The sequence below is a fragment of the Pullulanibacillus sp. KACC 23026 genome (genome assembly GCF_029094525.1).
Taxonomy (GTDB): domain Bacteria; phylum Bacillota; class Bacilli; order Bacillales; family Sporolactobacillaceae; genus KACC-23026.
Window position 1 is genome coordinate 3402620 of record NZ_CP119107.1, and the last position, 115343, is coordinate 3517962.

The window sequence follows — 115343 nt, forward strand, 5'->3', positions numbered from 1 at the left end:
TGAAGCCGTTCCGATAAGCTTTCAAATGCCATTATTCCGCCTCCTCATCCACATTCTCGATCTTAGAGAGAAGGGCAAGACCCGCTTCACGCGTATAATCCTCGCTCTTCATCAAGGCTCGGAGCTCGCTTAATACTTGTTGGCGCTTGATATATGTCTCATATAGGCCGAGTTTCGCTTCAAACGACTCGAGTGTCGTTTCCGTTCGCTTGAGGTTATCATACACCGCTTGACGGCTAATGCCAAACTCTTCTGCGATCTCGCCTAGAGAGTAATCATCCACATAGTATAAGTCCATATAATCCCGCTGTTTTTCAGTTAAAAGCGGGTGGTAAAAATCATATAACGCATTAAATCGAACGGTTTTTTCCAGCATATGCAACTCACCTTTGTAAAGTCTTTTCACTTTACACTTTTATTATATTAACCACTCGATCATTAATTGTCAAGTCTTTGTTCTTTACAGCTATGAAGGGGACCGACCTCTTCTAACAGTAAAGATCTGCCCCTACCTAAAACAGTTAGTCGTTCTCTTCAAACATTTCGGCGAACAAGCCGTAGACAAAGGCATCGGCGTCGAATGGCTGGAGGTCACCGATTTTCTCCCCGAGTCCGACAAATTTGACAGGAAGATCGAGTTCGTGGCGAATCGCTAGAACAATTCCACCTTTTGCCGTTCCGTCGAGCTTAGTAAGGACAATCCCTGTCACATCCGTCGATTGAGAGAATGTCTTCGCTTGGTTCATGGCGTTTTGCCCGGTTGTCGCATCAAGTACAAGTAGCACCTCATGCGGAGCTTCTGGAATCTCTCGAGTGATGACACGCTTAACTTTCTCAAGCTCCTTCATCAGGTTAACCTTGTTTTGCAAGCGCCCCGCTGTATCACAAATTAAAATGTCGACACCTCGAGATTTCGCCGATTGAACAGCATCGTACACAACGGCGGCCGGGTCAGAGCCCTCCTGCTGCTTAATCACGTCAACACCTGAGCGTTCACCCCATACTTCAAGCTGCTCAATGGCACCCGCACGAAAGGTATCCCCTGCTGCGAGCATAACCGATTTGCCTTCTTGCTTAAAGCGGTGAGCAAGCTTTCCGATCGTCGTCGTTTTACCTACGCCATTCACACCAACAACTAGAATGACCGTCATCCCGTTCGGATTCAGGTTAATTCCAGGATTTTCATCCTCATCGGCTTCGAGCATATCGGACAAGACCTCAACAATTGTTTCACGGAGCTCGCTTGTCTCCTTAATATTGCGGAGTCGGGCCTCATCCTTTAGTTTTTCAACAAGGTCCAATACGGTGTTCACACCAACATCTGCACTAATTAAGGCATCCTCAAGCTCTTCAAAAAAGTCTTCATCCACCTTGCGATAACGGCTGAGAAGTTGATTCATTTTTGAAGCGAAGGTACCGCGTGTCTTAGAAAGGCCCTCTTTAAACTTTTCAGAATCGGTTGTTTCTTGCTTACCTGTTAGTTTATCTTTCAACTTTTTGAAAAAGCTCATTGACATCCTCCTTAGAACTTCACTTGTATAACAATTAAACGGTTTATGTATCGGGCTGGACCTCTTCCAAGTGAAGAAAATCCAAGCCCCTCTTATTGATCAACCGACCAATTCGGCGGTTTCTTCTAAACGGACTGACACAAGTCGGGAAATGCCTGACTCCTGCATTGTAACGCCATATAAGACATCCGCTTTTTCCATCGTCCCTTTTCGGTGAGTGACCACGATAAACTGAGTCTCTTTGCTAAATTTGGTTAAATAATCCGCATAACGATCGACATTCGCATCGTCAAGAGCGGCTTCCACCTCATCCAATACGCAAAACGGTACAGGACGCACCTTTAATATGGCAAACAACAGCGCAATAGCGGTTAAAGCGCGTTCTCCCCCGGATAACAGGGAGAGATGCTGAAGCTTCTTCCCGGGCGGTTGGGCTAGAATATCCACACCGCTTTCCAGATAATCCTCAGGGTCCGATAAAACTAAATCGGCACGGCCACCTCCGAATAATTCTTTAAATACGGATTTGAATTGCTCTCTGATAGCCAAAAACGTTTCTTTAAACCGATTCGATACTTCGTCATCCATCTCATCAATGACGTCTAGAAGGGTTTGTTTCGCTTCTAGAAGGTCGTCCCTCTGTGTAGTAAGGAAGGAAAGACGTGTCGACACCCGGTCAAATTCCTCAATAGCCCCAATATTCACCGTTCCAAGCTCTTCAATAGCACGTTTAATTAGCTTAACCTTTTTGCGCGCTTCATCCGCATCCATAGAAAGCGGGTAGTTAACTTTCGCTGATTCATAACCCAGTTCATATTCTTCACGGAGCGTATCCATCAGGTTCTCTAGTTCAACGTCTAAACGTTCAAGCAGAACCTCTTCTCTGCGCAGCGCTTCCGTCACACCGCGGTGCAGACGCTTCAGTTCCTTTAATTCGAGTTCATTTTGCTTCAAAGCTTCAGACAAATCGAGGCGAATCTTCCTCCGTTCTGCCAACCAGCTTGTAACTGCCGTTTTATCCTGGCGCAACAGGCTAATCTTATCCCCAAGCTGCATGTTGTCACCATCCTGGAGTTGAAGCGCTTCTCCTAATCTCTGTTTGGATTGCTCGACCTCTTCTTCATCCTGGATCACTTGCGTTAATTCACGTCTTGTCCGGTCGCATTTATCCTTCCCGGCTGCTGCGACCTCTTGCTCACGTGCCACTTTAATCTTTAATTCGGTAATTGTTTCACTGAGTTCAGTCTTAGATTGCTCTTGATTTTTCTTTTGGTCTGTCAGTTTATCAATTTGACGCTTTAAGGCTTCTTCTTTCTGTGAAAGGTCTTCCAACTCTTTAGCCAATTGCTCAAGTCGCTCCGTTAAGCCATTGTATTGCTCTTCGAAGTTTGAACGATCTCTTTTCAATAAGTCTTGGCGATCACGAATCGTTTTAACCTCAAAAAGCCGTTCTTGATGCTCGGATTCAAGCTCTTGATAAGCATTTGTCAGTTTTTCAAGATTATCACGTGTTTTTCTCGCTTCTGCATTAAGAGACTGGACGTGTTCGCGAAGCTCCTTCAGCTTCGCTTCCCCCTTTTCCTTTTGTCCGGTGAGTTCGAGAATTTTTTTCTCAAGCTGCTCAATCTCACGGCCGCGGCCAAGCAACTGACTGCTGCTCAGCTTGCGGCTTCCTCCGGACATGGCGCCTCCCGGACTAATGACATCCCCATCCAATGTCACAATCCGGTAGCGGTAGCCGATTATCTTGGCCAATTCTCCAGCCGTTTTCAAATCCGTGGCAATGACGACATGTCCAAGCAACTGGCCAATGACGCCTTGGTATTCAGGAGCAAAGCGAACCAACCGATCACCGGTTCCGAGAAACCCACTTTGCTGTTCAAGCAGGCCCTGCTCCCTCCCGCTTAAAGATCGAGCCTTCATAACGGACATCGGTAAAAACGTGGCACGCCCGCCTTGCCTTTTCTTTAGAAACTGAATCGCTTCACGGCCATTGGCTTCTGTTTCAACAACCACATGCTGCATGGCCCCACCAAGCGCGGTTTCAATGGCGGTTTCATAGCTTTGATTGACTTGAATCAACTCTGCCACCGCGCCGCGAATGCCCTTCAATGTCTTCTTTCCAGCGGCATTCAGGACCATTTTCACCCCGCCGAAAAAGCCTGCGTGATCCTCTTCCAATTCCTTTAACATATCTCGTCTTGAGATGGTCTGTTCTAAAGTATTGCTGATTTTTTGGTAGAGTTGAAGATTTCGTTCATAAGTGGCACGCGAGCCGTCAATTTCTTGATCGAGCTCGGCAAATCGCTTTCTCAACCTGTCACGTTCCGAACGTTTTTGTTCAAGTTCCTTCGCTAATCTCTGTTCCTCTTCAACCTGACTTTCCCATTGAGAGACAGAATCTTGCGCATTGGCTTCAATTTCATTCTGCTTCTCCGCAAGCTGTGAGCGCTGATCAGACAAATATTGAGTCTCATGACGAATGGAAGCTTCACGATTCACCACGCTGAAATAATCCGATTTCAGTGATTCAAGCCGCTCTTCCATTCCTTGCTCGAAATTAGTAAGAAGTGTTTGTTGATCATGAAGTTCGGCTTCTAAGCTTGTTAGAACTTGACGTTTTGAGTGATAATCGGTTTCTTCTAGTTCCAGGCGCTCTTCTAACGCCGCTCGTTTTTCACGGAGTTCACTAAGACGCTTATCTAGTGACTCAGCGCTTTCTTCCGCATTCTTACGCCTTTCTTCAAGAACATTGCGCTGCCCTTCCGCTTTCTCAAGCTGTTCACTGACAAGCAAAAGACTCTCTTGAAGCTCTTCAATGGATTCATCATAAGCCTCTATCTTTTGCCGGTCTGCTTCGCCGCTTGCTTCAAGCAAACGGATTTGCGAGGCAAAATTGACTTCTTTCTCTTGCAAGGCCTCGACTTCTTTTGTCTTTGCTTCCCATTTGCTATGCGTCACCTCGATGTCGTGAGCTAAGAGACCGACCTCAATGGTTTCTAATTCTTCCTTTTTCTCGAGATAATCTTTAGCAATGGAGGCTTGTACTTCAAGAGGACCGACTTGTTGGGTCAATTCATGAATGATATCCTCAACACGATTCAGATGCTCTTCGGAATCAATTAACTTCTTCTCAGCTTGCTGCTTTCTCGTTTTATACTTAAGGACGCCCGCTGCCTCCTCAAAAATCTTCCGCTTCTCATCTGCCCTACTGTTCAAGATATCATCAATTTTCCCTTGACTGATGATGGAATAAGCTTCACGTCCAAGTCCTGAATCCATGAATAGGTCTATGATGTCTTTTAACCGGCATTTTTGGCCATTTAAAAGAAAATCGCTCTCGCCTGAGCGAAAGACGCGCCGCGTTACACTGACTTCGGTGTAATCGACGTTGATATGGTGATCCATATTATCTAAAACGAGGGTGACCTCTGCCATATTTAAGGCTTGTTTCGAATCGCTCCCTGCAAAAATAATATCCTCCATTTTCGCTCCGCGCAGCGTTTTCGCCGACTGCTCACCTAGCACCCACTTAATGGCATCCGTAATATTGCTCTTACCGCTTCCGTTGGGTCCAACCACAGCCGTAACACCCGGAACGAATTCGATTGATACTTTTTTTGCAAAGGATTTAAATCCGAGAATCTCTAATTGCTTGAGGAACATCCCGTTCCCTCCCCATTCACTCTTAACTCTTCTATTTTATAACATCTGCTATATCAAGGAAAGACGCATTTACTTCCAATAAAACCCCCTCAATTCTAGCAGTCATTAACACTTGTGCCCTCCCCAAAAATCAAGACTTATTCTTACAAGAGAGATTATGATAAACTGATTAAAAGACGATTGGAGGACCAGGTATGAATCTTGAAGAAAAATCAACGGATAATCTCGAAAAACTAATTGAAGATATAAAGGATAAATTGCAGCTCGTTAATCGAAGTGTGTTAACTTCTGAGTCCTTTTCTCTTGAGCGCTATGAGGAACTTTATGAAGTCTACAAGCTCGTCATGAAAAAGCCGCGGTTTAGCGTCCTCGAAATGGAAGGCATATTGGACGAACTGAAAGCCTTGCGAAGTCAGTAATCTTGGTGGGACAGGCCTTAAAAAAAGCTCATTCATCATAAAGGTGAATGGGCTTTTTTTGATGGCATCTTTATTTAAGGGGTCGTTAAGCCTTGCAGGGCCTGCTGAGCGGCATGCTGCTCAGATTCTTTCTTCGTTCTCCCTTGCCCTGTTCCCAGCTTCTCTCCGTTTAACAAAACGTTTGAGATAAAAGCTTTATTATGAGCAGGACCTTTTTCTAAAACCACTTCATAGGATAGCGTGCCGAGATTCTGACGTTGTACCCATTCTTGAAGCTGACTTTTAAAATCCATCACATGCGAAAAAGCACCTTCACGAACCTTAGGGTAGACAACTTCCTGTAAAAAACGATCTACACGGTCAAGTCCTTGATCCAAATAAAGCGAACCAATGAAGGCCTCAAAAACATCAGCAAGCAATGCAGGGCGTTGTCTTCCACCTGTAGATTCTTCTCCTCGTCCTAAGAAAATGAACTCTCCAAATTTTAATTCATTGGCAAAACTGACAAGGGACGGCTCACAGACGATGGCTGCTCGCAGCTTTGTCAAATCGCCTTCTTTCATAGAAGGATAAGTATTAAATAAAAAGTTTGATATTAAAAGCTCCAGGACGGCATCTCCAAGAAACTCGAGCCGCTCGTTATCTTCACTGATGGTTTGACGATGCTCATTCACATAGGATGAATGGGTAAAAGCCTTAATTAATAAAGATTCATCGTTATAAAACAAGCCATTTTTTTCAAGAAACAAGCGCAATTTTTTCACTTTTTCGGGATCGTGGTCGCGTCTTTTGCGATTTGGCTTATCCACGGTGAACCCCCATTTCCAAGAAAATAGTTATTTTAAAATAATTTTGTAACTCTTTGCTGGGCCTTACTCCTAAAAGTTTATAAGTCCCGTCTTATTAAAAAGGCGGGACTTTTTTTGAATGGTTAGCTTATGCGTGTCCTTTTATGTACTCAATGACATCGCCGACTGTTAAAATCTTTTCAGCATCTTCATCTGAAATTTCTAGATTAAACTCATCTTCAAGCTCCATCACCAATTCCACGACGTCAAGAGAGTCTGCCTCAAGATCTTCTTTGAAGTTCGCTTCAGGTTTGACATCAGCTTCATCGACGTCAAGACGATCAGCTACGATTTTCTTTACTTTTGCTAAGATTTCATCTGACATTATCGTCACCTCCTTCAAGGGATCATGTCTATAAGGAAAAGCTAAAACGCCCTGACCAGCCAAGAAGGCTATATTCGCACCTTCGAGGAGGCTGTCGCCGCCGGAGGAGGGGCGAAATAGTCCGAGGGGCTGGGCGCCTGAGCTAGACATTGCATCCTCGGAACCTAATCATAATTCCTTACTTTTTAAAATACCAAAAATAGCCCTCATGAGACAAGCTTTTTTAAACGCATCTCAAAAATATGTTATTTTCTGATTTTCTTAAGACTTCAGTTAAGCCATCACCATGCCGCCATCAATCCGGAAAACTTGCCCTGTCATATAAGAAGCTGCATCTGATGCTAAGAAGCTGACAACCCCTGCTACATCTTCAGGTTGTCCAAAACGAGCAAGCGGTATTTCTTTTAACATAGCTTGCTTAATGTCTTCTGTCAGTTCATCAGTCATATCAGTTGAAATGAAACCTGGTGCAACCGCATTTACCGTAATATTTCGAGGCGCTAACTCACGAGCTGAAGATTTGGTGAGACCAATAACCCCGGCCTTAGCCGCCACATAATTGGCTTGACCAGCATTCCCCATAATCCCGACAACAGATGCGACATTAATGATCGTCCCTGCTTTTTGCTTCATCATCGGACGAGTAACCGCCTTCGTTGTGTTAAAAACACCTTTTAAATTGGTGTTAATAACGGCATCCCAATCTTCTTCTTTCATGCGCATAAGAAGCGTATCACGCGTGATACCCGCATTATTAACAAGAACATCTAACGTGCCCCACGTCTCGAGAACTTGCTTCACCATGCCTTGAACGGCTTCAGAATCGCTAACATCACATTGTACAGCAAAAGCTTGTACACCTAGATTCTGGAGCTCCTGAACCACTTCATTGGCTTTTGCTTCACTTCCAGAATAGTTGACAGCTACATTGAACCCTTTATGACCAAGTTCAAGCGCAATCGCACGGCCAATACCTCGTGACGCCCCTGTAACCAATGCATTTTTGCCCGTCATGAATGAGCCTCCTCTTTAAGTGCTGCCACTGTTTTGTTAAGTGATTCCATATCACTTACGTTGTACAAATTCACTTGTCGGTTAATTTTTTTGATAAGGCCGGACAGCACTTTCCCAGGTCCGACTTCCACGAATGTATCGACACCTTGATCCACAAGATAGTTGACCGTTTCAATCCAACGTACAGGCGAATAGAGCTGTTCAATTAAATGTTTTTTAATTTCTGATGCAGCTGTGACAGGTTCTGCTGTCACGTTAGCAATAACAGGGATTTGAGCATCCGTAATCGTCAACTCATCAAGAACCGTTGAGAGCTTATCTGCTGCCGGCTGCATGAGTGCCGAATGAAAAGGCCCGCTTACGTTCAATGGAATGACACGTTTGGCTCCCGCCTCTTTGGCGAGCTCTCCTGCCTTTTCCACACCTTCTTTTGTTCCGCTTATGACAATTTGACCAGGCGAATTTAAGTTGGCTAATTGTACTGCACTAGTTGCCTCTGTCGCTTGCTTACAAATCGCATCTAACACGTCTGAATCAAGACCAAGAACGGCCGCCATGGTCCCAACACCAGCAGGGACAGCCTCCTCCATGAAGAGCCCTCGCATGCGAACAGCGTAGACAGCATCTTCAAAGGATAGAGCTTTCGCTGCAACAAGTGCACTATATTCGCCTAAGCTGTGTCCTGCAACAAAATCTGGTGTGATGCCCGCACTCCCCATCAATTGAAGCAGAGCAGCACTTACTGTAAGAAGGGCCGGCTGCGTATTTTCTGTTTTGGTCAGAGTTTCTTCTGGTCCATTTAAAATAATATTAGTCAATTCATAATCGAGTCGCTCATCCGCCTTTTTGAATAGATCTGCGGCTTCTGACCCTTGATTAATAAGTTCAGCTCCCATTCCCACAAATTGTGAGCCTTGACCTGGAAAAACAAAAGCTAATTTGCCCATCTCTCTCACGCTCTCTTTCCACTTATATCCGTTTTTAAAGATTCGATCCCTTTGTTAATTCTTCAGATTCCTTCAGTTGGGTCACAGCCTCTTCAATTAATTGTACCACTTGATTCTTAACGAGAAGCGCTGCCTGCTTGATCGTCGTTTCAAAGCCTTGGGCATTTGAAGAACCATGGGCTTTAATAACAGGAGCGCTAAGCCCAAACAAACAAGCCCCGCCATGACTGGAATAATCCATTCGAGCACGGATGCCGCGCAGCTTCGGATAAAGCAAACCTGCAACCGCCTTCGAAAAGAATGAGCTCGTGAGCGTTTCCTTAATTATCGAGAAAAAGGACATAGCAGAGCCCTCAATCGTTTTTAAAACAATATTGCCTGAGAAACCATCACAAACAATGACATCCGCAACATCCTGGAGAATATCCCTTGCTTCAACATTACCAATAAAATTAATCGGTGCCTTTTCAAGCAATGCATACGTTTTCTTACTCAAGTCATTCCCTTTTCCAGGTTCTTCGCCAACATTAAGAAGCCCGATTCTCGGATTAGGTCGACCCGCTACTTTTTCCGAATAAATAGAGCCCATTATTGCATAGTCCAATAAATGATCAGGCTTCGCATCCATGTTAGAACCCGCATCCAGTAATAGAAATCCTTTATTCGGCTTAACTGTCGGAACGGTTGGCGCAAGGGCTGGACGGTCTATGCCTTTAATTCGGCCAACACTAAACAACCCGGCTGTCATTAAAGCCCCGGTATTTCCCGCTGAAATCACTGCATCACAGCGGCCTTCCTTCACTTCGTTGATCGCAAGGACCATTGAAGCCTGCTTCTTTTGCCTCACCGCTCGAACCGGTTGATCAGTCGGCATGATGCGTTCTGTTGTATGTATGATGGAAATGTTTGGATGATTTGCATGCTCTTTAAGCATTGTTTCATCTCCAACAAGCGTGATCTTAAGATCAGGCATCGATTTCAATGCATTTAATGTGCCTTCAATGACTGCCTTTGGGGCATTATCCCCGCCCATTGCGTCAATGGCTAATCTCATTCTAATCTCCCCTTTGTCCTTTTCTCTCAACCATTTGTGTTATAAACTGGATAGTTAATCATTTTTGTCGAGAACGGAACATCGTAAAGGTTCCCTCAAAGACCAGCTCTTGATTCACAAAACTTTCTACATCTACAACAGTAAAGTCACGCTCAGCACGGCTAACCGTTGCCTTCGCAATGACCCGTTCTCCTGACATAACCTGCCTTTTGAATTGGATAACGGACTTCGCGGTAAGGGCAAAGTCGTCATTAATAACGGCTGTTGCGAGTGAATTGGCCTGGGCAAAAAGATGATGCCCGCGAGCAATGCCCGTCCGGCGAAAGGCATGTTCTGGGTGGATATCCAAAATGGAAATCCCGCTCTGATCTAATTTCAAATCAATGACTTCACCGATGACCTCATCTGGATTCAAGGCTTTCACTTGGTCAAAGTTCTTTACTGCGTACGTCTTCATCCGTTCACGAAGTTCCGGAATACCAAGTTCCATCCGGTCCAATCGAATTGTCTGTACACTAACCCCTAGACGATCCGCTAATTCCTCATCTGTCAAAAAAGGAGAAATCTCTAACGTCTCCTTCAAATCGCGCTGCCTCATTTGTTTATTTCGTTTCATCTTACACCGCCATTCTTTTTACACCTGTAAAAAGTATCAAACGTCGCTAGTGTGTTAAGGAGAGAGAACGGTTTCCGCCGGCTATTCCTTCTTTAAAACCCTAGGAAAATTAAGCTTATACTAAATCCTGCTGAACCTTTATCACCAGGCATACGCTATTTATAATTGAAACCAAACACTTAAGACCTGCTACTAAGAGAAGTATATAAATGTTAAGGCCGAAATTCAAGTCTTTTAATCCAAACGCTCTGTCTCAAAGACCCCTTGGCTCTTAAGCAACTCTCTGAGCATCCGGTAGTCCTCGCCTGTCCAAAAATCGTCGCTATTGATCATAGAGGCAGCATCCTCGCGGGCCACTTCAAGCGCCTTAAAATCATGAACGACATCGGCAATCTTAAAATCAGGCAATCCGCTCTGTTTGGAGCCAAAATAATCACCAGGTCCTCTGAGCTTAAGGTCTTGTTCCGATAATTCAAATCCATTCGTTGTCTCTGTCATAATACGCATTCGTTCCTTGCTGACTTCACTCTTTGCATCCGAAACGAGAACGCAATAAGCTTGGGCGTCACCGCGGCCAACTCGGCCTCTCAATTGGTGAAGCTGTGCGAGTCCAAAACGATCGGCATCATAGATGATCATGAGGGTCGCATTTGGAACATTCACCCCCACTTCAACAACCGTCGTGGAAACCAAAAGCTGCACCTCATTATTCTTAAATGCCTCCATAACCTCATCTTTTTCCTCAGCATTTAAGCGGCCGTGCATCAGTCCAATTTGATACTTAGAAAAGGTTTCCTGAAGAGCGGCATGCAGATCAATCGCATTTTGAACATCTAACGCCTCCGACTCCTCAATTAACGGACAGATCACATAGGCTTGTCTGCCTTTTTCAAGCTCCTTCAGAACCATGTCTAATACTTGGGACATTTGTTTATGCTTAACCCAATAGGTCTCGATCGGTTTTCGACCGGCAGGCATCTCCGTAATGGATGAGATATCCATATCTCCAAATGCTGAGATCGCTAAAGTTCGCGGGATCGGGGTTGCCGTCATATATAAAACATCCGATTGCTCCCCTTTTGCCCGAAGCAAACGGCGCTGCTCGACTCCAAAACGATGCTGTTCGTCGGTAATGACCAACCCAAGATCCTTGAAGACCACTTCATCCTGTATGAGAGCATGTGTGCCGACTAGAATTTGAAGTTCGCCATTTTTTAGAGACGCTAATAAATGTTTCCGGGCAGTCCCTTTGACACGGCTCGTCAACAGCCCCACCTGGATATCAAAAGGAGCAAACAGCTGATTCAAACTTTCCGCATGCTGTTCAGCTAGTATCTCAGTTGGCACCATCAAAGCCCCCTGGAGCCCTCCCTGAACAACGGCAAAAAGCGCAATAGCAGCGACAACCGTTTTACCTGAGCCCACATCCCCTTGCAAAAGGCGGTTCATTCGAATAGGCAATTTCAGATCATGAAGAATGCTCTTTGTAACTTTGGATTGCGCCTCCGTCAATTCAAAGGGGAGTGCATCGATGAAACGATCCACCTTGTCTTGATCAATCTTCACGGCTCGTCCGCCAATTTCACGTCTTTCAATCGCTCGATAAGCTTGCATTTTCAATTGGAAAATAAGGAATTCCTCGTAGATCATTCGCCTTCTGGCATGTTTAAGTGAAATTCTGTCTTTAGGAAAATGAAGTGCCTCTAACGCATCAAGACGCGGGGGGAGTTTATAGGCTTGTCGAAGCGATAAAGGAATGGGGTCACCTAATGCTTGGCTTTTCATCATTACAAGGGCTTGCTTAATAAAGGTTCTCATTTGCCTCATCGTCAAATTGCCTCTAAGAGTATAAACCGGTTCAACTACATGTTCACGCTCTTGCCCGCCTTTTCTTACCTCTACAGCTGTCAGAGTCGCTCGATGCATGTCCCATTTCCCTGTAATCTGAACGGTATCTCCTAATTGCAGGAGTTTTTTCAAAAAAGGTTTATTAAAAGCGACAACCGAAATAAGGTGCTCTCCGACAAATAATCTGAAGGTGAGCCGCGATAAGTTTTTTCGAATGTAGCGAAGGACAGGCTCACTTTGAACCTGACCCTCGACTGTTAATTTTTCATCATGAAGAGCGTCAGCCAGCTCTTTTAATTGATAATTTTCATAGCGATATGGAAAATGATAAAGTAATTCTTCTAATGTTGTAATCCCCAGCTGTTCTAAGTCCTTCGCCGTTTCCTCTCCGACCCCTTTAAGAACCGTCACAGATTGATCAAACATATTAAATCTCCTTTTGATTGCCGTATAATCGGGCTTCAAAGGCACGGGCTGTCGGCGTATCAGCTAAACCGCCTTCCGCTGTTTCGCGAAACGCTCTTGGCATCGCCAAACCGATTTTATACATGGCTTCAATTACTTCATCACAAGGGATCGCACTTCTGATTCCAGCAAGTGCCATATCAGCTGCGACAATTGCCTTAGCAGCTCCCATTGCATTTCGTTTCACACATGGAACTTCTACAAGTCCTGCCACAGGGTCACAAATTAAGCCTAACATATTTTTCAGCGCGATGGCCATAGCATCTGCTGATTGGGCCGGTGTTCCTCCAGCAAGTTCTACAACTGCTGCGGCGGCCATCCCCGTCGCAGAGCCTACCTCGGCCTGACAACCTCCTGCAGCCCCTGAAATGGAGGCATTGTTAGCCACGACAAAACCAAAGGCTCCTGAAGTAAATAAAAAGCGGACCATTTGCTCGCGAGTCGCCTTAAGCTTATCTTTTAACCCAAACAAAACACCAGGTACTACGCCCGCTGCGCCTGCTGTCGGTGTAGCACAAATTGTTCCCATTGCCGCATTGACTTCATTGGTTGAGACAGCTTTACTAACAGCATCTAACAGCGTTTCTCCAGCAAGGCTTTTGCCTGATTGAATATATTTCTGCAAAAGGACGGCATCACCGCCTGTTAACCCAGAGTGCGATCTCACGTTTTCATTAATACCTCGTTCTACCGCTTTCTCCATGATGGTTAAATGATGCTCCATTTGATTGTATATAGCTTCTCTTGATCTCCCCGACTCCTCCATTTCTTGCAAAATCATAATCTCAGAAATGGGAAGTTGACGTTCTTCCGCTTGACTTACTAATTCTTTGACCGTTCGAAACATATAAATTTGCCCCCAATCTATCTCTATAGTTAGTCAAGGGTTGCCACATATAACATGTGAGGGGCCTTGCTAACTTCATCTACTACTTTCTGACTTACAGTTTGGTCGGTTTCGATCACCATAAGAGCCGTCTTCCCTTTAACTTTTCGTGATACTTCCATATAAGAAATATTAATTTCGTGTTTGGCAAGTATGGAAGCCACCTCAGCAATGGCCCCAAAGCGATCTTGGTGAGCAATAAAAATAGCGGGCTGATTGCCTGACAAACGAAGATCATACCCGTTTAACTCGATAATTTCAATTTTACCGCCACCAATAGATATACCCACAATTTCAAGTCGATCCTCATCATCCTCAAGAATGAGACGAGCGGTGTTGGGATGATCGGCTTCGATCGTTTCCTCAACAATGTCAATAGACATCCCTTGTTTTTCAGCATCCGAAAGCGCATTCACAATTCTCTCGTCATACGTGTCATAATCAAGCAAACCACCGACCAAAGCCACATCTGTTCCATGACCGCGATACGTTTTGGCAAATGAGCCGTATAAATGAATGATGACTTTCTTAGGCATTCTCCCAAACAAATTACGAGCGACTCGTCCAATTCGAGCCGCACCTGCTGTATGGGAACTTGAAGGCCCAATCATCACCGGTCCTATAATATCAAATACACTCCGATATTTCATTAGATCCCCTCACTTTTTTTGCATTCCTGACACATTTTTTTAACGTTTAAAACCCCATGACGCCTCACTATTGATCCCTTACTAATTTCTATAATATCCGCCTATACGCTTTTCGTCACTTTTTTTAATAAGCCTCGTTAAAAATAAGGAATAGGCGCCTTAAAAACGCCTATTCAACGGATAATAAGAAATCATATATAGGTTGTCCGCCATGGTGCATGTCAATGGTTAAGTCTTCATAGTCCTTCTCAAGCTGCTCTTTCAAATGAGCTTCTTCCTCTGGCGTGACAGATTCTCCGCAAATCATCGTCAAAATTTCATCATCAGGGCCGACCATCTTCTCTAATAACTGGCTTAAGACAGTTAAGCGATTTTGCGAAGTCGAAACAATGGTACCTTCAATTAGACCGATATAATGTCCTTTTTGGATGGCTAATCCATCAACCGTCGTATCGCGAACCGAGCTAGTGATTTGACCTGATTTTACATGTTTCATAGCGTCCGTCATCGCCTTCGCATTGTCAGCAAGTGATCGTCCTGGAGTAAAGGCCATCAAAGCAGATAGCCCTTGAGGAATGGATTTTGTTTCAACAATTTCCACCTTAGCCGCGGCTACTTCAGCTGCCTGTTTGGCCGCCATAACAATATTCCCGTTGTTTGGAAGCACTAATACCTGTGAAGCGCCTGTCTCTTCAATCGCCTTGATTAAATCCTCTGTGCTCGGATTCATGGATTGACCGCCTTCAATCACTCCGGTTGCACCTAAACTTTTAAATAACTGTGCAATCCCAACGGCCGGTACAACCGTGACAACGGCAAATTCAGGCTTAGGTTCATCCTTTGAAGGTTTCGTTGAAAAGTTAACAGGTGTTTCTGAACTTGGCCCCGGCTCATTCGTAATTTCCGCATGCTGTTCACGCATATTATCAATCTTAATTTTAATCATTTCACCAAAGGTCTGAGCAATATTCAGCACCTCTCCAGGTTTCTCAGAGTGAATGTGAACCTTCAGAAGTTCCTCATCCGAAACGACTAATAAAGAATCCCCATAATTAGAAAGTGTTTGTCTGAGTGCCGATTCATCATAGCGGCTTGCTCCTTCAGGAGAGAAACGAACCATGAATTCAGTACAGAAACCAAACACAATATCTTCAGTTTTCATGAAAGAATGGGCACTTTTGTGATGCTCCGCTTTCACTAGATCGTCAAGCTTCTCCGTCTTTTCTTGCGTAACAGAAGGCGGTGCTTCTGCTGACAAAACAGATAAAAAGCCTTGATAAATGACTAAGAGACCTTGTCCGCCTGAATCCACGACTCCTACTTCCTTAAGCAGTGGAAGCATCTCAGGTGTTCTTTGAAGGGTTGCCCTTGCTTCATTCACAACAGCCTTCATAACCACTAGAACATCTTTGGTTTTCTTAGCGGCTAAGAGCCCTGCTTTTGCCGCTTCTCGAGCAACGGTTAGGATCGTTCCTTCCACCGGCTTCATCACCGCTTTATAAGCCGTCTCCACACCGGCTTGAAACGCCTCAGCTAATGTGTTGGCATTTAAGCTGTCCCGTTCATTCTTTAGAACTTGAGAGAACCCTCGAAAGAGCTGTGATAAAATGACCCCAGAATTTCCTCTTGCTCCCATGAGAAGGCCTTTTGCAAATTGCAAACCCGCCTCTCCGATAGTAGAAGAAGGGGAAGCCTTAAGTTCACGCACTCCTGATGCTATGGTTAAAGACATATTTGTTCCTGTATCCCCGTCTGGTACTGGGAACACATTGAGTGCATTAATAGCAGCGGCATGTGCAGCTAAGTTATCTGCCCCCATTTTAAACATGTCTTTTAGCTCTTGAACCTGAATTTTATCTTTGACCACTTTTAACTAGCCTCCTGGTTTACTCGTTCATCATCCTGACGCCTTGAACAAATATATTGATCGCGTCAACATCAATCCCGAGCATCTGATCGAGACTGTATTTAACTTTCGTTTGAACGTTATGAGCGATTTCAGATATTTTCGTCCCATAACTGACAATGATGTACATATCAATTTGATAGCCTTCGGAGGATTCGCGAACGATAACGCCTTTGCTAAAGTTGTCGCGTCCTAATAACTCTGTTAATCCATCTTTTAGCTGATGCTGCGATGCCATGCCGATAATTCCATAACAATCAACAGCAGCCCCGCCTGCAATTTTGCTTACAACATCATTGGTGACGTCTATTTTTCCAAATTCCGTTTTTAATTCGATCGTCACAGCTGCTCGCCCCCTCATCTTTGTACATATAGTCATTCTACACTAAGCGATTTGGTTTTAAAAGACTAGGGCATTCCATGGGAGTCGCTTTCACTTTTTATTAGTATATGAAAATCGAGTTGCCTAAATCGCGATTTAATGCTATTATTTTAAGAGTGTTTGCAATTCACGGCAAGGAGGTTTGACTCATGGGAAAGAAATGTTTTGTAACAGGTAAAACGACTCAATTCGGACAAAATCGTTCATTTGCTGAAAATAAGTCCAAGCGTAAGTTCAAAGCGAACCTACAAAAAGTACGCATTTTAGTTGACGGTAAACCAAAACGCGTTTACGTATCAACAAAAGCACTTAAAGCAGGTTTAGTTGAACGCGTCTAATCGACTTTTACACAAAATAAAAGTTCAGTTTGTTTAGGAATCCTCCTGATCAGCTGGACTTTTATTTTTTTTATGGTTAGAATCATCCAAAACAAAAAAGCACCTGCAAAGGGTGCTTTTTTGTTAACCTTTTTTTACCGAGCCCAAGATTGCTCTTACAAAACCACCTAAGAACCTTGGCAACTTAATCGTATAAAATTTCATAATCCTCCTCCTTGCCTAAAAACCGTTTCTCATCTATAAAACCTATAAGAGACCAATAAGACTTGTTACTAGTATATTCGCCAAATCAAAAAAAGTACCTATTCTCATATTTTTTTGTAAGAGAAGTTGCTTTTACTCCAAGATTAATCGCGGCTTTGCACCAGCAATAAAAGGCCTTCTGTAAACCGTACAGTTCCCTTTGACCCAATAAAATGATTGCTAATACATAGAGACGATCCCCATTTCAATAGATGGTCCGCTAAGTCATATTGGAATCCTGATAAAGTAAGGCCATGAACTGCAGGCGAATAGGCTATAAATGAGACATAGTTATATTCAGGGCGTTTCTCTATAGTATAAGAACCCGGTTTTAAAAGTGTGACGATGTTTTGATGATCCAAAAGAAATAAAGAGGTGGATGTATCAATTGCTTTTATAAGAAGTTGCTGATTCATTAAGGCGTGATCGAGACGTCCCCCAGTCGCTCCGACCAAAAAACACGTCTCTGGTGACTGCTTGAGAACCCAATCGAGGGCAAGTTCCATGTCGGTTGCATCTTTTTCTTTTTTATAAGTGGACAGCGGAATGGCGGCCTCATGAATCCGGCTCAAGTCAGTTGCCGTTATGGAATCAAAATCCCCGAACGCTCGAATAGGTATCAATCCGTTGTTAAGAAGCGTCACGGTCCCCCGATCAACGCCCACCCATAAACAATCTTTCAGAAGAGGATTTGAAAAAGCTGGCAAATAAGCATCTGGACCGCCTGAAAGGATGGCAATATTCATAGGTTAAATCCGCCTTGTAATCAAGTTGGGGAATGCAGAAGCTAAAATAATGACAACGATCAATACCCCAAGCATACTGGGTCCGACATAAGAGCCATTATACAGAAAGGAATAAAGACCTACAGGCTGACCTTTTGGTGCATCGGAAGCATAAAAAAAGATACCGGATAAATAATGACAAATAAATTCAAACACCATTCCGATTACCGTCGCGATTCCGCCAAGCCAAAATGTCGCTGTCCGACCCGCCTTATTAGAAATTCGAATTACACCCGCTGTTCCAACCGCAAAATAAGCTAAGCTGTAATCAAATAAAAATTGGATTGGATTGACAAAATAAGGCTCTAAGATAAAATCAACTGTTCCAAATACAAAGCCAACAAAGAGACCCCATTTTAACCCGTAACGAAGGGCAAAGATCACAATAGGCAGAGCTTTTAAAGAGATCGCTCCCCCGGCCACCCACGGGCCTCCTATCTTCACAAAATTTAACACGACAGATAGGGCGACCATGAGCGCTCCTTCAACTAATATCATTAACCGACTCGATTGTCTCACAACGTTTCCCCCCTTACATAGTATTAACGCTCTAACTTACTCATCTAATAGAAATAACATTAAGATTTCAGATCACTCTTAAACGTTCTTCGTGCAGGCTGCCGCGAACCTGCATCTCTGGAATATCAAACTGATCTTCTCTGTCCTTTCTTCTTGTTGGTTCTAATGGGTCGGGACAACCTCTCCGTTAAGTTGGTCTTCAACAGCGGTCAGTCATCAAAAAAAACCGTATGCCAAAAAAGGGCATACGGTTCTCGCGAATCCAAGACTCATCGTCTAAACGTTTGCCACAATCCCTTCGCAGGCATGATCACTCACAGGTTCGATGGGTCGAAAGTATCACTTTCCTCTCAGCCTTTCAGATAAAGACTCCCCATGTGGTCCTCGTATTCAATTATTTGCCTTTTTCATTATAGCGTTATCCACTAGTCATTGGCAATATTAGTAACGCTTCTTTCGGTTTTGAACTTCTTCAAAAATATTAAGATAGTTTTCATAACGTGAGGAGGCAATCTCCCCACTTTCAAGCGCCTCTTTGACCGCACATTTTGGCTCAGAGCGATGCGTACAGCCGCGGAATTTGCAGGATGCAGAAAATCGGGCTATTTCAGGGAAGCAAGCGCCGATTTCTTCCAGCTCAATATCCGCAAAATCCAATGAGCTAAAACCCGGGGTATCCGCAACTAACCCATTTCCTACGGGGAGGAGCTCCACATGACGAGTCGTGTGCTTTCCTCTGCCAAGAGATTCTGATATCTCGTTCGTCTCAATGCTTAAATTAACGTTCAAAGCATTGAGTAAAGAGGATTTTCCAACACCTGATTGGCCAGCTACAACGGTTGTTTTATTTTCTAAAAAAGGTAAGAGCTCTTTAAGCCCCTCTTCAGTACGGCTAGAGGTCAGAAGAACTGTATAACCGATTGTCTCGTAAACGTCCTTCCAGGCTTTGATTTGCTGCTTGCCTGACTCATTTAATAAATCCAATTTGGTCAAACAGATGATGGGTTGAATCAATCGGGATTCAATTGAAACAAGAAATCGGTCCAATAGTTTACTGTCAAAATCAGGTTCAGCTACTGAGAAGATGAGCAAGGCCTGATCCACATTGGCGATTGGCGGTCGGACCAACTCATTCCGACGCTCCTCAATATCAACGATGGTTCCGTCTGTAAGGCTGGTGGATTCATACGTCACATGATCACCGACAAGCGGGGTTATTTTTTGTTTTCTAAAGAGCCCTCTCCCCCGGCATTGATAAGTCGTCGCCCCATCTCGAACATAATAATATCCGCTTAATGCTTTTATAATAATTCCTTTTGCCATTTAGTCACTCCCACTAGCCTTTTTTTACATCCGAGTATTGAATCGTTTTTTGCTGAACGGTCGTGCCGTCAAGCACTACTGTATAGGTAGCCGAACTGCCCGGATCAATCGTTAACGGCAACGTATAAGTAGTCGCCTTCGAGATCGTTTCATCCTTGAATACTGCATTCTGATTCTTGGCATCCGTGTAGGTAATCACCACATGATGTTCGGTAGGCGTATCACCATTAGTATCCGTGTCCGTATCTGTCCCATCATCCGAGTTGTCGGAAGAGGAGGGGTCGACTGGAATTTGAACGGACGTATTAACAGGCTGCTCTTCTTGGCCTTTAGAAAGGTATACCGTCACTTCCGTATCCTTTGTTACCTTCTGACCAGCTGCCGGGTCTGTGCTGAGTACATCGCCCTTTGCAATACTATCAGAGTAGTCTCCGTCCTGAACGATCACTTGAAGCCCCTCATTCTCAAGCGTCTGTGTCGCCGAATCTTTGGATTGACCGGTGACATCCGGAACACTGACCTTTTCTGGGCCTGTGCTGTAAGTCAACTCCAACACTGTTTCAGAAGGGACAATTTTCGTATTCGGGTCAGGCTTTTGGGTCATGACTTGATCTGCTGGCACCGAATCGGAAGGGACACCTTTCCAAACAATATCTTTATATTGACTGCCTTTAAGTAATTGTTTAACCGTTGAACGATCATAGCCCACATAATCGGCTACTTCTTCCTTTGCGGGTCCCTTACTCACAACGAGGGTAACCGTGGAATTCTCCTTAACGCTCGACCCGCTATTCGGCGATTCATCAACGACAATGCCTGATGGCTTCTGATCATTTTCAACCATTTTCTTTTTGACATACAAATGCTTATCGGTTAGCGTATCAACCGCTTGATCATAGGTTTTCCCAACAACATTTGGAACAGTCACGTCTGGAACAAATAAGAGCTTAGGTAATAAAATGATGGCCAAAACAGCAAGTATCACTATTCCCACTATAATACTTGACCAGATTACAATCTTCTTGCGTTTCCTTTTCTTTTTGGGAACAGGAGTCGAAGTTGCTTCTGGCTGAGCCTTTTTTACTTGTTCAGTCGGTCCTTTATCTTCAAAAGAGGCGATAGGTGGAATCACTTTCGTCGCTTCGGGGTCCTCACCTCCATTTAGTACAAGGGGAGGTTCATCGATTCGATCTGGATTGAGTGCGGTTGTTAACTCTTGATAAATCTCACTCATTCCGTCAAAACGCTCCTCCGGCAGCTTCGCCATCGCTCTAATTATTATGTTTTCCAAACTCTGAGGAATATTTGGATTCAAAACTTTAGGGCGTGTATAATCATCATTTAAATGTTTAAGCGCAACCGTCACAGGGGATTCACCAGGAAATGGAAGTTCCCCTGTCAGCATCTCATACATAACGATCCCAAACGCATAGACATCCGACTTAGCCGTTGCTTTCCCGCCCTTAGCCTGTTCCGGAGATAAGTAATGGGCACTTCCCATAATTGAAGTTGTAAACGTAATCGTTGCTGAACTGATAGCAAGCGCAATACCAAAATCGGTCACTTTCACATTATCTTGGTCATCAATTAATATATTTTGCGGTTTGATATCGCGATGGATAATCCCCTGATTATGGGCATGCTCTAAAGCCGAGGCAATTTGCTTAAGAATATAAACCGCATCACGGGAAGGCAGCGGTCCGAACTGCTTAATATATTCTTTGAGCGTCATGCCGTCAATGAATTCCATTACAATATAGTGAAGATTCTCTTCTTCTCCAATATCATAAATACTGACAATATTAGGGTCGGATAGACTAGCGACCGATTCGGCTTCACGCCTAAATCGGCGAATAAAAGCTTCATCTGAAGAAAAATCACTGCGCAGCACTTTGACCGCCACAAGTCGATCAAGGATGAGATCTTCAGCTTTGTAGACGACTGACATCCCTCCATCCCCAACGCGAGAGATGATTTTATAGCGATCATTAATGCGACGCCCTATCATGGTTGTTCACCGTCCTCATTCATCACTAGCAGGACACTTATATTATCATAGCCACCGGCGTTATTTGCGCATTCAATGAGTTCAGTTGCCTTTTGTTCGATGGAGTGATTCGAGGAAATAATAGACAACAAGGTTGATTTGTCGACAAAATCGGATAAACCATCTGAACACAAAAGCAAGCAGTGATGAGCCTGCCATTCAATCCGCCTGACATCGGCTTCAGTATGTATATCTGTTCCAAGAGCACGAATCAATACATTTTTGCGCGGATGATGATCCGCGTCTTCCTCAGATAATTGTCCTGCCTTTACCAATTGATTGACAAGAGAGTGGTCATCTGTAATCTGTTTGATTGTCTCATGATCTATAACGAGGTAACCTCGACTGTCCCCGACATGTGCAATCGTTAAACAATCGGTTCGGCAAATGGCCATAACCAATGTTGTGCCCATCCCTTTGCATTCGGAATGGGACTCAGCATGGTTATAGATCACTTGGTTAGCCTTCATAGCCGTTTCTTCTAACCATCTCGGATCCTCAGTTGGATCACCTGGATCGTAACTTTCCCAAGCCTCTTTAATGGTTTCTACAGCTAAGGCACTCGCTTCCTCACCTGCCAAATGACCGCCCATTCCATCTGCAATGACTGCGAGGACTGCTTGTTCCTTGACTAGAACAGTGCCGTTATCTTCATTATGATCTCGGACTCTTCCTGGATCTGTTTGAAAGATCACATTCATCTTTAGACACTCCCTCTTGTTAAAAGGTGCCCCATCTTTGGCTACTCACGATCTTGTCACCTTTTAAGTTATGAATCGTCCCCTTTTTTCTATTATAATTCACTATCAATTATAATGGATGATTCTTCTGAAAAAAGTAGGAAACGGCCTTTCCCAGTGTATAAAAGAGACGTAAAACCTTAAAAGTCTTCTAGCAATCTATAGGCTTACGGCTTAAAGGATACGGCTTTTACACACTCGCTCTTAATGAAGAGCTATTAAGCCTTTCTAACTAAACAAGAAATGAAAAATCCATCCCCTTCACTATCTGAAGGCAAAAGCTGAATCCAACCGTTCCGGAGGGCCTCTTCGTTCGCTTCTTTCACTGTAGCTAAACGGTCTGCCAATGTATCATCCCAATCAAATTCGGGATGCTCCGCTAAGAAGGCTTCAACTTGCCGGCTATTTTCCTCCCTGTCTATCGTACACGTACTATAAACGAGTTTACCCCCTGGCTTTACCAGGCTCGCACAACTGCTTAAAATAGCTGCTTGAATAGCGGAAATTTGAGAAATATCGTTCTCAGACTTCGTATATTTGATCTCCGGCTTCCTTCTGATCACACCAAACCCCGTACAAGGCGCATCAATTAAGACGCGATCAAATGAAGCTTCAGGGAAATGGTCGCTCGCGCTTCGAGCATCTAGAGCGGTTGTATGTATGGAGTGAAGGCCTAGCCGATTAGCCTGATCCATAATGAGGCTTGTCTTATGCTTATGTAAATCAAGGGCATGGATCGTGCCTTCATCCTTCATGAGTTCGGCAAGATGAGCGGTTTTGCCTCCAGGACCGGCGCAGGCATCTAATACGAGCATACCCGGCTGAACGTCTAATGCTCGCCCAACCAGCATCGAACTCTCATCTTGAATACTGATAAGCCCTTGTTTAAATACGGGATGGTTAACAACCTTCCCTTTTTTAATGATTAAGGCATCAGGAGAGAGGCTTCCTAAGCCCACTTCCATCCCGTCCTGAATAAGACGTGTCATGACTTCTTCTCTCGTTGTCTTAAGCGGATTGACACGTACACTGACAGAAGCAGGTTCATTATTGGCAGCAAGAATCGCTTCTGCTTTCTCCGTACCAAAATGATCCATCCAGCGCTCTACCAGCCAAAGCGGATGACTGTACTGAACAGAAAGTCTTTCCGGCAAAGGAAGCGATTCATAGCTTGGAACGCCTCTTCTTATCACATTTCTCAGCACTCCGTTTACAAACCCTGCTATCCCTTTGTGCCCGCGCTTTTTCGCAAGGTTAACCGCTTCACTCACGATGGCATGATCAGGAATTCGGTCTAAGTAAACAAGCTGATAAATCGATAAAAACAACAAATAACGAACCCAATCCTCGATTTTTTGATTAGGTTTAACAAAGCCTTTAAGATAAAAATCAAGCGTTAAATCTCTTTGAAGGACACCATAGACAAGCTGAGTCAATAAAGCAGCATCGCGTCCTTCAATCTGATGCTTCTCGATCGTTTGATTAAGTAACAGGGGACTATACGCCTTTTGCTTATGTGTTTGTTCGATTAATTGTAAGGCAAGTCCCCTAATTGTCATCGGTTGCGTTTGCTTCGCCAAAACGGTCGCCTTCTTTCATGTCAGCCCCTAGGAGGTATTGTTGTGCCGTTAAGCGCTTCTTCCCTGCAGGTTGCAGTTCGGTTAATTTCACCGCCGTCTCCCCGGCTGTTTTTACAAGAATCCCATCTTCTTCTAGACCGATGATGACACCTGGTTCACCCGCTGCCGTCCGATTTGATACTTCCGCTCTCCATAGCTTCATGTTTTGGCCTTTATAGACCGTAGAAGCAACTGGAAATGGATTCATACCACGAATTTGATTGACAATTTGTTGAGCTGGTTTCGACCAATCGATCCGTTCATCTTCTCGCTGAATCGTTGGTGCATACGTGACTTGATCCGGGTCTTGGGGGATCGGCGTCAGTTCACCTTTAATTAATTTTGGAAGAGTTTCAGAAAGCAAGGAAGCCCCTGCAAGACTCAGTTTATCATGCATCGTTCCCACGGTATCTTCGGGCCCAATCGCAACGCGTACTTGTGTCAGCATATCCCCTGCGTCAAGGGCTTTTACCATGTACATAATGGTAATCCCAGTCTCATCTTTCCCATCCATAATCGCATGGTGAATCGGAGCGCCACCTCGATACTCTGGGAGCAAAGAAGCGTGTACATTGATACAGCCAAGTTTTGGCTCCTTTAAGAGAGATTCTGGGAGAATCTGTCCATAAGCACACGTTACGATCAGATCCGGCTCATAGTCTAATATGGCCTGGACAGCTTCAGGTGTTCGAACTTTTTCAGGTTGCAGAACAGGAACGCCATATTCTTCTGCCTTTACTTTGACAGGAGGAGGCGTTAAGACCTTTTTCCTTCCCTTTGGCCGGTCGGGCTGCGTAACAACCGCTTTAACCGTATAACCATCTTTAAATAATTGCTCTAGGACCGGAACCGCAAAATCAGGTGTTCCCATAAATACTATATTCATGTCCTCATCCTTTCCTAATTTATGGCCTCTATTCAAGTTAAACACTGTTTTAAGCACCGCTAAGCATTAATCGATAAGTCTTCACCGCCGCATGTTGGTTTTACATGATCGCGTAAGGATTCACATCAATGGTAATGGACAACCCATCCTTCAGATAAGCGTTTTGGTAATGATCTAATAGCCCTTTTAAAGCAGGCATGAGACCCGGTTCGCGCTTATATTTTATCATGCACTGTGACCGATATCTATCTTTGATCCGTGCAACAGCCGGTGCAACCGGGCCTAATATGACAGCTTCTTCTGTCAGATGTTTCTTTAAATAGACGGCCATTTTTTTGGTCGTCTCCTGTGCCTTTACATAAGATTCATGGCTGACTGTAATCAAAGTCAGATAGAAGAATGGTGGATAATCATGCTGTTTTCTGAACATCATCTCTTGAACATAGAACTGATCGTAATCGTGATGCTGGGCTCTGACAATCGAGTAATGTTCTGGATCATAACTTTGGATGATCACTTCCCCTGGGAGCTCGTGCCTTCCAGCTCGTCCACCTACCTGAGTTAATAACTGGAATGTCTTTTCTGCCGAGCGAAAATCAGGGATATGAAGTGTCGTATCCGCCGCTAGGACACCCACAAGTGTCACATAAGGGAAATCGAGCCCTTTTGCGATCATTTGAGTTCCAAGCAGGATATCCGCTTGTCTCGAACCAAACTGTCCAAGAAGTTTCTCATGGGATCCTTTTCGCCGTGTTGTATCAACATCCATGCGAATGACACGTGCTTCTGGTAAGAGCTGTGTAAGGGCCTCTTCTACCTTTTGGGTACCTGAGCCAAAAAAACGAATATGTTCGCTTTGACACTCTGGACAAACTCTTGGGACCGGTAACGAATAATCACAATAGTGACATTTGACTCGCTGTTCTTTCTGATGAAAGGTCAAGGAAATATCGCAATGCGGACATTTCACCACATACCCGCAATCCCGGCATAAAATAAAGGTCGAATAACCTCTTCGATTCAGAAGCAGGACGCTTTGCTCCCCTTTTTGCAACCGATCTTGAAGAGCCTCCAACAAAGGCTTAGAGAAGATAGAACGATTCCCTTCTCTTAATTCCTCTCTCATATCGACAATTCGAACAGGCGGAAGCATACGATTGTTCACTCGTTCTTTCAAAGTTATGAGATGGTACACGCCTTTTTGCGCTCTTGCATAAGACTCAAGAGAAGGCGTCGCACTTCCAAGGATGACCGGGCATTTATGATAACGGCTCCGAAAAACCGCTACATCCTTCGCATGGTACCGAGGAGTCTCTTCTTGCTTATAACTTGTTTCATGCTCTTCATCAATAATGATGACGCCTAGATTTGAAAAGGGAGCAAAAATGGCTGAGCGGGCGCCGACCACAACCCGGACTTCATCCCTTTGGATTTTCCGCCATTCATCAAATTTCTCACCTTGGCTTAGGCCGCTGTGCAAAACGGCAACATCTGAGCCGAAACGCCCCTTAAAACGGTCGACCATTTGCGGCGTTAAAGAGATTTCTGGAACTAAAACAATCGCTTGCTCACCTTTCTTCAACACCTCTTGAATGGTTTGAAGATAAATTTCTGTCTTGCCGCTTCCTGTTACCCCGTGGCAGAGATGAACACGTGCGGTGTCAGTTTCAAGATCCTTTAATATAGGAAGGATGGCCAGCTGCTGTTCGCGAGTGAGCGGCAAAGGCTCCGTTGTTTGGATCTCCTTTTGATAAGGGTCACGAAACACATCGACTTCTTCTTCAACAAGCGCCCCTTTTTCAACGAGTGTCTTAACGGTATTCCGAGTAGCAGAGACAGCTTGCTCCAAATCAGAAAATGAAAAGGAGGCTCCTACTGGCTGACGGAGCATCCATTCAAGCAATTCATGCTGTTTTCGAGCTCTTCCTGTAAGTGAAGCAAGAACCTCGTTTGCTTTTTTAGCTAACAGGTAATGTTTTATCGTTTTGTAGGTACGCTGATCACCTACATGCTGATCCGCGACTAAGATACCTTCTTTAAGCGCTTTTTTTACTTTAGAAAGCGTCTTAGGAGCCACCTTTTGGATGTCCTCCCAAGCCCACAGTTTTTTCTTTCCAAATAACGTCTGTAGTTCTGGCCACTCCTCAAGCGATTGGTCAGACGAAACTCTCAAGGTCTTCTTGTAGCTTGCCTTCATCATGGATGGAAGGATCGCTTGAAAGGCTTGAATCTTATAGCATAATGTCGTACGGGCGAGCCAATCCCCTAAAGCAATTAATTCTTCTCCTAAAACAGGGGCATCGTCAACGATTGAAAGAATGGAACGAAGCTTTCCGAACTCAGAGGCGTCCTTCAATCCAATAACAAACCCTAGAAGCTTTCGCGGTCCAAAAGGAACAATGACCCTCATTCCCGCTTCTAGCAAATCTGACCATTCATCTGGGACAAGATAATCAAAGGGCTTGTCCGTTTGATTGGCAGGAACGTCCACGATGACTTCAGCAATCATGCTTCTTCCCTCTGGTTCAAAAGACGGGCAAGGGCTTTGCATACTTCATAGGCGACGTCATCCTTTGTTCTTTGGGAAACAAGCTCTGAGGTCCCATTTTTGAAGAAAATCGTCACTTCATTTTCGTCAGAGTGAAACCCGATGCCCGATTGGCTGACGTCATTCGCCACAACCGCATCAAGATTCTTTTTGGCTATTTTGGCTAAAGCATTGGTCATAAGATCATTTGTCTCAGCAGCAAATCCAATTAAAACTTGATTTGTTTTTTTGCGCTCTCCCAAGGATTTAAGAATATCAGGATTTTCGACGAGTTCAATCGACCAGTCCGTACTCTCTGCCGTTTTTTTGTATTTTTTCTCCAAGACCTGCTTAGGGCGATAATCGGCGACCGCCGCGGATTTAATAACCGCATCGCAGGCTGCAAACCGTGAATTCGCGGCTTCATACATGTCGGCCGTTGTCACGACTGGAACGAACTCATCAACAGCTGGTGCCTTCAAATCAGTCGGACCGGCTATCAAGGTCACATGCGCCCCTAAGCGCTTAGCCGCTTTTGCGAGTGCATAACCCATTTTTCCGGAAGAGTAATTCGTTATGTAACGCACGGGATCGATAGGCTCGCGTGTTGGACCCGCTGTAATCATTATGCGTTTCCCTCGTAAAAGAGGCGGGTGCTCCTTTGAAAAAAAGTAGTCTTCCATTGATGAAAATAAATCTTCAGGTTCAGGGAGCCGGCCTTTTCCAATCCAACCGCAAGCAAGAAGACCTTCACCCGGCTCAAACACTTCATAACCGAAGGACTTCAAGCGGTTCAGATTGTCCCGTACAGCAGGATGGTCATACATGTTCACATTCATGGCAGGTGCCACCCAAACAGGTGCTTTGGAGGCTAGAATCGTCGTTGTCACCATATCATCAGCTTGTCCGCTTGCTAATTTTGCAATGATATTGGCCGTTGCCGGCGCCACAAGGATTAGATCAGCTTTATCAGCCAGATCAATGTGAGCGATTTGATGAGGAACTTTCTCTGTAAAAGTATCGTCGTAAACCGGATTTCGGGATAAGGCTTGAAAGGTTTGCACCCCGACAAACTCTTTAGCAGCTGATGTCATCAGCACATGAACCGACGCTCCGGCTTTTGTCAGCATGCTTGTTAATGCCGCTGCTTTAAAGGCTGCAATTCCTCCAGCAACCGCTAAAAGGATGGTTTTTCCTCTCATTCTTACACGTCCTTTCTAAGTGAAAACACGTTTTTTTACATGAGTCCTTAAATTTAATGACAGAATTTAGCTGCCCGCCCCCAACCACTGATTAGAAACGTCCTGGTTAAAAGAGCGTAATCGGATGTCCCATTTCTAATTAAAGTGAAAGCAACAACCTCATTTGGTTGTTGCTCAAGTTGGTTCGGGCGACGGTCATCAACCTGTCTATCAGTTTAGCTTTGCGACTATCGATTCATCCATTATTAAGAGTGTTTAATGGTAATAGCCTCTTCACGGATTTCCTCTAGCGCTTTTCCTACTGGCTTATCCGAGAATGGACGCGGGATGAGAACATCGCCTTCTTGCTGAATTTGTCTTGCTCTTTTTGATGAAAGCGTCACAAGTGTATATTTGGAATTGACCTTTTCTAGCAATGAGTCAATAGAAGGATAAAGCATCATGTTATTCATCAACCTCCGTAAGTTGTTTGTATTTTTCAATGACCCGCTCCCTTTTGCAGTGCTCGGCTGTCACAATGGCTTCAATCCGATCACAGGCAAGGGTAACTTGATCATTTTCAACGACATAATCGTAATGAGACATCATCTCAATTTCTTCTTTTGCAATGGAAAGTCTCATGGCAATCGATTCCGCTGTTTCTGTTCCTCTTCCTTCAATGCGGTTTTTAAGTTCGCTTAGAGAAGGCGGGGCAAGAAAGATAAATAAACCCTCAGCGAAATTCTTTTTGACTTGCATGGCCCCTTGAACTTCAATTTCTAATATAACGTCCTGACCGCTTTCCAAAGTATTTTGGACGTAATCAAGGGGAGTGCCATAATAATTACCCGCATATTCTGCCCACTCCAGCAATTGGTTTTGGTCAATCATTTGTTGAAATTCTTCCTTCGTCTTAAAGAAGTATTCCACTCCATGCTGTTCACCTGCTCGAGGCTTGCGTGTTGTCGCAGATATGGAATAATCCAATTGTGATTCCCTGCTTCTAAGTGCCTTACAGACCGTCCCTTTTCCTACGCCGGACGGGCCTGAAAGCACCACTAATAATCCTTTTTCCTTATATCCCATAGGCATGTTTCCCTCCAGCCTTATTCAACTTTCATCAGACTCTTCTTCTTGTTGGACAAGACGGCCTGAAACGGTTTCCGGCTGCACAGAAGATAAAATGACATGATCACTATCCATGACAATAACCGCCCGTGTTCGTCTTCCATATGTCGCATCAATGAGTTTATTTTGATCTCTAGCAATTTTAATGAGCCTTTTAATCGGTTGCGACTCAGGGCTCACAATTGAAATAATTCGATTGGCCGAAGCTATATTGCCAAATCCAATATTGATTAATTTGATCATCCAAACTAGCCTCCTATTAAGGGGTAGACATCCCTGCCTTATTAAACTTGGCATCAGCTTCTCAAGAGAGCTACAGCAAATCTAACACAGTCTATTCTATATTTTGAACTTGTTCGCGAACCTTCTCCAGTTCACTTTTTAACCGGACAACGTCCTGTGTAATTCCTACATCAGGGCTTTTGGACCCCATCGTATTCAGTTCGCGATTCATTTCTTGAATTAAAAAATCGAGCTGTCTGCCGATGGCTCCATCCCTCTCGAGTATCGCTCGAAAATGGTCAATATGGCTGAATAACCGCGTCAGTTCTTCAGAGATATCGGTCTTCTCTGCAAAGATTGCTACCTCGTTGATCAGGCGGTCCTCGTCCGGAGCTCCATGTTCAGATAGTAAATCAAGAATGCGTTTATGCAAGCGTGCTTCATAAGCTTTTGCGATTCGCGGTGCTTCTGCCTTAATTTGAGTTCCTCCCGCTTCAATCACCTGCAGCCGACTGAGAATATCTTCTTTTAAAAAGGTTCCTTCTTTTCTTCTCATAGCGAGCAGTTCTTCACAAGCCCCATTAAGAGACTGATGAATAAGTGCTTCTAATTGGGAGGACTTAGGCGATTGTTCCTTTATCGTCAGCACTTGAGGCAAATCAAGAAAAGCTTTCCAGTTCCCCAAATGTGCTGATTCAGCGTCTCCAAGACGTTTCTGCATTTCAAGGCTCGCTTCACGATATTGATCAAACATATCCCAATTAATTTGCAGCTGCTGCTTCAGGGCTTCGGAACCTTCAATTGTAAAATAAGCAGATAGCTTTCCCCGTTTAAATTGGGCGCTCATACTCCGTTTCAAAGCGTCTTCTAGAGACAACCATTGGTTCGGCAGTGTGATGGAAATATCCAGATAGCGATGGTTGACCGCCTTTACTTCAACCGTCACCTCCCAATTTCCTTCTTGACAGGTTGCCCGTCCATAGCCTGTCATACTATGTACCATTCTATCACATCCGGTCATCATTCTATACGCACGGTCAGGGTTTGAACCCATATCTATCTTATTATAATCATTTTTAAAGGATTTTCAAAAGTAATTTAAAAACACATTCCTATTTTATCACACTCTCCTAAAAACAAGATAACACAAACTACTTATGCTATACTACCCATAGAAAGAGAGGGATGCCCCATGAGTTTCGATGGGATCGTCACCCACGCCATTGTAAGAGAATTGAACGGGCTGCTTAAAACCGGGCGAATTGTTAAAGTCTACCAGCCGCACGATACCGATCTTCTTCTCCACGTTCGAGCAGGAGGAACGACCTATAAATGGTTAATTTCAGCCAGCGCCCAATTTTCACGTACACATTTAACTAAAGAAGCTTTTAATAATCCAAAGGAACCTCCCATGTTCTGCATGGTCCTTCGCAAGCATCTAGAGGGGGCATTTATTGAAAGCATTGAACAAATAGGGTTTGAACGGATTCTTCACGTTCACATAAAAGGTAAAAATGAGATCGGCGACACGGTGCAAAAAAAATTAATCATTGAACTAATGGGTAAGCACAGCAATATCATGTTAGTCGACGGAAAAGAAGGGATGATCTTAGATGCCATAAAAAGGCTGTCTCCTTCGGTTAACCGTTATCGAACTATTTTGCCGGGGCGCCCTTATGTCAATCCACCTGAGCAAGATAAACTTAATCCACTGACGATCGAGCGGGATGACTTGTTAAGAAGACTTGACTTTAATGCGGGTAAGCTTGATCGACAGCTAGTCGAACACGTTGAAGGCTTTTCGCCGCTTTTAGCAAGAGAGGTCTTGTTCCGTGCTGGACTCGGTCACCGTGAAGCCCTTCTCAGCGCTTTTTTTGACCTTCAACAACAGATAAGAGAAAACCGCTTCGAACCGACAATCGTTCAAGTTCCCCAAAAGAAAGAAGCTTTTCATGTGGTGGCTCTTAACCATTTAGGTGGGATATCGGAAACCTATGATTCAGTCAGCGATATGCTGGATTCCTTCTATGCCCTTAAAGCAGAATCGGATGTGGTTAAGCAAAAGACAAGTGACTTAGGTCGATTTGTAGGGAATGAACTTAAGAAAAATGAATCAAAATTACAGAAACTGCGCGAAACGCTGAAAGAGACAGAGGAAGCTTCTACCTATCAATTATACGGGGAACTCCTGACGGCTCACATGCACCAAGTTAAAAAAGGGGATGCTCTGCTTAAGGCGGTCAATTATTATGATCCCGACCAGGCTATCATTGAAATCCCTTTGGACCCTAATAAGACGCCGTCAGACAACGCTCAACGTTTGTTTAAGAAATATAACAAGCTAAAGCACGCTAAACAAGTTGTTCAAGAGCAAATTCAACAGACCGAAGAGGAAATCGTGTACCTTGAACATGTCGCTCAGCAGATTGAATCCGCCTCATTAAGGGATATCGAAGAAATTCGCGAGGAGCTGGAGGAAGGCGGCTATGTTCGAAAGCGTCGTCGTCAGACTAAGGCAAAGCAAGCCAAGCCGGTCATCGAAAGCTATACAGCGGCAGACGGCACCACCATTCTCGTTGGGAAAAATAATAAACAAAATGACTATTTAACCATGCGTTTAGCTGATGAAGACAACGTTTGGCTTCACACAAAAGACATCCCCGGCTCACATGTCGTGATCCGCTCTGATCAGCCGAGTGATGAGACATTGAAGGAAGCCGCAGAGCTTGCAGCCTTTTACAGCAAATCCCGTTATTCAAGCAGCGTCCCCGTTGACTATACGTTTATAAAGCATGTTCGAAAGCCAAATGGGGCAAAGCCAGGATTTGTAATCTATGATCATCAAAAAACGCTCTATGTGACCCCCGATGAACGGACCGTCCATCGGTTGAAAAATAATAACCAATAAAAATAAAATTAGAACGGGCACCCGAGACGCTCTCATAGCGTTCATAGGTGCCCGTTGTTGTTGTTTAGAATAGAGGACCGGTGCGGCCTCTTATCATTTATTGATTTTGAGATTGTTGATTATTATTTTTGTTTTTCGTTCCGGTTACTTTTCCGACTGCGTTTGCTGTCGCATCAACCGTGTTCATAGCAGCACTCTCAGTAGTTTGAAGAGCGCTATGAGCCGTATGAAAGGCAGACCCAGCCGTTTCTTTAAGATTCTCTTTGAAGCTGTTGTTGTTATTATTATTGTTATTATTTTGAGCCACGTCAATTCACCTCCTGACCAAATTAGAATTTGTTTCGATAGTAGTTATTATGCAAAAATCCGCTGACACCTCAGACGTGTCAACGGATTTTTTATATCTCTTCTATTTCATCCACGCATCACTTTGCGGATTTTGGTGCCAAATGCTGAGCTTCTGAAGCTGGGCATCGGTTAATTGACCGTTTTCCTTTGCTTGCTGAGCGAGTTCTTGGAAATCTGTTAAGGTTACAAAAGGAACCTGGGCTTCTTTAAAGTTAACCGTTGCGGTTTCAAGGCCATATGTAAAGATAGCCACTGCACCTAATACCTCTGCCCCTTCTTCACGGATCGCTTCTGCAGCAGACAGCACGCTGCCGCCAGTCGAAATAAGGTCTTCAACGATCACAACCTTTTGACCGGCCTCGATCAAGCCTTCGATCCGCTTTTTCTTACCATGAGATTTGGCAGACCCACGAATATAAGCCATTGGCAAGTCCAGACGCTCGCTTACCCAGGCGGCATGAGGAATGCCTGCTGTTGCTGTCCCGGCAATGACATCGGCATCTGGGTAATGCTCTTGAATAAGCGCCACCATACCATCGGCAATGGCAGCACGTACTCTCGGATAAGAAAGAGTTAACCGATTATCACAATAAATAGGGCTTTTCAGTCCAGATGACCAGGTAAAAGGTTCATCAGGCTTCAGTACAACCGCATTAATTTTTAAAAGATGTCCGGCGATATTTGATTTGAGCTGTGTATTCGTCATTGTTCAGCACTCCATTCTTTGCACACTGTCTCGTAGGCGGCAGCTGGGTTTGCTGCCTTTGTTATACTTCGTCCCACAACAATATAGTCGCTCTCTAAGGCCCTTGCTTTTGAAGGGGTGGCAACCCGCTTTTGATCTTGTACGTCATCTCCCGCCAAGCGAATACCCGGTGTGACTGTAAGAAAATCAGAACGTGTCGCTGTTTTAATCATTTTAGATTCCCAAGCTGAACAAACCACTCCATCCAAACCGCTGAGCTCTGCATGTCTTGCATAAGTCACAATCACTTTGTCCAGCGGCTCTTGAATAAGAAGATCTTTCTCTAAAATAATTTGGTTCGTACTGGTCAGCTGCGTCACTGCAATTAATAGAGGCTTATCGGTATGAGCCGGTGCCCCCGCCTCTAACCCTTCCCTTGCAGCTTCCATCATTGGCCGGCCGCCCGCTGCATGGACATTGACCATATCTACTCCAAGGCGTGCCAGGCCTTTCATAGCCTGCTTCACTGTATTTGGAATATCATGAAGTTTCAAATCGAGAAAGACAAAATAACCGGCTTCCTTCAAATCATGAATGAGGCGCGGCCCTTCTTGATAAAAAAGCTCCATGCCCACCTTGACAGAGGGTTTATATGGTCCCAATTCTTTTAAAAACTGTTTGGTCTTCTCATAGCTTGGGAAATCGAGCGCCACCAAGACTTCTTTTTGTGAAATCACTTGATCAGGTTCAGTCGTTTTCATCCTCGTCTCCCCTTCGTAACTTAAATGACCTTTTGAGCTTCTTTCCAGCTGATGCCGATAAGGTCGTTGATGTCTGTCACACCGCGCTCTTCCATGGCCTGAGGCAAAGCTTCAATTAATTTCGGACAAGCAAATGGATCAACAAAATTAGCGGTCCCAACTGCTACAGCACTGGCTCCTGCCATTAGGAACTCGATAACATCATCAACCGTTTGGATACCTCCCATCCCAATAATTGGAATGCTAACTTGTTGGCTGACTTCATAAATCATCCGAATGGCAACAGGCTTAATCGCCGGCCCGCTTAAGCCTCCTGAACGGTTGGCTAAGATCGGTTGACCTGTCTTCCGATCAAGACGCATGCCAAGAAGTGTATTAATCATAGAGAGTCCATCCGCCCCCGCTGCTTCTATCGCTTTTGCCATGCTGACGATATCCGCAACATTTGGAGACAGCTTAACGTAGACAGGAACCCCCGAGACGTTTTTTACTTTTTCCGTCAAGCGGGCAGCGATATCCGGGTCGGTCCCAAAGGCTATTCCGCCTTCTTTAACATTGGGGCAAGAGATGTTGAGCTCAAGTGCAGATACATGTCCTGTTTGTCCTAACTGACGGGCGACTTCCACATAGTCGTCCTCTGTTGATCCTGCTATATTCGCTAAAATCGGGGTATCACAAAGGGATTTTAGAGTCGGAAGTTCTTTTTCAATAATCTTTTTGACTCCAGGATTCTGCAGGCCAATGGCGTTCAGCATCCCTGCTGTCGTCTCAGCCACTCGAGGTGTTGGGTTGCCAAACCTAGGGTTTAATGTTGCAGCTTTAATCGCCATGCCACCGAGTACGTTTAGATCATAGAAAGCGGCATATTCTTGTCCGAAAGCAAAACAGCCTGATGCCGGCATAATCGGGTTTTTCATCTCTAAACCAGGTAAATGAACGTCAAACTTCATGATAGCACCACCTCACCTGCACGAAATACCGGGCCATCTGTACACACTTTTTTATAAGACGCACCTGTTGAATCCTCTTTTGTATGACAGACACAAGCTAGGCAGGCGCCAATGCCGCAGCCCATTCGCTGCTCAAGTGACAGGTAAACCGGTTGATTCCCATAATCCGCTTCCAGGGCTTTAAGCATTGGGATCGGCCCGCAAGCAAACAGTGTATCAAAGGTAAGCGATTCCTGCTCCATCACGGTGGTAACGAAGCCCTTTGTCCCATGCGTTCCATCTACTGTTGCGATATAGGTTGGACCGAGTGTTTTAAATTCATTTTCATAGAAAACAATGGGCTCAGATTGAAAGCCAAGAACATGGGTTACGGAAACTCCGCGCGCTCTTAACATCTTTGAGAGCAGAAAGAGAGGCGGAACACCTACTCCTCCGCCAACTAATAAAGCATGACCGCCTTCTGGTACTTCATCAACTGGAAAGCCATGACCAAGCGGCCCTAATACATCGACCAAGATTCCAGGCTGAAGCTTGGCTAATGCTTTTGTTCCGTCCCCTTCAGCTCGGTAGATCATCGTGACTTCTTCTCTTTCATGGTTCACATCACATAGACTGATCGGGCGGCGAAGGAGGGGGAAAAGCCCCTCACCGACTTTAATATGAAAAAATTTGCCGGGCTCCTGCACCTCTTTCGCAAGCGAGCCCCTAACGATCAGTTTAAAAATGTCTTTCGCTATTCCTTCATTGCTTACAATCTCCATCAGCTGCGTTTTCAAGACATCACCACCGTTTTGGGTCGTTCTATAGCTGGCATTGCTTCTGAAGAGAAGCAGAAGGATTCAAGTACTCGAAGCAGCGCCTCAGTTGTATCAAGTGATGTTAAACAAACCACCCCATTTTCAACCGATTCACGGCGGATGCGGAAGCCGTCTCTAGCCGGCTGCTTTCCCTTTGTTAACGTATTAACTACAAATTGAGCTTTGCCTTCACGGATCGTGCTGAGTAGATCCTGCTCACCGGTTTCTCCTTTATCAATTTTGGCGACAACTGTTGCCCGAATGCCTTCAGCTTCCAAAAGACGTGCGGTTCCTTCTGTAGCCAGAATGTTATAGCCGATATTAGCAAACCGTTTAATAAGTGGGAGCGCTTCTTCCTTATCTTTATCAGCAACGGTAAAGAGAACCGAACCAAATGTTGGAATCGTCATACCGCTTGCCAACAATCCTTTATAAAGGGCTTTTTCTAATGTCTGATCACGGCCCATGACTTCACCCGTTGACTTCATTTCAGGTCCAAGCGTAATGTCAACACTTCTTAACTTTGCAAAAGAGAAGACAGGCACCTTAACAAAAACTTCATCCGGCTCTTGATGATACCCCGTACCGAATCCCTGTGAGACGAGGTCCTGACCTAAAATCGCGCGAGTCGCAATATTAGCCATTGGAACCCCTGTAATTTTACTTAGAAAAGGAACGGTGCGGCTTGAGCGCGGATTCACTTCTAGAACATAAACCTCTTCGTTTTGAATAACAAATTGAATATTTAAGAGGCCGATAATTTTGAGCCCTTTCGCAATTTTTATGGTTGTCTCAATGATCTTATCCTTGACGGTCTGACTCAAACTCTGTGGAGGATATACCGCAATGGAATCTCCTGAGTGAACACCGGCCCGTTCTATATGCTCCATGATCCCTGGAATGTAGACATCCTTGCCATCTGAAATGCCATCCACTTCGACCTCTGTCCCAACTAAGTAACGGTCAACGAGAACTGGATGGTCCGGGTTGACTTTCACCGCATTGGTCATATATTGAATGAGTTCTGCTTCTTTATAGACAATTTCCATCGCGCGTCCCCCAAGCACATAAGACGGGCGAACGAGAACGGGATAGCCGATTTCAGAAGCGATCGCAACAGCTTGCTTAGTTGAGAAGGCGGTTTTCCCTTTTGGACGGGCAATGTCTAAACGCATCATTAACTGCTCAAATTTATCTCGATCTTCTGCCTCATCCATTGCTTCTAGTGAAGTTCCTAAAATTTGGACGCCTCGAGCACTTAACTCGGCTGCTAAGTTAATCGCCGTTTGCCCGCCGAATTGGACGATAACGCCTTTTGGCTTTTCAAGCTCCACGACATGCATGACGTCTTCCACTGTGAGCGGCTCCACATATAATTTGTCAGAGACACTAAAGTCTGTTGAGACAGTCTCTGGATTATTATTAATGATAATCGCTTCGTACCCGCATTCTTTAATCGCCCAGACCGTGTGAACCGTCGCATAATCGAATTCAATTCCTTGACCGATGCGGATCGGACCGGATCCAAGCACGATCACTTTTTCGCGGTCAGTACGAACGCTCTCATTCTCTTCTTCATAGGTGCTATAGTAATAGGGGGTTTCGGATTCGAATTCACCCGCGCACGTATCCACCATTTTGTAGACTGGAAAAAGTCCGGTTTCTTTACGATGATGATAGATCTCTCGTTCATGAACGCCCCAAATGCGGGCAATAGCACGGTCAGAAAAGCCTGAGCGCTTCGCTTTTTCTAAAACTGAATCGTTGTTCCTGTTTTCCGCGAGTTCTTTTTCAAGATCGATAATCGCTTTAATCTTTTGCAGGAAGTAGCGATCAATTTTAGTCAAAGACCAAATCTCCTCAATGGTGGTGCCACGGCGAAACGCTTCTGAGATATAAAAAATCCGCTCATCATCCATTTTTAAGATGCCGTCAATTAATTCTTGATCCGATTTCTCTGCAATCGGTTTTGACCAGAGGTGATCATAACCGGCTTCAAGTGAACGAACCGCTTTGAGAATGGATTCCTCAAAGGTTCTTCCCATGGCTAACACTTCACCGGTTGCCTTCATTTGGGTACCAAGGGTACGATTCGCCGATTCAAACTTATCAAACGGCCATCTTGGCATTTTGGTTACGACGTAGTCAATCGAAGGCTCGAAGCTTGCATAGGTCGTTCCTGTAATCGCGTTTTTGATTTCATCCAAGTGATAGCCAACCGCAATTTTTGCCGCTACCTTCGCAATGGGATAACCTGTTGCCTTAGAAGCAAGAGCGGATGAACGGCTGACGCGAGGATTGACTTCGATAATATAGTAATTTTCACTGTTTGGATTAAGGGCAAGCTGAACGTTACAGCCCCCCTCAATCTTAAGCGCACGGACGATTCTTAATGACACGCTGCGAAGGCGCTGAAGATCGCGGTCAGAGAGCGTTTGAGTCGGTGCCGTTACAATGGAATCCCCCGTGTGAATGCCGACTGGATCAATGTTTTCCATCGGGCAGATCGCAATCGTTCCATCATTCCCGTCACGCATGACTTCAAATTCGATTTCCTTAAAACCCGCAATGCTTTTTTCAATGAGCACCTGATGAACAGGGCTTAGCTTCAATCCATTAGCCGCGATTTCTTCAAGACCTTTTGAATCGTTGACAATACCGCCGCCGGTTCCGCCAAGTGTGTAGGCCGGACGAATAATGAGCGGGAAACCGACTAGATCAGCAAATTCGCGGGCGCCTTCCATGTTATTGATGATCCGGCTTTCTGGTACAGGCTCCCCCAATTGAACCATCAGCTTTCGGAAAAGGTCTCGATCCTCTGCTTGTTTGATCGAAGCTAGTTTGGTTCCGAGCAGTTCAATCCCGTATTCTTCAAGAATCCCAATTTGATCCAGCTCCATTGCCATATTAAGTCCTGTTTGACCGCCAAGAGTGGCAAGAATGCCATCAGGACGTTCTTTACGAATAATGCGGCTTACAAAATCAATATTAAGGGGCTCAATGTAAACGCGATCTGCTGTCTCGGTGTCCGTCATAATCGTCGCCGGGTTCGAGTTGATCAACACGACCTCATAGCCTTCTTCTTTTAGAGCTCGACAGGCTTGTGTTCCGGAGTAATCGAATTCTGCCGCTTGACCAATAACAATCGGCCCTGACCCGATGACGAGTATCTTTTGAATGTCTGTGCGTTTAGGCATGGAGCACCCCTACTTTCTTTTTTGATTCTTCGATTAACTGCTTAAACTCTTCAAATAATGGACGAGAATCCTCTGGTCCAGGTGACGCTTCAGGATGGAATTGAACACTGAAAGCTGGAAATTCTGTGTGCTTCAACCCTTCGATCGTCCCATCATTAATCGCTACATGTGAGACGCGCAAGCCTGTCCCGCTTAAAGACTCTGGATCCACCGTGTAGCTATGGTTCTGTGACGTCATATAGAAGCGCCCTGTATCCAAATCTTTTACCGGGTGGTTACTGCCGCGATGACCAAACTTCATTTTCTTCGTCGTCGCCCCGCTTGCTAAAGCAATGAGCTGATGACCGAGACAGATCCCAAAGAGCGGTACTTTACCAAGAAGCTCACGAACGGTTTCGATCACATGAGGAACGTCTGTTGGGTCTCCCGGTCCATTTGTTAAAAGAACGCCGTCCGGATGGAGATGTAAAATCGCTTGAGCGGGTGTTGTATGCGGGACAACCACAATATCAAAACCCGTCTTCAACGCTTCCCGAAGAATCCCTTTTTTCATTCCAAAATCCATGATGACCACTCGCTGTCCAAGCCCTGGGCTGTTGTACTCGACTTTGGTCGAAACTCGAAAGACTTGGTCGGTAGGAAACGATGTCTCACAAAGCTCCGCTGCCACACGTTCCGGATCCGCATCCATGTCGCAGAGACGGCCTTTTAGCGTTCCAAATTCTCTTACAAGTTTGGTTAAGCGGCGTGTATCGATTCCGGCAAGACCCGGAATCCCTTTTTCAACGAGCATGTCATGCAGAGAGTATTCACTTCGCCAATGACTAGGTACTTGCTCGAGTTCCTTTACAATCAATCCCGCAACCGCTGGAGAAATGGATTCAAAGTCATCACGATTGATTCCGTAGTTACCAATAAGCGGGTAAGTGAGTGTCACAATTTGGTCGCAGTAAGAAGGGTCAGACAAAATTTCTTGATAGCCTGTCATCCCTGTATTAAAGACCACTTCTCCTTGCCGAAGCTCAGAGCTGCCAAAGCCTTCCCCTACAAAAAAAGCACCGTTTTCTAAGATGAGCTGTCGTTTCATACACTCACACGTCCTTTCTCCCATACGATGTCCCCTTGATAGATCGTAAGTGTTGGCCAGCCTTCCAGTTCCCATCCAGCAAATGGGGTATTTTTCCCTTTGGACAAGAAATGAGCCGGGTCTACTGTTTGTGTTTCTTCTAGGTCAATGACAACGAGGTCCGCTTCCCCGCCAATCTCTATTTTTCCATAAGGCAGATGAAAGGCTTCTGCCGGCTTATTTGTCATGCGCTCTAGCAATTCAGAAAGAGAGAGCACTCCTTTTTTAACCAAGTGCGTATAAAGGAGCGGAAACGCCGTCTCTAGTCCAACGATCCCGAATGGCGCCTTTTCGATCGGCAGCGCCTTTTCGGAAGCGGCATGCGGGGCATGGTCCGTTGCGATAAAATCAAGCGTGCCGTCCAACAAGCCTTCGATTAAAGCCTCGCGATCCTCTACCCCTCTTAATGGTGGATTCATTTTATAATCTGTATCTATGCTTGGAATATCGGTATCTGCAAGCAATAAATGATGCGGGGAAACCTCTGCCGTAACGCGAATCCCTGCTCGTTTTGCGTCCCGAATCACTCGTACCGATTCTTTTGTACTGACATGACAAACATGATAATGGCAATCCGCCGCTTCAGCCAGCAGCACGTCACGAGCAATTTGAACAGATTCAGCGATATTAGGAATCCCTTTAAGGCCGTTTTTCCGAGCAAACTCCCCATCATGGACGGAACCGCCGAAGACGAGTGAGTTATCCTCACAGTGAGCGACAATCGCGACATCTTCTTTTGCCGCCTTTTGCATGGCTTCAAGCATTTTCCCAGCCGTTTGAACGCCGACCCCATCATCTGTAAAAGCAAAGGCACCTGCCTGTTTTAAAGCGGCCAAATCATTCACTGTCTCACCTTTTAGCCCTGCTGTAATCGAACCATAAGGGAGAACTCGGACAGCCGCATCCTTTTCAATCCGTCTCATCAAATCATCTACGGCTTCTACGGAATCTGGAATGGGATTCGTGTTGGGCATTGCCGCAACCGTTGTAAAACCGCCCTTTGCTGCTGCCTGTGTTCCGGTCTTGATGGTTTCCTTATGTTCGCCACCCGGCTCTCTGAGATGGATGTGCAAATCGACAAGACCAGGCGCGAGAAGCTTTCCTTCAAGGTCTATAACTGCATGGTCGGATGAGTCAATGGACTCACCGATCTCGACAATCCGGTTTCCTTCAATCAAAACGTCTTGTTGTTTAAGCTCTTTGTTTAGTAGAGTGAGCCCATTTGTAAGTAGCATCCCCATAATTTTCTGCCTCCCTTTGACTTAGAACCCAATTCAATACAGCCATTCTTGCGTAAACGCCGTTCTCTATTTGTTTAAAAATACGGGAACGCGGCCCTTCAACAAGCGTGCTATCTATTTCAACGCCGCGATTGACCGGTGCCGGATGCATAATGATGCTTCCTTTTTTCATCGTTTTCTCGCGTTCTATCGTTAACCCATAAGCTAGATGATAATCGTCTTTATTAAAGGCTTTTGTCCCGTTATGCCGTTCATGCTGAATACGCAGCAGATTGACAACGTCTGCTTTCTTTATCGCTTCATCAACAGGTAAATAAATACCTGGGAAGTCATTGTTTTGCCACTCTCTCGGACCAGAAAGAATGAGATTAGCCCCCAATCGTGAGAGGATCTTGGCATTAGACCTGGCCACACGGCTATGCCTTAAGTCACCAATGATCGCGACCGTTAACCCTTTTATCCGGTTGAACTCTTCCCGAATGGTCATCAGGTCAAGCAGCGTTTGAGTGGGATGGTCCCCGCTCCCGTCCCCTGCATTAATAATGGAGAGGTTAAGGGTTTCCGCTAAGCCTTCATAATAGCAGTCCTCAGGATGACGAATAATGGCGACTTCCGCTCCAATGGCTTCCAGTGTTTTTAAGGTATCATACAAGGTTTCGCCTTTTTGAACGCTAGAGGTTGTCACATCCACATTTAAAGCTTGAAGCCCCATTCTCTTTTCAGCTACCTCAAAGCTAAATCGTGTTCGAGTGCTGGGTTCAAAAAACAAATTGGCAGCAAATCCAGGCCTTTGAACAGACAGTCTGCCGCTTTTGATCGCTTCAGCCTGATCTAAGATGGCTTCAATTTCAGCAAGTGTTAAGTGCTCTAATGATAATAGATTGGTCATCATGACCCTCCTCTTATATCCCTATCTTGTGTCAGATACTTACGAAAAAACCTCTCAGTCAGCTGACTGAGAGGTTTATCTGGATGGGCAGGGGTAGTCTTCGGCAAATTAGAAATTTCTAAAATTTCTTTTTGCCCATCCTAAGTACCTCCCTTTGTCAGCCTCACAGGACTGCATTTAAAAGGGATCTTTATTCACTTATTAGACTGACTTCATCGGTTTGGTCGACTTCTTGAACCTTAACCGCTACGATTTCATCTTTTGACGTCGGCACATTCTTCCCTGTAAAATCAGGGCGAATCGGCAGTTCGCGATGGCCGCGATCAACCAAAACGGCTAGCTGGATTGAGGCAGGCCGCCCGTGATCCATAACTGCTTCCATAGCAGCCCGAGCTGTGCGTCCCGTGTAAAGCACATCATCCACTAAAATAACTTTTCTTCCATTAATATTAACAGGTAAATCGGCACCCTTTATATGCGGCTCACGGTCCTCTGTTCGAACGGTGAGGTCGTCTCGGTATAATGTGATATCCAGTTCTCCCACATCAATAGGATGGCCTTCGATTTGCTGAATCCGTTCAGCAATTCGTCTCGCAAGGTACACCCCTCGAGTTTTAATCCCAACCAATACAAGATCCTGAACACCTTTATTTCGCTCAATCACTTCATGAGATAAGCGTGTAAGTGTACGTCGGATCGCCTGTTCATCCAGTATAACTTTTTCCACCGGCACCCACTCTTTTCATCTTAAAATAGAAAAACCTCTCTCACATCTGCGAGAAAGGTTATGAGGATCCATCCTAGTAAGCTGTGCCTCAAGTAGGAGAAATCCTATTGCTACAGCAAGCTTATATCATGACCTTTCTCAGCCTCACGGGACCGAATTAAAAGGAAGGCTATTCGATTCATATTCCTTAATTATTATTTCAAATAGAAGAAGGACTGTCAACCGTTATTTCGAAGTTCAGTCAAAAGCTGGGTCATATCCTCAGGAAGAGGAGCAGAAAAATGCATGTCTTCCCCCGTTGATGGATGCACGAAACCGAGCTCCCTAGCATGTAAGGCTTGCCCATCAATCGCGAGCGTTGATTTCGGCCCATACTTAGGATCACCGGCTATCGGATGATTAATGTAAGCCATATGAACGCGAATTTGATGTGTTCTTCCTGTCTCAAGGCGGCAGCTTGCTAGTGAATAATGAGAAAAACGCTCTTCAATTTGAACATGGGTGACCGCATTCTTACCGTTTTTTAGATTGACCGCCATCTTTTTGCGGTCTTTTTCGTCACGCCCAATTGGAGCATCGATGGTCATTTTATCATGCATCGGAACACCATGAACAATCGCTTGATACACGCGTTCGGTTGTCTTAGCTTTTAATTGAGCGGCAAGAGATTGGTGAGCGCGATCATTTTTTGCTGCGACCATGACACCTGATGTATCTTTATCGATTCGGTGAACAATCCCAGGACGCATGATTCCATTAATACCGGATAAGTCCTGACAGTGGAAGAGCAGCGCATTGACGAGCGTCCCCGTATAATGGCCGGGAGCCGGATGAACAACCATCCCCCGAGGTTTATTAATGACAATAACATCCGCATCTTCATACAAAATGTTAAGGGGAATATCTTCTGGAAGAATGTCTGGCTCCTCCATATTAGGCATCTGCCATTCCACTCGGTCCTCCATTTGAACCTTATAATTAGGCTTGACTTGCCCTTCATTGACCCGGACATGACCTTCTTTAATTAATTTTTGAATCATTGTTCGCGATAGATCCTCGAGCGACTCGCTCAACACTTTATCGAGACGCTCTCCATTTTCAGTTTCCGTAATAATGAGTTGGTTATCGAGTGTTTCTTCGTCCATAATCACTTCTCCTTCTTGCTGTCTACGATCGAGTAAATCAATAATAAGACAGCCCCAATACATAAAGCCGAATCCGCTAAGTTAAAAATAGGATAACTATAAGATCCGATATAGACATGAATAAAATCCACAACTTGTCCATGCAACAAGCGGTCGATAAAATTGCCGAGAGTCCCGCCAATAATTAGCCCTAAAGAAGTTCCTAAGAGCGGCTTAAAGCGGCCAAGTTTTTGCATATAATAAATGACAACCACAAGCACGACAATAGAGATGATATAGAAGAAGAGCATTCTTCCTTCTAAGATACTCCAAGCTGCTCCTGAATTTCTGAGTGACGTAATATAAAAGACATTCGGAATGATGGGGATATTATCTCCCACATTCATAGCGTGAGATACAACATATTTACTGATTTGATCTAAAAGTACGACAAAAATAGCGAGTGCATAATATATCATCTCGTTCTCCTCCTTAGCCTTCTGCTTTAAAATTTTAGCATATAAGTAAGAAGAAGACGAACAAAGATTCAAATGGATTCCCCATAAGCCCATAAAACAAAGAAAGTAGCCGACTAACTCGGTTTTATTCAAACTAAAAAGCGAATCAAAGAGCGGTCGCCTAATCGGAATGGGCCATCATTGCGTTAGTTTTATTTCAGGCGGCCAATGAATGATGCCTTGCTGACTCCATTTTTAGTTATTGCCAGAATGAATAGGCGGAGAATTTCCGGCTATTGTTAAAAATGTCGACTAAAAAACGAAAATAGGCGGAGGTTTTCCGCTTAACAGATCTAAATGAAGACAAATTCATGGCTTTGAATACGTATAAACGGAATAACTCCCCTTATTTTTATGAAAATTGGAGTGTCTCTTCATTTAAACGGAAATCTTCCGTTTATTTTTCAAGCACCTTTTAGCGGATCGGGATCCGTTGCTCTCTCTATGTAACGAGGAGTAACTCCTCGTTGTCAATCCATCGATTCATCTGAATAGGGGTCTTCTTCGGCTACATTTTCCTGGTTCATCCATTGGTCATATTGGATGTTCTTCACATACTGGACATTCTCATCACCGGTATACCCTTCAATTCCAGTAGCGCCAATGGCTTCAACTAAGGAAACATACCCTAAGCCATCATAACTGTCCATAAGAGATGAGCCATCATAAGTCATGCCGGATTGGTTATACGCGGCAACAAGGTCATAAGCATTTTGCTCATTGAACTCCGTTTCATCAGAACCTGTATAATACTCTTTCTCCATATCCCGAAGGACTTCTTCTTCAATCGGGCGATCATGATTAATAAAGGTATTGGGTGAGTTTTTCTTAACCGTCCTGGCTGTGGGAAGCGCTTCGAGGCGTTCATACGGGATCGCCTCACCTGTTTCCTCATCGATTCCATAGGTCCCTTTTTCCATTCGCTCTAAGGCAGCGTCAATGTCCTCAAGCTGTTCTTCGCGCATTTGTTTTAAAACCATGTCTTTTTCACGTTCATATAAAGCAGTCGCCTCGTCAGCGGGGTGATTATCGTACTGAGATAATTCTCCAGAAGCCGATTGAGAGGCATAGCCCTCATCCATTCCAAATTCTTCTGTGACTTTGAACTCATGCAAAATCTCTTGCTTTTCTTTCAGTAGCTCTTGTTTGAGCTTGTCATATGAATAGGAATCCATTCCTGTCGCCTCCTTCCTTAGAGTGAGAAATCTCACTGCTTATAGTGTTTGAAAAGTCCGTGTCACTTAGACCCATAAATAGTTGTCAAATCACTCAAAGCTTTACCACCATTTCCATTAGAAAAATATTGGCTCGCGCCATGCCCTTCTACTTTGGTCGATTTTCTTTATGTATATAAAAAAGGCACCTGGAAAAATCCAAGTGCCTTTGGACTGCGATTATTTGACTGTCTCTGCACAACGGTCACAGAGGTCGGGGTGCTCTGGATGAGCGCCAACACTTGGCAATACCATCCAGCAACGTTCACATTTTTCACCTTCAGCCGGTTGGACGACAACTGCCACATGTTCCGCTTTTTCAGCTTCTTCTGGGGCTTCTGAATAAGTCCCGCCAAGAGTGACTTGTGAAACGATAAACAAGTGCTCTAAGTCCTTTGCGGATTCTAAAAGAGCTTGCAACTCCGGTTTTGGATAAATCGCAACAGCTGCTTCAAGCGATTTTCCGATCACTTTTTGATTACGCGCCACTTCCAACGCTTTTAAGACATCATCGCGAACCTCGATTAAAGTTTCCCATTTATTAAGGAGACCTTTTGGATCTTCGACGGTGACGGCTTCAGGTAAATCACTTAATTGAACATACTCTTCTTTCTCACCAGGAATGTAGCTCCACACCTCTTCAGCCGTATGAGGGATAATCGGTGTTAAAAGCTTGGTAAGGGTAACAAGCGTCTGATACAAAACGGTTTGGGCCGAACGTCTTGAACGGCTGTCTTCAGCATCCGTATAGAGTGTATCTTTTGCAATATCCATATAGAAAGCACTTAGATCAATTGTACAATAATTATGGATCGCATTATAAACCCCTAAGAATTGATAATTATCGTACGCTTCTCTTACACGATTGGTCAGCTGCTGGAGCTTCAGCATCATGAATTGATCCATTTCAGTTAGTTGATCAAATTTTAAACTATTTTTTGCAGGATCAAATCCGTTTAAATTCCCAAGCATAAAGCGAAGTGTGTTACGGATTTTACGGTAAACTTCTGCGACTTGTTTTAAAATGTCATCCGATACACGTGCATCCGCCGTAAAGTCCACTGATGAAACCCAAAGGCGAATAATGTCCGCACCGAGATTCTTCATCACTTTGATTGGATCAATAACATTACCGACGGATTTACTCATTTTGTGGCCTTCCCCGTCTAACACAAAGCCATGACTAATGACTTGCTTGTAAGGGGCTTTCCCTGTTACAGCCACACCTGTTGATAAGGAAGAGTTGAACCAACCGCGGTATTGGTCAGATCCTTCAAGATAAATATCCGCTGGACGAACTAGATTCTCACGCTGCTCAAGAACCGCTTGATGGGATGAACCTGAATCAAACCAAACATCCATGATATCCGTCTCTTTGCGGAAGATGCCGTTTGGACTGTGCGGTGATGTGAAGCCTTCAGGAAGTAAGTCCTTTGCTTCACGCTCAAACCAAATATTTGAGCCATGCTCACGGAACAGGTTGGAGATATGATCGATCGTTTCAGGTGTCAAAATCGGCGTTCCATCCTCCCCATAAAACACAGGAATAGGCACACCCCAAACACGTTGTCTTGAAATACACCAATCTTCTCGGTCACGCATCATGTTATGGATGCGAACCTCACCCCAAGTTGGGAGCCACTTCACTTCCGTAATAGCTTTTAAAATTTCATCGCGGAAATCTTTGATCGACGCAAACCATTGTTCAGTCGCGCGGAAGATGATCGGTTTCTTTGTCCGCCAATCATGCGGATAGGAGTGCGTGATAAAATCAAGCTTGATCAGGGCACCGACTTCCTTTAGTTTGTCCGTGATCGGTTTGTTCGCTTGATCATAGAAGAGGCCTTCAAATCCAGGAGCCTCATCAGTCATAACCCCTTTTTCATCAACCGGGCAAAGAACATCTAAACCATATTTCTTCCCGATAATAAAATCATCTTCCCCGTGTCCTGGAGCTGTATGAACACATCCTGTACCGGCTTCAAGCGTCACGTGGTCACCGTTGATTACTAGTGAGTCACGGTCATAGAAAGGGTGTCTGGCCACAGCACGGTCGATTTCACTGCCTTTAAAGGTCTTGAGCACCAAGGCACCTTCCCAGCCAAACTGCTGCTTAAGATCCTCTAGGAGACCTTCAGCGACAATGTATTTGTGATCCGCTACTTGAACAACAACATAATTGAATTCAGGGTTAACGCTGATCGCCACATTCGCAGGAATGGTCCAAGGCGTTGTGGTCCAGATGATGATTTCCTCATCCCCAGCGAGCAAGTCCCCGTGTGCTTCTTTTAGTTTAAACGCGACATAAATAGATGGAGAGCGCTTATCTTGGTATTCAATCTCGGCTTCTGCTAAGGCTGACTCCGAGGTTGGCGACCAATAGATCGTTTTTTTATCTTTATAGATATACCCTTTATTCGCCATTTCTCCAAACACTTTAATTTGAGCAGCTTCATAGGAGTTATGAAGCGTGACATAAGGATTTTCCCAGTCGCCTCTTACCCCTAAGCGTTTAAATTGAGTGCGTTGACGGTCGATTTGTTCCAAAGCATAATCCGCACAAAGCTTACGGAATTCCGCAATGGACATCGATTTACGATTAACCCCTTTTTTCGCGAGCGCTTGTTCGATTGGCAGACCATGCGTATCCCAGCCGGGAACATAAGGCGCATAAAAACCAGCCATTGATTTGTAACGAACAATCATGTCTTTTAAGATTTTATTTTCAGCGTGACCAATGTGAATATCACCATTCGCATATGGCGGTCCGTCATGTAAAACAAAAGTTGGTTTCCCTTTGCGTTTTTCTAAGCTTTTTTGATAAAGATTGACTTGATCCCATTCCTCTTGCATCTTAGGCTCTTTTGTAGGAAGCCCCCCGCGCATTGGGAAATCCGTCTTCGGCATTAACAATGTGTCTTTGTAATCCATTTTCTCTCCTCCAAACCTTCCTAGTCCGTTCCAACCATTTGGTTAATTAAACAGCAAAAAACCTTCCGTCCAAAAAAGGGACGGAAGGTCCGTGGTACCACCCTAAATGCTTTTTTTGAAAAAAGCCACTCGGAATTCGTAACGTGAATGACCCGCTATTGTCTACTCAGGACGTTATACTTAGCCCTTTCGGAATAGAGCTCAAGGGTGATATTCAGCCGGTCTCTCTGATTGGGCTCTCACCATCCCCAATTCGCTGAAACTGTTCAATCGACTTACTGTCCCTATCACAGCTAAATGACATTAATATTTTTTAAGTATATGAAAAAAGAGAGAGAGTCGTCAAGTCCTGACTCGTTTATCTGCTTTGTTAATCACGATAACGCGTTGCAAATTCAGATGAATCATGTTCTTGTAACGCCTCGTCCTCAAATGGCTCTGATAACTTATCCCAATCATCATTCCTTAGTAATTCGAGTTGCGCCTCGATTAGCATACGAAAGCGTGTGCGGTACACTTTCGCCTCTTTTTTCAGTTCTTCTATTTCCAAGGAAATTTTCCTTGATTTGCTCAAGGCTTCATTAATGATCCGGTCCGCATTCTTCTCAGCTTCTTTGACGATTAATCGCGCTTCCTTGGTGGCATGCTGCTTCACATCTTCTGCCGTTTCCTGAGCCACTAAAATGGACTTATTCAATGTATCTTCAATGTTTGAAAAGTGGCTGAGCCGTTCTTCTAATTTTTGATTCTTTTCTTCTAAATTCTTTTTATCTCGAATAAGGACTTCATAATCCTTAATAATTTGATCAAGGAAATCATTCACTTCATCCTCATCATAACCTCTAAATCCACGTGTAAACTCCTTATTGTGTATATCTAAGGGTGTTAATGGCATAGATGCCACCTCCAATTTTCTTTCAATCAATTTTACCATGTAAATTTCGACAAATGTAGAGATTATTCCTGCTTCTTTTCAAAAAGAATTTTTTTATGAAGATAAGCATCGGTCAGATTATGCCATTAACGCCGCGCGAGCCCGTGAATCTCTCTTATTTAAGTTGACCAAATGTCACCCATAAATTTCCCCGCCGTGTTTCTCCATCAATGGCAATTAATCGACTTCTGCCAAAACCGCGTACGGATAAGTCGTCACCTGGGGTTAATTCATAGGATGGTTTATCAATCACTTTCCAATTCACTTTAACACGCTCTCCTTTAACAAGGTCCACTGCCTTTGACCTGGTTAACCGATAAATTTCGGCAATGACCACATCAAGCCTTAAAGAAGGAACAGAGCCTTGACGCTCCTCCCATTCGACTTGAGGAGGTTGAAAATCATCCCAAGAACATGGTTCACAAGTAACCGTTGCTTTTCCGACTTGATTCAAATTAAATCGTACATAATCACCAATCTCTTCAGCGACAATAAATTGGGCGCCGCTTTCCGTGATAAGCACATCCCCAAATTTTTCGCGCTTAAGTCCAAGCCCCATTAGTGACCCTAAAAGATGACGGTGCTCAATCGTTACAAATTTGGCAGGATAGTTCAACTCATAGAGTGCCACCTTGAAGTTTCTTGAGAGGTCATCTGAATAAGGGGGTAGAAACAAGGCGCGTTTTCGCTCAGCTTCTTTATAGCCTCCCCAAAAATCAACAGTTAGCTCACCATCAGCTGGAACTAGAGCTCTTACAATTTCCTGTTGTCTAGGATCTAGAAAGTCTGTCAATTTCGGTGTATAACGTTCCAACACTTTATTGCGCGTATCCATCATCGCATCAATAAAGGGCCGCTCTTCCTCTCTGAAATGCTGATAAATAGACACTTCAGGTCACCCCGTTATATTTTGAATAATAAGCGGGAGATTAGCCACTCCAAGCTGCGCGAGCCATAGCACAAAGAAAGCGGCCCAAGGCGAAATATCAATCATACCAAGAGGAGGAATAATGCGACGAAATGGTTCTAAATAAGGCTCACAAAGCCTGGCAAACAGTTGTCCAACCCCAGACTGCCGAATATTTGGTACCCAAGACATAAAAATATAAATAATTAAAATCCACCAATAAATCCTTAAGATGTCTGAAACGATCGACGTGATTAAGTACAAGAACACCCCTCACCTTCACTTTATTAAACCAATCCCGTTTTTGAGCTTACCCGAGACTGTTCCTTTTCAATGATTTATAACATGCTGTTCAATATGTTCAATAAAGTCACCGTTAAGATTAAGATTGTCCAGAGAACCTATAAAAACGAACGGTCTAATTTTCTGGATAGTCCCTTGAGAAATATGTATCGCTCCGCTAAGAAAGTCAAGAAGACGAGTTGCTTCCTCAATCGGAAGTTCTTTAATTGAAAAAACCACCGTTTTATGATCCTGCAAGTGATCGGTTATCTCTAAAACATCATCATAATGGTTAGGAACCAGCCAAACAAATTGCTGAGTCGATTGAACACGCTTGAAATCAATGACATTATTTAGTTGAGGCTTCTTTAATTCTTTCTCGGACTTAAAGGATACAGCCCTTTCTTCATAGTCAGAAGGCTCGTTTCCTTTATTGACGTCTGAATACTCCTCATCCAGATCAAAAAAGCGCTTAAATGCAGCTCTTAAACCCATTCGCTCCTCCCCTTTACCATTCTTTTCCCACAAGTGCAGTCCCTATTCGTATATAAGTTGCGCCTTCTTCAATTGCCACTTCAAAATCATTCGACATGCCCATCGATAATTCTGTGCATGGCGCATACGGCAAATTCAATGAAGCCACTTCTTCTTTTAAGTGTTTAAGCCGGCGAAAAATAGCTCTTAATTCTTCAGGATCTTCAATCAATGGTGCCATCGTCATTAAGCCGACAACACGAATTTTTGAGAACGCCGACAACTCTTTCACAAAGGGAATTGTCTCCTCTGGCAACATTCCGTGTTTTGACGCTTCACCGGAAACATTCACCTGAACAAAACAATTCAAAGGCTTATCGGCCCTCTTATCAATCTCCTTCGCTAAAGACAATCGGTCGAGGGAGTGAAGATAGTCAATCGTTGAAATAACTTCTTTCACTTTTCTTGTCTGAAGCGAGCCAATAAAATGCCAAGTAACTGCATTTCTCCCAATAGCCTGTTGCTTTTCTAAAAGACCTTCGGCACGATTTTCGCCAATGTGCTGAATACCGTTTTCGATTGCCGCTTTGGCGGTCTCAACACTCACATATTTCGTTACCGCAACAAGATGAACCTCTTCTAGTTGCCGTCCCGCCTGTTGACAACTGGATTCGATCCGATTCAGTATGGTTTGATACCGTTCTGGTAAATTCAGAGCGTTCACCCCCTTTTAATTCCAATAAAACCAAGCATTCTGCCTGTTTTCCCCTCTTCTTTGCGATGAGAATAGAAAAGGTCCGTACGACAGCTTGTGCAATAAGTCGTGGTATGAATATTTGATTCAGGCACTCCATATTTTTCAAGGATGCGAAGGTTCGTGAGCTGAAGATTAAGCTGATAATGGCCGTCAGATGACGGGGCCACCAACTCATGATGATCCAAGTCCGAAATAGAGTTAATTTCATCGATCACCCGATCATCCACTTCGTAACAGCAAGAACCGATCGAAGGTCCAATAATGACATCAATCTCCTCTGGCCTTATAGAAAATTCAGTCTGCCATGCGCTGATCATGTGACCCGCAATCTCACCAACTGTCCCTCTCCATCCTGCATGAGCGATTCCAATGACTGATAGGTCTTTCGCTATAAAATAAAGCGGGACACAGTCCGCAAAACACGCAACGAGCAATACATTTGCGTCTGTTGTGTATAGGCCGTCCGTTCCTGTAATAGCGGTGTCCAACTCATAAGCGCCCTTAGAACGATCCGCCAAGGTCACCTTTTCAATCTGATTGGCATGCACTTGTTCAGCTGCTATCCAAGTTTCTAATGAAAAACCGAGATCCTCTGCCAGCAACTGACGATTCGCTAAGACATGCTCCTTGTTGTCACCGACATGAAAACCCATATTATAACGCGCATAGGGTGGTTCACTATATCCCTTCTCACGCGTTGTCATACCGATAACAAGCTGTGAGCCACCTGAGCGGTAAAGGTTGGTCGACACTGTTCCTTCATTTTTTATAAAAAAAGGGTCCTTTCCCATCTCAACACTCCCTATAAGTACACATGACTCCAATTATTATTTTACACTAATTCCATGGCCAAACCAATACACGAATCACGTTAGAAGATAGATAGATCAGGTGCCTCCCTAAGTTATCCGTTCGAACCTGAACAAGCAATAAGTTTTCAGGCAGAAAAAAAAGACCGTAAATGGCCTTTTCAATTTGATTGTTAAATGATTAGTGCGGGGACTTATGAACGCTCTTCTTTCCCATGGTAGTCTTCAGAGGATGTCGAATAAAACCGGACAAGAATGACGTCATCGCCAATTCTGACGATATTTCTCCAAGGAATAACCACATCGTTTTCTCTTCCCAATAGACCGAGCATTTTACCTTGACCAGGAATAATGAGATTATCTATTTTTCCAGTCGTGAGGTTCACATCCAAATCACCAATATGCCCCAGTCTTTTTCCGTTTTCTACATTCACAACTTCCTTTGCTTGAAAATCTGATATTCTTGCCATGTACCTGTCCACCCTTCCCATCTATTACTTTTACTATTTATATGGGGTCAAGGGTCAAAAAAGACATCCCAACTAACAAGTATTCTCTTGTTTTGGCCAACCTTCTTCAATTTAATGGCTTATTATGAAATAATCCGACCCAATCGCGGGGTACAACTCGCATCAGTCAGCGAGAGTTGTCCCATTTTTGGGTCGGAACCTTTAACTTTTTATATTTCGATTCATCTCTTTAATAGCCGCTTTCTCAAGCCGAGAGACCTGGGCTTGGGAAATACCAATTTCCTCAGCTACTTCCATCTGGGTTTTCCCTTGAAAAAATCGCATTGAAAGGATGTTCTTTTCTCTTGCATTAAGTCGTGTCATCGCCTCTCGCAAGGCAATTTCCTCAATCCATTGAAGATCTTTTGTCTTATCATCACTAATTTGATCCATAACGAAAATGGGATCGCCGCCGTCATTATAGATAGGTTCAAACAGAGAAACGGGATCTTGAATCGCATCCAAAGCAAAAACAATATCCTCAGTCGGAACATCTAATTGCTCAGCGATCTCAGCTGCCGTTGGTTCTCGAGAATTCTTTGAGATTAACTTTTCCTTGACCTGCAATGCCTTATAAGCGATATCTCGCAAGGAGCGAGAGACACGGATCGGATTGTTATCTCTTAAGTATCGGCGAATTTCACCAATTATCATTGGTACCGCATAAGTCGAAAATCTAACGTTTTGACCCAAATCAAAATTATCAATAGATTTCATAAGACCGATACATCCGACTTGGAACAAATCATCGACGTATTCGCCACGGTTGTTAAATCTCTGAATGACACTTAAGACAAGTCTTAAGTTGCCGTTGACCAATTTCTCACGTGCAAATTCATCCCCATTTTGCATTTGGACAAAGAGCTCTCTCATCTCTTCATTTTTTAAAACAGGGAGTGTTGCGGTGTCAACGCCACAAATTTCAACTTTGTTGCGTGCCATTTGATTCCCTCCAATCGGAGTGTTTACAAAGTAAAGTATCTCCGATGGAGGAAATTTTATGCATCTGAATATCTCACATGAAGCATCTGTCATTATTCTAAATCGTTAAACCATTTTATTAAATTCCTTCTTGAGTCGCTTTATAATTCGTTTCTCAAGTCTAGAAATATAGGATTGGGAAATGCCTAATTGATCCGCCACATCCTTCTGAGTCTTTTCTTTGCCGCCTGATAAGCCAAATCGCAATTCCATAATCTCCTTTTCCCTGTCATTCAATAAAAGAATCGCTTTTTTGAGCAGGCTTCGGTCGACTTTCTTCTCCATATCCCGTGTAATAATATCTTCATCCGTCCCCAAAACATCAGACAGCAATAATTCATTCCCATCCCAATCCACGTTAAGCGGTTCGTCAAAGGAGACTTCTGACTTTGTTTTATTATTTCTTCTTAAGTACATGAGAATTTCATTTTCAATACACCTAGAAGCATAAGTAGCAAGCTTAATTTTTTTCTCCGGGTTAAAGGTGTTAACGGCTTTAATTAAACCAATTGTCCCAATACTGATAAGGTCTTCGATATTGATTTTGGTATTCTCAAATTTTCTCGCGATATACACGACTAAACGAAGATTTCGTTCGATCAAAGAAGCACGGGCTGATTCATCACCCTTCGTTAATTTAATCAACAACTCCGCTTCCTCATCTTTTGACAGAGGAGGGGGGAGCGCCTCGCTTCCACCAATATAATAAACGTCATCTGGTTTTACTTTAAATACCTGTAAGACCTTCGTATAGAGTTTCAAAAAAAATAGACGTATCTGTCTCATTGACTCACTCCCCTTTTTTGATGTTAGCTCTTTGTTTTTCCACCTTCGTCGTCCAGTCAACTCCCTAACTTAGAAAGTTAATACTCGGGATCTAACCGCCTAAAAAGGTCAGATAAGTTCAACTAAACGTTGTCTCCTGAGATTTCATTTCCACTGAATGACGTACATTTAAGCAGCTGTTCCGAGTTGAACCATATCCGGATGCAAGATACAGTTAAAGTCATTTTCCAAAGAGAGTTGATGATCTGTCAATGCGACTATCACCTTTTTACACTTTAGATGCCCTTTTGAGGACCTGAGATCCACATAATCAGGTTTCAGAGCGAGTACCGTTCGATGTTCACCGCTCACTCCTCTATAAGGAATGACCGTTAATCGATTCACCCAATCAGCAGGCAGTTTGGTGTCTGTTAGCACCTTCATGGGATCGTCCTGCAAATTAAGCTGAGGGAGATACTTTGCACAAACACTTTGGCTGACGAACATTACTGGAGATTGGCTGATCGGATGACGTAATTGGTTACCTGTATCCACTATGCCGACTGCTTCTATAATCGTTTTACCAATTTTCACTCTTACCTCAATGCGTTCCTCTGCCCGCCACTTTCGTATAACAACATGTTCCAAGCGTTTTTTTGAGAACCACCACAGGACCGGAAATCCAACTAGAATGAAGACCCAGCTCAGCGGATCCCCGTATTCAAAGGTACTTAGCTGAATACCTTTAACATAGAATGATTGAGACTGAAGAAAATAATGAAGCGCAAAAAGACCGCCTCCAACCATAAAAGTGACGAAATAAAACATCCCAAAGGCCTGCAAGAAAAGCGCGGGTCGGTGATACCCAAAGACGATCAAAACAATGATTGCTGAATACACGAGTTTACCTATCGGGTTGTAAGCAATCACACCAAGAGGAGTAAAAAGCAAAATGACAATTAAAGAAGCAAAGAAGCCGCCTAAGAAGACGCGCCACTTTCGAACAGGACGCTTTAGAGCAACCGAAGTTAATAAGATCAACATCGTATCGATGAATAAGTTCATCAGCCAGACGACATCGAGATAGACCTTCATGACTTCACCCGCCAAAGGTTTTGCCATAATTATAAAAGCTCATCCATGAGATGTCTGTCGTTTCTTGACACTCATATTCCTGTTATTTTGAAGCATTTTGTCGTATCCAAACCGAGTCAAGCCTCCCTTGTTACGCCTAAGTTACCGAATAGCTTTTTGGGAGGCGGGGCAGGTGGGAAGCGGGGAGACGTATAGCGGATTCTCGTTACACCTCTTTCATTTTTGTGTAACGACGATTCCCTATTCGCTCAAATCGAGGGCTTTTTGGCGTCATAGCGGATTCTCGTTACACCTCTTTCATTTTTGTGTAACGACGATTCCCTATTCGCTATAATCGAGAGCCTTTTTGGAGGCATAGCGGATTCTCGTTACACCTCTTTCATTTTTGTGTAACGACGATTCCCTATTCGCTCAAATCGAGGGCTTTTTTGGAGTCATAGCGGATTCTCGTTACACCTCTTTCATTTTTGTGTAACGACAATTCCCTATTGGCTCAAATCGAGGGCTTTTTGGCGTCATAGCGGATTCTCGTTACACCTCTTTCATTTTTGTGTAACGACGATTCCCTATTCGCTCAAATCGGGGGCCTTTTTGGAGGCATAGCGGATTCTCGTTACACCTCTTTCATTTTTGTGTAACGACGATTCCCTATTCGCTCAAATCGAGGGCCTTTTTGGAGGCATAGCGGATTCTCGTTACACCTCTTTCATTTTTGTGTAACGCAAATTCGCTATTGGCTTGAATTAGAGGGTGATTTCTGGAATAACGGTAACGAGCATTCTCTATTCTCTCGTATTAGGGGCATTTTGGAGACTATTTGAAAAAAAGCCGGCTCAGTTAGTCATTTTCGTGACTTCCTGAGTCGGCCTGCTTTTTTGAACCTTATTATTAACGGCGACGCGTACGATTTCTTAAAAAGGTTGGAATATCTAGTTGATCCTCAGCCTCTGCAGCAGGAGCTGGGTTAGTTCGAGGGGCAGGCTCCTGTTCTTCTCTTATAGGCTGTTGACGAGTCTTTGTTCCAAAAGATTGGCGTTCAGTTCGTTGATTTTGAACAGGACGGCGATTCTCATTTTCTTCAAATCCAGTGGCAATCACCGTTACGATAATCTCATCTTTTAATTCTTCGCTAATGACAGAACCGAAAATCATGTTCACTTCTTGATCTGCCGCGGTCGCTACGATATCCGCCGCTTCATTCACTTCGTATAAGCTTAAATTATTTCCACCAGTAATGTTCATCAAGACCCCTTTAGCTCCATCGATTGATTTCTCTAAAAGAGGGCTGGAAATCGCCTTTTTGGCTGCTTCAGCCGCACGATTTTCACCAGTAGCTACACCGATAGCCATTAAAGCAGAACCGCCTTCTGTCATAATGGTTTTAACGTCGGCAAAATCAAGGTTAATAAGACCTGGAACCGCAATCAGGTCGGAAATCCCTTGAACCCCTTGACGCAATACATTATCGGCTTCACGGAATGCCTCAAGCATCGGTGTATTTCGATCGACAATTTCAAGGAGACGATCATTCGGAATCACGATGAGGGTATCCACTTTTTCCTTTAGATTTTCAATCCCGCCTGTTGCTTGTGAAGACCGTTTTCTCCCCTCAAACGTGAACGGGCGAGTGACAACACCCACCGTTAAGGCGCCGATGTCCTTTGCTATTTCGGCAATAACAGGCGCTGCTCCCGTACCCGTACCACCGCCCATTCCGGCCGTAACAAAAACCATATCCGCACCACTTAAGAGGTCTTCGATTTGATCACGGCTCTCTTCAGCCGCTTTTTTACCAATATCAGGATTGGCTCCAGCACCTAATCCTCTTGTTAGCTTCTCACCTAATTGTAATTTTATCGGGGCCTTTGACAATTTTAATGCCTGTGCATCTGTGTTAACGCATATAAATTCAACACCTTGCACACCATTCTCAATCATTCGATTAACGGCATTAGAGCCGCCGCCACCGACTCCTATGACCTTTATCTGTGCAAGCTGTTCCATTTCCATCTCATACATGCTTTCGTTCCTCCTATATATAAAGTGCCGTAAATGTTTAGTCGAAGAATAATCCGAGCCAGTCTTTCACTCTTTTCGTGACGCCACTTTTATCTTTAAGTGGCTTGTCCGAGCTCGAGGCCGGACGTTGTTTTGCAGCAGAAGGAACTTTTTGTTGGTGCTCCACCTCAACGGCTTTAACCAGCTCCTTACCTTGTACTTTTACGTTATGATAAGCAAATTTGATTAAACCGATTGCCGATGTATACTGCGGTTCGCGTACTCCTATATAATCAGGAATCGCTATGCGAACATTATTTTGGAACTCATGCTGGGCCAGTTCAATGACGCCTGGCATAGCCGTGACTCCTCCAGTTAGAATGAGCCCACCTGGCAGATCCAGGACGCCCATGCGGCCCATTTCTGCAGCAACTAGCTCAAAGATCTCGGCAACCCTTGGTTCAATAATATAAGCTAAATCCTGCTGGGTAAAGGTTTGTTTGCTGGTTCCGCCTAACTTCGAGACTGAAAATGTCTCTTCAACGGATGCCTGATCTATGAAAGCATGTCCATGTTTTAGCTTTATTATCTCTGCTTCTTCAGTGGGTGTTCGAAGGCCAATGGAGATATCCTTAGTAATATGGTTACCTCCAATTGGTAAAACAAAGGTCGACATGAGGATTCCTTCTTCAAAGTAGGCCACATTGGTCGACCCTCCTCCGATATCGAGTAAAAGAACCCCTAAGTTTTTTTCATCACGTGTTAAGGCAATTGACCCTAAAGCAAGAGGCTGTAAAACCACATCCAGCACATCTAAGCCCGCTTTCTCAACACATCTTAGCAGGTTATGCAAAACGGTCTTGGACCCGGTTATGATCGTGCCTTCTACTTCTAAACGCACCCCCACCATACCGCGGGGATCTTTTATTTCTTCAAGGCCATCCACAATAAATTGATGAGGGATGCAGTCAATAATTTCTCTTTCCGGTGCAAGCGGAATGACTTGTGCGGCTTCAAGCACTCTGGCAATATCTTCATTGCCGATCTCTCGGTTAGGACTTGAAACAGCAACAACCCCATGACAATCTTGCAGTTGAATGTGGTTGCCCGTAATTCCCACTACCACACTTCTAATCTTCATCCCTACCATTCTTTCAGCTTGTTCGACAGCCTGTTGTATAGAATGGACAGTATCATCAATATCTATAATAGACCCTTTCTTAATTCCACTTGACTCCGATTTCCCTATTCCGATGACGTTTAGAGAATCACCCGTCATTTCGCCGATGACGACTTTAACGGTGGATGTACCGATGTCTAAGCTTACATAGATGTCATTGCTGTTCATTCTATGGCACCTCCCTCATCCCTGATTTGATCTATTCTGAATTCATCAGCGTAATATTTTTTAAATCCTAAAGAGGTATTCAACATAATAATACTTTAAACCTTCTTTTTCATAGATTTCTTTCAAAAAAATATGTAAAAAAAGCCTAGAACACTCAAATAAGAGATTTCTCCTTTTCTTTCTTTCGGTCTCGCCATCTAACAATACCAATTCTTCTTATTATAGCAATATTATTAAACAAACGAACACCAAAAGCAAAAACAGCGGCTAAATATAAGTCTACACCAAGTTTGACCCCTAGAAAAGCTAGTCCTGCTGCTAAAAAAATATTAAAAAAGAAACCTGAAACAAAAACAAGGTTATCATACTTATGCTCAAGCTGTGCCCGAATCCCACCTAATAGCGTATCAAATGCAGCAAGAACCGCGATTGATAGGTAATTCGAATAGGCTTCTGGAATGGAAACATTTGAGAAAAAGCCCAAAAGGATACCAATGATAAGCCCTAACAGAGGGAGCCACATTATGAAGACCCTCCTTTCGTCAGTTTAAGCGAATTGAATTGAATGGGGTCATTATAAGCTGGTAACGTAATGGAAGGCTTAACAGTGACTTCAAGCGTTAAACCTGCGCGGGCAAAATCATCAAGAACCGAGGAAGACTCTAACTCTTTCTTTAACTTATTGGGGTCATCCGAAAGAACCTCAATATTAAAAGGAGGCTGCGGCAGTTTTTGATCATTGATCAGTAAGTCATCATGCACCATGCGAATCGGTGAAATATTAATAATCCGCTCATCGGAAACCGCTATATCTGTTGCACCATACTCATTCAACACATTGATCAAATTTCTCATCATCACATCGGTCACACTATCACTGTCAAAAGGATCATTTCCTTCAATAAGTTTCTTTAATTGAATGAGATCCCCTTTTCCAGTTTTAGCTGTTACCCCTGCTTGCACCTTTTGCTGCTCCAGTTCTTCTTTCATCGCCTGTAGTTTATTATCGGTTTGTGAGTTTTCATATTTAGTTAGAAGCTGCTCTGCTTGAGACAATTGATTATTTAAAGTGATATGTTCTTTTTGTGCCTTTGCAAGATCGGATTGAAGTTCAACGATGTCTTTTGTATCCTTTTGTTTAGGATGACTGATGGTTTTAAATTGCAAAATGACCATAAATCCAAAAAACAATGCTACAATGGCGAGGGATAGACGTTCTCTCTTAGATGTCAATGAATATTCCCCCTCTACAATAATGGGTCCAGCGTCAAACTGTTTACTTTTTCCACGCTCACATCAATTCCTCGTTCGATAAGCGTCTCAACGACACCGCCTGTCATATTAAGGCCACTCATTAACAAATCGGAATCGCCAATGGCACTAATGACGAATGGCGCGCTATGACGTTCGCCATCCACCTTCACAACAGGTCCAACACATTCTATATAAGAATGGGATGAAAAGCGTTGCCCATTAATAGCAATCGCTTCAGCACCAATGGCATTCAATTCATAGATGACTTCCTGTATATCTTGTTGGTGAACAATGTAGTCATTAGGATCAGTCCCATTAGGAACATAGTTCGCATCCGAGAGAACAATTTTGACCCCCGGGCCCGATACTTTAGTTTGACCATTTAACATTCGATATTTAGTCAAATCCGTTACCAGCTTGCCGGCAGTTGTTTTTTGCTTGGCCAAGTTTTCTTCATTTGTTTGAATTTTACCCCTGACCTTATTTAGCTGATTTTGCAGTGAGCGATTCGAGTTTTGTTCTGAAATGATCTCATCTCTAAGTTCCTTCTCTTGTTGATACTGCGCATTCGCCGTACCATTTTCTATATGATGGTTTTTAACATATTGATAAGAATAGGCGAGGATAAAACCCGTGACTAATAAAATGAGAGAGAGGATAATTTTATTCCCCATTAGTCTCTCCTCCATTAGCCTGTTTAGCTGCCGTACTTGGACTCCAATAAGCGCCTACTCTTAGCTGGACAACCCCTTTTTGATTGTCAGGGAGATTCGCTAAAATGCTTGGGTACAGTTTCATTTTTGCAGCCAAAGTGGGAATGTTCGCTAGTGCCTGATGACCGTCATTTAAATACAGAGTGATTCCCTTTGGATAGAGGGCTGACGGTGTAAAATCAATTTCTGAAATATTATATAGAGTGGTGGCATTCATTTTTGACAGCTGCTCGGTTAATGAGCTCATCACCTTTCCTTCCTTAAACCCGATAAGGATTGGCGCATGAACTGGAATGACATTCGAAAGCTTACCAGACATGAATTGACCGTTAGCTAAAACCGGCTTGTACGAATTCTCCGTTTTCAGATAAGCAACCCTTTTATACTCCATTACATTGAGATCGACTCGCCCGCTCAAAAAGTGGGTCTTGACTGTGACCGACTTAATAGATGGGAGGGAGTTCAGATGGGCTAATATCGTTTTTTGATTGACACCCCATATCTTGCTTTTGGCAGTGAGGCCTGAAGCGGCTTTAATCTGAGCCGCGCTGAAATAGCGATTTCCGCTGACATTAATGGTTTTAACATTACTTAATGGCGATTCAATGTAAGTGACAATCAGGAGCAATATAAAAAATAACGTAATATAAAAAACAAAGCGCCGATTGGTCTTTTGTTTTCGCTGCTCTCTTAGTTTCGGTATTCTGTCTTCAAGCTGAATGACCTTTCTGTCACTCATATTCGTTTACTCCTAATCTCATATGTATAGTTTGATCATGACCTGCTAATAAAGATAAACAATAAAAACGACACTTTAAATGTCGTTTTTGTTAAAGTTATAAAATATTATATCACAGGTTTCGCTAGATTTCTTCACCACTTTTAAGGTTTTGTGAGGCATTCAACTTCCCAATACCGTTCAATGTGCTAACAGTTCCGGATGATCGACTTAATTTAGCTGGCAAGGGCAAGAAAATTCATTGTTGTCCTGCTTCCTGATGACTAATAAAGTTTGCATGAAGAATAGACACCCGGGCCATGCCAGACTTGAAGCCTTTTAGTCCAGCGTGTTCTCTGAAGGAATTGCGGGAAACCTTTCCTGCTAAAATGTTCCCTTTAGTAAAATAAAATTGGCTTGACTGCCTCCCCTAAGGAAAAGGGTAAGCGTTCAAGCCAACATTCGTGTTCTTAAGGTTTAATATTTTGCGTAACGGCTAATGTTTAATAGGACACCTACTGAGATCAGCATTAATGTCAGCGAAGACCCTCCATAGCTTAGGAATGGTAAGGTGATGCCGGTTACTGGCATTACCCCTGTTACGACAGCAATGTTAATCATCACTTGAATCGCAATCATCCCAATAATACCTACAGCGAGCAGGCTGCCATATAAGTCTGGTGCTTTTAAAGCGATCCGGATTCCCCGCCACAGCAGGATACAAAAAAGAAGTAATACAAAAGTAGCACCGATAAACCCAAGTTCTTCCGCTACAATGGCAAAAATAAAGTCGGTTTGAGGTTCGGGCAAATACTGAAATTTTTGTCTGCTTTCCCCTAATCCGAATCCGAGCAGACCGCCCGGGCCAATCGCATAAAGCGATTGGATGATTTGAAACCCGCTGTTTAGCGGATCTTTCCACGGATCCATAAAAGACGTAATCCTTTGCATCCGATAAGGAGCAGAAATGATCAGTCCAGCAAAACCGATTAACCCCATAACGCCGAGAAAAACAAAATGCTTGATTCTTGCCCCTGATGTAAAAATCATGGTGACACAAGTACCGAGCAAGACGGTGCCTGTACCTAAATCAGGTTGGAGCATAATTAAACCAAATGCAAGAAACACTAAAACTAAGGAAGGCAGTAAGCCTTTTTTGACGGTTGTAATGTATTTTTGATTTTCTGAGAGAAACTTAGCTAGAAAGAGGATCATCGCCATTTTCGTAAATTCAGATGGCTGGATCGAAAAAGCGCCAACGCCTAACCAGCTGCTCGCCCCTCCTCTTACTAGACCAACACCGGGTATCAAAACAACAATTAACAACAAAAAACAAATTAGTAGAGCAAGCTTCGCCCAAGAGCGCCACGTCCAATAGCTAATGTTCATAACAAAGAACATCGCTGCAACGCCTATTCCCGCAAATAAGAGCTGCCGTTTAGCAAAATAAAAGGCATCATCAAACTTATAAGACGCCCAAACGGCACTTGCACTGTAAACCATGATTAAACCGACTGCCAACAAAGTTAATGTTACTGCAATGAGTAAAAAGTCTGGCGCTGTTCTTACCTTTTGCATGTCCTACACACCTCGAGTCGCGTCATACAACCTGTCTACTTCAGCATATGCACCTGCTTCGTAAACATGTCTCCGCGTTCCTCAAAAGATCGATATTGATCCCAACTTGCACAGGCTGGAGATAGAAGAATCACGTCTCCTGCCGTTGAAAGTTTATAAGAAACGGGTACCGCATCCTCCACATTATCGACCGGAATAATCTGTTTCACACCTGCTTTTTCAGCTGCATCCATTAATTTCGCTTTGGTTTCTCCAAATGCGACAAGTGCCTTCACATTCTCGAGGTAGGGAATGAGGCTGTCAAAATCATTGCCGCGATCAAGTCCCCCTGCCAACAAAATAATAGGCTCCTGAAAAGCGCTGAGGGCCTTTGAGGTGGCAAGGATGTTGGTCGCCTTTGAGTCATTATAAAATTTGCGTTCATGAACCGCTCCAATATATTCTAAGCGGTGAGGGACACCAGAAAAAGTATGAAGGGTTTTCCTGATCGCTTCTGTACTAACCCCATACAGCTTTGCAGCAGCGGCGGCGGCAAGTGCATTCGCAATGTTATGCTCGCCTTTTGGCATCGCTAAGTCCTCGGCACTCACAATCAATTCGCCCTCAAAATAAAGGCCCCCATTCAAATAATAAGCACCTTTTTCATCCATTAGATTCTTTACACTAAAAGGCACCTTTGTAACAGAAAGGGGCTGAATGAGCCTCGTGACTTCTTCATCATCGGCATTGTATACCAGATAATCTTCCTTTGATTGATTTTGACTGATCGCGAGTTTGGCTTGTCCGTAGGCTTCCTTAGTCCCGTGATAATCCAAATGAGCATCAAATAAATTCAAGAATACTGCGATTCGCGGATGAAAGGTCTTCGTACCTAGCAATTGAAAGCTTGAAAGCTCGGCTACTAGGACCTGATCAGCGGTTGCATCTTGAACCACTTCAGTCAAGACAGTCCCAATATTGCCCGCCACAATAGGCTTCTTATTTCCCATCTTTAACATATCACCAATTAACATAGTAGTGGTTGTCTTCCCATTGGACCCTGTTATTCCAATAAAAGGCGCTTCCGAAAGCTGATAAGCAAGCTCCACTTCAGTAATAATTGGAATCTCGCGTTTAACCGCTTCTACTAAAAGCGGATTGGAATAAGGAATACCCGGATTTTTAACGATGAGTTTCAGATCCCCATCGAGAAGTGAAAGCGGATGACCGCCGTCCACTATTTGTATGCCTAATTGTTTAAGTTCCTTCGCCTTCGGATCCTCTGAGAGCGTCGAACGGTCGTTAATCACGACCTTAGCCCCCAATTTATGAAGCATCTTGGCAGCGGCATAGCCGCTCTTAGCTAATCCTAGAACTAGGATATATTGACCTGTATAAGTCTTGATGTCTTTCATCTATAGCCACACCTTTGTATAAATTCCTATTACGGCAAATAATAAACCGACTACCCAAAACGTTGAGACAATACGCCACTCTGACCATCCGGATAATTCATAATGATGGTGGAGAGGACTCATTTTGAACACGCGTTTTCCCGTTGTTTTAAAAGATGCCACTTGGATCATAACGGATAGCGTTTCAATCACGAAGATCCCGCCAATCACAATCAAGAGTATTTCCGACTTCGTAAGGATTGAAACTCCGGCAAGTGCTCCGCCAATAGCAAGCGACCCTGTATCACCCATAAACACCTTAGCAGGATGAGCATTAAAGACTAGGAAACCAAGCAAGGCACCTGTCATCGCCATACAGAAAAGCGTGATATCAAATTGATTTTGATAATAAGCAATAATTGCAAAAGCAGCGAAGGCTACTGTAGCGGTTCCCGTAAGAAGCCCATCCATTCCGTCTGTTAGATTCGTCCCATTCGACGTCCCTAAAAGCATGATGACTACAAGAATCATATAGCCCCATGACAACGGGATCTCAATATGGGTGCCCGGAATCGTTAGCTGTGTTGAAAGCTTCAAATGATAAATAACACTATCAAAAATAATGGCAACCACAATTTGAGCGAACAGCTTTTGTTTTGAAGTAAGTCCAAGATTTCGCTTCATGACTACCTTAATAAAATCATCAAGGAAACCGATAAGCCCGTAAGCAACGGTTAAGAAAAGCAATAAGCCAATTTCAGTTGACATTAACTGATGGGAAAGACTTTCATAAATGGCAGCAAGTGCGGCAGAGATAACAATCACCACACCACCCATAGTTGGTGTTCCGGCTTTTTTCTGGTGACTCTTAGGCCCTTCTTCACGGATATATTGACCAAATTTCATCCGACGCAGAAAAGGAATAAACAGCGGTGATAAAATAACAGCAATTAGAAAGGCAAGCAGTAATGTCATAAAAAGAAGGATCATCATTTGGAGATCCCTCCTTCTCTTTGTAAGTCTTGGATTAAGGTCTCCAGTTTCATTCCTCTTGAAGCTTTAAAAAGCATAACCGTTTTTTCTCCTAAAAATGATAACAACAAAGGAATCGCATCTTCTTTCATTTGATATTCATGAATTTGAACAGACGAAGGCCGCTTTTTCAGCTCGTCAGCAATCCATCGCGCCTTTGGTCCTATGGTTACGACATCTGTAATCGGCGCAGCCAGACAGTCGGCAACCTTTCTATGGAGGGCTTCTTCATCAGGCCCTAACTCATACATATCCCCGAGAACTGCAACAACTTTTTCAAAACCGCTAAGTTCCTTTAAAGTTTCCAAGCTTGCGATCATCGAAGTGGGGCTGGCATTATAGGCATCATTTATGATCATCGTACCCTTAGGTCCCGCTGTCACCTCAAAGCGCATGGCTGTAATGGTTAAATGAGCCAATGCTGTTTGGCATTGCGCTGGGCTAATTTGTAATTGTTCAGCAAGTGCCAAAGCATATGCGGCATTCTTAATGTTATGCTTACCATATAAAGGAACATGGTAAAGATGTCCATCAAATACAAACTCAGATCCCTTGCTGTTTAACTGAACAGAAGAAATGTGCGCCGTGCAGGTTTCCGAGTAACCCACCCTGATGGAGCGTTGATTCGTTGCGGCTTGAGTGAGAAGCGGTTCATCTCCATCACAAATAAAGACGCCATCTGGTTTTAAGCCATTCAAAATTTCCAATTTCGCTTTTGCAATCCCCTCACGCGATCCTAAATATTCAATATGGGATTCTCCGATATTGGTGATAATCGCAAAATCAGGATTAGCAATGCGGGTCAGTACATCAATTTCGCCAAAATGATTCATCCCCATCTCCAAGATAAGTGCCTCAGTGTCTTTCGGCATACTTAAAATGGTGAGTGGAAGTCCAATGTGATTATTAAAATTCCCTTGTGTTTTATGAGTTCGAAATTTCTGTGTCAGAACCGCTTCAACTAAATCCTTAGTGGTGGTCTTTCCATTGCTTCCCGTCACACCAATTACAATTGGATGGGTCAGCTTAAGATAATGTTTCGCACTCTCCTGCAAAGCTTTAAGGGTATCCTCAACCATAAATAATGGAAAATCATCTGGCAGTGCTTGAGGTACAGGAACATCTTTTTGCCAGAACGCAGCCTTCGCTCCATTATGAATGGCCTCAAGCAAATGATCGTGACCATCAAATCGCTCCCCTACAATAGGGAAGAAAAGGCTGTCAGGAACCGGTTTCCGGCTATCCGTATTAACGGTCCACTCTGCCTCTAAATTATAGTTCCCAATCACCTCTTCGGCAATTGGGTAAAACACTCCTGCTCGAATTCCCATTTAGAAACGCTCCTTTATTGCCTCCATGGCAACCTGTCGATCATCGAATGCTAAGATGTCTGTCCCAATAATTTGATATGTTTCATGCCCTTTTCCGGCAATAAGGACCACGTCTTCATCCGTTGCAAGGCTGATCGCTTGATTAATGGCCATTCGGCGATCCACGATAACCTCATAGTCAGCCTCTTCAGGAAGTCCTTCAACCATTTCTTCAATGATTTTTACGGGGTCTTCCGTCCGTGGATTATCTGAAGTAAAAATCGAATAATTGCTGAGTTCGATCGACTTATTTGCCATAATAGGTCGTTTTTTCCGATCGCGGTCACCACCGCAACCAACCACCGTAATAATTTTCCCCTTTACGAAAGCATGAATCGCCTTCAAGGCATTTTCTAAGCTATCCGGTGTATGGGAATAATCCACAATGACAGCAAACGGCTGTCCGCCGACAACTGGCTCGAAACGGCCTGGGACACCCTTCATCCCCTCGACAGCCTTAATAATGTCATGCATCGATAGACCGCTCGCATAGCACGCTAATCCCGCAGCAAGCACATTATAGACACTAAACTTACCAATTAATTTCATATGAACAGGATAAACAGCATCCGGAGTCACCCATTCAAACGATGTCCCTTGACCCGTGATCGAAATGTGACGTGCCTGAAAATCCGCAGCCTGATCAATTCCATATGTTAGTACTTCGGCAGAGGTCACCCGTTTTAAAAATTTGGACGCCTCATCATCTTCATTAAAAATTGCAAGCTTCATTGAATCTAATTGATATGTATTTCCCAATTGAGAAAATAGAAGCGATTTTGCATGCAAGTAGTTTTCCATTGTGTGATGATAATCAAGATGGTCCTGAGTAAGGTTTGTAAACACACCGATGTTAAAATCAAGTCCTCTTACACGGCCTTGATCAAGCGCGTGTGAGGAAACCTCCATTGCACAGGTTTCGACGCCCGCATCCACCATTTGGCGAAAAACTCTCTGCAGGTCTACCGATTCTGGTGTCGTATTAGAAACAGGAATTTCAGTATTATTGAAATGAATGCCGATTGTTCCAATAACACCACTGGATTTTCCAGTTTCCTGTTGAATATGCTGAATTAATTGTGTCACAGTTGTTTTACCGTTCGTCCCAGTAACACCGATAAGATGAAGTTGGTGGCTTGGCTGCCCAAAAAAGGCATCCGAAAGCAGCGCTAACGTTCTCCTAGTATCGGAAACATAAATCACAGGGACCGATGAATCGACAGGTACTTCTGCCACGATCGCGACCGCCCCTTTTTCAATCACATCTTCAACAAAGCGATGACCATCAAAAGACTGACCTTTAATACAGACAAAAAGAGAGCCTGGAGTCACCTTCCGTGAATCCATCTCGATCGATGTAATAACAGGGTTCTCCTCACGATCCTTTCTATAATAGTTCATTGTATGCAATAACGTATCTAATTCCACTGATATAACCTCCAATTGAAAGATCTCGTTCTCCCCGAACTCTTTCAAGTTTCCATTTTACCACTTGTTTATCAACTTGAAAATGTCAGGAACAATAATTACAAAGAGTCCTTCAAAACAATGGAATAATTAGGAAAACAAATAAAAAAGGGGTCAGACCCCTACGATCAAAAATCGTGACTTGTTGGGGTTTGTCCCCCGCTAACTGAAGAAAAAGCGGCTTAGAGGGGTCAGACCCCCCTGTATCTATTTTTTGTCTTTATCAGCCGTTCCTTCAAAATAAACACGTATGGACGAGCCTGCTTCAACTTTTGTTCCTGGCTTCGGTGCTTGCCTGACAACCTTGTCTCCCTGTCCGTTTGATAGAATTTTAAGATCATAGTAGCTTTGACTGATTTGCTTCTTTGTTTTGCCAATAAGGTTAGGTACTTTAACCGTTACTGGATCACCGTATCGCTCTTCTTTTGGCATCCCGTTTGTCCGTTGTTTGACTCCCATGGCACTGAGACTATCAGCAATAATCCGACCGGCAATAGGTGCAGCAACGGTACCACCGAATTGCACCGTATACTTCGGATGGTCGATCGCGACATACACGACAATCTGAGGATCATCGGCCGGGGCGAATCCCATAAATGAGAGGATGTAATTATTTTTCAGATAGTGACCATTTTCTACTTTTTGAGCCGTTCCTGTTTTCCCGCCGATCCGCCAGCCGTCCTGATAAGCATTACGGCCTGTTCCGTTTGCCACAACGCTTTCAAGTGCCTCTCGCACTTTTTTTGACGTCGCCGAAGAAATAACTTGTCGCTTCATGACAGGACTGTTTTGGCTCACTACCTCACCTGTATCAGGATCAATCCAGTCCTTTGCGATGTATGGCGTGTAGAGATAACCGCCATTAACGGCAGCGGAAACGGCTGCAACTTGCTGAATCGGTGTGACAGACACCCCTTGACCAAACGCAGTAGTAGCCGTTTCAAGTGGCCCCATGCGGTCAGGACTAAATAAGATTCCTTTTGCCTCTCCTTGTAAATCAATTCCCGTTTTTTGGCCAAATCCAAATGCATTAATATACTGCAGGAGTTTATCCTTTCCTAAGCGTTGACCGAGTTCAACAAAACCAGGGTTGCAGGAATTTTCAACAACTTGCATGAAGGTTTCGGAACCATGGCCACCCCGTTTCCAGCAGTGGAGATTCGTCCCTGCTACGTCAATATACCCTGGATCATAAAAGTCTTCATTTTTCAAATCGACCTTATCTTCTTGAAGTGCCGCAGCCAAAGTAATGACCTTAAAAGTGGAGCCCGGCTCATAAGTTTTCCACACTGGGAGATTGTGGTTATACACATCTTGGGTGACTTCTTGATAATTCTCAGGGTTAAAATCAGGGCGTGATGCCATACCAAGAATTTCACCTGTATTCGGATTCATGGCAATGGCAATTTCTCCTTCTGGATGATATTTCGATTCGGCATTATCCAATTCCCGTTCAATGATCTTTTGAACCTTTTCATCAATGGTCAATTGTAGATTGAGCCCATCTTTTGGCGGCGTATAAGTATCCTTTAATGACGACATCCGGTTTCCTTGAGCATCTGAGAAAAAATTGACATGCCCAGACATTCCTTTAAGTAAAGCATCATAATAGGACTCTAAACCCGTCAAACCCTGGTTATCGATCCCAGCAAACCCTAACACATGGGACAGGAAGCTGCCATTCGGATAACTTCGCTTAAAATCTTCAGCAATAAACACACCCGGAAGGTTAAGCTTCTTAATTTCCAGAGCCTTTTCATTACTGATTTTCTTTCCTTCTGGGTTAATATACACCGACAAAGCCTTCTTAGTGATTGTCTTATAGACCTTTTCGTCAGAAGCACCTAAGACCTTTGCAAGAGCTCTCGCTGTTTTGGCAGGATTTCGAACTTGCCTCGGCACAATTAAGACGGTTGGGCGACTCTCATTCGTAGCGAGCACGTTTCCATTCCGATCGAGAATATCCCCCCGTTCTGCCGCGTAAGGAATTTCTTTACTCCATGAATCTAAGGCTTTCTGAGTGAGCCAATTGTTCATAAAAATTTGAACATAGCCAAGTCGAATAATAAAGCCCCCAAATACCAATAAACCAAAAATAAGTATGAAGATTAGACGTTTTCTCACTGTAACATTTGATACTCGCAAATCAGGCCCCTCCCACTTTAAGCTTGTATACATATATGCAAAGCTTGGACATTTTAGAAGGACAAGATAGGAGCAACTGACTATTTTCATAAGAAAAAACAGGATCATTTGCCCTCTTATCTGAATAAAAGATACGGCATGCGATGGAGGGCTCCAACGCACCTAATGAACCGGTGCCGAGCGCAAAAAGCGTGTGAGGCTCCTACGCACGAGTGTGCAAGACAGGCTTGCCCTCGAAAATGGATGAGATGAGAACCAAAATGGTGGACAAGGGAAGCTTTAGGCGTAACATCATTTTTTATTTGTGCTCCCCCTGGCGCCGTTAAATGCACCACGAGGGTGATCGACCGCGACCGCATTCAGCTAATTTATTTCAATACAGCTCAATAAGCAAAAAAAAGACACCCATATCGGATGCCTTTCTTATAAAAAACAAGTTTTTTCCTAAAGTTGGTTTAAGGGGATTTCAAGGTGACTTTAAGCGTATCTCCATTTTTGACAATCGTATCTGGTTTGATTGATTGGCTAACAACAAAGCCATTTCCTTCTATCTTTGGTTGGAGATCGAGCAACTGGCAAAGGGATAGGACATCATTCAGCGACCAATTGGTTAAGTCCGGCAAGCTAATCGAGCCATCGCCAACTAAAATGATTTGACTTCCCTCAAATACCTTCATACCGGCTGTGATGGATTGGGCGGTCACGTTTCCACTTCCTAGCGTTACCACTTTCAAGCCGTCATTCTCCAGCTCAGTTTGTGCCTCAGCGATCGACTTGCCCGACCATTGTCCAACCTTAACAGTTGGTTCAGGCTTCGCTTGTTCGCCCTTATTAACGGTTCCTCCATCCGGAGAGATCGACATGTATTCAAGTCCTGTCTTCATAACCGGATTAAAAATTTTAGCAATGGGCGCTGATTCCGAGTAGTTTTCAGACTGTTTAAGATGGGGTTGTTTAATGGCTACGTAAACAATCAGCTTTGGATTTTTTTGCGGTGCCATCCCCAAAAATGAAAACCAATAATTATCGACTCCCGTCAGATAATGGCCATTTTGCCAAATTTGCGCTGTTCCTGTTTTCCCAATCACCTGGTAACCTGGAATATTGTACGCAGTACCTGTTCCAATAGAAGTATTACTTACAACCCCTCTTAATAAATCTCTTACTTCTTTTGCCGTTGCAGCGGTAATCGGGTGACCAGCAACTGTCGGTTTGGTCTCTTTAATCACCTTATTCGTATCTGGGTTGGTAATTTTTTGAACCACATAAGGTTTCATCATCGTTCCATTATTGGCTACAGCCGAAGCCGCCTGAACAAGCTGAATCGGTGTGAAAGCAGAGCCCTGTCCAAAGCTGGCCTCTGCCGAATCGACACGATTATCCAAGTTAACTATACTGTTCTGTTCATTCGGCAAATCGATCCCCGTCTTTTGTGTGAGGCCAAACGCTTTAATGTACTTCTTAAATTTCGTCGGGCCCAACAAAATATTCTCGACTCTTGAAAACGCCACGTTCGACGAGCGATCCAAGCCTTGTTGAAACGTGATAGTGCCCCAACCGTTCGGATTCCAGTCGTGAATCGGCGTACCATCTACCGTATAAGTGCCTGAAGGATAAGTGGCGTTACTGTTCCAAACCCCTTCGTTAACGGCAGCGGATAACGTGAAAATTTTCATAACAGAACCTGGCTCAAAAGGGTCCGAAATCGCATTATTATAGTAGTTTGTAATGTCACGCTGGTTTGGATTAAAAGTTGGACGCGATGACATCCCGAGTATAGCCCCTGTCTTAGGATCCATGACGATCCCTACCATACTTTTGGGGTCATAATCTTTTTGAACCTGGCTCATCGTCTCCTCAAGAACCGATTGGATATTTTTATCAATCGTGAGAGTAACATTGTCCCCGTTTTTCGGCTTTTTAATCTTTTGATTGCCATCCGGCATTAAATTCCCTTGGCTGTCACTATAGAATTTAATGCTTCCGTCCGTTTCACTCAAATAAGAGTTAAGCGATTTTTCAAGTCCATACACCCCTGTCTGTTGATCGTTCTCAGGGTCCTGCGACGTAAATCCAAGTAAATAAGAGGCAAATGAGCCATTTGGATAATCGCGTTTGGAGGACTTGATAAACTCGATTCCGGGCAATTTCAGTTTTTCGATTTGCTGCTCTTGATCATAGCTAATCTTCGTTCCAGCTGACCCAAATTGAACCTGAAACTTATCTTTTTGCATATAATTCAAGAGGGTTGATTCATCGGTATGCAGGATAGGCGCGAGCTCTCGAGCCGTTTTCTCCTTATTCTTCACATGAGAAGGGGCATCCTTCGAAAGAACGGCAACAACTGTATAGGCAGGGACGTCATGAGCTAATACAGCTCCGTCTCTGCCTAAGATTTCGCCCCTTTGAGCATCTATTAATTTGACCGTTGTCCACTGTTTCTTACCTACATCCAAAAGGTCCTTACCGCTGACTGTTTTGGAATGAGCGAGATACACAAAGCGCATCCAAATAGAACCAAAGGCTAGGATAAAGATGAGGGCCAAGAAAGCGGCCCACCGATTTATCGTTTTATTTTTTGTTGGAAACATGTCACCACGCCTTACTTCACGACTTTTACGTTCTTAACATCAAGAGTCATACCAAGCTTGTCCTTTGCATAATTAATAATGCGTTCTGGAGCACTTAATTGAGAGATTTGTGTTCTAAGCCCCGTATTGGTGCTTGAGATCGTCTCAATTTTCGTTTGCAGCTGGCTGACTTGTTTAGTTTCATTATATAAGGCGGTCGCATTTGAAACAATGGTGATACAAAGAATAAAAACGGTAATTACTCCCAATCCCCATAAGACTTTTTCCCCTTTAGTAATTCGTTTCCTTGGGAGAACTTGAGGCTCCATTTGAGGTTCTGTTACTCGGGACCGGCGGACAGTTTCATTTTCTCTTAATCTTTGTGGAGCTAAGCTCATCTTATTTCCCCTCTCTCAGACTTTATCTCGTATTTATTTTTTCGGCAATTCTTAACTTAGCTGAACGAGAACGGCGATTTTCTGTCTGTTCCGTTTCGGTTGCGACAATTGGTTTTCGATTCACAAGCTTGAGAATCGGCTCACCGCCCTCAGGTATAGCTGGCATACCTGGCGGGAGTTCAATTCCCTTGCTGTAATCAGCAAAAATTTGTTTGCATAAACGATCCTCTAATGAATGAAAGGTAATGACTGAAAGGCGTCCGCCTACTTTAACAAGCTCGATGGCTTGCTCAAGCGATTCTTCAAACACCTTCAGTTCATCATTTACAGCGATTCGTAAGGCTTGAAAAACGCGTTTGGCCGGGTGCCCGCCTTTTCTTCGGGCAGCGGCAGGTATGCCTGCCTTAATTAATTCCACTAATTCAGAAGTTGTCTGAATCGGCCTTTGTTCACGTTCCTTTTCAATCATTCGGGCTATGGACTTGGCGAATTTTTCTTCTCCATAACGAAAAAAAATACGAATGAGCTCTTGATAAGACCACTCATTGACGATCTCTTTTGCGGTCAAGGACTGCTCGCGATTCATTCGCATATCGAGAGGGCCATCATGTTGATAACTAAAACCGCGTTCACCAATATCAAACTGAGGTGACGAGACCCCTAGATCATAAAGCACGCCATCCACTTCGTTAACGCCTTGATCATGAAGAGCTTCCTTTATGTACTTGAAATTACGAGGAATAATAGTCCATTGGCTGGAAACTTTTTGTAGACGTTCTCCCCCTGCTTTGACCGCTGTCTCATCTTGATCAAAGGCATAGAGATGTCCTGTCGTCAGCCTGCGAAGAATCGCTTCGCTATGACCGCCGCCGCCCAATGTACAATCCACGTAAATCCCATCTGGTTTAATGTTCAACCCTTCAATAGCTTCGTCTTTTAAAACCGTAATATGTTCAAACATGCTGCTAGTCATCTCCAAGATTTTTTAGACGTTTGGTTGGGTTCCCGCCATGATCCGGGAATAAAAAAAAATTTCTAAAACCACCTAACACGCCACTTGAACGAGTTAGAGATCAAAGTCGAGTAAGCTCTCTGAAATCTGTTCAAAGGAGGCTTCAGACTCTTCATAATAGCCTTCCCAAACCTCTTTGCTCCATATCTCAATCCTGTTGGATACGCCGATTACAACACAGTCTTTTTCTAGTTTGGCATGTTCTCTAAGCGGCTGCGAAAGATTAACCCGGCCTTGCTTGTCCAATTGGCATTCCACAGCACCTGAGAAAAAGAATCGAGTGAAGGCACGTGCATCTTTTTTAGTAAAAGGTAGATTTTTGAGTTTTTGTTCGAGGAGCTTCCATTCTTCCATAGGGTAACCAAATACACATTGATCCAATCCGCGTGTCAAAACAAACGTGCTTCCAAGATCATCACGAAATTTGGCAGGCACAATCATCCGCCCTTTTTCATCAATGGCATGTTGGTATTCACCCATGAACATGGTCTCTTCCTCACTTTCTTCCCTAACTCTACCACAATCCCCCACTTTCCTCCACTATATTTATAAAATTCGTTTTAACCAAAAAAAATCCTGCTAAAATCAGCAGGATTTTCAAAAAAGGTTTCGTTAGATTTCTCGTTAATTCTTTCATTTTCACAAAATAATCTTAGAGAAATACCGCATATTGTCGACCGTTGTATGAATAGCGCTCTTTCATCAGTCGATCGACGAGATCCGGTCCATATTCATTTAGAAAAGCATAAACCGACCAGCTTCTTTCTTGCGGTCCATTGTTTGGAAATAATTGCGCTTCTAAATAATCGAATCGTGATAATTCTGTTTGATGGCGCACGCGGATATAACGTTCCATTTGTTTCTTTAAATAATCCATCTGGTGCTCAATCCGATCCCAGTTTGAACGGCTTAATTCATTCAGTTCTGAATGAATTTGAACGGCCAGTTCCTTATAAGGCTGATAGGCCGTTTTCATTGCCTCGCGAGCCGTTTCAAAATAACGGTCGACTTCCCATTCATGCTGTGCCTTTAACCATTCCTCTTTTTTATCCCGAAGCTTGCCCTTCAGAACATCCTCTACCGTTAAATTCTTTTCCTGAAGCCATTTTTCTGCCTGGCGATTAACCATTACTAAGTGAAAACGCGGGACAACCGGCGGCATTAAAATACCCAAACTATGAAAAGCAGGCTGCAAGGCCGACCAATAAGCAATCTCCCCTGGGCCGGCAACGAAAGCGAGCGTCGGGAGAACCAAATCCTGCATCAAAGGGCGTGTGACCACATTATTGCTCAAAAGATGAGGGGCGCATTCCGTTAAGCCAAGCAGCTCTTCTTTCGTTTTACGAAATCCTTTATCCGTATTCACAAAATCGCCTTGATCACGCGTTAATAGGATCCGTTGCTGTTCATGGGTGACAAAGAGGTTAGCACTTTGATCGGTTTGATCCAATTGAACCGTATAACCCGCCTGCTTCAGTCTTTCAAGCTGGCTCGTCACTCCCGTTGCAATTTTCTCAGATCGATCAATCATCTCAGCGAAATAGGAAGATTCTATCTTTCTCAGATGCGGATCTGCTGAATCCATTAAAACGAGGCCATACTTTCCAAAAAGCTGATGGATTAAGCGGCCAAAAAAGCTCACAAGCGTATCCGCTTCTCTAACCGTTTGCTTAACCTGTTTCAGAAGCTCTTCTGTAAACTCGGTTTCTCCAAAGGCTCTAAAAACCTCTTCGACCCACTTTTCCAATTCATCAGGATTATAGGGAAGATCCGAGACAGCCGACTGTCCGCTTCCTTTTATTTTAAAAGGAAATTTGCGAAGACTGTTTTGCTGATAGAAAAAGACATGGTTCACTTCAGCAAAATCATGATCCTCTCCAGCAATCCAGAACACGGGAACAACGGGAACTTTCAATTGTTCCTCTTTCTCTCTCGCCAGCTGAAGAATCGCCAAACATTTATGTATGGTAAAGATAGGACCCGTTAATAATCCTGCTTGTTGTCCTCCAACTACGACAACAGAATTGGGTTTAGTCAAACGATTAATGTTTTCAAATACTTGAGATGGCGCTGAAAGCCTCTGATTAAATTGAGTTAAAACTTGAACGAGTTCTGCCCGCTTATACGGTCTTGCTGATAACTCTTCCAACCGTTTTTGATAAGATGCCTCGCTGTTATAATCATAATCAAAAAAAGCATGGATAGTTGGTGATGACGCGCTATAGGCTTCCACCAATGGGCTTGGCTTTGGAAGATCAATGAGCTTTACATCCATATGACCTGTTAATCCCCTCTCTAATCTATGTTGCTAAAGACTTTAATGTCTATCGTGACAACTGTTTATTTTAATTTTCCTAAAAATAACCATCATACGCAAAAAAACTTGTCGGAGGTTTGAAAAAACGCTTCGATTTTCTTTTCACACTAGAGTATATCAAAGTTTTGGGCAGACCCCAAAAATGACGCTTACTCTTCCTTAAAATTAGCATTAACAGATCGAACGCCTTCCAAACCTTTGATGGAATGATATAAAAAAGAGGTTAATGGTTTTGGGAGAGAGGGGTGTTGTGTCATCATATAACCTAAAATTGCGTCAATTTCCGTCTTGCGGTTGGCATCCAAATCCTGCAGCATCGAGGAACGATTCTTCGCAGTGGCTTGTCCAACCAGTTCAATATAGTTCCATTTTTCTTTTCGTAGCGAATCAGGAATAGTTAACGCATCCGCCAGTTCTAGAAAAATAGAATGGGCTGCGCTTCGAAAAAAAGGATTCTCGAACACTTCTCCGTTTGTAATCTTATAGAGTGCAGTGAGCGGATTAATAATCGCATTCACTAAGAGTTTATCTTCTAGAAGAGGCTGCCAATCCTTAACCAGTTGGACATTAAGAGAAGGGATTTGACAAAGACGGCTCACTTTATCCGAATCTCCTTTAAAAACTCCCATTTTAATCTGCCCCTTGCCATTCCAGTCAATCACATCATCCTGAACTTTCCGAACGCCATGTTCGACGATGCCAACAAATAGATGTTGATAGTCTAGCGCTTTCATTAATGGGAGATGCCCCATTCCATTTTGGAGAAAGACAATCGCCTGTTCTGGATGACGGGGTACAGCATGTTCTTTTAAAAGTGCAGGCAAGGCGGGTTGTTTGACCGCTATGATCATTAACTCCTCTTCCCATGGACTTGCAGCAGGCTTAATTTGAATCCCCTGCTTATAATTGGCTTCATCCAATTGTGTGATGCCATTCTGAATTAATAAGGCACGCTGCTCCTCCCGCCGAACGTACAAACTGACTGCTTGATATTGACTAATGACGGAGGCCAACAGCATCCCAATCGCGCCCGCTCCGATAACTCCAATGGATGTCACTTTCCTCACACCTTTTTTATATAGAGATCGACTAACACGCTTAACATTCTATCACACTCATGGGATTGCCCAATAAGAACAAACGTATATGGAGCCCTTTGTGTGTGATGGGGGCTCCCATACACCAAAACGCGCCATGAGCGGAGCCCTTTGTGTGTGAAGAAGCCCCATTACACACTCTTCTGCACAAGGTTTTCTCATGGTTTATAATTAACTATCCACAAGTCCAGATTCTAGTTTCCTAAGAAATAATAAAAACGCTAAACCCGCGTCTTTATTGGAACAGAACAGACCTCTTCAAGACGTCATGCTTGAAGAGGTCTGTCCCCCAAAAATTAGACTGGATAAACAGGATGTTTTCGAACGCCAAAAGACACCTGTTTTGACTCATAACGGGTAAATCGGGCTATTAAAACCTCTCTCAGTTGTTCTCCTGTCACGATATCATCAATGATCATCTCTGAGGCAAGCTTATAAATGTCAATTTCATCTTTGTACTCCGCCTGTTTTTCCATTACAAAGCGAATTCGTTCTTTTGGGTCCTCTATGGCTTGAATTTTATTCGAATAGACCGCATTGACGGCAGCCTCAGGCCCCATAACCGCAATTTGAGCAGTAGGCAGCGCTAGACAGCAATCCGGCTCAAATGCAGGACCCGCCATCGCATAAAGCCCAGCACCGTAAGCCTTTCGTACAATGACAGAAATCTTAGGAACTGTCGCCTGACTCATCGCGGCAATAAGCTTGGCACCGTGCCGGATTATTCCTGCATGTTCTACCTTTGTTCCAATCATAAACCCTGGGACATCAGCTAAGAAGAGTAGCGGAATATTAAAAGCATCACAAAGCGTAATAAATTTAGCTCCTTTATCAGCCGAGTCAACAAACAACACTCCACCTTTGACTTTCGGCTGATTCGCGATGATGCCGACTACCCTGCCATTCAAACGGGCCAAACCCGTAATTAATTCAGGAGCAAAAAGTTTCTTGATTTCAAAAAAACTTTGATCATCCACAAGTGCCGCTATAAGATCATACATGTTAAAGGGAGCGTTTTGATTTTCTGGCACCATTTCCGTAATGGTTCTCGTCACCACAGGTTCAATCCCTTTCATCATGCGCGGCTTTTCTTTAAAATTCTTAGGAAAGTAGGATAAGTACTCACGGGCTTTTCGAATCACTTCTTCTTCAGTAGAGGCGAGCAGATCCCCGCATCCGCTCACGGTACAGTGCATGCGTGCCCCGCCCATTTCTTCGAGTGTGACCTTCTCCCCAATGACCTTCTCCGCCATCCGCGGTGACCCTAAATACATCGATGCATTCTTATCCACCATAAACACCACATCACAAAAAGCAGGGATATACGCGCCTCCAGCAGCAGAAGGGCCAAATAACAGACAGATTTGCGGAATCATGCCTGATAAACGGACTTGATTGTGAAAAATCCGTCCGGCTCCTCTTCGATTGGGGAACATCTCTAATTGATCAGTGATCCGCGCTCCGGCAGAATCGACGAGATAGAGAAGAGGGACCTGCAACTTTTCAGCGGTTTCCTGGATTCGGATAATCTTTTCAACCGTCCTCGCCCCCCACGAACCTGCTTTAACCGTTGAATCATTGGCCATAACGCAAACCGTTTGACCATTGATTGAACCCATGGCGGTTACAACACCATCGGCTGGTAAATTCCCCGCCTGAACGTTAGCAAAGAGGCCGTCCTCAATTTGAAAATCCCCCTCATCAAATAAAAGGGCTAACCGATCTCTGACAAAGAGCTTGCCGGCTTCTCGCAATTTGTCATGGTATTTTTCCGCACCACCCGTGTAGATGTTTATCTTTAATTCTTGATAACGCTCGTTCATGTTTGACATGGATTTACTCCTATCTTAATTAATCTAAAGTGATCACCTGGTAAACTGAGCGAACGCTCATTTTAAGATCAAGCTACATTCAGATCGATGAGGATTACTCTAAGACAACGAGCACATCACTTTCATTTACAAAATCGCCTTCTGCCACTCTAATTTCCGTTACCGTTCCGCTTTCGGGGCTCTCAATGGGGATTTCCATTTTCATCGACTCTAACACAATTGCCGTATCACCTGATTGAACGTGATCTCCAACCTTAACATGAATCGTTAAGACAGTCCCTGCCATGCTTGCTTCGATTGTCTTCATCACGAATTCCTCCTCGAATTCAATAATTGAGTTGTATAATGACCTCTTTTAAAATCGGATTCTTTTAGCAACTCCACAAATAATGGTGCATTCGTTTTAATCCCTTCGATCTTCATGGCTTCAAAGAAAGCAAGAGCCTTATCTATGGCTTCATCACGCGTTTCACCAGAAGCAATGATTTTCGCAATCATCGGATCATAGAAAGGGGTGACCGTATTTCCTTCTTCATAGCCTTGATCGATGCGTATTCCTCTTTTTTCTGGGATAGAAAATACCTTAAGCTTTCCAGGTGAAGGCAAGAAGGTTTGAGGATCCTCCGCATAGAGACGGCATTCAATGGCATGACCCGTCCGACTGATTTCGTGCTGCTCTTTAGGTAGAGGGTTTCCCTCCGCCACCCGTATTTGCCATTCCACTAGATCTTCTCCCGTTATGAGTTCGGTTACCGGATGTTCAACCTGTAATCGCGTGTTCATTTCAAGAAAATAAAAGCTTTCATCTGGAGCAACGATAAATTCCACGGTTCCTGCGTTGCAATAATCGACAGCTTTTGCTGCTCGTATCGCCGCCTCTGCCATCCGCTCACGCAACGCGTCGCTCAAAAAGGGAGAAGGTGATTCTTCAATGACTTTTTGATTCCTGCGCTGGACTGAACAATCACGTTCGAATAAGTGGACGACATTGCCGAAGCTGTCTGCAACGATCTGAATTTCAATATGCCGTCCATTTTCAATCACTTTTTCAACAAACATTGAAGCGTTTCCAAAATACGTTTGCGCCCGTTTGGCATTCGTTGCAAAAGCTTTTCTTAATACTTGTTCATTTTCACACACCTGCATACCAATCCCGCCACCGCCGGCACTTGCTTTCAACATGACAGGATAGCCGATTTCATTTGCTAATTGAACGGCAGACTCAACAGTTTCACAAGCTGCTTCACTTCCATCTACAATCGGAACCCCTGCTTGCTTCATAAGCTGCCTTGCCTGAATCTTATCCCCCATAGCCCGAATCGCATATGGCTTTGGTCCAATAAAAGTTAAGCCGGACTCTAAAACGCTCTCCGCAAAGCTTGCATTCTCAGACAAAAAGCCATAGCCAGGATGAATGGCATCCGCCTTATACTTCTTAGCCGTCTCAAGAATCACATCCTGATTCATGTACGACTTCTGAGAAGGAGGCTCACCGATTCGGACATTCAAGGTGGCATCTTTAATATACGGGAGCTCTTGGTCGGCATCCGAGTAGACCGCAATGGTTTCAATACCAAGACGCTTACAAGTTCGGATAATCCGGGCCGCAATTTCACCTCTATTGGCAATCAGCAATCGCTTCACGACACCTGCACCTCCTGTAAAAACGCTTACATTTAGATGAAAATCAATGGTCATTCCATCTTCGCTTCACTATAATTGAGCGAATGACCTATATTATAATTGTATTGTACTCAAACAATTATAACAAGTGAGATTTTACCCTTAACTGCAGATGTTTTCATACAAAAGCCGACTTAAAGGGGTTTTTCTCTTTTCCCCTTCAAGCCGGCTTTTTAGTTCATCTATCAATTAAAATTAGTGCATGAAACTTAATCCTTCTTCGATTGGACAGAGAGTGCTTCTGTCACTTCTCCCCATTCATTATCACTTTGGATGTTAGAAGGCTCTGAATACCGTCTTGCCCGGTCCATAATCTGGATGAGCGCCTGATAATCCTCTTTCATCATTAAGAAATCTTTCTTTAACTGTTCACTCTCCCGCTTAAGTAACTCAGCTTGTTGTTTGAGGCTTTCATTCTCTTCTTTTAGAAGGGCTAATTCCTCATCTGTCACTCGGCTCGCGGATTGCTGTTCTAATTGTTTAAGGAATTCAATAACCTGTGATAAGTTTAAGTCTTGTTCATCTGAATGGTCAGCTGATGAATCCATCAGCTTGATAAACGGTCTTTCTTTTCTCTTATTTCCAACTTTATTTTTCTTATTCAATTCTTTTCGTTGCTTTTTGGCTAAACTAATCGCATTTTCATAGCGTTTTCGAATTAAGGAGTTCCAGCGAAACCCACAAGCCGCTGGGGTACGGGATAAGGTTTTCCCTACTTCCTCAAAGGCGGAAAGCTGTGTACTACCTTCACGTATATGTCTTAAAACCGTTTCGGCCAGCAGCAAATCCTCATCATCTGTCCACGCATCTTGACGAATAGCTGACATCGGCGATCCCTCCATTTCATTTGCTTTTTACCTTATGATATGCAAATGGTAGGAAAGATAGACTTTATAATTCTACCAAAAGTTAAAGAAGAATTTTTATCTAATTTCTATTAGATGGCTTGAGAAGGGAATTGGCTAATTTCCCTGTTTCACTTGCCAACACATTAATCTCATAACTTTCAATTAGAACTTCGGGTTATTTGGTGAAAGGTCAAATACGAAATGAAACGCGAGAACCGTCCCCGCGTTTCGAAAAACGAAAAGGAACGCGAGAAGTGTCCCGTTTCAAATCAAAACCACCCGTGATAACGGGTGGTTTGTTCTACGGCTGAAAGCCTCTGTTACTGGCCAGCCCTTCAAAGGGTACTGAAAGATTCCCCAACCGCACTACTTCTCCAGCTACCCTAAAGGGCTTCTTTTATTTTTTCTTGTTTTTATTCTTAATCTCTTCTCCTGTGAATGGATCTATATATTCAAACATGCTTAATTGTTCTGCAACTACGTCCTCTTGTAACTGGTTTCGAATGTATTCTTCAATTACTTTCTTATTTCTTCCTACTGTATCAACATAAAATCCTTTACACCAAAATTTTCGATTCCCATACCGATATTTTAAATTGGCATGTCGGTCAAAAATCATTAAACTACTTTTCCCTTTCAAATATCCAACAAAAGATGAAACACTTATTTTAGGTGGAATACTTACAAGCATATGTATGTGATCTTTACATGCTTCGGCTTCAATAATTTCTACACCTTTTCTTTCACATAATTGTCTTAAGATCATTCCTATATCCTTTTTAAGTTTCCCATATATAATTTGTCTTCTATACTTTGGTGCAAAAACAATGTGATACTTACAATTCCATTTGGTGTGTGCTAAACTGTTAACATCAGGTTTTGACATAAAGAGTCTCTCCTAGTTCGATAAATTTGGTTGGGGAACCAAAATTTATTGTAACACTAAGAGAGGCTTTTTTTGATACCTCGCTGAAAGCTTTTCTGAACCCTAGGCATAGCCTAGGGTTTTCTTTTTACAAAAAATGAGGAACCCGGCAAATGCCGGATTCCTCATTATTTGGAAGTCTTATTTTTCTACGACTTCTTTTCCTTTATATGAGCCACACTCTGGGCAAACGCGGTGAGCTAATTTAAATTCACCACAATTGTCACATTTAACCATGCCAGGCACGCTCAACTTAAAATGCGTACGACGTTTGTTCTTACGAGTCGTTGACGTTCTTCTTTTAGGTACCGCCACGATTTCCACCTCCTTGATGCATCCATCAGTCATCCAATAATTCTTTTAACTTGGCCAATCTTGGATCAAGTTGTTGTTTCCGATTCCCATCAGCCACAAAGTCCCAGCCTTTCCCGCTTGGGAGCGGCAATTCCTTAGCCTTTTCACTGATCACACGTATTGGTTTCTCAACTAATATCGCTTCTTCAATGTATGGAACCAAATCAATCGTCTGATCGACCACTTCATGGGTTTCTTCATCCACATGATCCTCTTCGCTGAAAGAGGCATCCCAATGAAAGGTATCCGACATTTGAATATGAAACGGAAATGGGACATCTTCAAGTGTAATAGAGCACGGTAAAACCATCTCACCTTTAACGGTCAAGTAAAAGCTCGCTTTTGAACGAGATATTTCTGCATAACCTGATACGTTCACCGGTGAAACCTGGCGTATTTCGCGGTCTCTATTCGTTAAATCTTCTTGAAGAGAGAGGGTTTCATCGATCATTAAACCATCATTCCGATATTTAACCAGCTCCGGAACTGTCCATTTTAATGTCACGGCCTATCACCTCAAGACAACAAGTGTTATTATAGTCGCAGTTAAGCGAAATGTCAATAGATTGCCCTTTACAGTCATTCCTGAAAAGCCTAAGCTTAGAGTAACAAAAAAAGCTAAGAAACACCAACTTTTACTAAAGCCAAAAAAAGAGACTTCAACATGCACAAGGAGGAGTGAGACGCATGAAAGTGGCAGGTGTCGTAGTGGAATACAATCCCTTACATAATGGTCATCTTTATCATTTACAAGAAATGCGAAAAAAAATCCAACCCGACCTTACAGTAGCGGTCATGAGTGGTCCTTTCCTGCAGCGGGGGGAACCTGCTTTATTATCAAAATGGACACGTTCCCGACTCGCGCTTCAAGCCGGCATTGATCTTGTCTTTGAACTTCCCTACGCCTATGCGACACAAAGAGCGGAAGTATTTGCATTCGGTGCCGTGAGCCTCTTACAAGATATAGGGGTAACCGACCTTTGTTTTGGCAGTGAGCAGGGTGAGATTGCCCCTTTCTTGAACACTTTAGATCTTTTAACTTCCAATAACGAGACTTATAACGCTTCATTAAAAGCCTTCATGAAGGAAGGGTATAGCTACCCCAAAGCACAAGCCCTTGCCTTTAAAGGGTTATCACCAGAGCGCGATCAGACAATCGATTTAACTCAACCCAATAATATTCTAGGCTTTCACTACATCAAGGCAAGCAGGCTATTAGGCGGGGCCATTACGTGTCATACCATAAAGAGAACCGGTGCGGCCTATCATGACAAGTCACTCACCCAGAAAAAGATTGCAAGTGCTACGGCTATTCGTCAAGCCTTGTTTGAATCAAACGGTGAATGGCAAGCGCTCAAGCCCTATGTTCCACTATATACGGCAGAAGCTTTAGAAATCGCCGCTAATCAAGATGGGTTGAGATCATGGGAAGACTACTTTCCTTTATTAAAATATCGACTGCTGACCGATTCAGGGGAAGCCATTTCCGCTATCTATGAAGCCGAAGAAGGACTCGAGAATCGGCTGAAAAAAGAGATTGAAAAAGCAGCGGACTTTCAATCGTTTATGGAAGCGATCAAAACGAAGCGCTACACTTGGACACGCCTTCAGCGTCTGCTCACCCATATTTTGACGCAAGCGACCAAACAAGAAATGATGAGTGCCCATGCCCTAGAACGGCCAAATTATCTCAGATTACTGGGCATGTCGAACAACGGTCAACAGTATTTGAATCACCAAAAAGAAACTCTAAGGATTCCTTTAATTTCAAGACTTAATAGAGAAAATCAAACCCTTCTTCATCGGGATATTCAAGCCGCTAAATGCTATCAGTTAATTCCAAACGGAGAATCCTCGGAGTTTGAACAAGTACCCGTTCAACTAAGCACCGCAAAACCTTCAGGTGTTTAGACAAAGGCACTGAAGAACTTTTGTTTTTTTAATTTTGTAATCTTGATCCAATAAAAAGGCTCTTTTCTAAAAGATTGTTGCTAGTTGATAAAAATAGGTGGAAATAGGCGAGACTCCTGCGGGAACAGCACGTGTCCGAAGACCCTGCACCGGGCGCTTTTTGCGAGGGAGGAGGCTGAGGCCGTGCCCACGGAAAGCGAGTGCCTGTAACGGAAATCAACAGCCAAGTTTACAGCACCCACTTCAGAGAGGACTTTTTCAGTGCCCTCTGTTTAGACGAAGGCTGTTTTTGTCAAAAAAGAAAAAACAGGCGCTCTTTAGGTTGAGCGTCTGTTTCTGGTATAAAAAACTTTCTATTCTAGGGTCACGAGCGCAGCAACTAGGATTCGTTATTTACGATTTCTTTTCTTTTAAGTTTTTTAAATAGTTCAGAGCATCATCAAACGTTTTAACAGGTACGACTTTAATTTTTGAATGAATGTCTTTTACCGTTGCTTCTGCATCCTTAGCTTCGTGGTCGGCAACAGGGGCAAAGAAAATATCGACCCCTTCCTTATTAGCGGCAACAATTTTTTCTTCAATGCCGCCAATAGGTCCCACTGTCCCATCAAAGTCCATCGTCCCCGTTCCACAGATATTGTATCCTTTACTCAAGTCAGAAGGCGTCAGTTGATTATATATTTCGAGGGTCATCATTAAGCCAGCAGACGGTCCGCCGATTCCTTGTGTGTTAAAGGTGACAGGCGGGGTCACACTCACCTTCACATCATCACTTTCAACAATGCCTAATCCGACTTCATCGGATTGTCCAGAAGTTTGCCAATCCTTAGGGAACTTCGCGAGTTGAGTACTTACTGTCTTTGTTTCATTTCCTCGCTTAATTTTCAGTTGAACCTTTTGCCCGGCTTTAGCCCCTTTTATCTCTTTTTTAAAGTCATTAATGGTATGTATCGGCTTCCCATTCGCCTCAATAATCAGATCACTAGGCTCTAATACTTTTTTAGCCGGCATTTCTGAATTAATATCCAGCACTTTAATTCCTAACTGTTTAATGGTCGGATTGCGTCCAGCGGCTTTATAGGCCACATAGGTAGCGCTATCCTGAGCCGTTTTCATGTCATTTAAATTTCTAACATTGAGCTCTTGCTGCGTTTCATCAGGCAATTGAATTTGACTGACTTTATAGACATCCGTGTATTTATTAAAGTCATATTTGGCAATCAAATATTGCAAGAGATTCGCTTTGATTTCGTAGATCGTCACTAAACGCATAGTTCCTTGATCTTGGTAACCGCCTTTAACATGAACCATGGATTCAAGCTTATCTGCCGTACCTGGTTTATGGACATAGTAAGGAACCTGAACGAATTCGAGGATCACGACCAGGATGATAAGAATGATCAATAGAACATACGGCCACTTTGCTCTTTGCTTCGTCATAAATAAATCAATCCTTCCAATTGGCAATAAGGCGTTGGAGGTCTCTAATATGCTGTCTCGCTGTTTTCTCTCCAATCGCAATAATTCGATCAAGATTTGTAAAAGCAGTGGAATTAAAATTCGACACAGGCGGCTTCATCAAGAGGTCGGCATGAGATTCCTGCTGGTTAACAAGGTGCTGTTGCATAATGTCAAGGCTTTGCACCATAACATCAATGATGGAATGAATAACCGCTTCTCCAGAAAAGCTTGAGACATCGACAGAAAGGACAAGATCTGCCCCCATGTCTCTGACTACCTTTGTCGGCACGCGGTCAATGACACCGCCATCCACAAAGATCCTCCCTCCCCACTTAACTGGGACAAACACACCTGGAATCGAAATACTCGCTCTTACCGCTTTATAAAGAGGACCTGAATCTAGAATAACCCGTTCTCCCCTTATTAAATCCGTTGCTACAATTTTAACAGGCAATCGACAATCTTCAAAATGTTTTTGATAGCTTAACACCCGAATGAGATCGGTTAATTTCTTTCCCGTTATAAACCCCATCTTAGGAACTGTAAAATCGAGATAATGATTTCGCCTGAAAGCAAGCGCCATTCGCTCCATACTTTTCCAATTATGACCGACCCCATATAAGGCGGCCACGAGTGCTCCCATGCTCGACCCCGCTATATAATCTATCGGAATGCCCGCTTCTTCCAAGACTTTGATCACCCCAATATGAGCAAAGCCTTTTGCTCCTCCAGATCCTAAAGCAAGTCCTATTGTTGGCCTTGTCATTGGTCTCCCCCTCTTACTCTTCAGTTTGGTCTAATTCCGTTCTGCTGCGCGTATAGTGAAAGAAGGACGAGTTAAACTCGTCTATACTTACTTATTCAAAATACTTGGGTACCTATTCGTTACCTAAGTTATGCAAACAGAACGAACGACTGAACTGAAAGAATCAAAGAGGTGAACACATTGTCTAAAGACAAATTTAAAACCTACAGTTTGGGCATCTTTGCCTTATTTATTGCGGGCTCACTCGTCGCCTTTCCAGAGGCAGCTGTAGAGGCTTCTTTATCTGGTCTCAAGATGTGGTGGAACGTTGTCTTCCCCTCGCTCTTACCCTTTTTTATCATCTCAGAGCTGTTAATCGGTTTTGGTATCGTTACCTTTATAGGCGTTTTGTTTGAACCCTTTATGAGACCGATATTCAGAGTGCCGGGTGTCGGTGGCTTTGTCTTTGTCATGGGTATGGCATCGGGATTTCCAGCAGGTGCCAAAATAACTGCCCGACTTTACCAAGAAGAGAAATTAACAAAAATTGAGGCAGAACGATTGGCTTGCTTCACCAACTTTTCCAATCCTCTATTTATGTTTGGCGTCTTGGCAGTTGGATTTTTCAAAAAACCAGAACTCGGTATCGTGTTTGCCCTGGCTCATTACATAGGAAATATTGGGGTCGGACTTTGTATGCGATTTTACCATCCAAAAAGCGATCTCTCTGCAAGATCAACCGAACGTTTCACACCCCGAATCATTATGCGTGCCTTTCAGGAGATGCATATTGAGCGTCTGAAAAATCGAAAACCAATCGGCAAAATGCTTGGGGATGCCGTTCATTCGTCGGTCACAACCTTACTGATGGTGGGAGGCTTCATCATTATGTTTTCGGTTTTTAATCGCATTCTTGATGAAGTACACGTGACAGAACTCCTAGCGTCAAGCTTGCATCACTTACTGCTTTTGTTCCATCTCGATCCAGGATTAAGCAGCGGAATTATCCCGGGACTTTTTGAAATGACCGTTGGCGCCAAACGATTAAGCACCTTGCAAGTTCCACTCTTTCAGGCTGTTGTGGTCACCTCATTCATACTCGGGTTCAGCGGATTCTCCATTCAAGCACAAGTCGCGAGCATCCTGTCTGAAGTCAAATTAAATGTCAAACCATTCTTTGTGGGCAGATTGATTCATGGCTTCATTGCAAGTCTAGCAACCATCTTTTTGCTTCAATATTTTAACATAAGTTTTGAAGGGGCAACGACAAGCTCTGTCCTATCCGTTACGGCACCACTTGAAAACCGTCTCACATCACTCGTTTCCTATCCCGAAGAATGGCTTCATGCCGGGTCACTCATTACCTTCATCACACTAATTACGTTTGTAATTTATAGAGGGTTTTTAAAATCCAGTTATTCGAACACAAAATTATAAAAGCGAGGGTTAGACTATGTCTAACCCTCGCTTTTTTGAAATTTAGCTTTTAGCGCACGTTCAACGGGTTCGGGAACCAAATCCGAAACTTGTGCATTATATTTAGCGACTTCTTTTACAATACTTGAGCTCAGAAACGAATAGTTGCTGTTTGACATCATAAAGAACGTTTCAATCTCTTCAGCAAGTTTTTTATTGATCGACGTAATCTTAAGCTCATATTCGAAATCAGAAACAGCCCGAAGCCCTCTTAGAACAGCATTCACGCCTCTTTTGCGCGCAAAATCAATCATAAGTCCTCCAAACGACTCAACCGTTACATTCGGGAGATCTTGGGTGGTTTCCTTAAGAAGGGTTACTCGCTCTTCTAATGTAAAAAGAGGTTTTTTTTCTCCATTATGTAAGACAGCGACAATAATTTCATCAAATACATTAGAGGCGCGTTTCAAAATGTCCAAATGCCCTAATGTTACAGGATCAAAGCTTCCTGGATATAATGCAATACCTGTCATGTTACATTTCCTACCTTCCTAACAGGATCTTAACCTTTATTGATTATGACTTTGAATAGAAAGAAAGTGCGGTTTGTTCATTAAAGGTTTGATAGCGGAAGCGATGAATGGAATCGCTCAGTTTATCCGGCAGATCGACCTCATCAGCGTGTTCAACAACTAGAAAACCCCCGCTTTTCAGTAAATGGCCTTCACTGATCTTAGCGATGTCACGCATGAGCTGTTCTTTAGCATACGGAGGATCAAGGAATATAAGATCAAAAGCCATTTCTCTCTTTTCAAGTGCCTTAAGCGCCCGATAGGCATCATTCCGAAAAACTTCTGCCTGATCCTGTAAATCACAAAGTTCCAAATTTGCTTTTATGGTTTCAATGGCAGGTCCATAATGATCAACGAAAACACCTTTTTGCATGCCTCGGCTTAATGCCTCAATGCCGAGTCCGCCGGAACCACCATACAAATCCAATACGAAACCTTCTTCAAAGAAAGGCCCGATTATATTAAACATCGTTTCTTTGACCTTATCTGTCGTCGGCCTCGTGTTTTGACCAGGGACAGCACGAAGCCGCCTCCCCTTGCAAGACCCTGAAATGACCCTCATATTAACTTCCGTCCTTACCTCTTAAGATTCCACTCTATCCTACCATAAATCCCATCAAAGCAAAAACCATCCGTTCTAACCAGAGATGTTGGTACCTCATCAAGAATAGCCTCCTAATCAGCCAATAGAAAAGGCTCGTTACGCCTATTTCGATTAAGCGTAACGAGGATTCGCTATCCTTCGCGAATTCGGCCGGATAGCCGAAATAAGGAAATGACGTTACGCCTATTTCAGTTGAGCGTAACGAGGATTCGCTATCCTTCGCGAATTCGGCCGGAATGCCGAAATAACGGAATGACGTTACACCTATTTCGTTTGAGCGTAACGAGGATTCGCTATCCTTCGCGAATCCGGCCGGAATGACGAAATAAGGGAATGGCGTTACGCCTATTTCGTTTGAGCGTAACAAGCATTCGCTATCCTCCGCGAATCCGGCCGGATAGCCGAAATAAGGGAATGGCGTTACGCCTATTTCGGTTGAGCGTAACGAGAATACACTATCCGCCACAAATCCGGCCGGAATGCCGAAATAACGGAATGTCGTTACGCCTATTTCGGTTGAGCGTAACGAGCATTCGCTATCCGCCGCGAATCCGGCCGGATAGCCGAAATAAGGAAATGACGTTACGCCTATTTCAGTTGAGCGTAACGAGGATTCACTATCCGCCACAAATCCGGCCGGATAGCCGAAATAAGGAAATGACGTTACGCCTATTTCAGTTGAGCGTAACGAGGATTCGCTATCCTTCGCGAATTCGGCCGGAATGCCGAAATAAGGGAATGATGTTACGCCTATTTCGGTTGAGCGTAACGAGAATACACTATCCGCCACAAATCCGGCCGGATAGCCGAAATAAGGAAATGACGTTACGCCTATTTCGGTTGAGCGTAACGAGGATTCGCTATCCTTCGCGAATCCGGCCGGAATGCCGAAATAACGGAATGACGTTATGCCTATTTCGATTGAGCGTAACGAGAATACACTATCCGCCACAAATCCGGCCGGATAGCCGAAATAAGGGAATGGCGTTACGCCTATTTCGGTTGAGCGTAACGAGAATACACTATCCGCCACAAATCCGGCCGGATAGCCGAAATAAGGAAATGACGTTACGCCTATTTCGGTTGAGCGTAACGAGGATTCGCTATGACTCATAAACCGAGTCAAAACGGCGCATTTCTGTGAAAATAGCGTATCATCGTTACATCTATTCTTGAAATCCGCCTCACAATCAGCTAATAGAGAAGGCTCGTTACACTTATATCAATTAGACGTAACCTGATTACGTTATTTGTCTACCGTTGGACTTTTCGAAGGGGTAGCCCCACACAATGCGTTTGTTTTACGGTGCCGCCACCAGAAAATTCAATAGCCTTTACCGCCCTCATCCAAATTGGACTTATTTTCAGGGCAGGCATTACTAAAGCCCATGCCTTCCAAGCCTTTTCCTTCATTTTAAAAAATTGTTCTTTTTTCAGGTATAGGTTCTTTATAGTTCGCTCATACTGTAGAAGACAACATCAAGTCGATGTTGTTCCAACCGCGGAGACTTACGTTTCCCCATAAGTTTTTCCGCCGGTTTCTCCTCTCCCATTGTCTTGGCATACTCGGTATGCGTAAAGACACCCGCAGGTTAGACCTGCGGGTTTTTTTATGTCCGTATGTGGTTAGTTAACTTTTTAACTTGGTAAAAGGGTTAACGGATCTTCGAGGTCATATGGATTTCCATACTGATCCTTCCCCTTTTTCTTAGAATACTCTCTTTTAATTTCATGAAGAAAAGAGACGTCAACCCGTTTAACGAACCTCAGCTTTTCAAGACGTTTGATGATCTCGTCTCGTTCGTCTAAATCGCAATACATGGATACATATTTGAGACGCCGTGAATAATAATAAATACTCCCAAAACGCCTTAAAGCTTTAATATTCTTAGTACTGTGCAGCCACACAATAATACCCGAACGCTCTTTCACGAGAACCTCCCCATAACGTCTTTTTATCAGACTCTGCAATTATGTGCAAAAGGGTCTTGACTAATTGAAAGTCTAACATACCGCTCTTTTTTCCTCAAGAACTGTTTTTTTGCCCTAAGAGCGCTTTCCAGTTATCCGCTTTCATTATTTATGTAAAAATAAATTTGGCAGCGAATCATTCACTTGTTTTTTCTTAAGTCACCTAAGGCTAATTTTTCATAAAATAAGCTGTTTTCGTAAACTTTGTGTTTTTGCTTAATGCAAAAACACTCGCTTGCCGCGGTAATCCGCAAGAGCCTCCTCGGATTACTTCCTACGGGGTTTCGCGCTGGCTTGCTGTTCCCGCAGGCGTCTCGGGAATGGTCGCCCCTTTTTTTCCCAATAGCAACAATCTTATAGAAAAGGGCTAAAATAAACAAAAGGAGAGACAACTCGTCCCTCCTTCATCTTATTATAAAGCGGTCACCGTAGATGTTAAAGACGCCCTGTCTTTTCAGTGGCAGAATGTCTTAACCCGCCTCATTCCTTAATGACAGCCGCAAGCACCGCCCGTTGAACAGCCGCCACTGCAGCCACGGTCAAAGAATGGATCACCTGTTGGGACCTTAATCGACGGAGAAACGGCTCCAGCAATGGACAAACTTATATCATTTAAAAGGCTCTCGAGTTCAGCCTCAGCCTGCTTATACTCAGCAATGATGTCGTTCAGGTCAACATCTCGTTTGACCTCCATCATCTCTTGAATAACCTCATGATAATCGGGGTGATATTTACCAAAACGCTGGACTTCATCATACCGCTCTCGCAGTTTAACAAATCGGCGAAGAAGGGAAATCGCCTGTTGGTCCTGTTCCAGCCGTTTCTTGGATTCCTTATATCGTTCAAATGGCTCGGATTGTCTTAACATCTCAACAAGACCATCTGTATAATCAAATAAAGTAACTGTATCTAAAACTGCTGTCAAAGCTGTCACCTCCTCTCCTTAGTTTAACACGTTCTGCTGACATTGTAGAGTCTGATCTTCCAAAAGCAAAAGACCAGCCCATCCGCTAGGCCGGTCTTTTAACTGTTTTCTTCATTTTGCATGCTCGCAAGTTCAAGCATCATATTTATCATTCCGAGTCCTTGACTAATTCTCTCGATCCTTTTTGAGAACGATTTTCCATAAAAGTCATTCGCCTGAGACTCCATTTCAGAGAGTAAGTGCGGTTGCCGCGCTAATTTCTTGTACCATATTGGATGCAGGCGTATAAATTGCTTTAATTCTGGGTCTTGATCCAGCCTGTAAATCACTTCTCTTCTCATTCACGATCAGTCCCTATTATAGAATGAGTAATTAGGTCCCGGATTAAATGGAGTGAAGGCTCCCGGGCCTTGAGTTTGACCTTGGCCCATGCCATTCATCATCCCAGGTCCCATCGGATTCATCGGCCCTTGCTGCATGGAACCCGTATTCGCGGATTGACTGTTCGTTGAAGACGTAAAGGAACCAATAAAACTTGAAAGGGTCGTCAAAGCACTGTCGACTTGTTTCAACTTTTCTTGTAAGTCCTCTGGGTCAATTTGGTTGAGAATGCCCATTAATTTCGACAAATCCGTCCCTGATCCCGTACCAAAATTAAACAATTTCCGTTCCTGACCTGTTGATTTTATCGTAATACCGTATTCCTTCCAAAACTCTTTATCTTCTCCATACAACACCCATTCTTCAAAAAGATCTTGCCAAGAAAGGTCATTTTCCCGTTTCACTTTGGCTAAACTTGGATATTTCTTAACAAAGGCTTTAAAGTCGTCAACCGCCTTCTTTGTCGTCTTTACCATTTCAAATCACCCTACTTTTTGATAAATGCCTATTATTAATATAAGCAAGACCTTCAAAAGTGTGCGAAAACTGCCATCTTGAAGCTTCCATCTTAGAATCCTCGTGCAGGTCTGCAGCTGGCACCAAAGCGTTGGCCCTGTTGCCCTTATACTTAGTTTGTTCCTTGCCAAAATTTCCTTAATGTATAAAAAGTTACGAAAATCACCTGAAACGTTCTTCCATCTGTAACTAAGGGAAGACAAATGGGAAAGTGCCCCTTCATTGTTTTCCTAAGAGTCTATTGATAAACTAAAAAGAAAAGACAATTGGCTGGAGGTGGAGATTAAATGGAAACAAAAAGAGAAGCCTTATTGCAACAGTTCCAACACTTTCTAGAAACCGCTTCCGATGCTTCATTGGATGCCGTATCCGCTTGTATTCAAGGGGCCGAGCAAAAGGATGCGGATCTGACCCATACTTATATCAATGGCCTTCTTAACTATCAAGGAAAACTAACCGAGAGTGACGGTTATAAAGCCTCTATTACTTTAAATCCCTTCACTCTGAACACATTAAATATTACTCATGGAGGCATACTGGCTACTTTTGCTGATACCGTTATGGGGACCCATGTCTTCCAGTTACTTCCCGATAATCAAGCTGCGGTTACTTCCGAAATGAGCATTCATTTCATAGCCCCAGCATTGGGGGAGCAGCTTCACGCCAGTTCAGAGGTTGTTCACAGAGGAAACCGCCTTTGTGTAATGGATTGTAAAATTAAAGACGATAAAGGAAAGCTTGTTGCAACATCGACAGGGTCCTTTTTTATTATTAAGCGAAAAAACTAATGAGAAGAGACTGGGACAGACGTAGTTTACGAATAGAAAAACCGAACTTATTCACCCCTTTTCAACGTGATGGGTTCGGTTTTTCATTGATAAAAGTAATAAATACGTCGCTTTCCGCGGGGGCTTCAGACATGTGCTGTTCCCACAGGCGTCTCCGTATTTTGACTACGCTTCCTATTTGTTTCTGTCCTTATAAACCATTTAAGGATGACAAAAGGCACTCACTTCACTGAATGAGTGCCTTTTGTCTACAATCTGAAAGCCTCTGCGTTAGAGGGGCTTTCTTAGTTCTTCGACATAAAGTTTGAAATCCCCTATATGCTCATTTATTATTGCTTCAAGTATATCTATATTTAATCGTTGATAGTCGTGAATAGCGATATTTCGAAAACCGACCATGGATTTCATGCTTTTTGATAATTCAACAGATAAAAGGTCATTTTGAACAAGTAAATCGAAGGCTTCTCTAGACGATTTCAAACTAGCTTCAAGCTTTGTCTATCAAAACTTCTTCTGGGATGTGCTCTATCGAATACAAAAACTACAGATTGAATGAGTTTCATCACAAATTTCAACTACCCAGCGGAATTGGCGAGACTCCTGCGGGAAAAGCAACAGCTGAAGACCCTGCAGGAAGTGCTTTTCTTCCGAGGAGGCTGAAGCGTTGCCCGCGGAAAGCGAGTCTATTTCCGCTTTCATAAATGACACCGATCCAAGAAAAATGGCCTAAGAAACACGGGAGAAATCTGCCCCCAAAAAGAAGATGCATCTTGGTTCAGACTCATTTTAATTGGGAGTTTGACCTCTTTTTTATCAGAGTAGATGAGATCAATGCGTACTGTTACATCGCCATTGACTCCCCCTTTGGTCGAAAGAATTCCCACCCTTTGGAGTGTCCAATTTCTTGTCAGCTTTCTCATTATATTTTCTAATACCTATTTTTTTGGGGGTTTGAATAGGAAAAGACGTCCCTTGATATAACCTCTGTATCAAACGATTTAATCAAGAGATCGTGCAAATGATGTCTCCATTCAATAACCTCTGGCAGAATCGACTGTGCCCTCTCCACTAGTGTCTCTCAATTTATGCCCATTTATTTTTAAAACGGTCGAACAAAGTCCTGTGTGTAATAATCGTGATAAACGCCTGGCCCCAATTCTGTGAAATCAGGGTGAAGCAAATTTTTCCGATGCTCTTCACTATTCAGCCAGCCGATCGTAGCCGAAATGCCGTCTTCATAATGGGCAGCGATATTCTCTCCAGCTAATTGAAAGTTAATGTTCTGTTTTTTAAGCCGATCCGTCAAGTTCCCTTGCCACTTTGAATCATGAGAAAAATAGTTTTTAATATCCATTTCCTGACTATGTAGATAAGCCGCCTTTTCTGCTTGAGGGGACCACTTTAAAGTTTGAACCTTATACCTCACTCTAAGGACATTTGAAATCGCCCAAATTTCCTTTTCTTCCGCTCGATCAATGTCTTCCCAATCCTTGGAGGTTAAGGAGGGTGCTTTTGGCAACACACCTTGATATTCCATGTTAAAAGGCCTTTGCTCAATTAACACTTGAGGGGTCACATAACGAATACTCGTTAACTTTCCTGTAAATTGATCGATATAGAGCTCCGCCCAATTGCTTCCAACTTGAACGAGCGGTCTTGTATCCAGATCATCCTGCTGAAGCTCAAAGGTTACTTGAACGTCTTTAGCTTGGATCGTTGGCGTTTGGGATACTTTAATTGAGTGAGGCAAGGAAGAACCAATAGCAAAAGGAGCCGTTTTCAAGTTCTTACCAAGCGCATAGATCGTGACAACCCGATTATTCGCAATCCCAATCTGTAGATAGGATTCACTGCCTTCTCCGTATATCCACCATTCATAACCAAAAGGAGTGGGATCTTTCCGTGATGGCTTGCCAAAAACATTAAGTATTTTAGCAGTAGATTGGTTTAAATAGGTACTCATCTCATCAGAATGAATAACCGTAGCAGACTTATTGACATTATGGCTCCCCAATTGTGTTCCTGCTTCGTTTAATGGAGGGACAACGTTTTTGAAGCCGCCCATATTTTTATACAGAAAAGCCGCTGCAAAAATGAAACAAGCGAGAACAAGGAACGAGCGGTTAAAATAAGAAAACACCAACATCCTCCTTTTAATCCCTTATCATATAAGGGAGAGAATTACAACTATTCAAGTAATTGAAAAAGCACCAAGAACAAGCTTGATGCCTTTTTTAGTTTAGCAGATATGCGTTGACTCTTGAAGCAGAATGGCTCTCTTCCTGCTTCTTACAGAGTTATGGATGAATAAACATCTCTGACCAATAGTACCCATAGCTTCCGCCTTCAGCGAAGCCAACTCCTATATTGGTATACTTGGTGCTTAAGATATTAGCTCGATGACCGGCACTGTTCATCCAGGCATTCACGACAGCCTGCGGGGTCTCCTGACCGCCTGCAATATTTTCTGCTGCTGCTGTATACGACAGACCAAAATCTGTGATCATGGTAAAGGGAGACCCATAAGTAGGAGAAGTGTGAGAGAAATAATGATTATCTCGCATATCCATCGCTTTATACCTTGCAACTCTTGAAAGCTGCCAATCTGCTTTTAAAGCAGGAAGTCCCCTTTTTGTGCGTTCAGCATTTGTTAGATTTATAACTTGGTTCTCAAAACTTTTTATAGCCGTAAGTTTAGGAACATTAATTTTTTCACCCGGATAAATTAAATGAGGGTTATCAATCTGTGGATTGGCCTGAATCAACTCGCTTAACCCCACTTGGTATTTGTTCGCAATCTTCCATAGAGAATCACCTGTTTGAACGATATAAGCTGTGGTCGTCCCAGCTTCTGCCTTAGCTTCCTTTGGGTGAAAAGCCCCCATCCAAATCATTAAGCTTCCTACAAATAACCCTAATATGATGAATTGCCTCATTTTAGTTAAATGGCCTCCTCCTGCCAATCTGTATCCCTAGTTTTTCCAAACTTAGTCCATTTCATAATGGCAGGAGTCAGTATAGCGCGTGTTCTGTAAAGTTGAGCCCATGTTGGTTCGTTTTTTATATTGATCGATTAATGAATCTTTCACACAAAATGCCGTTATTTCATTGCAATTCTAAATTAGACAGACTATTATTAAAATTGGGTAAGTGTTTACAAGAACATAAATAGGAGGCAAGGATCATGCGTTTTGAAGAGACCAAAATTGAAAGCGTTGAAATTTCATTTCCTATTCTTGAACACGTTATGAAAATGGCGGGAATGATTCGCGGCGGAGCATGGGATTATAGGCATGTCACCTATGACTTTAAATTTGAATTTGCTCATGACGGCAGCGTTTACTATTTTAGAATTCCTGGTACGGCCATCCAAAACCGGATTGAAGAACGCGATTGTGTGGTCAAATTAGGAACCCCTTATGTTGGCCGCCATTATTATCCTCACGGGATCGAATATAATGAAATTTTTCCAGAGAATGTCCTTGAAAAATGCAAAGACCGAATTCATATCATTGAAGAGGCTCTAACAGAACTTCAATCAAACGCTACGCACTCATGATTTTTTACTTTGTTTTAAATAACGAAGAGGCTGCCCTAAAGCTTACATTTTAGGAGCAGCCTCTCTTTATTTTATAGAAATAAACTCATATAAAATTCATCTACATAGTCCTGATCCACTCGAACAGCCTTTCTTCGTGTACCCTCAACTGAAAAGCCAGCCCGTCCAAACAACCAAAGTGCCTTCTTATTTGGAGCCATAACGGTCACTTCCAAGCGCCTAATCTGTTGGTCTTTCGCATAAGAAATGGCTTTATTGATCAGTTCTCTGCCATACCCTCTACCATGGTACTTTTCTAAAATGCCAATCATCAGCTGTGCCCGGTGAGCGATTTGTTCATGGGAATGCCGCACAATGGCGACAAAACCAATGAGAGACTCCTCCTCCACCAATCCAAAAATAGGATTGACTCGCCCTGTTCCATCAGATGAATCTGCAAAGAAAGAAGGGCTGTCGATGGCCCAAAAATGACTCTCTTGATCTAGTCGCTTCAAAAGCTCAACATAATCGTTCTGCTCATTTGGTTTGAGCTCTCTAATCACCAAGTATCACCTCTTGTCATTAATCGAATACATTCTTTTTAGATACGATTGTCCTTTCCCATCCTATGCAATAAATTGAAAGATAGACTATTATTGAATGGGCTGCATCATTTAGCTCGCCCACAATACCATTAAAAAGAAGCGATTGTCCTATTGAACAATCGCCCCACAAAAAATAGCTTTCCTATTTAAGAAAGGTTCGGGAATCACAATCCTTCAAAACTTATTCCTGCGCTACCTTCCTCACGAATAATGACTTATTTTTTAAAACAATTCTACTTACAGCGGCTAATAACAGCGCTGAGATCGCGAAAACAACTCGGATTCCTAACCAATCCGACAGGAATCCCATTGCGAGGGAACTGACTCCAAAAGCGCCTGTTCCAATAGCACTTAATGACGTATACACGGTTGATAATTGTTCTTTGGGGACACTTGTTTGGATAGCTGTCTGTTGCGGTATCGTTTTTAGTTGCCCAAAGATCCCGACACAGAAAGACAACATTAAGGCTATCATTGGAAATTTATTTAAACTAAACATTAACGTCACGACAAAACTAACAGTTGAGCCGACCAAAATAAATGTGCTTATTTTTTTCTCAACAAAAGAAGAATATCTGACACAATAAACGCTTCCAAAAATGAGCCCTAAAAAGAAGGCACCGTTTATGAATCCCCACCACTTTTGGTCAACGTGTAAAGCCTCTCTTACAAAAACTAAAAGAATGGCAGCCATCCATACCGTTCCTGCCATATTTTCTAGAAGTTCCATTAGAGCAACCGTTTTCAGCAACGGGATTTGAACTAAAGTTTTCCATCCTTCTTTTAATGGCTCAAATGTTCCTACCGTTCTATTCGTTTGGTGACTTACATTGTCTAAAAAACCTAACAGAATACTGGATAAACCAAATAAACCGGCAACTCCCATTATGAGGTGCAAAGAACCTAAAACAAGTAACAAAAAACTCCCGACGAACCACATAACCGTTTGAATGACTTGAGTCGTTGTCTCCGATAGACCATTCGCTTGAACTAAATGTTCTAGTTCCACATAATGCGGAATCAATGTTTGTTTGATTGGATTCGCACAACCGTCAAGAAAAGCAATCAACGCAATAATTAAGAAGATCCAGTAAAAGTTGGATACGGTGACTCCAATTAACACAAAACTTAAAACAACAATCAAAACAGTTTTTCCAACTTGTGAACCCGCGATTAACCATTTTAAATTCACTTTACCGATCAAAAGAGGTGTCAGGAGGTTCGACGAGAACATAGACAATGTAACCGTAAACGGAACAAAAGACGAGACTGCCGCAGAACCCGTTAAAACAAAAATCTTACTAATAACAGCTACCATATACAATACATCGCCAATAGTTGCGATCGCCTGACCCACAAGTAATAAAGAAAAATTTTTATTCAATTTTACATCCCCCACTATTTCAATTGAATCTTAGCTTGAAATGGGGAATGATTAAATTGGCCTGTTCATCGAATGTTAGCCCCTTTCATAGATCGGATAAACCTGGGGGATGTAGATTTATCACATTCGTTTGCAGTCCATTTTTTCTGTCTGACGGACTAATCAGAGATTTATTTTAATTTTAACACTATTTACCTTATGGATAGGACATAAAAATGAATTGCTTATTTAAGTTATCCTTATGTTAAATAAGCGATGACGACACTTTTGTTAACCTATTGGATCCGTTTGTTTAATAAGACGTTTAATTATGCTTCTTTGATTTTAAAGAAAATGTTTCTTTGTATTTGTTATCCCATTTGATAGTTACGTTAAATACTGTGCTTGCTTTTGTTGTCGCAATACCACTGCCGGACTCATTTATTTTTATTGTTGAACCCGTATGAGAGTCTTCTTTAAGTACAGGATGACCATTGCCACCAGAAACATCAACCTCTAAATTTTTAAATGTTGGCTTACCGCCGTCATTAAATGTAAAAGTAAAAGTCCCATCCTCGTTATTCCCACCAGCATTTGTAGTGTACGCTCCTTTCCAATGATTACTTTCTCCTGTAAACAGTAAGGATTGCCCACCATTACAGGCTGTTAGCATTGAAATTACCATTAATGAACATATAGTAATAAGTACCTTTATCACTAAGTTTCCTCCCCGTTTAATTAAACTGTTCTTCCAATAACTGACCTATAGGTGAATAAGCGACGGTGACCGTCTTATTCAGCAATTCGTAACTTAAGTGCATATTTTCACACTATCATGATTCACCTTCAAATATAATATAAGATAGCTTAAAGCTACTTGAAAATGTCAAATCTAATTTCAATTATCCTTAGTTTTATGAATATATTCATCAATTACCTTTTTGAGGTAAGGGTTATTTGTGTAACGTCTATAAAAATGAATCGATTTCGACCAAATTTTCACACCATCCTTCTGAATACATACTCGATCTGGGTCTTTATTTAGATAATTGATTTGGTCAGAAGACATTAAGTGTATCTCCAAATCATTAATATAAAATCTGAAATGATAAAAACCGTTTTTCTGGCTTATAGATGTTGGACTGTATTTTCCAAAAACTCTAAAGGCAATTTCATAACAATCCCATTGAATCATAATATCCAAATCTTCCATATCAAAATTATCAATTCCGTTCACAAAAAGTGAAGTTGAGGCATCAAAACTATATGTGATGTTATTCTCATCTAATTCATTGACTAATCCAAAGATTATTTTCCACCATTGGTTTGATTTTGTAACCAAATCATTTCTCACTCCTTTTAAACCTGAACCGTTGAATACGAAACTCAAATAATTACTTATTACATAAAAGCATCCGTTCATAAAAGAAAAAAATTTAAAAGTTAATTTTGTCGAATATGATTTGTTCCACTAAAAAAATGAAGATGGCAACACAGTACCATAAAACGGGATGAATGTTCTTTTTTAAAAACTGGATTTTCGTTCTGAAGGTAAAGTATTTGTTGAATAAAACAAAGAATGTTACTCCACCAATAAACAAGATTACAGCGCCTAAGAACCAGTTTAAACTTGGAATTAACAACGCAAACAATTGCCCGATAATGCAGCCAATTAAAATACCGGCAAGACCACCAATCTCCAAATCTTTCTCCCCTTTGATTCTCAGATTAAAAGAAAATTATTCTTATGGGTCTAAAGAGACTTTTTTATAATCCTTACCGTTAGCGAAGCACCCGAATATTCTATATTTTTAACATAGCACTATTTTCCTTTTTATGGTCAAAAAAATGAAAAGCGCCTCTTCATATATATTGAAAAAACGCTTCCTTATGAAAAAAATCACTTCCACATTAAGTTAATAATGGCCATATTATAACAATGGGAAAAGCAATAGGGTTTCAATATCCTCGAACAATTTTAGAAGTTAAGTCCATGAATTCTTCCGCATCTTTTACGCATAATTCCATTCCTTTTTCCCAGAATTCTTCTGAAGTAATATCTTCCCCTAGATGTTCCATAACTAAATCTTCCACAGCCATACTCCCCGAATCACGAAGTAAGATCAAATAATCTTTCTCAAAGTCTTTTCCTTTCTCCTTTGCCTTTGCATAAATTCCCAATGCAAATAAATACCCAAAAGTATAGGGGAAATTATAAAAAGGCGATTGAGTAAGATAATAATGCGGAGTCCAAACCCAAGAATAAATGGAAGGTTGTTCTAGTGATCCAGCATACGCCTCATTTATGGATTCTTCCATTAACTGATTTAGTCGTTCGGCTGAAACCATACCTTCATTACGTTCCTTATAAAGTCTCTTTTCAAATAAGAATCTCGAATGGATATTCATAAAGTTCATTACACTGCGTTTTAATTTTTCATCCAGTATAAATAATTGTTCTTTTTTTGAATTCGCCTTTTTCATAGCTGCATCAAAAACAATCATTTCAGAGAAAGTTGAAGCAGTTTCAGCAATACTTAACGGATAACGCTTGTTCAACCCATTTACAGACTTCATGGCATGATTATGAAAAGCGTGGCCGAGCTCATGAACAAGAGTTAACACATTTAAAAAAGTGCCACTAAATGTCATAAAGACTCTTGATTCACCTGTGAGTGGAAAACCAGCACAGAAAGGAATAGCGGACTTATTAGGTCGATCTGCGGCTTCTATCCAACCTTCTGAAAAAGCTTGTCTAGCAAAGCCTTCTAACTCAGTTCCAAACTGACTAAAATGTTCCAGAATAAGCGCAACCGCTTTCTCGAATTTTAGCTCTTGATTACTTTGTGTAACTGGAGCCCAAAAGTTATAGGCCTTCATACTTGATCCACCTATCAATTCAGCTTTTCGTTTCAAGTAATTCGAGAAAGGTTGTTTATGTTTATTAATTACATTCCACATCGTATTCAGCGTCTCTTCCTTCATTCTGTTCTTTTTCAAAGGCTCTTCTAATGCACTTTTTATCCCGCGTTTTTTATTTACTTGTATACGAAAACCCGTAATGTGATTTATTATTTTACTAAATAATTGTTCTTTCTCTTTCCAAGTAGATTCTAATACATAATGAGCTTCTTTGCGCACTTCTTCATTATGGTGCGACCGCAAGTTAATGGCTTGTCCAACTGATAGACTTTCTATTTTGCCATTAATTTGAATATTTACGTTAATGCTACTTACTAGATCATTATAAAAATGTCCCCAGGCATGGTACCCATCACCCATTAAATCAGAAATTAAATTTAGCTCTTCATCTGACAAATACCTATCTGCATTTTCACGCCATTCGTTTAGAATAAATCTATATTCTTGTAATTCTTCGGCTTCAAGTATATTTTTCCAAACATCTTCATTAGTATTTGTTAATATCTTCTTTACTATCGATAATTGTTTTTCAAAACGGGATTCTTCTTGACCAACATTTCCTCGTAAGAAGCCAGCATCTTGATCCTTTGGATTTTCTGCAAGGAGACAGGTGATAAACGAATTAGCTTGTGATAAGTACAAGCTAATGTTTCCGATGCTTTCAACTAAATGGACTACTTTAAAGTTTTCATTTGATGAAAGTGGCGTAATCATCAATGATTTAACACTATCTTCTAATTCATTCACAAGAGATTCTATTCGATTGATATGATTTAAAAATTGACTTGATTTGCTTCCACCCATAAAAACCTTATCTAAATTCCACATTTTTGAATAGCCTATTTTCTCCATTAGTTACTTCCCCCATAATATGTATATCTCACCAAAAACGAACATACAGAAAAAACGGCAAAACCCTTGCTCACCAAACGCATTCGTTGTAGAACAAAATAATTAAAAATCATTTTCAATAATAGATAAAAAATTAGCGAAATTATCTAATTGAGCTAATGCAAAATCTAGATCGCCGTTCCCTTCAAGAGCCAATGCTATGTTTGTCGTAATTGACATTATTACTCTTGCTTTTAAAACAAATTGAAATGTTTTCTTATCTGATGCAACGCTCTCAAGATTGAGTACATAGTCTGCAACAGGATGTTCTAAACCTTTAAACAAAGTAATATTTCCAATAAAAGAAGCTAAATCCCAAAACTTAGGCATTAACGATACATCTTCAAAGTCTATCCATCGCCATCCGTTAGAACTTGGAATTAAATTATTGGGATGTGCGTCCCCATGAGCTGGAAACAATTCAAGTTGTCTAATATCCTTATCCACTTTCTCAAATTCTTTTAACAAAAGTAGAATACGTTTGTCTTTGTCATCAAGTTTAGTTAAATACTCAGCAGCTTGATTAACATTTTTCCAAGCCCCAAAAATTTGCAAAGGCCCCCCATAATTATTCAATGCTTTTATCATCACGTTTAACATATTTATAACTTCTTTACCTTTAAGTGGTGGGATTTCTAATGGTGCTATATACTCCCATAATGTCATCCAAGTCGAACCAATTTTATGTGGTCCGGCTGGAATCTGTGTTGTGAATGAAACTACTGGTACATTATTTTTCTCCAAATACCCCACCACTTCTAACTCTTGTAATAAAACATTTTTCCAAAAATATGGGTCATCATCTTCAAATAGTTTCGCAATCCTTGCCACGATTGGATAGGGAGTTAGACGAACTATAAGATTTCCTGCATCACTAAGAATTTCAGGATTAGTATTTAAAAGTCCGAGTCTATCTGTTGCCTTCAATAAATCCTTTATTATTGTTTCTGTATTGACCAACCTTAAATTCCCCCCTGATACTCAACTGCCTTCTTCAACTCACCCATCAAGCTTGTGATCCACGTTCCCAAATAATGCTTTCTTAACCGTTTATTGAACAACTCTGACCTATAAGAGCTGAATAATACCAATATTCTTAATTAATTATAACAAACAAAGAAAGAACTTGGCGTGAGAATTTTTCAACTTATACATTACATTCCCAATGAAAATAAGGCGTGTAACTGATTCACGCCTTATTTTTATTAGCCTTATTAGATCTTCCGTAAGAGAAAAAAACAACTTTTTTTATTGTTAAAAAAGAAAAGCGCCTCTTCATTTTCTCTGAAGAGACACCTTCGTTAGCACAAGAATAATTTTGTTTTTAGATGGATCTAGTTTTTCTAACTACAAAAGTTATGGCATCGGTACTTAACAACACAGGTTTTTCATTTCTCACAATCTGATAATCGAGCGGCTTAACTAATTCATTTATGACTTCCCACCCATCCCCATATAGGTCGTGTAATTTTGTCAACATTTCTTCGGTTGTAAGGTTAATTTCCATTAGTGCTTCTAATTTTTCATTAGATTCGAGAAGTGTTTCGGTTAAATTAGAATTAACAATAATGCAATTGATCCCATTAACTTTTGTCCCTTTCGCCATCTGTTGCACGACTTTTTCAAAGGTTTCCTCTGAATCAAGGTGCTCTAAACTTGAGACGGCAACAATATAATTAAAATCTTCCTTCTGGATCGTATAATCAGCGATATCTGACCTAACCGTTTGAATAAGGCCACTTACTCCGAACTCGTTGCTATATTGTTTTAGTTTGTCTATTGCAGAGTTCAATAAATCAACACATACAACTTTCCCTTTCTTAATATGCTGAGCAATTGGGATACTATTTCTCCCTACACCAGACCCCAAGTCTAAAACACTAAGGCTTTCATTTTCTGCAAAAAGCTGCAGCTGATCCATAACCATTTTGACCGGTTTATTTAACCAAGACCCCTTTTCAAAGAGCCTATAATTATCGTAGCAATAATCGTGATAGTCCTTTTCTGCACTTCTTATGTACTCAATTCGATTCATATTTTTTCTCCATACTTCCCTTATTTGTAATCGGGATTGATTGGTTTTCGTTATATCATCATCTATCCATTAACCTTCATTTTTTAAATAAATCTATTTAAATAGTCGCCAAATATTTTGTTCATAACTTTGGGGGTGTTTTCTATATAAACATTAAATTGTTCCATGTTCGATTCGAATTTATCAGAGTTTCTTTCATCTGTCGGAAAATCAGATATTCCTTTAATAATAATGCATTCAACATTATTTTTTTTACAGATATAAGCAATAGCACCCGCTTCTGTATCGGCTATTGTTAGTTCGTTTTCTTTAAGTTCTAAATAGTCCTTCCACATAACGACTGCTTTATCAGCGGTGCCAATTGTTCCGGTATAAAAATTATTCCCATATTTTGATAGATCAATATCGACTATGAAGGATTGCTTAATAAGAGGCTCAACTTCTTTTACTGTGCAATCATATTGAACAGCTTTATCAGGTACTAAAATATCTAAATGACTAAACTTATCATCTATTCCTGCACATGTTCCAGCAACGATCACTTTCGTTAAACTAAATTTGGAAATCATATACTGGTTACCACCAACCCCATTTACTTTTCTTACACCGGTACTGTAAAAAACAAGTTCAGTATCCTTAATTGTTCTTATGAAATACTCGCCATATGGATAACCGAAACGTTCGATTTCTTTTATGTTAAAATATTCCAATGTTGCTTCGTATTCCCACTTCGTTGCTAGGCTTATTCCGATCATCGACTTATCACCCTACAAAAATTTAAATTCTCACTATTGAATGACTATACACGGTCTGATTTCATTTTCTTATTAAAGTCACCTTTACCCGCAAACCTTCAGACTATTAAATCCACTCCTTGTTTTAGCTTAACATAAAATCGTGTGCGCCAGGCTTATAGGCGAAGGCGGCAGCGTAGTTTCACTTATTCTTAGTTCTGCCTAGCTAAAATTTCCTTCTATAAACCTAACAAAACGCACAGCTAGTGATTAACTGTGCGTTTTGCATGGAGTGAAGATGAACGGTTTCTTAAGGTAGGGCTTTGTTACGCCTTTAATTCTTGTATATCAAAGCCGTCTACCCAAAAGACCGTTTTTTTGGATTAGGAGATCCATATCATCGTAACAAAGCTTATGACCGTAATAAACACGACCAAGGCTCCGGAAAAGATAAACAAGCTAGGGATTCCATGATTTTTATCCTTTAGATGCATGAAGTAGAAAAGCTGAAAGGCCACTTGAATAACCGCTAAAGTGACAATAAAGAAAGCAATCAGGTGATTGTCAATGTTCTTTCGAAAATAAACGGCCAAAAAAGCTAAAACAGTAAAGATGATCATAGACACAAAAGTCACCCAATAATACTGGAGGTCACGCTTCTTTTGTTCACGCTCTATCATAGCCTTGAAAGTCGTTTTCTGATCGGACATATGATTCCCCTCCTATTACGAGCCTACAATTCCAAGTAGGTAAACGACTGTAAAGATAAACACCCAGACGACGTCAATAAAGTGCCAATATAGTGCTGCAATATAATACTTAGGTGCGGTAATCGCTGTGATTCCTTTTTTGTAAGAAGCAACCATTAAAGTTGAAATCCACAGAACTCCGAATAAAACGTGTCCCCCGTGCGTTCCAACAAGTGTATAGAAGCTTGAAGAAAAGGCACTTGTCTTATAACCCAGTCCTTTATCGAGATATTCAGTAAACTCTTTGATCTCTAATCCTAAGAAACATAGACCAAGAATGACCGTAATCCAAAACCAGAAACGCATTTTTCTAACATTCAATTCTTTCAATCCCAGGATAGCAAAGACACTTGTTAAACTGCTCGTTAATAGAATGATCGTCGAAAGAAACGTCAAATTGAGGCTGAACAGATCCTTTCCGCTTGGGCCGCCCGCAACATGATTGCGAAGGGCAATAAAGGTTGAGAAGAGTGTTCCGAATAGAACCGTCTCTCCCCCAAGAAACAACCAAAACCCAACGAACTTATTTCGCCCTTCTAAAGTCGTGAGTTCGGGATGCCCAGGAGAGACGTCATTGTGATGTCCGTGCTCAACTGCCGACATTATGCGCCCTCCCCTTTCTTCTCCATCTCTAATACCTCTTCTTTATGAATATGAAAACCGTGATCATCCTTCAGCGAGTGAACAAGCATGCATAATAGCATGAGACCAATTCCTAAAATGGCGACAAATAAGGCGCCTTTATGAATACCCGTTCCCGTTTCGTCAGCGAAGATAAACCCAAAGCTTGCAACCGTTAACGATAAAGACATCAGGAATGGAATGATCGAACCGTTTGGCATATGGATGTCTCCATATGGCTCTGCAGGGGTTACCTTCTTATTTCCATCCATTTTTTCTTTCCAAAAGGTATCAACAGATTGAACGAGTGGCGTTTGACCAAAATTATACTCTGGAGCAGGTGATGGAATCGACCATTCAAGCGTTCTTCCCATTCCCCAAGCATCACCTGTAGCACGCTGACCTTTAGCTTGTGTCATGACAATGTTGATCACAAGTAAAACAACAGCAATGGCCATCCCCGCTGCTCCAATTGAACTAATCATGTTGCCCGTCGCTAGCCAATCACCTGCTTGATAAGTAAAGTAACGACGCGGCATTCCCATTAAGCCTAAGAAATGCTGCGGGAAGAAGGTGACATGAAAACCGATTAAGAAGAACCAGAAACCAATTTTACCAAGGGTTTCATTAAGATATTTACCGAAGATCTTTGGCCACCAATAAAAGAGACCAGCGAATAAGCCTAGGACAACTCCCCCCACTATGACGTAGTGAAAGTGAGCAATAACAAAGTAACTGTCTTGATACTGAAAGTCAGCGGCAGGAATCGCAAGCATAACCCCTGTCACCCCTCCTAACACAAAGGTCGGGATAAACGCTATGGCATAGAGGTTAGCCGTTGTAAAGTGAACTTGGCCGCCCCACATCGTAAAAATCCAGTTAAAGATTTTAATACCGGTTGGAACAGCGATCGCCATCGTCGCAATCGCAAATATGGAGTTGGCAACAGGCCCAAGACCAACCGTAAACATATGGTGAACCCAGACCATGAAGGCCAAAAAGCCAATGAGTACAGTCGCAAAAACCATTGATGTATGGCCAAAAAGACGCTTTTTGGAGAATGTCGGTATTACCTCGGAAATAATTCCAAAGCACGGTAAAGCCAAAATGTATACCTCTGGATGTCCAAAGATCCAAAAGATATGCTCCCAAATAATACCGTTACCGCCATTTGCCGTGTTAAAGAAATTCGCTCCAAAAACACGATCAAACAGTTCCATAAATAAGCCAACTGTTAAAGCTGGGAATGCAAATAGGATAAGGGCTGAAGTAACAAATGCAGTCCAGGTGAAAAGCGGCATGCGCATAAAGGTCATACCTGGAGCACGCATGTTAATAATGGTAACGAGGAAATTAATCCCTCCCATTAATGTACCGGCACCGGCAACCTGCAGTCCCAAAATATAATAATCCATTCCGCTTCCCAGGTAGTCTGTACTAAGAGGCGCATAAGCGGTCCAGCCACCTGAAGGAGCACCGCCTAGAAACCAACTCACATTAAGAATCAATCCTCCTAAGAAGAATAACCAAAATCCTAATGCATTCATGAATGGAAAGGCAACGTCGCGTGCTCCAATCTGTAATGGAACGACAGCATTCAAAAAAGCAAATATGGCTGGCATCGCCACAAAGAAGATCATGGTTGTGCCATGCATCGTTACAACTTGGTTATACGCGTCGCCGACAAGGAACGTATTGTTTGGAACGGATAGCTGAATCCGAATCAGCATGGCTTCTATTCCACCTATAGCGAAAAAGAGACCCGCACCGCAAAGATACAAAATCCCAATCTTCTTGTGATCAACGGTTGTTAGCCACGTCCACAGCCAGGCAAGAAACCCTTGTTTCGGCTGTTGAGTTGCTAAAGTATGAGCGTTTGTCGTCACGTTAAGAACCCTCCTTTTCTCATTATCTATTGATTGTGTTTGACAGAAAGGGTGAATAAATAATCGGCAATATCACTTATTTGCTGGTCGGTCAGGTTTCCTTTAATCCCCCGAGACGGCATTAAGGCACCCGGTTTCAAACTGGTTGGATCCTTAATCCATTTCTCGAGTGTGGATTTGTCATGAGGCAGAAATCCCGCAATATTCTTTTGATCCGCAAAATTCCGCAAATTAGGCGCGGTATTCGACCCGCTTACACCAACTGCATGACAAGCCATACAATCTTGCTTAAATAAGGATTCGCCTTTTTGAGCGCTAGCCGTTGCTGGTGCTGATGGTCCCGCTTTCATTTCTTTTGTCCACGCTGTAAAATCAGACGGGCTGACGGCTCTGACGTTAAAATACATCAAAGCATGTGAGGCACCGCATAACTCGGCACATCGTCCAGCGTAAGTTCCAGGCTTATCAGCCGTTAAGTACATTGAATCGGTTTGCCCTGGGTTCGCATCTAATTTCCCTGCAAGTGCAGGAACCCAGAAAGAGTGAATGACATCAGCAGAAGTCACCTGCAAAACAACTTTTTTCCCAGTAGGAATAAATAAGTCCTCAGAAGTGGTGATTCCATAATCCGGATAATCAAACTGCCACCAATATTGGTGAGCGGTCACTTTGACGACGACGACATTGTCCCCATGATTTTTGGGAACGGTTGCATCTGAAACCGAGAATGTCTTTGCAACAGTCGGAAACGCCAATATTACAAGCAAGATAATAGGAATGACCGTCCAAAGCACTTCCAATAGAGCATTGCCTTCTACCTGTTTCGGTATCACATCCTCTTGCCCAGGACGCTTCCGGTAGCGGATCAGCGCATATGTAAAGAGAAAACCGACAACAACTACGACAATAATCATAATTAAGAAACTTTGGAGCATTAAGCCGGCTTCTGTTCTCGCCACTGGCCCTTGAGGATCAAGCGTCGATAAACCCGGTTTTCCACATCCGACAAGAGTAAAAATGGCGATGACTGCAAGTGGAATCAGACGCAAAAGACGTTGCCATTTCTTTTTCATGCATGAGACCTCTCTTTCTGCTTTTTTATTCGGCCTTATTTTTCGTAAAACGAAAGAGCCGTTATATATGTAAAAATGGCTGCAAAACGTGTTTGAAGAAAAAACAGGCGTGTTTGCAACCATTTCTGACATCTAAATGACTGCGATAATCATTACGATAAAGATAATCGTTAGATAATTCAATGAATACACGAACATCCATTTCGACCATTTCATGATGTCTTTTATAAAAAAGCCAGCGATCCCTAACCCTATCCAGCCGGCACCTAACAGACCTGCGACCACTAGATAGAAAGGACCAAGTTGATATAAAAAGAGAGAAACCGGTAAAAGAACAACGACATAGACAATCATTTGCCTTTTGGTAAATTCAAAGCCTGCAACCACAGGCAGCATCGGGATCCCGGCTTTCCGATACTCTTCGACTCTTTTCATGGCAAGCGCAAGAAAATGAGGCGGTTGCCACAAAAACATGACAAGGAATAAAACCCAAGGGATTGTCCCATGAAGACCAGGATCAAAAGCTGCCCAGCCGATCAAGGGCGGCATAGCACCGGATATGCCTCCTATAACTGTATTAATAGAATGAGTCCGTTTTAGCCACCATGTGTATACGAAAATATAAACAAATAGACCAATCAATCCGATGATAGCTGCCATATAATTGACAAATAGTAATGCAAGAAGACCAATAGCAGAAAAAATAATACCAACCCAAAGGACTTGATGGCTGGATAATTGCCCTGTCGCGGACGGTCTTTCCTTTGTTCGCTCCATTAATTGATCTATATCTCTGTCAATATAGTTATTCAGGGCACATCCCCCGGCTATGACTAAAGCTGAACCCGCCATTACCGCAAGTACCTTCCAAATGTTATCGTAAAAAGATTGATTGGTGTATTTTAAGGCCAGCCACAACCCGGCAAATGTCGTGATTAAGTTCGATATCACTATTCCGGATTTAATGATACCGATCACATCTCCAAACGTTCCAGACGTTTGGACTGCGCTTGGAGAACGGCTTTCCATGACAGAAGACGAATCAAGAGAAGTGAGTGGTTTCGTCATGTCGCTTCACATCCTTTCTATGTTCTGCTAGGACTTTTATGAAAGAACCTTGAATATTTTATTTATTTAAAGATTCAGGTATTTGGAGAGATAAAGAATTATTCGGGTGTGTCTTCTCACCGTTAATCGTTTTGACATAAAACTGTCCATTTAAGTTCACAATTCAAACGAGAGCGACATTAAAAGTATGTTACATTTAGGATGTTGCTAAGTGTTCATATCTGTTTCTAATTATATACGAAGAGAAATTGTTTGTATACTTTGTGACAAATTGACATAAAATCGACAAATTTATGTAAATCGCCTTGAATAATATTACCATTCACTTCATAATGAATAGTGTTTTTGAATAGATCTGGAGGTATCCTTATGTTAAAATGGCTTCGTTTTTTGGGCGTTGCAACATCTATTATTATGCTCATTGTAATCATAATGGGAGCCCTTGTTACCAACACGGGCTCCGCTCAAGGGTGCGGGCATCACTGGCCTCTTTGTTATGGACAAGTTGTTCCTGATTTAAACAGCGACCATACTTGGATTGAGTTCAGCCATCGGGCCGTAACAGGCATTGCCGGGATTCTAATTGTTATTTTAGCCGTATGGTCATGGATTCTTTATTCAAAAGTAAGCTGGGTAAAGTTCCTTTGCATTGGCACGATCTTTTTTGTTGTCCTGCAAGCCGTTTTAGGTGGACTAGCTGTCATTTGGCCGCAATCCTCATTTATACTCGCCCTTCACTTTGGGATCTCACTCATTTCGTTTGCAACCGTCCTGTTATTAACGCTGATAATATACGAGCAAAGCAAATGGAAGGCCGTTATCGCACCACCGTTATCTAAAGGCTTCCGCGTCAATCTTGTATTATGTTTTATTTATCTGTATATCGTTATTTATTCCGGAGCCTTTGTCCGGCACACCGATTCAAGTTTAGGCTGCCTGGATTTCCCATTATGTAATGGACAGCTCATCCCCCCTCTGCTCAGTCGGGCCGGCTTCCAATATACACACCGACTTCTAGCTGGAGTCCTTGTTATTTGGTTAATTATTAATTTTATTCATGCGTTTCGTTATTATCGCAATTCCGGTTGGGTTTATTGGCTAACGCTTCTAAGCATTTTGATTACCTTATGTCAGGCCGCATCGGGTGTCATGGTCATCTTTACCCGGATGCAGTTAAGCTTCCTTCTGCTTCATTCGTTCTTTGTCACCTTGCTATTTGGTGCCCTTTCTTTCTTACTCATGTTTGCCATCAGAAAAACAAAGGCACTTTAATTTTAGGAGCTTGCGTTCAGTTCATCTGGCGCAAGCTTTTCTTTTTCACCGACCCTGTGACTCCCTTCTTCCCAAGTATAGACTTAACCCATAAGTTTTTTTGACACTGTGTTTATGTTTAAACGTTTAACAAATATGGGTGATTGTCGATCGATATGGAAATTCTGACGCTTGCCGTGGACGAACGCCCGAGCCTCCTCACTTGTTTTTGGAGTTGCGGGGTCTCTGCTGCCCGTAATT

At 42.8% G+C, this 115343-nt stretch carries 111 protein-coding genes, 1 pseudogene, 1 riboswitch and 1 other annotated feature (1 of these 114 cut by a window edge); of the genes and pseudogenes, 8 read left to right on the forward strand and 104 right to left on the reverse strand.

The window, feature by feature from the left end:
- From ffh to smc, 4 genes are all read right to left on the reverse strand, one after another.
- Positions 1–32: the start of a signal recognition particle protein gene (gene ffh, locus PU629_RS15820; protein WP_275281020.1), read on the reverse strand. Its footprint begins 1321 nt before the window's first position; 32 of the gene's 1353 nt are visible here — the first part of the coding sequence; its start codon is at positions 30–32; the stop codon falls past the left edge of the window.
- The gene (locus tag PU629_RS15825) at positions 32–376 is read right to left on the reverse strand and encodes a putative DNA-binding protein (RefSeq protein ID WP_275281021.1); all 345 of its coding nucleotides are present in this window, start codon (positions 374–376) and stop codon (positions 32–34) included. Before PU629_RS15825 ends, ffh begins: the two co-directional genes overlap by 1 nt.
- 145 nt (positions 377–521) lie before the next feature.
- Positions 522–1511, reverse strand: coding sequence for a signal recognition particle-docking protein FtsY (gene ftsY / locus PU629_RS15830; protein WP_275281022.1), 990 nt, complete (start codon positions 1509–1511; stop codon positions 522–524).
- Between the two features lie 99 nt (positions 1512–1610).
- Positions 1611–5177 carry a chromosome segregation protein SMC gene (gene smc / locus PU629_RS15835; RefSeq protein ID WP_275281023.1) on the reverse strand — a complete coding sequence of 1189 codons (3567 nt, stop codon included), beginning with the start codon at positions 5175–5177 and terminating at the stop codon, positions 1611–1613.
- A gap of 194 nt (positions 5178–5371) precedes the next feature.
- On the opposite strand from smc, the gene PU629_RS15840 reads away from it, so the two are divergent.
- Positions 5372–5596 carry a DUF1128 domain-containing protein gene (locus PU629_RS15840; protein WP_275281024.1) on the forward strand — a complete coding sequence of 75 codons (225 nt, stop codon included), beginning with the start codon at positions 5372–5374 and terminating at the stop codon, positions 5594–5596.
- A 74-nt stretch (positions 5597–5670) separates the two neighbouring features.
- Here the strand turns inward: PU629_RS15840 and rnc are convergent, their stop codons facing one another.
- The 11 genes from rnc to PU629_RS15895 form a co-directional block, all read right to left on the reverse strand.
- Positions 5671–6405 carry a ribonuclease III gene (gene rnc / locus PU629_RS15845; protein WP_481900444.1) on the reverse strand — a complete coding sequence of 245 codons (735 nt, stop codon included), beginning with the start codon at positions 6403–6405 and terminating at the stop codon, positions 5671–5673.
- A 127-nt stretch (positions 6406–6532) separates the two neighbouring features.
- Complete coding sequence (acpP, locus tag PU629_RS15850; protein WP_275281025.1) at positions 6533–6769, reverse strand: acyl carrier protein; 237 nt, start codon at positions 6767–6769, stop codon at positions 6533–6535.
- A 273-nt stretch (positions 6770–7042) separates the two neighbouring features.
- Positions 7043–7783, reverse strand: a complete 741-nt coding sequence (fabG, locus tag PU629_RS15855) for a 3-oxoacyl-[acyl-carrier-protein] reductase (RefSeq protein WP_275281026.1) — start codon at positions 7781–7783, stop codon at positions 7043–7045.
- Positions 7780–8730, reverse strand: coding sequence for an ACP S-malonyltransferase (gene fabD, locus PU629_RS15860; RefSeq protein WP_275281027.1), 951 nt, complete (start codon positions 8728–8730; stop codon positions 7780–7782). Before fabD ends, fabG begins: the two co-directional genes overlap by 4 nt.
- Before the next feature lie 34 nt (positions 8731–8764).
- The gene (plsX, locus tag PU629_RS15865) at positions 8765–9784 is read right to left on the reverse strand and encodes a phosphate acyltransferase PlsX (protein ID WP_275281028.1); all 1020 of its coding nucleotides are present in this window, start codon (positions 9782–9784) and stop codon (positions 8765–8767) included.
- Between the two features lie 58 nt (positions 9785–9842).
- A complete protein-coding gene (fapR, locus tag PU629_RS15870) occupies positions 9843–10400 on the reverse strand; it encodes a transcription factor FapR (RefSeq protein WP_275281029.1) in 558 nt (185 codons plus the stop codon).
- Between the two features lie 234 nt (positions 10401–10634).
- Complete coding sequence (recG, locus tag PU629_RS15875; RefSeq protein ID WP_275281030.1) at positions 10635–12674, reverse strand: ATP-dependent DNA helicase RecG; 2040 nt, start codon at positions 12672–12674, stop codon at positions 10635–10637.
- A 1-nt stretch (position 12675) separates the two neighbouring features.
- Positions 12676–13560: an L-serine ammonia-lyase, iron-sulfur-dependent, subunit alpha gene (sdaAA, locus tag PU629_RS15880; RefSeq protein WP_275281031.1), complete on the reverse strand. Its 885-nt coding sequence runs from the start codon at positions 13558–13560 to the stop codon at positions 12676–12678.
- Between the two features lie 29 nt (positions 13561–13589).
- Positions 13590–14249, reverse strand: coding sequence for an L-serine ammonia-lyase, iron-sulfur-dependent subunit beta (gene sdaAB / locus PU629_RS15885; RefSeq protein ID WP_275281032.1), 660 nt, complete (start codon positions 14247–14249; stop codon positions 13590–13592).
- A gap of 169 nt (positions 14250–14418) precedes the next feature.
- Entirely contained in the window at positions 14419–16077 is a 1659-nt protein-coding gene (locus PU629_RS15890; RefSeq protein WP_275284457.1) for a DAK2 domain-containing protein, read from the reverse strand.
- A gap of 58 nt (positions 16078–16135) precedes the next feature.
- Complete coding sequence (locus tag PU629_RS15895; protein ID WP_275281033.1) at positions 16136–16498, reverse strand: Asp23/Gls24 family envelope stress response protein; 363 nt, start codon at positions 16496–16498, stop codon at positions 16136–16138.
- A 188-nt stretch (positions 16499–16686) separates the two neighbouring features.
- Here PU629_RS15895 and rpmB point away from each other — a divergent pair, with 188 nt between their 5' ends.
- Positions 16687–16875 carry a 50S ribosomal protein L28 gene (gene rpmB / locus PU629_RS15900; protein WP_275281034.1) on the forward strand — a complete coding sequence of 63 codons (189 nt, stop codon included), beginning with the start codon at positions 16687–16689 and terminating at the stop codon, positions 16873–16875.
- 123 nt (positions 16876–16998) lie between these two features.
- Here the strand turns inward: rpmB and spoVM are convergent, their stop codons facing one another.
- The 14 genes from spoVM to PU629_RS15970 all read right to left on the reverse strand — a co-directional run bounded on the left by spoVM (position 16999) and on the right by PU629_RS15970 (position 31098).
- The gene (gene spoVM / locus PU629_RS15905) at positions 16999–17079 is read right to left on the reverse strand and encodes a stage V sporulation protein SpoVM (protein ID WP_275284458.1); all 81 of its coding nucleotides are present in this window, start codon (positions 17077–17079) and stop codon (positions 16999–17001) included.
- Between the two features lie 143 nt (positions 17080–17222).
- Positions 17223–17864 (reverse strand): thiamine diphosphokinase, encoded by a 642-nt coding sequence (locus PU629_RS15910; protein WP_275281036.1) that lies wholly within the window; start codon positions 17862–17864, stop codon positions 17223–17225.
- Positions 17865–17867: 3 nt separating this feature from the next.
- Positions 17868–18422, reverse strand: a complete 555-nt coding sequence (gene thiT, locus PU629_RS15915) for an energy-coupled thiamine transporter ThiT (protein ID WP_275281037.1) — start codon at positions 18420–18422, stop codon at positions 17868–17870.
- Between the two features lie 275 nt (positions 18423–18697).
- Positions 18698–18808, reverse strand: a riboswitch (TPP riboswitch).
- Between the two features lie 55 nt (positions 18809–18863).
- Positions 18864–19745 (reverse strand): ribosome small subunit-dependent GTPase A, encoded by an 882-nt coding sequence (gene rsgA / locus PU629_RS15920; protein WP_275281038.1) that lies wholly within the window; start codon positions 19743–19745, stop codon positions 18864–18866.
- Between the two features lie 13 nt (positions 19746–19758).
- Positions 19759–21753, reverse strand: coding sequence for a Stk1 family PASTA domain-containing Ser/Thr kinase (gene pknB, locus PU629_RS15925; RefSeq protein ID WP_275281039.1), 1995 nt, complete (start codon positions 21751–21753; stop codon positions 19759–19761).
- Positions 21750–22493, reverse strand: coding sequence for a Stp1/IreP family PP2C-type Ser/Thr phosphatase (locus tag PU629_RS15930; protein ID WP_275281040.1), 744 nt, complete (start codon positions 22491–22493; stop codon positions 21750–21752). The genes pknB and PU629_RS15930 overlap by 4 nt, the downstream gene beginning before the upstream one ends.
- Before the next feature lie 257 nt (positions 22494–22750).
- Positions 22751–24091 carry a 16S rRNA (cytosine(967)-C(5))-methyltransferase RsmB gene (rsmB, locus tag PU629_RS15935; protein WP_275284459.1) on the reverse strand — a complete coding sequence of 447 codons (1341 nt, stop codon included), beginning with the start codon at positions 24089–24091 and terminating at the stop codon, positions 22751–22753.
- Positions 24081–25037, reverse strand: a complete 957-nt coding sequence (gene fmt / locus PU629_RS15940; RefSeq protein WP_275281041.1) for a methionyl-tRNA formyltransferase — start codon at positions 25035–25037, stop codon at positions 24081–24083. Before fmt ends, rsmB begins: the two co-directional genes overlap by 11 nt.
- A gap of 100 nt (positions 25038–25137) precedes the next feature.
- Entirely contained in the window at positions 25138–27546 is a 2409-nt protein-coding gene (gene priA / locus PU629_RS15945; RefSeq protein ID WP_275281042.1) for a primosomal protein N', read from the reverse strand.
- Positions 27543–28766, reverse strand: coding sequence for a bifunctional phosphopantothenoylcysteine decarboxylase/phosphopantothenate--cysteine ligase CoaBC (gene coaBC, locus PU629_RS15950; RefSeq protein WP_275281043.1), 1224 nt, complete (start codon positions 28764–28766; stop codon positions 27543–27545). Before coaBC ends, priA begins: the two co-directional genes overlap by 4 nt.
- Positions 28767–29011: 245 nt before the next feature.
- Positions 29012–29206: a DNA-directed RNA polymerase subunit omega gene (gene rpoZ / locus PU629_RS15955; RefSeq protein WP_275284460.1), complete on the reverse strand. Its 195-nt coding sequence runs from the start codon at positions 29204–29206 to the stop codon at positions 29012–29014.
- Between the two features lie 4 nt (positions 29207–29210).
- Positions 29211–29831 carry a guanylate kinase gene (gene gmk / locus PU629_RS15960; RefSeq protein WP_275284461.1) on the reverse strand — a complete coding sequence of 207 codons (621 nt, stop codon included), beginning with the start codon at positions 29829–29831 and terminating at the stop codon, positions 29211–29213.
- Between the two features lie 24 nt (positions 29832–29855).
- Complete coding sequence (remA, locus tag PU629_RS15965) at positions 29856–30116, reverse strand: extracellular matrix/biofilm regulator RemA (protein ID WP_275281044.1); 261 nt, start codon at positions 30114–30116, stop codon at positions 29856–29858.
- Between the two features lie 91 nt (positions 30117–30207).
- Positions 30208–31098, reverse strand: a complete 891-nt coding sequence (locus PU629_RS15970; protein WP_275281045.1) for a YicC/YloC family endoribonuclease — start codon at positions 31096–31098, stop codon at positions 30208–30210.
- Between the two features lie 189 nt (positions 31099–31287).
- On the opposite strand from PU629_RS15970, the gene PU629_RS15975 reads away from it, so the two are divergent.
- Positions 31288–33003 carry an Rqc2 family fibronectin-binding protein gene (locus tag PU629_RS15975; RefSeq protein ID WP_275281046.1) on the forward strand — a complete coding sequence of 572 codons (1716 nt, stop codon included), beginning with the start codon at positions 31288–31290 and terminating at the stop codon, positions 33001–33003.
- 97 nt (positions 33004–33100) lie between these two features.
- On the opposite strand, the gene PU629_RS15980 is transcribed toward PU629_RS15975, so the two are convergent.
- From PU629_RS15980 to PU629_RS16220, 49 genes are all read right to left on the reverse strand, one after another.
- Positions 33101–33310 (reverse strand): hypothetical protein, encoded by a 210-nt coding sequence (locus PU629_RS15980; RefSeq protein WP_275281047.1) that lies wholly within the window; start codon positions 33308–33310, stop codon positions 33101–33103.
- A 102-nt stretch (positions 33311–33412) separates the two neighbouring features.
- The gene (gene pyrE / locus PU629_RS15985) at positions 33413–34057 is read right to left on the reverse strand and encodes an orotate phosphoribosyltransferase (protein ID WP_275281048.1); all 645 of its coding nucleotides are present in this window, start codon (positions 34055–34057) and stop codon (positions 33413–33415) included.
- The gene (gene pyrF, locus PU629_RS15990) at positions 34054–34797 is read right to left on the reverse strand and encodes an orotidine-5'-phosphate decarboxylase (RefSeq protein WP_275281049.1); all 744 of its coding nucleotides are present in this window, start codon (positions 34795–34797) and stop codon (positions 34054–34056) included. Before pyrF ends, pyrE begins: the two co-directional genes overlap by 4 nt.
- Positions 34798–34817: 20 nt before the next feature.
- Positions 34818–35747, reverse strand: coding sequence for a dihydroorotate dehydrogenase (locus PU629_RS15995; RefSeq protein WP_275281050.1), 930 nt, complete (start codon positions 35745–35747; stop codon positions 34818–34820).
- The gene (locus tag PU629_RS16000; protein ID WP_275284462.1) at positions 35744–36508 is read right to left on the reverse strand and encodes a dihydroorotate dehydrogenase electron transfer subunit; all 765 of its coding nucleotides are present in this window, start codon (positions 36506–36508) and stop codon (positions 35744–35746) included. Before PU629_RS16000 ends, PU629_RS15995 begins: the two co-directional genes overlap by 4 nt.
- Positions 36509–36519: 11 nt before the next feature.
- Positions 36520–39741 carry a carbamoyl-phosphate synthase large subunit gene (gene carB / locus PU629_RS16005; RefSeq protein WP_275281051.1) on the reverse strand — a complete coding sequence of 1074 codons (3222 nt, stop codon included), beginning with the start codon at positions 39739–39741 and terminating at the stop codon, positions 36520–36522.
- Entirely contained in the window at positions 39734–40828 is a 1095-nt protein-coding gene (locus PU629_RS16010; protein WP_275281052.1) for a carbamoyl phosphate synthase small subunit, read from the reverse strand. Before PU629_RS16010 ends, carB begins: the two co-directional genes overlap by 8 nt.
- Positions 40825–42108 (reverse strand): dihydroorotase, encoded by a 1284-nt coding sequence (locus tag PU629_RS16015; protein WP_275281053.1) that lies wholly within the window; start codon positions 42106–42108, stop codon positions 40825–40827. Before PU629_RS16015 ends, PU629_RS16010 begins: the two co-directional genes overlap by 4 nt.
- Positions 42059–42997: an aspartate carbamoyltransferase catalytic subunit gene (locus PU629_RS16020; protein WP_275281054.1), complete on the reverse strand. Its 939-nt coding sequence runs from the start codon at positions 42995–42997 to the stop codon at positions 42059–42061. The genes PU629_RS16015 and PU629_RS16020 overlap by 50 nt, the downstream gene beginning before the upstream one ends.
- A 190-nt stretch (positions 42998–43187) precedes the next feature.
- Positions 43188–43730 (reverse strand): bifunctional pyr operon transcriptional regulator/uracil phosphoribosyltransferase PyrR, encoded by a 543-nt coding sequence (pyrR, locus tag PU629_RS16025; protein WP_481900445.1) that lies wholly within the window; start codon positions 43728–43730, stop codon positions 43188–43190.
- 212 nt (positions 43731–43942) lie between these two features.
- Positions 43943–44869, reverse strand: a complete 927-nt coding sequence (locus tag PU629_RS16030; RefSeq protein WP_275281056.1) for an RluA family pseudouridine synthase — start codon at positions 44867–44869, stop codon at positions 43943–43945.
- Positions 44870–44871: 2 nt separating this feature from the next.
- Positions 44872–45327 carry a signal peptidase II gene (gene lspA, locus PU629_RS16035; RefSeq protein WP_275281057.1) on the reverse strand — a complete coding sequence of 152 codons (456 nt, stop codon included), beginning with the start codon at positions 45325–45327 and terminating at the stop codon, positions 44872–44874.
- 509 nt (positions 45328–45836) lie between these two features.
- On the reverse strand, positions 45837–46541 hold the full coding sequence (locus PU629_RS16040; RefSeq protein ID WP_275281058.1) for a TraR/DksA C4-type zinc finger protein: 705 nt from the start codon (positions 46539–46541) through the stop codon (positions 45837–45839).
- Positions 46542–46760: 219 nt separating this feature from the next.
- Entirely contained in the window at positions 46761–49511 is a 2751-nt protein-coding gene (ileS, locus tag PU629_RS16045; protein WP_275281059.1) for an isoleucine--tRNA ligase, read from the reverse strand.
- Between the two features lie 73 nt (positions 49512–49584).
- Positions 49585–49811 (reverse strand) — a binding site (T-box leader).
- A 70-nt stretch (positions 49812–49881) separates the two neighbouring features.
- Complete coding sequence (locus PU629_RS16050; RefSeq protein ID WP_275281060.1) at positions 49882–50406, reverse strand: DivIVA domain-containing protein; 525 nt, start codon at positions 50404–50406, stop codon at positions 49882–49884.
- Positions 50407–50560: 154 nt separating this feature from the next.
- Positions 50561–51334, reverse strand: coding sequence for a YlmH family RNA-binding protein (locus tag PU629_RS16055; protein ID WP_275281061.1), 774 nt, complete (start codon positions 51332–51334; stop codon positions 50561–50563).
- A 6-nt stretch (positions 51335–51340) separates the two neighbouring features.
- Positions 51341–51616: a YggT family protein gene (locus tag PU629_RS16060; protein ID WP_275281062.1), complete on the reverse strand. Its 276-nt coding sequence runs from the start codon at positions 51614–51616 to the stop codon at positions 51341–51343.
- Positions 51617–51682: 66 nt separating this feature from the next.
- Positions 51683–52129, reverse strand: a complete 447-nt coding sequence (gene sepF, locus PU629_RS16065; protein ID WP_275281063.1) for a cell division protein SepF — start codon at positions 52127–52129, stop codon at positions 51683–51685.
- Positions 52130–52142: 13 nt separating this feature from the next.
- Complete coding sequence (locus tag PU629_RS16070) at positions 52143–52823, reverse strand: YggS family pyridoxal phosphate-dependent enzyme (protein WP_275284463.1); 681 nt, start codon at positions 52821–52823, stop codon at positions 52143–52145.
- Positions 52824–52828: 5 nt separating this feature from the next.
- Entirely contained in the window at positions 52829–53656 is an 828-nt protein-coding gene (pgeF, locus tag PU629_RS16075) for a peptidoglycan editing factor PgeF (RefSeq protein WP_275281064.1), read from the reverse strand.
- 212 nt (positions 53657–53868) lie between these two features.
- Positions 53869–54144 carry a YlmC/YmxH family sporulation protein gene (locus tag PU629_RS16080; protein WP_275281065.1) on the reverse strand — a complete coding sequence of 92 codons (276 nt, stop codon included), beginning with the start codon at positions 54142–54144 and terminating at the stop codon, positions 53869–53871.
- A 201-nt stretch (positions 54145–54345) separates the two neighbouring features.
- Entirely contained in the window at positions 54346–55218 is an 873-nt protein-coding gene (sigG, locus tag PU629_RS16085) for an RNA polymerase sporulation sigma factor SigG (protein ID WP_275281066.1), read from the reverse strand.
- A 12-nt stretch (positions 55219–55230) separates the two neighbouring features.
- Complete coding sequence (gene sigE / locus PU629_RS16090) at positions 55231–55950, reverse strand: RNA polymerase sporulation sigma factor SigE (protein WP_275281067.1); 720 nt, start codon at positions 55948–55950, stop codon at positions 55231–55233.
- 168 nt (positions 55951–56118) lie between these two features.
- Entirely contained in the window at positions 56119–57051 is a 933-nt protein-coding gene (gene spoIIGA, locus PU629_RS16095) for a sigma-E processing peptidase SpoIIGA (protein WP_275281068.1), read from the reverse strand.
- 861 nt (positions 57052–57912) lie between these two features.
- Entirely contained in the window at positions 57913–59043 is a 1131-nt protein-coding gene (gene ftsZ, locus PU629_RS16100) for a cell division protein FtsZ (protein WP_275281069.1), read from the reverse strand.
- Between the two features lie 37 nt (positions 59044–59080).
- Positions 59081–60370, reverse strand: a complete 1290-nt coding sequence (ftsA, locus tag PU629_RS16105) for a cell division protein FtsA (protein WP_275281070.1) — start codon at positions 60368–60370, stop codon at positions 59081–59083.
- Positions 60371–60524: 154 nt separating this feature from the next.
- Complete coding sequence (locus PU629_RS16110) at positions 60525–60893, reverse strand: small basic family protein (RefSeq protein WP_275281072.1); 369 nt, start codon at positions 60891–60893, stop codon at positions 60525–60527.
- On the reverse strand, positions 60893–61603 hold the full coding sequence (locus PU629_RS16115; protein WP_275281073.1) for a DUF881 domain-containing protein: 711 nt from the start codon (positions 61601–61603) through the stop codon (positions 60893–60895). Before PU629_RS16115 ends, PU629_RS16110 begins: the two co-directional genes overlap by 1 nt.
- A gap of 14 nt (positions 61604–61617) precedes the next feature.
- Positions 61618–62298 (reverse strand): DUF881 domain-containing protein, encoded by a 681-nt coding sequence (locus PU629_RS16120; RefSeq protein WP_275281074.1) that lies wholly within the window; start codon positions 62296–62298, stop codon positions 61618–61620.
- Positions 62288–63076, reverse strand: coding sequence for a cell division protein FtsQ/DivIB (locus tag PU629_RS16125; protein ID WP_275281075.1), 789 nt, complete (start codon positions 63074–63076; stop codon positions 62288–62290). Before PU629_RS16125 ends, PU629_RS16120 begins: the two co-directional genes overlap by 11 nt.
- A gap of 456 nt (positions 63077–63532) precedes the next feature.
- Positions 63533–64633 (reverse strand): stage V sporulation protein E, encoded by a 1101-nt coding sequence (spoVE, locus tag PU629_RS16130; RefSeq protein ID WP_275281076.1) that lies wholly within the window; start codon positions 64631–64633, stop codon positions 63533–63535.
- Between the two features lie 35 nt (positions 64634–64668).
- The gene (murD, locus tag PU629_RS16135; protein WP_275281077.1) at positions 64669–66027 is read right to left on the reverse strand and encodes a UDP-N-acetylmuramoyl-L-alanine--D-glutamate ligase; all 1359 of its coding nucleotides are present in this window, start codon (positions 66025–66027) and stop codon (positions 64669–64671) included.
- Complete coding sequence (gene mraY / locus PU629_RS16140; protein WP_481900446.1) at positions 66028–66999, reverse strand: phospho-N-acetylmuramoyl-pentapeptide-transferase; 972 nt, start codon at positions 66997–66999, stop codon at positions 66028–66030. It abuts the gene before it with no gap.
- Positions 66996–68369 (reverse strand): UDP-N-acetylmuramoyl-tripeptide--D-alanyl-D-alanine ligase, encoded by a 1374-nt coding sequence (locus tag PU629_RS16145; protein ID WP_275281078.1) that lies wholly within the window; start codon positions 68367–68369, stop codon positions 66996–66998. Before PU629_RS16145 ends, mraY begins: the two co-directional genes overlap by 4 nt.
- Positions 68370–69836 carry a UDP-N-acetylmuramoyl-L-alanyl-D-glutamate--2,6-diaminopimelate ligase gene (locus tag PU629_RS16150; RefSeq protein WP_481900447.1) on the reverse strand — a complete coding sequence of 489 codons (1467 nt, stop codon included), beginning with the start codon at positions 69834–69836 and terminating at the stop codon, positions 68370–68372. It abuts the gene before it with no gap.
- Positions 69837–70082: 246 nt separating this feature from the next.
- Positions 70083–72020 carry a stage V sporulation protein D gene (locus PU629_RS16155; RefSeq protein ID WP_275281079.1) on the reverse strand — a complete coding sequence of 646 codons (1938 nt, stop codon included), beginning with the start codon at positions 72018–72020 and terminating at the stop codon, positions 70083–70085.
- Between the two features lie 455 nt (positions 72021–72475).
- Positions 72476–74611 carry a penicillin-binding transpeptidase domain-containing protein gene (locus PU629_RS16160; protein WP_275281080.1) on the reverse strand — a complete coding sequence of 712 codons (2136 nt, stop codon included), beginning with the start codon at positions 74609–74611 and terminating at the stop codon, positions 72476–72478.
- An 11-nt stretch (positions 74612–74622) separates the two neighbouring features.
- Complete coding sequence (gene ftsL, locus PU629_RS16165) at positions 74623–74988, reverse strand: cell division protein FtsL (RefSeq protein WP_275281081.1); 366 nt, start codon at positions 74986–74988, stop codon at positions 74623–74625.
- Between the two features lie 22 nt (positions 74989–75010).
- Positions 75011–75949, reverse strand: coding sequence for a 16S rRNA (cytosine(1402)-N(4))-methyltransferase RsmH (rsmH, locus tag PU629_RS16170; RefSeq protein ID WP_275281082.1), 939 nt, complete (start codon positions 75947–75949; stop codon positions 75011–75013).
- Positions 75950–76054: 105 nt separating this feature from the next.
- Positions 76055–76486 carry a division/cell wall cluster transcriptional repressor MraZ gene (mraZ, locus tag PU629_RS16175; RefSeq protein ID WP_275281083.1) on the reverse strand — a complete coding sequence of 144 codons (432 nt, stop codon included), beginning with the start codon at positions 76484–76486 and terminating at the stop codon, positions 76055–76057.
- 166 nt (positions 76487–76652) lie between these two features.
- Complete coding sequence (gene bshC, locus PU629_RS16180) at positions 76653–78275, reverse strand: bacillithiol biosynthesis cysteine-adding enzyme BshC (protein WP_275281084.1); 1623 nt, start codon at positions 78273–78275, stop codon at positions 76653–76655.
- Between the two features lie 191 nt (positions 78276–78466).
- Entirely contained in the window at positions 78467–79375 is a 909-nt protein-coding gene (locus PU629_RS16185; RefSeq protein ID WP_275281085.1) for a 2-dehydropantoate 2-reductase, read from the reverse strand.
- A gap of 335 nt (positions 79376–79710) precedes the next feature.
- A complete protein-coding gene (locus PU629_RS16190; protein ID WP_275281086.1) occupies positions 79711–81246 on the reverse strand; it encodes an acyl-CoA carboxylase subunit beta in 1536 nt (511 codons plus the stop codon).
- Between the two features lie 94 nt (positions 81247–81340).
- Positions 81341–81553: an acetyl-CoA carboxylase biotin carboxyl carrier protein subunit gene (locus tag PU629_RS16195; RefSeq protein ID WP_275281087.1), complete on the reverse strand. Its 213-nt coding sequence runs from the start codon at positions 81551–81553 to the stop codon at positions 81341–81343.
- Positions 81553–82890, reverse strand: a complete 1338-nt coding sequence (locus tag PU629_RS16200; protein ID WP_275281088.1) for an acetyl-CoA carboxylase biotin carboxylase subunit — start codon at positions 82888–82890, stop codon at positions 81553–81555. Before PU629_RS16200 ends, PU629_RS16195 begins: the two co-directional genes overlap by 1 nt.
- 248 nt (positions 82891–83138) lie before the next feature.
- Positions 83139–83756 carry an RsfA family transcriptional regulator gene (locus PU629_RS16205; RefSeq protein ID WP_275281089.1) on the reverse strand — a complete coding sequence of 206 codons (618 nt, stop codon included), beginning with the start codon at positions 83754–83756 and terminating at the stop codon, positions 83139–83141.
- Positions 83757–84174: 418 nt separating this feature from the next.
- Complete coding sequence (gene tnpA / locus PU629_RS16210; RefSeq protein ID WP_275281090.1) at positions 84175–84663, reverse strand: IS200/IS605 family transposase; 489 nt, start codon at positions 84661–84663, stop codon at positions 84175–84177.
- Between the two features lie 180 nt (positions 84664–84843).
- Positions 84844–85017, reverse strand: coding sequence for a 50S ribosomal protein L32 (rpmF, locus tag PU629_RS16215; RefSeq protein ID WP_275281091.1), 174 nt, complete (start codon positions 85015–85017; stop codon positions 84844–84846).
- A 25-nt stretch (positions 85018–85042) separates the two neighbouring features.
- Positions 85043–85561, reverse strand: a complete 519-nt coding sequence (locus PU629_RS16220; RefSeq protein WP_275281093.1) for a YceD family protein — start codon at positions 85559–85561, stop codon at positions 85043–85045.
- Between the two features lie 182 nt (positions 85562–85743).
- On the opposite strand from PU629_RS16220, the gene PU629_RS16225 reads away from it, so the two are divergent.
- Positions 85744–86967 carry a nucleotidyltransferase gene (locus PU629_RS16225; protein WP_275281094.1) on the forward strand — a complete coding sequence of 408 codons (1224 nt, stop codon included), beginning with the start codon at positions 85744–85746 and terminating at the stop codon, positions 86965–86967.
- Between the two features lie 393 nt (positions 86968–87360).
- Here PU629_RS16225 and PU629_RS16230 read toward each other — a convergent pair whose 3' ends face one another.
- Positions 87361–88407 (reverse strand): SepM family pheromone-processing serine protease, encoded by a 1047-nt coding sequence (locus PU629_RS16230; protein ID WP_275281095.1) that lies wholly within the window; start codon positions 88405–88407, stop codon positions 87361–87363.
- Between the two features lie 7 nt (positions 88408–88414).
- Positions 88415–89194, reverse strand: coding sequence for a patatin-like phospholipase family protein (locus PU629_RS16235; protein WP_275281096.1), 780 nt, complete (start codon positions 89192–89194; stop codon positions 88415–88417).
- A 180-nt stretch (positions 89195–89374) separates the two neighbouring features.
- Between PU629_RS16235 and ylbJ the strand changes: the two genes are divergently transcribed.
- Complete coding sequence (gene ylbJ / locus PU629_RS16240; RefSeq protein WP_275281097.1) at positions 89375–90610, forward strand: sporulation integral membrane protein YlbJ; 1236 nt, start codon at positions 89375–89377, stop codon at positions 90608–90610.
- Between the two features lie 20 nt (positions 90611–90630).
- On the opposite strand, the gene coaD is transcribed toward ylbJ, so the two are convergent.
- The 7 genes from coaD to ylbD all read right to left on the reverse strand — a co-directional run bounded on the left by coaD (position 90631) and on the right by ylbD (position 95518).
- Positions 90631–91122 carry a pantetheine-phosphate adenylyltransferase gene (gene coaD, locus PU629_RS16245; RefSeq protein ID WP_275281098.1) on the reverse strand — a complete coding sequence of 164 codons (492 nt, stop codon included), beginning with the start codon at positions 91120–91122 and terminating at the stop codon, positions 90631–90633.
- A 43-nt stretch (positions 91123–91165) separates the two neighbouring features.
- Complete coding sequence (gene rsmD, locus PU629_RS16250; protein ID WP_275281099.1) at positions 91166–91723, reverse strand: 16S rRNA (guanine(966)-N(2))-methyltransferase RsmD; 558 nt, start codon at positions 91721–91723, stop codon at positions 91166–91168.
- A 34-nt stretch (positions 91724–91757) separates the two neighbouring features.
- Positions 91758–92891, reverse strand: a complete 1134-nt coding sequence (locus tag PU629_RS16255; RefSeq protein WP_275281100.1) for a hypothetical protein — start codon at positions 92889–92891, stop codon at positions 91758–91760.
- 512 nt (positions 92892–93403) lie between these two features.
- Positions 93404–93697, reverse strand: coding sequence for a YlbG family protein (locus PU629_RS16260; protein ID WP_275281101.1), 294 nt, complete (start codon positions 93695–93697; stop codon positions 93404–93406).
- Positions 93698–94223: 526 nt separating this feature from the next.
- Positions 94224–94661: a YlbF/YmcA family competence regulator gene (locus PU629_RS16265; RefSeq protein WP_481900448.1), complete on the reverse strand. Its 438-nt coding sequence runs from the start codon at positions 94659–94661 to the stop codon at positions 94224–94226.
- Between the two features lie 98 nt (positions 94662–94759).
- On the reverse strand, positions 94760–95002 hold the full coding sequence (locus PU629_RS16270) for a YlbE-like family protein (RefSeq protein ID WP_275281102.1): 243 nt from the start codon (positions 95000–95002) through the stop codon (positions 94760–94762).
- Between the two features lie 6 nt (positions 95003–95008).
- Positions 95009–95518 carry a spore coat protein YlbD gene (gene ylbD / locus PU629_RS16275; RefSeq protein ID WP_275281103.1) on the reverse strand — a complete coding sequence of 170 codons (510 nt, stop codon included), beginning with the start codon at positions 95516–95518 and terminating at the stop codon, positions 95009–95011.
- Between the two features lie 327 nt (positions 95519–95845).
- On the opposite strand from ylbD, the gene PU629_RS16280 reads away from it, so the two are divergent.
- Entirely contained in the window at positions 95846–96346 is a 501-nt protein-coding gene (locus PU629_RS16280) for a PaaI family thioesterase (protein WP_275281104.1), read from the forward strand.
- 270 nt (positions 96347–96616) lie between these two features.
- Here the strand turns inward: PU629_RS16280 and hepT are convergent.
- The 3 genes and pseudogenes from hepT to safA form a co-directional block, all read right to left on the reverse strand.
- A pseudogene (gene hepT / locus PU629_RS16285) lies at positions 96617–96823 on the reverse strand (type VII toxin-antitoxin system HepT family RNase toxin); the annotation flags it as partial.
- Positions 96824–97445: 622 nt separating this feature from the next.
- Entirely contained in the window at positions 97446–98486 is a 1041-nt protein-coding gene (locus PU629_RS16290) for a CAP domain-containing protein (RefSeq protein WP_275281106.1), read from the reverse strand.
- Between the two features lie 157 nt (positions 98487–98643).
- Positions 98644–99231: a SafA/ExsA family spore coat assembly protein gene (gene safA, locus PU629_RS16295; protein ID WP_481900519.1), complete on the reverse strand. Its 588-nt coding sequence runs from the start codon at positions 99229–99231 to the stop codon at positions 98644–98646.
- A gap of 299 nt (positions 99232–99530) precedes the next feature.
- Between safA and PU629_RS16300 the strand changes: the two genes are divergently transcribed.
- Entirely contained in the window at positions 99531–99905 is a 375-nt protein-coding gene (locus PU629_RS16300; RefSeq protein WP_275281108.1) for a YugN family protein, read from the forward strand.
- Positions 99906–99976: 71 nt separating this feature from the next.
- Here the strand turns inward: PU629_RS16300 and PU629_RS16305 are convergent, their stop codons facing one another.
- From PU629_RS16305 to cyoE, 14 genes are all read right to left on the reverse strand, one after another.
- On the reverse strand, positions 99977–100447 hold the full coding sequence (locus PU629_RS16305; protein ID WP_275281109.1) for a GNAT family N-acetyltransferase: 471 nt from the start codon (positions 100445–100447) through the stop codon (positions 99977–99979).
- Between the two features lie 223 nt (positions 100448–100670).
- Positions 100671–101873 (reverse strand): MFS transporter, encoded by a 1203-nt coding sequence (locus PU629_RS16310; RefSeq protein WP_275281110.1) that lies wholly within the window; start codon positions 101871–101873, stop codon positions 100671–100673.
- Positions 101874–102177: 304 nt separating this feature from the next.
- Positions 102178–102570 carry a hypothetical protein gene (locus PU629_RS16315; RefSeq protein ID WP_275281111.1) on the reverse strand — a complete coding sequence of 131 codons (393 nt, stop codon included), beginning with the start codon at positions 102568–102570 and terminating at the stop codon, positions 102178–102180.
- A 180-nt stretch (positions 102571–102750) separates the two neighbouring features.
- Positions 102751–103194, reverse strand: a complete 444-nt coding sequence (locus tag PU629_RS16320; RefSeq protein ID WP_275281112.1) for a hypothetical protein — start codon at positions 103192–103194, stop codon at positions 102751–102753.
- Positions 103195–103288: 94 nt separating this feature from the next.
- Positions 103289–103555, reverse strand: coding sequence for a hypothetical protein (locus PU629_RS16325; protein WP_275281113.1), 267 nt, complete (start codon positions 103553–103555; stop codon positions 103289–103291).
- Positions 103556–103811: 256 nt separating this feature from the next.
- Complete coding sequence (locus PU629_RS16330) at positions 103812–105626, reverse strand: M3 family oligoendopeptidase (protein WP_275281114.1); 1815 nt, start codon at positions 105624–105626, stop codon at positions 103812–103814.
- Between the two features lie 102 nt (positions 105627–105728).
- Positions 105729–106625 (reverse strand): phosphotransferase, encoded by an 897-nt coding sequence (locus tag PU629_RS16335; RefSeq protein ID WP_275281115.1) that lies wholly within the window; start codon positions 106623–106625, stop codon positions 105729–105731.
- A gap of 364 nt (positions 106626–106989) precedes the next feature.
- Entirely contained in the window at positions 106990–107700 is a 711-nt protein-coding gene (locus tag PU629_RS16340; RefSeq protein ID WP_275281116.1) for a class I SAM-dependent methyltransferase, read from the reverse strand.
- 83 nt (positions 107701–107783) lie between these two features.
- Entirely contained in the window at positions 107784–108455 is a 672-nt protein-coding gene (locus PU629_RS16345) for a 5'-methylthioadenosine/S-adenosylhomocysteine nucleosidase family protein (RefSeq protein ID WP_275281117.1), read from the reverse strand.
- A 362-nt stretch (positions 108456–108817) separates the two neighbouring features.
- Complete coding sequence (locus tag PU629_RS16350; protein WP_275281118.1) at positions 108818–109144, reverse strand: cytochrome C oxidase subunit IV family protein; 327 nt, start codon at positions 109142–109144, stop codon at positions 108818–108820.
- Positions 109145–109159: 15 nt separating this feature from the next.
- Positions 109160–109786 carry a cytochrome (ubi)quinol oxidase subunit III gene (locus PU629_RS16355; RefSeq protein WP_275281119.1) on the reverse strand — a complete coding sequence of 209 codons (627 nt, stop codon included), beginning with the start codon at positions 109784–109786 and terminating at the stop codon, positions 109160–109162.
- Positions 109786–111690, reverse strand: coding sequence for a cytochrome c oxidase subunit I (locus tag PU629_RS16360; RefSeq protein ID WP_275281120.1), 1905 nt, complete (start codon positions 111688–111690; stop codon positions 109786–109788). The genes PU629_RS16355 and PU629_RS16360 overlap by 1 nt, the downstream gene beginning before the upstream one ends.
- A gap of 26 nt (positions 111691–111716) precedes the next feature.
- Positions 111717–112763: a cytochrome c oxidase subunit II gene (coxB, locus tag PU629_RS16365; RefSeq protein ID WP_275281121.1), complete on the reverse strand. Its 1047-nt coding sequence runs from the start codon at positions 112761–112763 to the stop codon at positions 111717–111719.
- 132 nt (positions 112764–112895) lie between these two features.
- Positions 112896–113831, reverse strand: coding sequence for a heme o synthase (gene cyoE / locus PU629_RS16370; RefSeq protein WP_481900449.1), 936 nt, complete (start codon positions 113829–113831; stop codon positions 112896–112898).
- Positions 113832–114200: 369 nt separating this feature from the next.
- Here cyoE and PU629_RS16375 point away from each other — a divergent pair, with 369 nt between their 5' ends.
- Entirely contained in the window at positions 114201–115103 is a 903-nt protein-coding gene (locus tag PU629_RS16375; protein ID WP_275281122.1) for a COX15/CtaA family protein, read from the forward strand.
- Positions 115104–115343: the final 240 nt, after the last annotated feature.

Coding starts and splice junctions, on each gene's coding strand:
- PU629_RS16125 (WP_275281075.1), bottom strand. CDS start 63,076: ATGAGTGACAGAAAGGTCATTCAGCTTGAAGACAGAATACCGAAACTA.
- PU629_RS16080 (WP_275281065.1), bottom strand. CDS start 54,144: ATGGCAAGAATATCAGATTTTCAAGCAAAGGAAGTTGTGAATGTAGAA.
- PU629_RS15975 (WP_275281046.1), top strand. CDS start 31,288: ATGAGTTTCGATGGGATCGTCACCCACGCCATTGTAAGAGAATTGAAC.
- PU629_RS16300 (WP_275281108.1), top strand. CDS start 99,531: ATGCGTTTTGAAGAGACCAAAATTGAAAGCGTTGAAATTTCATTTCCT.
- PU629_RS15890 (WP_275284457.1), bottom strand. CDS start 16,077: ATGTTTAAAATGGGGGCAGATAACTTAGCTGCACATGCCGCTGCTATT.
- PU629_RS16270 (WP_275281102.1), bottom strand. CDS start 95,002: ATGAGAAGAGAAGTGATTTACAGGCTGGATCAAGACCCAGAATTAAAG.
- cyoE (WP_481900449.1), bottom strand. CDS start 113,831: ATGACGAAACCACTCACTTCTCTTGATTCGTCTTCTGTCATGGAAAGC.
- coxB (WP_275281121.1), bottom strand. CDS start 112,763: ATGAAAAAGAAATGGCAACGTCTTTTGCGTCTGATTCCACTTGCAGTC.
- rsgA (WP_275281038.1), bottom strand. CDS start 19,745: ATGGCAAAAGGAATTATTATAAAAGCATTAAGCGGATATTATTATGTT.
- PU629_RS16355 (WP_275281119.1), bottom strand. CDS start 109,786: ATGTCGGCAGTTGAGCACGGACATCACAATGACGTCTCTCCTGGGCAT.
- PU629_RS16040 (WP_275281058.1), bottom strand. CDS start 46,541: ATGGATTCCTATTCATATGACAAGCTCAAACAAGAGCTACTGAAAGAA.
- sdaAB (WP_275281032.1), bottom strand. CDS start 14,249: ATGAAATATCGGAGTGTATTTGATATTATAGGACCGGTGATGATTGGG.
- ftsL (WP_275281081.1), bottom strand. CDS start 74,988: ATGAGCTTAGCTCCACAAAGATTAAGAGAAAATGAAACTGTCCGCCGG.
- coaD (WP_275281098.1), bottom strand. CDS start 91,122: ATGACAGGTATTGCATTATATCCAGGAAGCTTTGATCCTGTAACATTA.
- PU629_RS16160 (WP_275281080.1), bottom strand. CDS start 74,611: ATGTTTCCAACAAAAAATAAAACGATAAATCGGTGGGCCGCTTTCTTG.
- ylbD (WP_275281103.1), bottom strand. CDS start 95,518: ATGGTAAAGACGACAAAGAAGGCGGTTGACGACTTTAAAGCCTTTGTT.
- PU629_RS16340 (WP_275281116.1), bottom strand. CDS start 107,700: ATGAATCGAATTGAGTACATAAGAAGTGCAGAAAAGGACTATCACGAT.
- PU629_RS16015 (WP_275281053.1), bottom strand. CDS start 42,108: ATGGGGATGCTACTTACAAATGGGCTCACTCTACTAAACAAAGAGCTT.
- PU629_RS16230 (WP_275281095.1), bottom strand. CDS start 88,407: ATGACGAAGCAAAGAGCAAAGTGGCCGTATGTTCTATTGATCATTCTT.
- acpP (WP_275281025.1), bottom strand. CDS start 6,769: ATGTCAGATGAAATCTTAGCAAAAGTAAAGAAAATCGTAGCTGATCGT.
- ftsY (WP_275281022.1), bottom strand. CDS start 1,511: ATGAGCTTTTTCAAAAAGTTGAAAGATAAACTAACAGGTAAGCAAGAA.
- mraY (WP_481900446.1), bottom strand. CDS start 66,999: ATGATGATCCTTCTTTTTATGACATTACTGCTTGCCTTTCTAATTGCT.
- rsmB (WP_275284459.1), bottom strand. CDS start 24,091: ATGACAATTAGGGGACTTGCCTTACAATTAATCGAACAAACACATAAG.
- priA (WP_275281042.1), bottom strand. CDS start 27,546: ATGATTGCTGAAGTCATCGTGGACGTTCCTGCCAATCAAACGGACAAG.
- fabD (WP_275281027.1), bottom strand. CDS start 8,730: ATGGGCAAATTAGCTTTTGTTTTTCCAGGTCAAGGCTCACAATTTGTG.
- rpmB (WP_275281034.1), top strand. CDS start 16,687: ATGGGAAAGAAATGTTTTGTAACAGGTAAAACGACTCAATTCGGACAA.
- PU629_RS16110 (WP_275281072.1), bottom strand. CDS start 60,893: ATGTGGCTCCCTCTGTTAGGGCTTATCATTGGTATCCTTTTGGGCTTT.
- PU629_RS16020 (WP_275281054.1), bottom strand. CDS start 42,997: ATGACCAATCTATTATCATTAGAGCACTTAACACTTGCTGAAATTGAA.
- PU629_RS16375 (WP_275281122.1), top strand. CDS start 114,201: ATGTTAAAATGGCTTCGTTTTTTGGGCGTTGCAACATCTATTATTATG.
- PU629_RS15930 (WP_275281040.1), bottom strand. CDS start 22,493: ATGAATGTGATCTTTCAAACAGATCCAGGAAGAGTCCGAGATCATAAT.
- PU629_RS16190 (WP_275281086.1), bottom strand. CDS start 81,246: ATGTCAAACATGAACGAGCGTTATCAAGAATTAAAGATAAACATCTAC.
- PU629_RS15840 (WP_275281024.1), top strand. CDS start 5,372: ATGAATCTTGAAGAAAAATCAACGGATAATCTCGAAAAACTAATTGAA.
- sigE (WP_275281067.1), bottom strand. CDS start 55,950: ATGAGACAGATACGTCTATTTTTTTTGAAACTCTATACGAAGGTCTTA.
- PU629_RS16280 (WP_275281104.1), top strand. CDS start 95,846: ATGGAAACAAAAAGAGAAGCCTTATTGCAACAGTTCCAACACTTTCTA.
- fabG (WP_275281026.1), bottom strand. CDS start 7,783: ATGACGGGCAAAAATGCATTGGTTACAGGGGCGTCACGAGGTATTGGC.
- fmt (WP_275281041.1), bottom strand. CDS start 25,037: ATGAATATAGTATTTATGGGAACACCTGATTTTGCGGTTCCGGTCCTA.
- PU629_RS16000 (WP_275284462.1), bottom strand. CDS start 36,508: ATGGAGATTGTAAGCAATGAAGGAATAGCGAAAGACATTTTTAAACTG.
- recG (WP_275281030.1), bottom strand. CDS start 12,674: ATGTTTGATCAATCTGTGACGGTTCTTAAAGGGGTCGGAGAGGAAACG.
- PU629_RS16225 (WP_275281094.1), top strand. CDS start 85,744: ATGAAAGTGGCAGGTGTCGTAGTGGAATACAATCCCTTACATAATGGT.
- spoIIGA (WP_275281068.1), bottom strand. CDS start 57,051: ATGGCAAAACCTTTGGCGGGTGAAGTCATGAAGGTCTATCTCGATGTC.
- murD (WP_275281077.1), bottom strand. CDS start 66,027: ATGAAAGACATCAAGACTTATACAGGTCAATATATCCTAGTTCTAGGA.
- PU629_RS16010 (WP_275281052.1), bottom strand. CDS start 40,828: ATGAAACGACAGCTCATCTTAGAAAACGGTGCTTTTTTTGTAGGGGAA.
- gmk (WP_275284461.1), bottom strand. CDS start 29,831: ATGGGATATAAGGAAAAAGGATTATTAGTGGTGCTTTCAGGCCCGTCC.
- PU629_RS15970 (WP_275281045.1), bottom strand. CDS start 31,098: ATGGTACATAGTATGACAGGCTATGGACGGGCAACCTGTCAAGAAGGA.
- carB (WP_275281051.1), bottom strand. CDS start 39,741: ATGCCTAAACGCACAGACATTCAAAAGATACTCGTCATCGGGTCAGGG.
- rsmH (WP_275281082.1), bottom strand. CDS start 75,949: ATGTTTGAACATATTACGGTTTTAAAAGACGAAGCTATTGAAGGGTTG.
- spoVM (WP_275284458.1), bottom strand. CDS start 17,079: ATGAAATTTTATACGATTAAGTTGCCAAGGTTCTTAGGTGGTTTTGTA.
- pyrE (WP_275281048.1), bottom strand. CDS start 34,057: ATGACGAATACACAGCTCAAATCAAATATCGCCGGACATCTTTTAAAA.
- PU629_RS16345 (WP_275281117.1), bottom strand. CDS start 108,455: ATGATCGGAATAAGCCTAGCAACGAAGTGGGAATACGAAGCAACATTG.
- plsX (WP_275281028.1), bottom strand. CDS start 9,784: ATGAGATTAGCCATTGACGCAATGGGCGGGGATAATGCCCCAAAGGCA.
- remA (WP_275281044.1), bottom strand. CDS start 30,116: ATGATCAAATTAATCAATATTGGATTTGGCAATATAGCTTCGGCCAAT.
- pyrF (WP_275281049.1), bottom strand. CDS start 34,797: ATGAAAACGACTGAACCTGATCAAGTGATTTCACAAAAAGAAGTCTTG.
- sigG (WP_275281066.1), bottom strand. CDS start 55,218: ATGACAGATGCTTCATGTGAGATATTCAGATGCATAAAATTTCCTCCA.
- PU629_RS15995 (WP_275281050.1), bottom strand. CDS start 35,747: ATGAAGTTTGACGTTCATTTACCTGGTTTAGAGATGAAAAACCCGATT.
- smc (WP_275281023.1), bottom strand. CDS start 5,177: ATGTTCCTCAAGCAATTAGAGATTCTCGGATTTAAATCCTTTGCAAAA.
- PU629_RS16205 (WP_275281089.1), bottom strand. CDS start 83,756: ATGTCAGCTATTCGTCAAGATGCGTGGACAGATGATGAGGATTTGCTG.
- PU629_RS16050 (WP_275281060.1), bottom strand. CDS start 50,406: ATGCCATTAACACCCTTAGATATACACAATAAGGAGTTTACACGTGGA.
- ftsA (WP_275281070.1), bottom strand. CDS start 60,370: ATGAACAGCAATGACATCTATGTAAGCTTAGACATCGGTACATCCACC.
- bshC (WP_275281084.1), bottom strand. CDS start 78,275: ATGGATGTAAAGCTCATTGATCTTCCAAAGCCAAGCCCATTGGTGGAA.
- spoVE (WP_275281076.1), bottom strand. CDS start 64,633: ATGCAAAAGGTAAGAACAGCGCCAGACTTTTTACTCATTGCAGTAACA.
- PU629_RS16120 (WP_275281074.1), bottom strand. CDS start 62,298: ATGGGGAATAAAATTATCCTCTCTCTCATTTTATTAGTCACGGGTTTT.
- ileS (WP_275281059.1), bottom strand. CDS start 49,511: ATGGATTACAAAGACACATTGTTAATGCCGAAGACGGATTTCCCAATG.
- ftsZ (WP_275281069.1), bottom strand. CDS start 59,043: ATGTATGAGATGGAAATGGAACAGCTTGCACAGATAAAGGTCATAGGA.
- PU629_RS16195 (WP_275281087.1), bottom strand. CDS start 81,553: ATGAAGACAATCGAAGCAAGCATGGCAGGGACTGTCTTAACGATTCAT.
- PU629_RS15825 (WP_275281021.1), bottom strand. CDS start 376: ATGCTGGAAAAAACCGTTCGATTTAATGCGTTATATGATTTTTACCAC.
- PU629_RS15910 (WP_275281036.1), bottom strand. CDS start 17,864: ATGAATATTGCCATCCTTTCAGGCGGTCCAGATGCTTATTTGCCAGCT.
- PU629_RS16145 (WP_275281078.1), bottom strand. CDS start 68,369: ATGGGAATTCGAGCAGGAGTGTTTTACCCAATTGCCGAAGAGGTGATT.
- pgeF (WP_275281064.1), bottom strand. CDS start 53,656: ATGGGAAAGGACCCTTTTTTTATAAAAAATGAAGGAACAGTGTCGACC.
- PU629_RS16330 (WP_275281114.1), bottom strand. CDS start 105,626: ATGGAGAAAATAGGCTATTCAAAAATGTGGAATTTAGATAAGGTTTTT.
- mraZ (WP_275281083.1), bottom strand. CDS start 76,486: ATGTTCATGGGTGAATACCAACATGCCATTGATGAAAAAGGGCGGATG.
- sdaAA (WP_275281031.1), bottom strand. CDS start 13,560: ATGTTTCGAACGGTCAAAGAATTAGTAAGTCAAGCGGAAGAACGTCAA.
- safA (WP_481900519.1), bottom strand. CDS start 99,231: ATGGGGGCTTTTCACCCAAAGGAAGCTAAGGCAGAAGCTGGGACGACC.
- PU629_RS16350 (WP_275281118.1), bottom strand. CDS start 109,144: ATGTCCGATCAGAAAACGACTTTCAAGGCTATGATAGAGCGTGAACAA.
- pknB (WP_275281039.1), bottom strand. CDS start 21,753: ATGATAGGGCGTCGCATTAATGATCGCTATAAAATCATCTCTCGCGTT.
- rsmD (WP_275281099.1), bottom strand. CDS start 91,723: ATGAGGGTCATTTCAGGGTCTTGCAAGGGGAGGCGGCTTCGTGCTGTC.
- sepF (WP_275281063.1), bottom strand. CDS start 52,129: ATGGGTTTAAGAGCTGCATTTAAGCGCTTTTTTGATCTGGATGAGGAG.
- rpoZ (WP_275284460.1), bottom strand. CDS start 29,206: ATGCTTTATCCTTCTATTGACTCATTGCTAGAAAAGGTCAATTCCAAA.
- PU629_RS16235 (WP_275281096.1), bottom strand. CDS start 89,194: ATGACAAGGCCAACAATAGGACTTGCTTTAGGATCTGGAGGAGCAAAA.
- PU629_RS16030 (WP_275281056.1), bottom strand. CDS start 44,869: ATGGACGAAGAAACACTCGATAACCAACTCATTATTACGGAAACTGAA.
- coaBC (WP_275281043.1), bottom strand. CDS start 28,766: ATGAGAGGAAAAACCATCCTTTTAGCGGTTGCTGGAGGAATTGCAGCC.
- tnpA (WP_275281090.1), bottom strand. CDS start 84,663: ATGTCAAAACCTGATGTTAACAGTTTAGCACACACCAAATGGAATTGT.
- lspA (WP_275281057.1), bottom strand. CDS start 45,327: ATGATATATTATGCACTCGCTATTTTTGTCGTACTTTTAGATCAAATC.
- fapR (WP_275281029.1), bottom strand. CDS start 10,400: ATGAAACGAAATAAACAAATGAGGCAGCGCGATTTGAAGGAGACGTTA.